Here is a 114,708-nt window from a genome sequence, read left to right as displayed (position 1 = left end):
CGCCCATCTGGTCGACGCCGCATCCGGCCACCGCCTCCACCGGCTCGTCGCAGCCGGCCGCCTCAGCGTGCTCGCCACCAGCCGCAAGGACGCGATCACCCCGGCCGGCATCGACAAACTCTGGGTCGACAGGCTCATCGACCACGTCGAAGTGGCTCCCTTCGACAGGGCCGCGCTGGGCGACGTCCTGCGCGCCCGCCTCGGCGGCCACACCGACACCTCCACGCTGGAGCGTCTGTGGGCAGCCACCCACGGAAACGCGCTGATGCTGCGCGAACTCATCGAGCACTCCCTCGAGGACGAGTCGCTGCGCTGCCTGAATGGGACCTGGGTCTGGCAGGGCCTGACCGAACGCCCCGGCAAGCGGCTGTCCGACGTCATACGCCTCGGACTGCGGGACCTCAGTCACGACGAGAACGAACTCGTGAACATGCTCGCCGTCGCCGAGCCGCTGGAAGTCGACATCGCCGCCGCGTCGGGCCTCGCCCACGCGGCGGAGTCACTCGACCTGCGCGGCATCGTGACCGTCGAGCGCACCGGGGCCCGCGTGGACCTGCGGCTCGCCGTACCGCTGAGCCGCGTCGTGGTCGCGTCCCGGATGTCCGACCTCACCGCACAGCGGCTGCGCCGGCAGGTCGCCGACGCCCTGGAACGTACGGGCGCCCGCCGGGTCGAGGACGTCCTTCGCATCGTCTCCCTGCGGATGGAGGCGGGCATCGTCCCCGAGCGGGACCAGCTCCTCGCCGCGACCCGCACCGCGATCCAGCGCCGGGACTTCGCACTCGCGGAACGCCTGTGCCTGCTCGCGCTGCGCGACACCCCCTCGGAGGCCGACTCGGCGCCCTATCGCCCGGTGCCGGACTCCGTGGAGTACGGAACGGACCTGTGCCGCGTGGTGGCCCGCGCAGCCCGGAGCTCCCAGCCCTCGGACTGCATCCGCGCCGCTCTGCTGCTCGGCCAGGTCCTGATCGGCAAGGGATCCCACCAGGAGGCCGAGGCGGTCCTGGCCACTGCGCTCGAATGCGGAGTCGACGTGCCGCACGCCGAGTACATCGCCGCGGTGCACACCCGGGTCATCAACCTGGCCTGGAGGCTGCGGCGGGTGCCGGACGCCGGGGCCGTACTGGCCCACGCCATCAAGGCCGTCGGCTCCGAGCAGGCCGGTGTGCTGCACGGCAGCCGAGCCATGATCGCCGTCATGTCCAACCGGCTCCAGGACGCCGTCGCCATCGGTGACACCGTGCTGAACGCCGAGACCGCAGGACTGCCCGTCGCCCAGGCGCTGGTGCCCGTCGTGGCGTTCGCGCGGACCGAACTCGGAGACCCCGCGGGCGCCCTGGAGCTGCTGAACAGCTACCGGGACGTCTCGTACGACTGGGACACCGACGCGCTGGTGCTCGTCGACGCCGTCGCCGCACGCTGCTCCTACCTCGCGGGCAATCTGCAGGAGGCGGCCGACACCCTGGACGCCCCGCGCCGCTACGACTCCACCGACCGCTGGCCCGTGCTGGTACAGAGCATCATCGCCAGGTCCAGGCTGCTGCGGCTGCTGGGTCAGCCCGAGCGGGCCGTCGTTCTGCTGCGGCAGGCGATCGCCTTCGAGACAGGCCACGAGTGGCCGGCGACGCGGGCCTGGCCGCTGGCCCAACTGGCGGGCGCGCTCGCCGAGTCGGGCATGCACTCGGAGGCCCTGCGCACCCTCGTCGAGGCCCGCCTCGTCCAGCGCGAGGCCGTCTCGCACCCGATCGCCGAGGACGAGATCGCGCACGACCGTGCACTGGTGCTCGCCCACACCGGAGACCTCACGGGAGCCGTCACCCAGGCCGTCGAGCTGGCCGAGGGCGCCGCGGCCTCAGGACGCACGGTCACGGCGGTGATCGCACTGCATCTGGCGGCCCGGCTCAAAGAGAGCGCCGCGTGCCGCTTCCGCAACCAGGCCGGCGAGCTCGCCGCGCAGAGCACCGGGGGCCTGGTACGGGTGATGGCCGATCACATCCAGGCGCTCGCCGAGGCCGACGGCAATGCGCTCACCAAGGTCTCCAAGCAGTTCCGCGACATGGGAGCGCTTCCGCTCGCCGCCGAGGCCGCCGCGCAGGCGGCCCGCGCGTACCGGGCATCGGGTCAGCGCCGCAAGGGCCGTGAGGCCTGGGCGGCCTGCCAGGACATGCTCCGCGCCTGTGGTGGCGCCCTGCCGCCGTGGATGGTGAGCGAGAGCCGCGGCGAGAGCGACATCGCACCGCTGACCCCGCGGGAGCGCGAGGTCGCCGCGCTCGCGGCGACGGGTCTGTCGAACCGTGACATCGCGAACCAGCTGGTGGTCTCCGTGCGCACCGTGGAGAACCATCTGCACCGGATTTACCACAAGTTGGGCATCACCGCGCGTAACAACCTCAAGAAGGGCCTGGACCAGGCGACCACGCAGTCCGACGGCACTTTGAGCCGGACGGCATCGATGCAGCTGATCCGCTCGGCGGAGCCCGAATGTACGGCTCCGGAGAAGAAGGACACCGACCGGCGCACGCCCCGACAGTCCAGCCTTCGGTTCGTCGACCGGCCCGCCTCCTGAGGTCCGCGGCACGGTGGTCCGCCGACATGAAGGTGTCCCGCGAGATTCCTCGCGGGACACCGTCTTTTCGTCAGCGGTTCACAGACACGGGTCCGGCAGCACGTCATGACGGACGAAGTACGCCACGTAGGCGGCGAACACCTTCTCGTCGATGCTCGGGCATTCGACCCCGGAGCCACTCAGGAACTCCCGGGTGTCGCCGTCGGCGAACTCCGCGACCTCGACCTTCTCCAGGTCCACGATCATGGCCATCAGCGGGTACATGGAGTTGTGGACGTCGGCCGAAATGCCCTTCATCCACTTGATGATGCTGACTTCCTTCAGCTCGTACCCGGAGCTGCGGATGAGGCCCAGAATCTCGTCGGAGTCCAGCGACCCGGGGCTCACCTCGTGGAACGCCCTGCCGATGGAGGCCGGGTCCCTGGAGATGGCGACGATGGCGGCGCTGACGTAGTCGACCGGCACCATGTTCATGTCGAGCCGGAACTTCCGCGGATACAGGCCCGCCTGGATGGATCCCTTGATGAACCGCCAGACGAAGTCGTTCGGCTGGCACGCTCCGCTGCGCGTGTCGCCCCACACCTGCCCGGGGCGGTGGATGGTCGTGGGCACACCCCTGCGCCCGGCCTCGCGCACGAGCTGCTCGGCAACCCACTTGCTCTTGGTGTAGCCGAGCGACAGCTTCTGAGGCGGTCCGGTGGGATCCGCCTCGCGCCTAGGCCCGAGGGCGGCCTTGGGCTCGAACACGCCCGTGGTCGACACATGGTGCAAGGCGGCCTTCGCCGCGCACGCAAATCGCAGGATCTCGTGTGTTCCGTCGACCGTCGACTTGCGCAGCCACTTGTACAGCGTAAGGAAGTTGACCTTGGCCGCGGAATGATAAATGGCGCCGATCTGCCCGGCCAGTTCGGCATAAGCGGCTTCATCCATACCGAACCGGGGCTTCGTCACATCCCCGGGAACGACCCTGACCCGGTCCAGATCGACCTCGTCGATTTCGTACGTGTCCAGATTTGCCTTCAGCCGGCCGAGTCCCGCGTCGGCGTCCGCGGCTCGCACCAGGCAGTGCACGACAAGGCCACGCGCCAGCAGTTCCTTCAGCAGAAATGCCCCGAGAAAACCGGTCGCGCCGGTGAGGAACACTTCGGATACGGTGTGCGGATCCGGAGCCGTGAAACCGGTGATGTCCTCGTGCAGAACGACATCGTCGGCGAACTCCTCGGTGACTTCTGAATGCGTGAGCGAAGTCATCAGTTATCTTCGTTCCTTCCCCGGGACATTCGTCCGGTTCGGTGCGGCGGGCTGGGGGTGTCTTTCGGATCAGGCTGAACCCAGCAAGATCCGGAAGACACCCCCTAAGCGCCGGCGGCGGCCTTTGCGACCGCGCCGGAGAGCAGTGACAGCGCCTCTTTCACGTCCTCGTCGGTCGCGACGATCGGCGGGAGCAGCCGCACGGTCGTCGGACGGCTGATGCAGGGTGAGACGACCAGACCGCTCTGGGCGAGTCCCGCCAGTACGTCGCCGGACAGCTCCGGCGAGCGGAAGTCGATCCCCCACAGCAGTCCACGGCCTCGCACGGCGACCACGATGTCGCTGTGCTCCTCCTGGATCCGCGCGAGCCCTTCCGCCATCGCCGCGGCGACGCGGGCGCCGTCCTCGGCGTGCAGCTCGATGGTGTCCAGCGCCACGGGAATCACCGCGGTGCCCAGCGGATGGCCGCTGAAGGTGGCGGTGTGCTTCATCGGATCGGTCAGCAGGGGCTGGAACAGCCGGTCGTTGCCCACCGCGGCCGAGACCGGGACGACGCCGCCGCCCAGGGGCTTGCCCAGCAGTACGGCATCCACCGGCAGCCCTGCCTCCAGCGCCACGGACTTGGCGCCGCACCGCCGCAGGCCGACCTGGATCTCGTCGGAGATGACAAAGGCACCGTGCTCGTGGGCGTCGCGGCACCACTGCGCCAGGACGGCCTCGTCGAGCACCTGTACACCGTTCTCGGCCTGTACGGGCTCGAAGATGACGGCAGCGACGTCCTGTTCGCGGATGACCCGCGCGACCGCCTCGGGGTCGTCCGGGTCGACATGGACGACGCCCTGGAGCAGCGGCTCCAGGCCCGCCCTGAAGCGTTCGTTGTGGGTCAGCGCGAGGGCGCCGAGGGTCTTTCCGTGGAAGGCTCCGTCGACCGCGATGACGGTCATCCGGCCGGTGGCCATACGGGCCAGCTTGAGGGACACCTCGACGGCGTCCGCGCCACCGCATCCGAAGAAGACCCGGTTGAGGGCTCCTCCGAAGTACTCCGACAGGCTCTCCGCCGCCATCGGCGACACGGGGCTCTGGACCGTCCTCGTCGACGCCGGCATCACGTCCAGCTGGCTGCGTACGGCGTCGATGATCGCCGTGTTGCGATGGCCGAGGAGTGCGACGGCGTACGAGCCGAAGTCGAGGACGGACCGGCCGTCCGAGAGGGTCACCCGGCAGCCGTCCGCCGAGGACTCGACGGCACCCTGCCCGGAGAACTTACCGGCCACGGAAAGCGCCGGAGAAAAATGGCGCTTCACGCGCCGGAAGGTTTCCTTGGCGTCACCCGAGCGAAGGTCACTCATTGCTTCTCCTTCTAGAGGCTCTGGTCCTAGAGGCTCTGGCCGACAATTCCGGCCTGGTAGCCTTCCAGCGCCTTGGCCACCGCGGGATGAATCATTTCGGCAACCATCGGCAGACCGATGTCGAATTCCACGTTCAGTTCGAGGCCGGCACCGTCGCCGTCCTCGACGACCTGCCAATAACCCTCGTATTGGGCGAGATCCCCCTCGGTCTGGCGGAACTCCAGACGCCGCCGCTCGGCGTCGATGACGTCCTCCTGGTCCCACTCCATCTCGGAACCCTTGAGTTCGACCACCCAACTGCTGGTCCGGCGACCGTCCTCCTCGCCGGTGACGGTCACCTCATTGACGCCCTCCATGTACGAAGGGAACGCCTCGCAGTCCAGAAGCACCTTCCACACCTGGTCCGGTGTCCCGGCACTCTTGTGAGTCGTGTGCAGCACGGCCACGGAAATCTCCTCTCAGAAATTGAATTCCCGCTCATCAGCGATTCGCATTGTAGTTTGACGCGCCACTCACCCGGCCATTCAAATGCCCATATCTGACATGCAATTGACAGACTGACAAACGGGGCCGATCCGGCACCGGGAGTTCACGCGGAATCCCTGCGCCGGGCAGGGACGCGCTCTTCCACCAGTGCCATGAGACGGTCGAGTTCCGAGCGGAGCGTGTGCTGTTCGGAGGTCAGCTGGTCGACCCGCCGTCGCAGCCGCAGCAGTTCGAGGTTGCTCGCACCCTCGCGGTGGGGGGTCTCGCCGTCGCCGTACTCCTCCGCCACTGTGTGCTCGACCGTGCCCTGCGCCTGCCACCGGCTCCCGGCCTCGTGGATCTGGCGTACGGGCACGGTCAGCACCGGCGCGGCGCCCGTACCGACCTCGGCGGTGCGACGTCGCCGTACGGTGTCGCGCACCGTGCGCGCCTCCCCCGGCCGGCCGCTGCGCTGGAGCGAGAGGGCCAACTGGTCGCGGAAGCGCTCCCGCAGAGGGTGGTCGGCCACCAACTCCTCCAGTTGGGCGATCACTTGGCGGTGCTGGCCCATCCGGAGCGAGGCGTCGCACAGGTCCTCGAGAGCGAGCAGTCGCTCCTCCTCCAGCCGCGCGGCGACACCCGCACTCAGCGGCCCGTGGGAGCCGCCGGCCAGAGCGGGGCCGCGCCACAGCTTCAGGGCCTTGCGCAGCAGGACGCAGGCGGAATGCGGATCGGACTCCAACTGCCGCTGGGCGCGGGCCACCAGGAGCCGGAACTGCACACTGTCGAGTTCGTCGGGCCGCGCCTGCAGCAGATAACCCGAACCCCGCGCGACCAGGCGCGGCGTATTGGCCCGGGAGGGCTCCACCTCGATCAGCTGCTGCCGCAGCCGGGACACGTGCGCCTGCAGGGCGTTGATGGCCTTGTCCGGTGCGTTGCGTCCCCAGAGCTCGTTGATCAGCGCTTCCGTGGGCACCGGAGATCCCATCCGGACCAGCAGCGCCCCGAGCAGCACCCGCTGCTTGGGACTGGTCAGCTGGACGCTCCGTTGTCTGACCTCGTCGTAGATCTCGGGAGTCCCCAGTACACGGAATTGCATCCAAACCTCCACCGGTCGTCGCGCGCTGCACCGCGCGGCGCCATGAGCTGACCACGCGCCGGGACCCGGCTTCATGAGTACTCAGGTACTCAAACCTCTTCCGCGTCCCGACTCCGCGGCGCCCCGACCCGGCCCCCGACGGTCCCCCGGAGGGGCAACGGCCGGGCGGTCAGGGGCGGCCACAAGGTGAGTAGCCGGTACTCAGGCATACGCGCGGGGGCGCGTGGTGGTGTGGACCCTGAGCACCTGAGACAGGCGGGAGTGAGTGACATGACTCGGTGGGACGCTGAGGCTGCGGTCGTGGGACTCGGGGCCTGGGGCGCCTCGGCCCTGTGGAAACTGGCTGCCCGGGGCGTCGACGTCGTGGGCTTCGAGCGCTTCACACCGGGTCATTCACTCGGTTCCTCCCACGGCGGCGCCCGGATGTTCCGCCTCGCCGCACTGGAGCACCCTCGACTCGTGCCGCTCGCACAGCGGTCCCGTGAGCTGTGGTCGGAGCTCGAAGACGCGGCACAGGAGCAGCTGTTCGTCCCCACCGGCGGACTCCTGATCGGCCCCGAGAACGGCCACATCGCCGGCGGCACCCTCCGCTCGGCCCGCGAGCACGGCATCGACGTGCGCACCTTCACGGCCCGCGCCCTGCGCTTCCAGTACCCCCGCCACACCGCCGTGCCGGACCATCACATAGGTGTCTGGGAACCGACCGCCGGGATCGTCCGACCGGAGAGGGCGGTCCGCTCCGCCGTCGCACTTGCCCGCCGCGCGGGCGCCCGCGTGTACACCGACACCCGGATCACCTCGATCGAGCCGGTGCCGGGCGGAGTTCTCCTGCACACGGCGCAGCGGACCGTGCGGGTGCGGCAGGTCGTCGTGACGGCCGGCTCCTGGCTGGCGTCCCTCGTACCGGGGCTGCCGCTGGAGACGGTACGCATGCCGATCACCTGGTTCCGGCAGCTGGAGCCGGACGACAGCTTCACTCTGGACAGCTTCCCCGTCTTCATGCGGGAGCTGGACGACGTGCGGGTGCTGCGGGGCAGCGGGATGGAGGGCGGTCACGACATCCAGCTGAGCCTGGAGGACCGCGGTGTGTCGGCCAAGCCGATCGACCCCGACGACAGCGACCGTTCGGTGGCGTCCGAGGACTGGTCGGACCTGGCGGCCATGCTGCCCGCCAAGGTCCCGGGCCTCGAAGCGGTGCCCGCACGGGTCGCGGTCTGCATGGCGACCCGCACCCCGGACGGGCAGTTCGTGATCGGCCGCCCCGGGGGTGACCCCCGCGTGATCGTCGCGGGCGGCGACAACGCGCACGGTTTCCAGCACGCGACCGGCATCGGCGAGGCCCTGGCGGATCTCGTCCAGTCCCGGCCGACGAGGGTGCCGCTGGACTTCCTCTCCCCCGACCGGTTCGCTTGACGGGTTGGCTTGACTGGTTCGCTTGACCGTTAATCGTTGGCCAACGGCTGCGCCGCTCGGGTACAGAGATCGTCATGACGAGCTGGACCCTGGCCCCCGAGGCCTTCGACTCCCCCGACGCGAGTGCGCTGCGGCGCGAGTACTACGACGAGGTCGCAAGCCGCTACTGGCAGCGCCCGGCGACCGACGAGGAGATCGACGAGGGCCTGACCGGGGACGGTGCCGAGCAACTCGTGCCGCCCACGGGCCAGTTCGTCGTCGGCCGCTACGACGGCAAGGCGGCGGCCTGCGGCGGCATCCTGATGCTGGACGCCGAGCGGGCGGAACTCACGCGTGTGTATCTACGGCCCGCCTTCCGGGGCAAGGGTGGCGCCGGTCTGCTCATGGAGCTGCTGGAGGCACAGGCGCGGGTACTGGGCGCGAGGCGGATGGTGCTGAACACACGACTGGACCTGGTCGAGGCGCGCGGGCTGTATGTGCGGCAGGGGTACGGGGAGATCCCGGCGTATTGCACGGGGCCGTACATGGAGATCTGGTACGGCAAGGAGCTGTAGGCGGGTGCGGTGCCGCTGCGCGGGGCCCCGCGCCTCAAACGCCGGCGGGGCTGATTGTTCAGCCCGTCCGGCGTTTGAGGACATGCGGCCGAAGGTCGCATACGGGGGTTCGGGGCGGAGCCCCCGTAAAGGGTGCGGGGCGGAGCCCCGGGGGGCTGGGGCGAAGCCCCAGTTCGGGAAGGGGCGGGTCGGGGAACAGGCCCGCCGCAGGCGCACCCGTAGGGGCCGTCACGGCGCGCGGTGGTCCCCCGGCGGCGGGCGGCTGTACGGCCGCTCCGCGTCCGAGCCGCACAGCTCCGCCGTCAGCTCCCGCACCAGCTGCACCAGATCCGTCGGCCGGTCCGGCCCCCACCAGTCCCCCAGCAGCTCCGCGAGCGACTCCTCCCGCGCCTGCGCCAGCTGCACGGCGACCTCGTCGCCCCGGTCGGTGAGCAGCAGTTGCAGCCCCTCGCGGCGGGCGAGCCCCCGCTCCTCCACCTGGCGGGCGGCCTCCGTGATGGCCCGCAGCGACACCGGCGTGGTGTCCGCGAGCAGCGCGGGCTGCACCGTGCCGTGGCGGCGGATGCGCAGCAGCAGCCAACTGGCCGCGGGCAGCATGTCGTACCCCGCCTTCACCGTGATCTTCTCGTAGATCCGCCGCCTCCCCGCGCGCGAACCGAGCACCGACAGCGCCCGCGCCACCTCCTCGTGGGAGGAGCGCTCGACCGGGTTGGACGCAACGGTTTCGCTGGGGTCGGGCGCGGTAACCGAGCCGCGCAGCTTGTCCTCCTTGAGGAACCAGGAGATGAGGAAGGCGAGGACCACCACGGGTACCGCGTACAGGAAGACGTCCGTGATGGACGAGGCGTACGCGTGGAGCACCGACGGCCGCAGCACGGGCGGCAGTTCGGAGATGGCGCGCGGGTCGGCGGCCAGCTGCCCGGGGCCGGTGCCGGAGGGCACGGACTGTCCGGCGAGGGCGTCGGAGAGTTTGTCCTCCAGCCGGCTGGTGAAGATCGTGCCGAAGATGGAGACACCGAACGAGGCCCCGATGGAGCGGAAGAAGGTCGCGCCGGAGGTGGCGACGCCCAGGTCCTCGTATCCGACGGCGTTCTGGACCACGAGTACGAGTACCTGCATGACCAGGCCGAGCCCGGCGCCGAAGACGAAGAAGTACGTACTCATCTCCCAGGTGGAGCTGGACTCGTCGAGCTGGTGGAGCAGGAACAGGCCGACGGCGGTGATGCCGGTGCCCGCGATGGGGAAGATCTTCCAGCGTCCGGTGCGGCTGACGATCTGCCCGGACGCGGTGGAGGCGATCAGCATGCCGAGCACCATCGGCAGCATGTGGACGCCGGACAGGGTGGGCGAGATGCCCTGCACGACCTGGAGGAACGTCGGCAGATAGGTCATCGCTCCGAACATCGCGAAGCCGACGATGAAGCTGATGACCGCGACGAGCGTGAAGGTGCGGATCCGGAACAGTTTGAGCGGCAGCACGGGTTCGACGGCGCGCTGCTCGACATACACGAAAGCGACCAGGAGTACGACGCTGAGAGCCGCGAGGGAGATGATCTGCGCCGAGCCCCAGGCCCAGGTGGTGCCGCCGAGGGAGGCGACGAGGACCAGACAGGTGGCGGCGGAGGCGATCAGGAAGGTGCCGAGGTAGTCGATGGTGTGCCGGGTCGGCCGGACCGGGGGGTGCAGTACGGCGGCGATGACGAGGAGCGCCACGACGCCGATCGGCAGGTTGATGTAGAAGACCCAGCGCCAGCTGAGATGTTCGGTGAACAGGCCGCCCAGCAGCGGGCCGAGCACGCTGGTCGCGCCGAAGACCGCACCGAACAGGCCCTGGTACTTTCCGCGTTCGCGCGGGGAGACGATGTCGCCGACGATCGCCATGGACAGCACGATGAGGCCGCCGCCGCCCAGGCCCTGCAACGCGCGGAAGCCGATGAGCTGCGCCATGTTCTGGGCGACGCCGCACAGCGCGGAGCCGATGAGGAAGATGACGATCGCGGCCTGGAAGAGCTTCTTGCGGCCGTACTGGTCACCGAGCTTGCCCCACAGGGGGGTGGCGGCGGTCGAGGCCAGCAGGTATGCGGTGACCACCCACGACAGATGGTTCAGGCCGCCGAGTTCGCTGGCGATGGTGGGCAGTGCGGTGGAGACGATCGTCTGGTCGAGGGCGGCGAGCAGCATGCCCAGGAGCAGTGCACCGATGGCGACCATGACGTTCTGCCGGTTCTGCCCCTCGCCGGGGGCCGGGCTCGCGGCCTCGGTGCTCATTCCCTGAGCCATGCCGCTTTCACTCCTCGCCGGTCTCTTGACCACTCTCCTCCCCATCCTGGTGGGTGTGGCCGGTTATGGCCTGCCGAGTGTGCGGCCGGGAGGGCGGGCGCTGTTGGGCGTCCCGAGGGGCCGCTGCATAATCGCTCGCAGTGCAAGGGGAGGGACCAGCGATGACCGGACACCAGTGTCCTGAATGCGGTACGCCGCGAGATGCCGGGGGCAGAGCCGGGCCCGGCTGCGCCTGTGCGGAGCGGGCCGCGGACGCGGTGCGGGCAGAGCGGGAGGCGGATGCCGCGACGGCCAAGGACTTCGATCCGCTGCGCGTACGGCCTTATGTGACGTTGCAGAACGTGGCCGAAAGCGGGGTGGCGCCGGACGGGGGGACGGTGCCGCTGCCGCGGGTGGTGGATGCCGCGCAGCACGACGGGCCGGTCACTCTCGGCGCGGACACGCTCGCCCCGGTGAACCTCACGCCGGCCAACCTCACCCCCCTGCGCCACCGTCGGCGCAAGCGTTCGTACAAGGGGCTCGTCGTGGCCGCGGCGGCGGTGACGGTGGCCGGGACCGCGGCGTTCGCCGGCGGCCTGTTCTCCGGGGACGACGACAAGGAGAAGGCTCTGCCGGACAGGGGGACGGTCGCGCCGACCGTCAGTCGCCTGCCGGATTCACCCACATCCGGGCCGACCGGTTCCGCTTCGGCCGATGCGTCGGCTTCGGCGTCCGGTACGGCGTCTGCGGATCCGTCCGCGACCTCGGCGGCCTCCCGCGACTCCTCACCGGCGGACCCCTCGACCCCCGCGTCGTCCACGGCGCAGACCACGGGCTCGGCGCCTCAGGCGCCCCAGACGCAGAGCTCGGGCACGCTGCGCAGCGGGGACAGCGGACCGGCGGTCGTGGATCTGCAGCAGCGGCTGGCCGAGGTGCTGCTGTACGCGGGCCCGATGGACGGCGAGTACGACCAGTCCGTCACGGATGCGGTGCGGGCCTTCCAGAACACCCGGCATGTCAAGGGCGACCCCAAGGGCGTCTACGGCCCGAAGACGCGCCGGGCGCTGGAGGCGGAGACGAAGTAGGCGGGGTGGACGCGGGAGCCCGCGCTTTGTATCGTGGTGGAACAAAGTGGTTCCGCCCGTACTCCCTGACCGGCGGGCGGAGCCGCTTGTTTTCTTCTCCCGCGCTCTGGAGTACGCCGATGCCGGCAACCACACCGCCCGTCCTGACCGCCCGCGCCCTCCTGCTCGACATGGACGGCACCATCGTCAACTCGGACGCGGTGGTGGAACGCTGCTGGCGCCAGTGGGCGACCGGGCACGGCCTGGACCCGGAGGCGGCGCTGAAGGTCGTCCACGGCCGCCAGGGGTACGCCACCATGGCCGCGCTGCTGCCGGACCGGCCGATGGAGCAGAACTACGCCGACAATCGCGTGATGCTCGCCCAGGAGACCGCGGACACCGAAGGCGTGGTCCCCGTCGCCGGCGCCCCCACCTTGCTGGCCGCGATCGCCGGGCTCCCGCACGCCCTGGTCACCTCGGCGGACGAGACTCTCGCCCGGGCCCGGATGACCGCGGCGGGCCTGCCGATGCCGCAGACCCGCGTCACCGCGGAACGCGTCGGCGCCAGCAAGCCGGACCCGGAGGGCTTCCTCAAGGCCGCGGCGGAACTGGGCTTCGCCCCGGCGGACTGCGTGGCCTTCGAGGACTCCGAAGCGGGAGTCGAGGCGGCACGCGCGGCGGGCATGCGGGTGGTGGGCGTGGGCCCGCGCGCGAAGTCGCTGTCCCCGGACGTCCACGTCGAGGACCTGACGGGCCTCCGGGTGACGGCAGGCCCGGACGGCCTGATCCATCTCGCTTTCAGCCCCTCCGGCCCTTGAGGCGTGGGTCCCCGGCGGCCCCGGCACCCACGCCCCCGCACCCGACCACCCCCGTCAGCCCGCCACCGCCTCCACCAGGCTGAACCCCGCCAGCGCCAGCATCAGCCCCGCCGCCACCCTCGTGATCAGCCGCAGCGGCACGTACCTCATCAGCGTCCGCCCGCCCAGGATCCCGATGCCCGCGACCGCCCACAGCGCCAGCACCGCACCGATCCCGACCGAGACGGGGCTGTCGTAGCGCGCCGCGAGATTCGCGGTCATGATCTGTGTCAGATCGCCGAACTCCGCCACCAGAATCAGCATGAAGCCCGCCCCGGAGACCTTCCAGAAGGACTGGTCCGCCGGGGCCTTGATGTGTTCCCCCTCACCGTCGTCCTTCTTCATGAGCAGCATCAGCGCCCCCGCGAGGAAGAGCAGCCCGACCACCGCCTGCACCAGCCGGTGCGGCAGCAGGGTCAGTACGCTGCCCGCGGCGATGGCGAGCGTGACATGGACGGCGAAGGCGGCGGCGACCCCGGCGAAGACGTACGAGGCGCGGTAACGAGTGCCGAGCATCAGACCGGCGAGCGCGGTCTTGTCGGGCAGTTCGGCGAGAAAGACGACGCCGAAGGTGATCGCCATGACGGTGAAGCTGATCACGGGTAATTCCTCAATCGGTCGGGCGCGGCCCTGCCGAGAGTCCTGAGCGTTTCAGGGGTCGCTTCGGCACGGCAGCGCCATGAATACGTACATGGGCACTGCGGCCGAAGGTCTCGCTGACGGACCTCACCGAGGCCGCCTCCGGGCGCCGGCCGGGCACGAGGCCCGGCAGTATGTCGACGTTCCGGCGAAGAGCTACTCCCCTTCTGCTCCGTTCAGGGTACGGCACCACCTCCGGCACACCCCCCTGGCACACCCCCTGGCACACCCCGCACGCCCCCGTCACGCCGGATCCCGGTGCAGCCGCCCCCGCGCCACCAGCTCGATGACCAGCGAGACCGCCACCGCCTGTACCGCCATCAGCGCGACCAGCACAAACAGCTGCACCGCCCCGGCCAGCAGCGGGGAGGCCCCGCCGAGCAGCATGCCCACGAAGGCGCCGGGCAGTGTGACGAGCCCCACGGTCCTGGTCTGATCGAGCCCGGGCAGCAGCGCGTCGGACGCTGCCGGGCGCGCCACCTCCAGCCGGGCGTCGCGATCCAGCAGCCCGAGCGCCATCCCCGCCTCGACCTCTCCGTGCCGCAGCCCCAGCTCGTCGAGGGCCCGCCGCCCGCCGAGGACGGTCGCGGTGAGCGCGCCGCCGATGAGGATCCCGGTGACGGGGATCAGCGCGATGCCCTTGAGGGGCACGAGGCCGGTGAGGAGCAGGGCGCCGACGACGGGCGCGACGCCCGCGGCGATCGGCAGCCAGGCCCACCACCAGGTGCCGTTCTTGGTGATGCGCCGGCCTGCGGTGCGTACGGCGACCGCGTACATCAGCAGCAGAAACGCGAGCAGCAGCGGCAGGGAGTCGACGACCCAGCGGATCACCAGGGAGACGACGGCGAGTTGGACCGCCGCGCGCACGCCCGCCACGGCGATCTCGCGCGCCCGGCCCAGGTGGGCGACGGCGGCCACCGTCGCCGCCGCGGCCAGCAGCACGGCGAGTACGACCCCGAAGGTGACATTGACCGTCAGCAGCACCCGGCAACCCTACGACGTAACAAGGTGTATGCCGGGGCGTCAGAAACCTTGATCTGACGTGCCCATGTCGCCACCCTGTTACCTGGCGCACCCCCCAACGAAACCTGGCGCCGCAACCATGGCCACGCCCGAACGGCCAAGCTCCCCCCACATCAAAGGAGTTCGCATGCCTGGTGTCTACGCGCGTAACAGCCGCCGAATAGCCGTACTCGCCGCAACCTCCGCACTCGCCGTGACCGGCCTGCTGGCCACCGCCCCCGCGGCTCAGGCCTCCCCGCCCACCCCGGTCAGCGCCGCCACCGCCCGTACCTACCTCGGCCAGCTCACCGTGGCGGCCGAAGGTTCGTCCACGGGCTACAGCCGCGACAAGTTCCCGCACTGGATCACCCAGTCGGGCACCTGCAACACCCGTGAGGTCGTCCTCAAGCGCGACGGCACGAACGTCGTCCAGGACTCCAGCTGTGCGGCCGTCAGCGGCAGTTGGTACTCCGAGTACGACGGCGCCACCTGGACCCTCGCCTCCGACCTCGACATCGACCACGTGGTGCCGCTCTCCGAGGCGTGGAAGTCCGGCGCCAACAGCTGGACCACGTCCAAGCGCCAGGGCTTCGCCAACGACCTGACCCGTCCGCAGCTGATCGCCGTCACCGACAACGTCAACCAGGCGAAGGGTGACCAGGACCCGGCGGAGTGGCTGCCCTCGCGCACCTCGTACCGCTGCATGTACGTGCGGATGTGGGTGGACGTGAAGCACTACTACAACCTGTCCGTGGACTCGGCCGAGAAGAGCGCGCTGCAGAGCGTCCTGAACGGCTGCTGACCTGCGCCTGACGGTTCGGCCACGATCACGGCCGGAACCTGGCCGCCCACCTCTGTCGTTCCGTACCGTACGGGGCGACAGAGGAGGGCACACATGGCGGGCCTGCGCCTGGGACCACTACTGCGGTTTGTCGACTGGGAGACCGGCGGGAGCGCGACCGTCTGGGTCGAGGCCGACCGGCCGTGCACGGCGGAGGTCCGGTGCGCGGACGGCGCGCAGGGCACCTCGCGCACGTTCCAGATCGCGGGGCACCACTACGCCCTGGTCCCGGTCACCGGACTGACGCCCGGCACCACGACGGCGTACGAGGTACTGCTGGACGGCCTCCGGGTCTGGCCGCTCGAAGGCTCCGGCTTGCCGCCGAGCACGATCCGTACACCCGATGTGCCCTGTGACGGCGTCACCGTCTCCTTCGGCTCCTGCCGCTGGTCGGCGGCGCCCGCCGGGGGGCACGACCCGGTCGGCCCGGACGCGCTGGACACCCTCGCTGTCAAGCTCGCCGCCGAACCCGCGGCCGAGCGCCCCGACGTGCTGCTCCTGCTCGGCGACCAGGTGTACGCGGACGCGACGTCCAAGGCGACCCGGGCATGGCTCGCAGCCCGCCGGGACCTGCGCGAGCCCCCGGGCGCGGAGGTCGCGGACTACGAGGAATACACCCACCTCTACGACGAGTCATGGCTCGACCCCGAGGTGCGCTGGCTGCTCTCCACGGTCCCCAGCTGCATGATCTTCGACGACCACGACGTGATAGACGACTGGAACACCAGCGCGTCCTGGCTCGCCGAGATGCGCCGGACGCCGTGGTGGCAGGAGCGCATCGTCAGCGGACTGATGTCGTACTGGGTCTATCAGCACCTGGGCAATCTCTCCCCCGCCGAGCTGGAGTCGGACGAGCTGTACACGGCGGTACGGGCAGCGCCCGACGGCACCGACCGGCTGAGGAGCTTCGCCGCGCAGGCGGACGCCGACCCGGCCTGTGTGCGCTGGAGCTACCGCCGCGACTTCGGCCGGACCCGGCTGCTGATGGTGGACACCCGCGCGGGCCGGGTCCTGGACGAGCAGCGGCGCTCGATGCTGGACCCCGACGAGGCCCACTGGTTGCGCGAACAGGCACTGGCCGGGCGGGGCTCGTACGACCATCTCCTGATCGGCACCTCGCTGCCCTGGCTGCTGCCGCCCCTGATCCATGACGCGGAGAGCTGGAACGCCGCGCTGTGCCGGGGCGAGCGGGGCGGACGATGGGCGCGCTTCGGCGAGGATCTGCGCAGACGGGCCGACCTGGAGCACTGGGCGGCGTTCCCCGACTCCTTCGAGAAGCTGACGCGGCTGATCGCCGAGGCGGGCAGCGGCTCGGACGCACCGGCGACGGTGTGCGTGCTGTCGGGCGACGTGCACCATGCGTATGTCGCCGAACCCGAGTGGCCCGCCGAGGCGCCCGACGCCCGGGTGCTGCAACTGACCTGCTCGCCCGTGCACAACTCCATCCCCCGCTCCGTACAGATCGGCTTCCGCTTCGGCTGGAGCCGGACGGGACGGCGGCTCGGTCATGCCCTGGCCCGGCACGGCAGAGCGGGCAGGCCGAGCGTCGACTGGGGGCGAACGGGCGGTCCCTGGTTCGGCAATCAGCTGATGACGCTGACACTGCGCGGGCGCTCGGCGGATCTTCGGCTCGATCAGGCGCGGGCGGTGGGAGCCGGTCAGGGCATGGGTCCGGGCGGTGGTGCGCGGCTGGTCACGGCGGAGGAGCGTGAGCTGACCGCGCACCGTGATCCTTCCCACAGCGGAGGGTGATCCTCGGTCCCAGGGGTTCGACTCCCGGCGCGGCCCCGGCATGATGAGCCGGACACTCCGCTTCCAAGCACCCCACTTGCACCGGGAGTTCCCGTTTTGTCCGACGTACGCGACGCCGCATGGCCCGCAGTTCCCCCCTCCGGCGCCCGCGCCATCGCAGTCGTCGGGGCGGGCCCGCGCGGCACCTCCGTCCTGGAGCGGCTCTGCGCCTCGGTGCCCGAGCTGACCCCAAGAACGCCGCTGACGGTCCACCTGGTCGACCCCGCAATGCCGGGCCCGGGCCGTGTGTGGCGCACCGACCAGCCGGCGGAGCTGCTGATGAACACGGTGGCCTCGCAGGTCACTCTGTTCACGGATGACAGCGTTGTCTGCGAAGGTCCGATACGACCCGGTCCGAGCCTGTACGAGTGGGCGTCGGCGCACACGGACGAGCAGTTGGGCCCGGACGACTATCCGACGCGAGCCTGTTATGGGCGCTATCTGGAGTGGGCGTTCCGCAGGACGGCGGACGCCGCCCCGGGCACGGTGACGGTCCGGGTCCACCGGGCGCGGGCGATACGGCTTGAGGACGACCGGGACGATGCGGCGCGCGACGTGGCCGGGGTCGACGCCGTGCACGAGGCCGCTCGCGCCGATGACGGGGGCGAGGTTCGGCGTACGGCCGCGCCGCGGCAGACCCTCACACTCGACGACGACACCACCCTCACCGGGCTGTCCGCGGTGATCCTCGCCCAGGGGCATCTGCCCGTGGTCTCCCGCCAGGCCCAGGCACATATCGCCGAGTACGCCTCCCGCCACCCGCGCATGCGCTACTACGAGCCCGCCAACCCCGCCGACCTCGACCTCTCCGCCGTAGCCCCGGGCGAATCGGTCCTGCTGCGGGGCCTCGGCCTCAACTTCTTCGACCACATGGCCCTGTTGACGACCGGCCGCGGCGGGACTTTCGTACGCGACGGCAGGGGCACGCTCGTCTACCGTCCCTCCGGCCGCGAGCCGCGCATGCACGCGGGATCGCGGCGGGGCGTCCCGTACCAGGCACGCGGCGACAACGCCAAGGGCGCGTCGGGCCGGCACGAACCCCTCCTGCTCACCCCGGACGTGATCACGGTCTTCCGCAAGCGCGCTGACGAGGGCGATCCGCCGGAGTTCCTCACCGAGATATGGCCGCTGGTCGCCAAGGAGGTGGAGACGGTCCACTACGAAGCGCTGCTCGCGGGCCCCGACGGCCTCGTGCCCCGCGGCTTCCGCTCCCGCTATCTCGACGCCCCGCACGGCAGCCCCCAGGAGACCGCCGTACTGGACGAGTTCGGGATCGCGCGCGCGGACCGCTGGTCCTGGGACCGTATTTCACGCCCGTACGACGGCCAGAGTTTCAACACCCCCGTCGAGCACCGCAGCTGGCTTCTCGCGCATCTGCGCCAGGACGCCGCCCAGGCCGCGCTCGGCAATGTGGCAGGCCCGCTGAAGGCCGCGCTCGACGTACTGCGCGATCTCCGCAACGAACTGCGGCTGATCGTGGACCACGCAGGGCTGTCCGGCACGTCCCGGCGCGACCACCTGGACCGCTGGTACACCCCGCTCAACGCCTTCCTGTCCATCGGCCCGCCGCGCCGCCGGATCGAGGAGATGACGGCTCTGATCGAGGCGGGCGTGCTGGACGTGGTCGGCCCGCGCACGTGTTTCGGAACGGCGGACGGGGTCTTCACCGCCGAGTCGCCCGACGTGCCCGGATCGCTCGTCACGGCGACGACGCTCATCGAGGCGCGGCTGCCGGAGCCGGATCTGCGACGGACCTGCGACGAGCTGCTTGGCCGGCTGATGAAGACGGGGCAGTGCCGCCCGCACGCGATCGACGGTTACGAAACCGGAGGGCTGGACGTAACGCAGCGCCCGTACCGTCTGATCAACCGTCAGGGCCGTCCGCACCCCCGGCGTTTCGCGATCGGCGTGCCCACCGAGGGCGTGCACTGGGTGACCGCGGCCGGGGCCAGGCCTGGCGTCGACTCGGTGACGCTCTCGGACGCGGACGCGGTGGCCCGCGCCGCGCTGCGCACGCTCCGAGGGCCGCGGGAGTGCGAAACAGACAGCGGGACGGGCAGCGAAGCGGAATCTCTGGCGGAAATCGGCATCCGGTCAAAAGTTGAACTTGCAAGCATTGATTAGGTCTGCCTAACCTAGGGCCCCCCTCGTCGGTTCACGTCCCCAGACCGAAGGAGCCCCCATGGCACCGCCCTCGCTGTCCACCCGTCTGAACAAGGCCCAGCCGTACGTGCTCAGCCTGTTCCGCATCGTCGTAGGACTGCTCTTCACCTGCCACGGCGCCCGCTCGCTCTTCGGCGCACTCGGCGGCACCACCGTCCCGGCCGGCACCTGGCCCGACTGGTACGCCGCGGTGATCGAACTGGTCGGCGGCGCGCTGGTGCTGCTCGGCCTCGGCACCCGCAGCGCCGCGTTCATCGCCTCGGGCTCGATGGCGTACGCGTACTTCAACGTCCACCAGCCCAAGGGCCTGTTCCCGATCCAGAACAGCGGCGAGGGAGCCGCGATGTTCTGCTGGGCCTTCCTGCTGCTGGTCTTCACCGGCCCCGGCGCGCTGGCGCTGGACCGGCTGTTCGCGCGCGGCGGGAGCCGGGCGGCGGACGAGGAGCGCAAGGAGCAGTCCGCCCCGGTCGCGGTCTAGGTCCTCCAGCCACGCCGAATTCCGGAGCGCCCGGGGCCCCTTGGGGCGGATCCGGGCGTTCCGTTTTGCCCGACACGTGACGATCACTACATCCCCACCCTGGCGATCCTCGAGCCGAACCCCAGGCGTACGCTGTACAGCTGTACTTGCCGCCCCTGCCGCTCCCCTGCGACGTCGCGGCCTTTTCACGAAACCGGGGAGTTCGGGTGCTCGAGAGTATGGGGTCGCTGACCGGCAGCCCATGGATCTACGCCGTCGTGGCGCTGTCCGTACTTCTCGATGTCTTCCTGCCCGTGCTCCCCAGCGGAGTCCTGGTGATCACGGCCGCGACCGCGGCCGCCGCGGGCTCGACCACCACGGCAGGCGGCTCCGTCCAGAGCGCGGCCGGGCAGGTCCCGCACGAAGTGCCCTCGCTCCTCGCCCTCGTCCTGTGCGCGGCCACCGCTTCCGTACTCGGAGACCTCGTCGCATACCGTCTCGCCTGGCGCGGCGGCGACCGGCTGGACCGTGCCATCGCCCGCTCCCGCAAGCTGACCAGCGCGCAGGAACGTCTTGGCTGGGCTCTCAGCCGCGGCGGCGGGGCCCTCGTCGTCATCGCACGCTTCGCCCCGGCCGGACGCTCCGTCGTCTCGCTGGGCGCGGGCGCGGCCCACCGCAAGGCCAGGGATTTCCTGCCCTGGTCCGCCCTCGCGGGCGTGGCCTGGGCGGGCTACAGCGTCGGCCTCGGCTACTTCGGCGGCCAGTGGCTGGGCGCGACCTGGGTCGGCGCGGCCGTGTCCGTACTGGCGCTGTTCGCGGCGGGCGCGCTGGCGTCCTACGTCATGCGGCGTCCGAAGCGGGAACCGGCTCCGGAGCCTGCCCCTTAGTCCCTGTCCGGCTGCCACCGGAACCGCGCACCTCAAGCCCTTCGAGCAGCTTGCGGGTCGCCTCGGCTATCTCGTCGACGGCCTGCTCGAAGACCTCGCGATTGTGCGCGGCGGGGGCACGGAAGCCGGACACCTTGCGTACGTACTGCAAGGAGGCGGCACGGATGTCCTCCTCCGTGGCCTCTTCCGGGAGGACGGGCGGGCGGAGAGTCTTGATACTGCGGCACATGTCTTCAGTGTGCCTCGCGGGTGTGACAGTCGTCCGCGAAAGCGTCTCTGGGCTGGTCAGACCCCTGCCGCCGCCCGCACCACCGCCTGCGCCAGACGGTCGTTCTCCGCGGCTCCACCACCCGGCGGGTAGGCGAAGCGCCGGCGCACATAGCCGTACGCGACGCCGGATGCCGGGTCGGCGAAGCCCATCCCGCCCGCCGCGCCACTGTGGCCGAAGGCCTCCGGGCCGAGGAACGGATACCGCACGCCCATCGCCTCGAAGCCGAGACCGAAGTGGTCCACGTCGCCGGTGACCACGTCCGTGCCCACGGTGTGGAGGCGGCCGAACTCCGCGATCGTGTCCGGCTTCAGCAGGGGTGCCCGGCCGCCGGTCTCGCTGATGGCAGCCGCGTACATCCCCGCGACACCGCGCGCGCTCCCGACCCCGCCCCCCGACGCCTGGCCCAGTGCGCGTGCGTCACGCCTGTTGGCAAAGCGCACCAGGTCGGTCGGCGGCTTGGCGTGGGCGTTGAAGGCGATGCCCATCAGGCTGTCGCGCGCCGGCGCGTTGGCCACGAGATCGGCGAGCTGCTCGCGTGTGGGCTCCATCGGCTGGACGTCGAGCCAGCGCGCCTCGAGCGGTTCGGGCAGGCCGAGGTAGAAGTCGAGACCGTACGGAACCCTGATCCGCTCCTCGAAGAGCTCCTGGATCGACTGCCCGGTGACCCGGCGCACCACCTCGCCGGTGAGGGCGGCGATCACCAGGGCGTGATAGCCGTACGCCGTGCCGGGCTCCCAGAACGGGCGCTGACCCGCCAGCCGTTCGGCGATCAGCCGGTCATCTGCGAGCTCCGCCTTGCTGAGGCCGCCGTCCGCGCCGATCACCCCGGACTGGTGCGTGAGCAGCTGCCGCAGGGTGAGTGCACCCTTGCCCTCGGCCGCGAACTCCGGCCAGTAGTGGGCGACTTCGCGGTCCAGCTCCAGCGTCCCCTCCTGCACCAGCAGCGCCACGATCAGATGCGCCGCGCCCTTGGTGACGGAGTAGACGGCGGTGAGCGAGTCGCACTCCATGCCCTCCCCGGCCCACAGGTCGACGACCTGCCGCCCGTCGACACAGGCCGCGAGCTGCACTCCGGACGTGGTGATCCCCTCGTCGAATACGGCTGCGAATTCCTCCCGCACGGCCTCGAAGCCTTCGGCCACGGTCCCCTGCACGCCGGCTTGGGCGGTCATGCGTCCTCCCCAGTGATCCGCTGTACGTTGATCCGCTGTACGTTCCGCGCGTCGCCGGCAACATACGCCACGCCGCCTGCCGCGTCCGGCAGTTCAAGACCTCGGGTCGGCCTCGTCGGCTGTCACGGTACGACCCGGGCCGGACCCGCGGCAGCCGATCACGGCGGCGACGGTCGCGACGACCAGCAGGACGGCGACCGTACGAAGCCCGACGCCCGTCGCGGAGGTGAACTCCCCGGTCCGGGCCCGGCTTTGAGGCGTACCGGCCCGCAGGGAACCGCTGCTTGTCCTAGGGCGTGTGTGACGTCGTGATCAATCTTGCCGATCCGGATTCGTTTGGAAGCCGGATCCGGTAGGAAGACGATCGTGACGCGCAGGCAACTCACCGACGAGCAGTGGAAGTTGATCGAGCCGTTCCTGCCGATAGGCGAGTACGGCCCGTACCCCGAGCGGCTGCGTGAGCAGTTCGAGGGGGTGATCTGGCGGTTCCGCACCAGCAGTCAGTGGCGGGAGATGCCGGGCGAGTTCGGCCCGTGGCCGACGGTCTACGGCCGCTTCCGGGTCTGGAGGGACGCCGGCGTCTTCACCGCGCTGCTGGAAGGCGTGATCGCTGAAGCCGCCCGCCAGGGGCAGACGGACTTGTCCCTGGTCAGCGTGGACTCCACCACCGCCCGCGCCCACCACGACGCCGCCGGGATGTGCATCGGCAAGGAGGTCATGGAGGCCCTCGAGGAAGCCGCCGCTGACCAGGAACGGCCCCGGCAAAAGGGGGCGGCCCGCCGGAACAGAACGGACAGGACGGAAGGGACGCCCCCGGCCAGGACGAGCGGCGGCACATCAGGCGACGGCGCAAGCTCCGCTTGAAGGAAGCCCTGCTCGGCAGGTCCCGTGGCGGGTTGACCAGCAAGGTTCATCTCGCCGCTGACCCCAAGTGCCGTCCGTTGTCGTTCGTCCTGACCGCAGGACAGGCCGCCGACAGCCCGCAGTTCGTCCCCGTGCTGCAGAAGGTGCGGGTCCGTCTACCGGTCGGCCGTCCCCGGACCCGGCCTGACGCTGTCGCCGCGGACAAGGCCTACTCATCCCGCGCCAACCGCGCTTACCTGCGGAAACGCAACATCAAGGCAGTCATCCCGGAGAAGAAGGACCAGGCCGCCAACCGAAAGAAGAAAGGCAGCCGGGGCGGCCGGCCCACACGCCACGACGCCGAACTCTACAAGGGGCGGAACACCGTCGAGCGCCTGATCAACAAGCTGAAAGCCTGGCGGGGCATCGCAACTCGATACGACAAGACACCCGAGAGCTACCTCGCCGGCCTCCACCTCCGCGCCTCCATGATCTGGATCAACGACCTGCTGAAGGCAACTGATTGATCACGACGTCACACAGGCCCTAGTTCTCCTGCAGGAACTTCTTGGCGAGGGAATCGCCGAGGCTCACCGCGGCGCTGTGGCTCTCGATGGGCGAGACCTTGGAGTTCTTGAACAGGATGTACGTGACTCCGGACTCCGCACCGCCGGTCTCGGGGTCCGGGTCGATACCCAACGCCTTGGCCGTGGCGTACGAGGCCTCGCCGATGATCTTGTTGGGGCCGGTGTCGCCGACGACGGCGTACTCGACCTTGTTGTTGTAGATGACGGCGACGACACCGCCGCCCTTGATCCCGGCGCCGGCGTAGTTCCAGATGCCGCTGCTGCTCGGCACCACGACGTACGGCAGCTTCTCGGCGTTGAGGGGCTTGCCGTTGGACTGGTGGAACGCGGTGTCGTCCTGGAACCAGGGGTCGGTGTCGGCGTTGCACTTGCTGGTGACCTGGCCGTCGCAGTCGATGTCCATGTCCGCCTTCCAGAACACCGCGCCGTTCTTCCCGCAGACCGGGATGTTCGCGGACGTCTCGGTGTCCGACTTGTACTTGCCGTTGGATATCTGCGAACAGCTCTTGACCTTGGCCAGCAGGTCGGCCGCGCTGACCGAGCCCTCTCGGGTGCCGAGGGTCCCCGAACCGGCCGAGGCTTGGTGGGTGTTGGCGGTCGCGGGCAGGGCGGCGGTGGCGAGGAGAGCGGCGCCGGAAGCGGCGGCGATCGCTAACGCACGAGTACGCATGGGGGTGGGCCTCTCTGTTAGGAAAGTTTCCTTACGTGGTCGCGGTCAAATGTGATCCCTTTGCATGACCGCGTCAACCCCTGCGTCCACCACGCCCTCCCGAGGCTTGACAGCGCGTGGCCCGAGGGGCATGCTCAACCTATCGGTTAAACAACTAGATGGTTGATTACAGATGCCAGACGACCCGCTCAGCACCACCTTCGGAGCCCTCGCCGACCCGACCCGCCGAGCCATCCTGGCGCGCCTCGCCGACGGCGCGGCGACGGTGAACGAGCTGGCCGAGCCGTTCGACATCAGCCTGCAGGCCATCTCCAAGCACCTGAAGGTGCTCGAACGCGCCGGCCTGATCACGAGGGGCCGTGACGCCCAGTACCGGCCCTGCCAACTGCGGGCCGGCCCGCTCAAAGACGTCACCGCGTGGTTGGAGCGCTATCGCAGCTTCTGGGAGGAGAGTTTCGGCCAGCTCGACGAGTACCTGATCGATCTTCAGGAAAGGCAGCGGAACAATGACATCGAAAGCCAGTGAGCACCCGACGACGCTGACCACCCCGTCGGACCGAGAGCTCGTCATCACGCGCGTCTTCGACGCCCCGCGCAGCCTCGTCTTCGAGGCTTGGACCAAGCCCGAGCACGTTCGCCAGTGGTACGGCCTGCGCTCGCTGACGACGTCCGTCTGCGAGATCGACTTCCGCCCGGGCGGCGCGTGGCGCTGGGGCCAGACGGGACCCGACGGAAACGCCGTCGTGTTCTCGGGTGAGTACAAGGAGATCGTGCCGCCGGAGCGCATCGTCTACACGGAAATCTTCGAACAGATGCCGGGCCCCGCGGTCCTGACCACCCTCACCTTCGAGGAGAAAGACGGCCGGACGACCCTGACCAGCACCTCGGTCTGGCCCTCGGCGGAGACCCTCGCCGGAGCCATTGCCATGGGCATGGAGGCGGGAGTGGTCGAGACGTACGAACGCCTCGACGAGCACCTGCGGACGATGGCCTGAGGGCGGGGCGGGGACGCGGGCGGGGCGCTGGAGGCGTCACGACGACACGGGCAGCGGGTTCGTCCTGCTTGGTCACCGAATCGAGGAGGGCCCGCAGTTCGGCGGGCCGGGTTCCCATGGTCAGTACGGCCACACCCACGCGCGGTCGGGTCACGTCCAGATCACTCCAGCTCTCGGCGCCTGCAGAAGGGACCGATGCTAGAGGAATGGCAGCGCCGGAACATTCCGGAAGAGGTAGACACTCTCGTGGCGGCGGTTCCGTTCAACTCTGCTACCCGGCGGCGCAGTTGAAACTTCAGGACCGGCTCCCACACGGTCACCCAGCTGTTGCCGCCGCCGTCGGAACAGGATCGCGAGGCTCAGTCCAGCAGCCGCGCGCGCAGTCGGGAGATCAAGGGCTCGTCGACGCCGAGCTGCTTGACCGCGTACTCGTGCACCGAGCCGTACGTGGCTGCAAGGTCGGCCAGGAACAGCCGCATGATCTCTTCCGGTGCTCGCCCGTAGCCGGGCCACTTCAGTGTCCGGGTCGGGTTGGCCGCCTCCCAGTCCGAGATCAGGCGGTCCGTGGCCAGCTCGGTGAGTGCGAAGTCCGCGGCGATGTCGTCCTCGTCCACGCCCAGGAGCGAGAGCACCAGGCCGGCCAGCAGCCCGGTGCGGTCTTTGCCCGAGGCACAGTGGAAGACCTGCGGGGCGCTCTCGGCGGCAATGAGTTCAAGCGCCTGCCGAAGTTCCTCGGCGCCGTCGAGGGCGACCTCCGCGTACCGGTCGGCGAGGAAGCGCCAGGGGTCGAGGCCGGGGTCGATCTCCGCCTGGTCGTACGGGCGATGCTCCACACTGAGGTTGGCATAGGTCATCCCGTCGGCTTCGGATACCCGGCCCTTGGCCTCGATCTCCCACGGGTAGCGCAGATCGATCACTGTGCGCACGCCCAGGGAAAGGAAGCGGTCCCAGTCGGCTCCCTGGAGCTTGGAGAGCGAGTCGGACCGGTACAGGCGGCCCCATCGCACGGTGTGGCCGTTGTGGGTGCGATAGCCGCCCAGGTCGCGGAAGTTGTGCAGGCGCTCGAAATCTATGTGTCGTCTCACCTCGGACACCCTACGAAATCCCCCGCGGTCACCGGCCGCCGTGGAGCGCGTCAACTGGCCACTGTCAACGGGCCCTTGGCGTGCTCAAGCGCAACGAGATCCCCGAACCGGTTCGTGCAGAGCCGGTGTGCCGATTCTCATCCGGGGCCGAACATGACGGCTGTCGCGAGGAAGACGCTGCCCACGCCGAGGGAAAAGGCCAGGACTGTTCCGTTCGGCGGCCGTTTCCGTCAGTCTTTGGACGGGAACGAATGGTGTTCGTGCGCCACGACCCACCTTCCGCGTTCCTTACGTAGCCCGACCGTCAGGCGCAGGCGGTTCTCGGGGTCCTCCTGCAACTCCTGGGGAGTGCCGCAGCGCAGCAACGCGTACGCGAATGCGACGTCGTCGCCCGCCGTGACCTCAAGCGAGACGATCTCGAAGGAGGCGCCCTTCCGCTGCCACGTGAAGAAGGGCGGCCAGGTCTCCCGGTAGGGGCCGATGCCCCGCACCCCGTCACTCGGCGGCGGCACATCGAACATCACGATGTCCTCGGCGTGATCAGCGAGAACACCGTCCATATCACCGGCGTGCACCGCCTGCGCCCAGCGTTCGATCAATGTCCGGATCTGCGTCGCATCGTCAACCACGGCTCCGCCCTCCAGGATGCCGCCCGTGGGCGGGGTTCTTCGAGTACGTACACAGTGGGGACCGCAGCGACGACCGGAACTCATCGCTCTCGAAACGGCTCCCCCGTGGATCCGACTGTCCGGCGCGGTTGTGCACGCCCTTGACCGTCAGCCTCGGCCCAGCCGGGTTCGCGAACCCACCCGCCCAGGCATAGCCAGTTCGGCCCGGAGCGCGTCTTCCAGCGCTGAAAGGCCATCCTCCACGCCCTGGAGCGGCCATTCGTCCGTCGTTGAGGTGCTCTCAGAGATCACGGCCTGGCCGCGAAGCAGGGCACGATGCACCTCACTCACAGCAGAACGAACCTCGTCGCCGGATATCAGGGACGCCTCGACGATCCACTTATAAGCGGCCGACCGGTTCTCGGACAGCTTCCCGTCGTCCTCGCCCTTCACGATGGAGGCAAGGGAGTCGTGCCAGCCGTAGAGCCTGATCAAAAGGTCCCTGTACAGGCCCTTCTTGTCATCCAGCCAGCGCACCTGTTCTGCGTGTGCTCGTTGCTCCTGCTGGATGCGTACCTGGCCGCGCTGAGCAAGCCACGCGCCCGCAAAGCCAGTTACAGCCCCCACCGTTGTGCCTGCAAGTCCGACCAGTGCTGCTTCCATGACTGCTTCCTAGCAGAAGACCGGCTCGGCAAGCAGAGAAAGATCAAGGTCGGTGGAGTCACGATGACCGCGTCAAGGGGCTCCAATGGTCGCGGTCCAGACGGTCCGGATACCGCTTGAAACCGGGATGCCGAGTCCGGCGCTCCACCTTCGGCACGATCGAGCCGACGGCCCGGCAACACATGCGTGCCGGTCAGCTTCCCCCGGAAGAGGCAGAGCGCGCGCTCGGCTCCGTGAAGGGCGGGGTGTCCTGTTCGCATGTGGCACCGCGAGGCGGGAGTACACCGCTGAGGAAGTAGCGGACCGCATGCCGGCCGACACAGCTGCTCGGATTGTCCAGAGCCGTGTGGCCGTACCCGATGCATGTGATCCGTCGTCAGTGCGCCGTCCGACGAACGTGGGTCGTTGACGGGATTGGCGAGGGCTAGCTGTATAGGGTCTTGGCAACCGTCCATTCTCGGCGAGGCCCGCCCTCCTGCCCGCCCACCCCGAATCAGACGGACTTTCCCGGCAGGCCGTAAGCGCAGACTTGGCCGATCATCAGGAGTGCTGTCGTGGGCCCCATAGAGACATCATCAGCGCCCGGAAGCCTCGGTTGGAACCGTGAGACAGCGATGCTGGCGCTCCTGTCCTTCGCCATGCTGATCGTTTCGCTCGACCAGTACATCGTGGTCGTGGCACTCCCCGACATCGCACGCGACCTCGGCTATTCCGCGCGGACGCTCCAGTCGGTCATCAGCGCCTACGCAGTAGCCTCGGCCGGCTTCCTGCTGTTCGGCGGGCGTGCCGCCGACCTGCTCGGACGACGCCGCATCCTGGCCACCGGCCTCGCGCTCTATGCCGGGTCAGCGCTCGCGGGAGGACTCGCGACCGGGCCCGGAATGCTCCTCGCCGCCCGCGCAGTGCAAGGTCTCGGCGGAGCCCTCGTCTTCCCCACCACCCTGGCACTCATCAACACCACCTTCGCCGAAGGCCGCGCCCGCAACCGCGCATTGGGAATCTGGGGAGGGTCGGGCGCGGCAGGACTCGTCATCGGTGTGCTGCTCGGCGGACTTCTGACGCAGGCGTTCGGCTGGGAAGCGGTCTTCCTCGTCAACGTCGCCCTGGCCGGCCCCGCGCTGCTGCTTGCCTTCGTATTGATCCCCCGGGACGGTGAACGCGAAAAGGGCCGCACGTTCGACCTCCCCGGTGCGCTCAGCGTCACTGTCGGCGTCACACTCATCGTTTTCGCCCTCGTGCAAGGCCCCGGACTGGGCTGGCTTTCGCCGGGCATCCTGGTCAGCGCAGTGGCGGGCCTGCTGCTGATCGGGGCTTTCTTCATCATCGAGCGGCACAGCGACGACCCGCTCATGCCACCCCAGCTGCTCTCCAACCCCAACCTGATCACCGGCGTCGTCATCGCGTTCATGTTCATGGCGACCTTCGGCTCCGTGCTCTACTTCCTGTCCCTCTACTTCCAGGAGGTTCTGGGCTACGACGCTCTGCAGACCGGCGCCGGCTTCCTCATCCCCACGGCAGTGGTGGTGGCCGGTTCCACAACCGCAGGCCAGTTCGTGACGCGGTTCGGTCTCAGGCGCACGCTGGCCGCGGCCCTCGCCGTCGGTGCGCTCGGTGCGCTCGCACTCGGCCTCGCGATCTCGCCGAACGGCACATACGTCGAACTCGTCCCCGGCCTCGTGGCGCTCAGCATCGGCGACGGGGTGGTCTTCACGACCATGTTCATCGCCGCCGCCACCGGAGTCCCCGACCGACAACAAGGCACCGCCTCCGGCATTGCCTCCACAGGCTCAGGCGCGGGCGCGGCTGTCGGCCTCGCCATCCTCGTCCTGGTGGCGACTGCGGGCCTCGACGGCCTCTCCGGTGAACAGCTTCGAGTCGCCACCGCCGACGGGATCAGCACCACACTCTTCGTCGTGGCAGGCGGAATCGTGCTGACCTTCCTCGTCGCGGTGAGCCGGTGCCCGACACCGCCCGAACCGTACCCCGCCCCCGTGCCGTACCAGACCCGTCGCTGCTGACAGCGTGCGGGACCTGGGGACGAGGAAAGCCGCACCGCCGTCGGTCGGCTCGGCCTTGGACCGCTCGCCGGCCGTCCATCTCTCGGCCGGTGACGGGTTCTCGAGCGCCGGAAGTCGTGGCCTGGGTGGTCGGTTGTGGGTGTGGCAGGTGATGCTTGGTGCGGACGTTATGGATGCGGCGCCTGGTCGGGCCGGTCCGGGGGCGGAACCTGGTTGGCAGTGTGCAGGTGTGAGGGGGCGGCGGGGGCGTGGAGTTGCTGGACGGGTCCGATCCGGGGGCTATTGGTGGTTATCCACTGCTGGCGCGGCTCGGTGAGGGCGGCATGGGGCGGGTGTATCTGTCCCGGACGGTGTCGGGGCGGCCGCTGGCGTTGAAGACGGTGCGTGCCGAGTTCGGGCGGGAGCCGGGGTTCGAGGAGCGGTTCGCGCGGGAAATCCGTAACAGCGACCGGGTGCGCTCCCCTTGGACCACCGCGGTGGTGGACTACAGCCCTGTGGGGCAGCGCCCGCAGTGGCTCGCCACGGAGTACGTGGCCGCGCCTTCGTTGGCGGAGTGGGTGCAGCGGTACGGCCGGTTGCCCGAGCGGTCCGTACTGGCTCTGGCGGCCGAGCTGTGCGGGGCGCTCGGGGCAGTACACGGGGCGGGGCTGGCCCACCGGGATGTCAAGCCGTCCAATGTGCTGTTGGGCCGCCGCAGTCCTTTGCTCATCGACTTCGGGATCGCGCGCGCGATGGAGGACTCGCGTCACACGAGGACCGGCGGCGTGATCGGTTCTCCGGGTTATCTGGCGCCGGAGCAGGCGAGTGCCGGGGGATCGGGTGCGCCGGGTGATGTCTTCTCCCTGGCCGCGGTGCTGGTGTACGCGGCGACCGGACTGGGCCCCTTTTCCCACCGGGACGAGGAGGTCTCGGCGGCGGTGTTGCTGTACCGCATCGTGCACGAGGAGCCGAACCTCGACGGGGTTCCGGCCGCCCTGGTCTCGCTGCTGCGGTCCTGCCTGGCCAAGAACCCGCAGCAGCGGCCTACGGTCGGCGCCATCGGCGCGCTGCTGGAACGCCTGGGCGGCCGGACCGGTACCTGGCCGCAGCTGCTGCCTGATGCGCTGGCGAGGGATCTCGCCGTGCGGGAGGAGGAGGCGCAGGCGTTGGTCTCCGCAGCAGCGCAACCGCCGCCTGTTGCGCCCGTGTCACCTGAGGCTGCGGACGGCCCGGCTTCTGACGGCGCAGGCGCCACCGCCCCGCCGGCTGCCGCTTCGTTGCGACGGCGGCTGTCCCGCCGTACCGCCTGGGTTGTCGCAGGGACCGTTACCGCGGCCCTGATCGCCACGGCGGGCACGCTCCTCGTGCAGCATTTCTCCGGCGATGAGGCATCCGGCGGGACGCCTTCGCCGTCGCCCACCGTCGCTTCTCTTCCCGCGACCTGGGCCGGTACATGGGTCGGCACCGGCCCGGGCACCCCCACCGCCGACGGCGTCACCCAGGCGCGGACCGGCCAGTTCGCCGTCACCCTGACCCTCCACCCGGCGCTGCGGGGTGAACTGGCGGGCAAGCAGGTCAGCAGGGTGACCGAGGTGGGCAGCGGCCGTGAGCTGGGCTGCACCGAGGCCCTGGAACTGCGGGAGGTACGCCGGACATCGATGGTCTTCGAGGCGGTCACCAGCCACCCCACCGACCAATCGGTCTCCGTCTCCTGCCCCACGGGCAATATCTACGTCGTCACGATGACCGGCCGCGACACTCTGGGCCTGGGCGACGAAGGTGCCCAGTCCGCCGGCGCGCCCTCCACCCTCACCCGGCGCTGACGGACGCGGCAGACTGCCGTCATGCGGATAGCAATGGCAGTGATGACGCTGGTCTTCGTGCTCGGGTTGGCCTCCGCGGTTGTCCACGCTCGTCAGGGCCGGTGGTGGACGGCCGGCTCGGTGATTCTTCCCAACCTCGGCATAGTGGCGATGCTGCTCGGCGGCGTGGAGCGGCAGAGCACGTCGCTCTTCTGGCTGGGATGCCTTTTCGTAGCGGCCGGCTTCGGCGCGGAGGCCATGGCCTGCTGGAGAACTCGAACTCTTCGGAGGGAGCAGGCGGGCCACTGACGGAGCGACGCGTCGATGTCGGTGGAGCCTGATTGGGCGACAACCGCTCGACGAGCTTGGGGGCCGTCGTGGCAGCGATGTCACCATGGGTTCAATTCCCGCACCCACCTCAGGTGATCGGCCCCTCACCAGGTAACTCGGTCAGGGGCCGTTCTCATTGGCGCTGTCCGCCGGCGACCGCTGATCCCCCTGTTTCCCGGCCGACCCCGTCTGGCCTGGTGACGACGACGGACTCCCTGGCCTGCTCCTATGCTTCGACCATGGCTCTATGGATGTCCTGGGAAGTCTCGCCGATCGCCTCGGCGGGTGAGGATGTGGGCGACATCGAGGGCGCTGTACAGGCTCTTGATCAGTCGGTGCAGCGGATTCAGGAACGAGCCATGTCCCCTAGGGACGCTGCGGTCCTGCATGAATCGGCGCGAGTCATACACGATCAGATGCTCAGCGATGGTCGCGCGGCCGTAGAACGGGGAGAGCGCTGGACGGCCAGGGTGGGAGAAGTCGAAGTGACGCTGATTCCGCGTATGTGATGGCCCCAAGGGCTGCTCGGCCTCTGGTTCATTCGGTGCTGCCCAGCGCGTTCATCGGGGTGGTGGTGCTCGTGGCGCGGCGGGCGGGCAGGAGGCCGGCTAGGGAGGTGAGGACTGCCAGGCCGGTGAAGACCAGCAGCAGTTGTCCTCCGGGCAGCCGCAGGGGTGCAGCAGCGCACCGCCCGCAGCGCCCAGTCACACGCTGGCACGACGCCCCCTCCCCCGCCCCCGCGGCTGGGTAACGAACAAGACCCAGGCTCCGATTTCGCGACCGGTGACCTGGGCCTTTCCTGCTTCCTACTGGTGGGCGCGGACGGCTTCGAACCGCCGACTTCTGCTTTGTAAGTCTGGTCCCACCCTCCAACCGAACGTCGCAGGTCAGCGGATCTACAGCGACGCTGCGCCTGCTTGCTGGCCGTGCACCTCCACACGCCAGGACTGACCGTGCTTGACCGCTCGATCTGGCACGGCTCTGGCACGTCGGCCGAGCCCTTCAATGCCCGGCGCGAGCCGGGAAGCAGCCCTCACCCGCGATGGGTAATTTCGGCACGCGTACTCAGTGCTTCAGGGCGACTTTGAGGACCACTATGAGGAGGCCGAGGGCCAGGTTGACCGCCCCGGCGGCCAGTATCAGACGGCCGGTCGCGCCCGCGCGGAGCGCCGCCATCGCCGCCCAGCCGACCTGACCGGCGATCGCGACGCCGAGGCCCAGCCACACGGTCCCTTCCGGTCCGAGCCCTAGCAGCGGACTAACAGCGACCGCAGCGGCCGGTGGGACCGCTGCCTTGACGATCGGCCACTCGGCTACACACACCCGCCGGATCTCCTGGCCGCTCATTGGCGCGTACGCGATCCTCTCCCCGAAGAGGCGGGCGAAAACATGCGCGGCCCAAAACACCACACCAGTGCAGAGCAGCAACAGAACAAGTTCCAAGCGCGGGAACGAACCGAGCGATCCGGCGCCGACCAACACCGAGGCGGCAAGCAATGAGCCGTACACGGCTCCCGTGTAGTCGACCCGTTTCGCGGTTGCAGTCCGCGGCGGTGGACCTTCCGATGAAGTCCGGCCTCTCATGCTTCCAGTGTCGCCACGGCCGGCCTCACGCTTCCACCTGAGGGTCCGGCTCCTTCCAGCTCACGACGGCCCTTAGCCGGTTCGAGCGGACCGGATGGGCGCACGACCTCTAGGTGTGCCGCAAGCGTGTCGCCCTGATCAGGGACGGCCGCGTCCGAGTCGCCGGAAGTGCTTCGGCTCGGCCGAAGGGCGAGTGCGACTGGTGTCCGTACCGTCGCGTTTCCGGCGTCGCTGACGGCTGAGCTTGCTGTGCATCTCGACCTATACGCCGAGTCGAGTCGTCACGACCTCCGGCACACGGGCAACACAACGACGCGTGAGCTGATGCAGCGCATGGGGCACTCCTCGGTTGGGGCCGCGCTGATCTATCAGCACCTGGTCAACGGACGGGATCATACGATCGCCGCTCACGTCGATGAACAGATCAAGAAGGTCCGGCCGACGGAGTCTGCCGCTGAGGGGCCCGAGGACGCATCTGGCACGCAAGTGGCACGACGCCTCGCTCCGGCCCGCATGGCACACGAACGATCAAGGCCCAGGCTCCCGCTTCGCTACCGGTGACCTGGGCCTTTGTCGTGCTTCCTACTGGTGGGCACGGACGGTTTCGAACCGCCGACATCTGCTTTGCAAGTTCGCTCAACCCGATAACACCGCGTTATCGGATGGGGCGGCGACCGGAGCGTCGGGACCAGCGCACGGCGATGAAGGCCACAGCAGCCACGAGAACCACGATGCCGATGATCAGCAGATAGTCCAGCCCCTCTGCCACCGCTCCGATGATTCCCAGCACGACGGCGACCAGAACGAGAAGCAGGAAGAGAGCCATGATGCGAACACCTCCTTCTGGCTGAGCTCCGGGCGGTCAGCGGCGCGCGAGTTGCCTCTCGCCGCCCGCACCCGACTGGTACGGCAGGTCGTAGTGCCGGAAGATCGCTTCCTCTGCCCCGGCGGGCAGGATGTCGTCCAGGCCGACCGAGGGCGCCTTCTTCACCAGCGCCTTGGCGTAGGAGACCTTGACATAGTCCGGCCCCAGGATGGCCTCGTCGAGGGGCACGAAGGCCAGTTGGTGGCGGGTGGGCAGTCCAGTGCGGACCGTGGCCATGGCCGGTTCGTCGGTGGTGGTGTCCACGTAGATCGCTTCGAGCGCGCCGATCTTGTGGCCCTTCGGGTCGACGACGTTGCGGTTGCGCCACTCACGGATATCGGCTGCATGGATCATGGTCTGTCCTCCTGAGCCGTTGATCCGGGCTGGTGCGAGCCGCCTTCACGGGCAGGCGCAGCCCGCTGAGCCCCGGTAGCCCGCCCCTTGTCCTGCCAGGCTATCGGGGAACCTCTGCGTCGCGCCCTCGCTCGGTAAGGGCTCCGGCCGTGGTAGTCGACAGGGATGCCGATGAAGCCTTCTGGTGCCGCGGACCGTTCATCCTGGTTCGGACGGCTGCGCCGCGTGATCAGCCGTTCACCAGTCGGGCGCGGATGGCGGCGGAGCAGCGAGATTGAGCTGTGGTCGCGTGCGCTGGGCTTCGCGGCGCTGGGGCTCCTCACCCTGGTGCCGCTGCTGATCATCGTCTCCTCCGCCGATCCCGAGCACGGGCGGGGGTTCGCGCAGTGGCTCGGCGAAGGGCTCGGCGTGTCGACCGCCTCCAGGACAGAGGTCGAGCAGTTGTTCACCCGGCCCGGCCAGGCGCTGCGGACCACGACCGCCTTCGGCGTTGCCGCCCTTGCCGTGTTCGGCCTGAGCTTCGGGGCTGCGGTGCAGACCGGCTACGAGAAGGTCTGGGATCTGCCGCCGGCCCGCTGGTGGGCCAGGTGGCGTCATGTGGTGTGGCTCGGCGTCCTCACCGGATACCTCTTCGTCTCCGCCACCACCACGCTGCGGCGCGAGCCCCTGGCGGGTGGGGCCGTCGCGTCGCTGAGCGCCCTCCTGCTCCTCTGGTGGTCTCAGCGATTGCTGCTCGGCGGGCGGATCCGCTGGCGTGCCCTGTTTCCCGGCGCGGTCGCCACCGTGATCGGGCTGCTCGGCCTGAGGGTCTTCTCCCGGCTCGTCTTCTCGCCGCTGATCGCATCCAACACCATCACCTACGGCCCCGTCGGAACCGTCCTGGTCATCCAGTCCTGGCTGGTCGGTGTCGGCGCCGTCGTCTTCGGCGGCGCCCTGGTCGGCCGCCTGCTACACGAGGAACTCCCGCGCATGGCACACGCACTGAGACGGCGAAGGTGAGTGATCAAGGGATCAGGCGCATCTTCTCAGCGCATGCAAATGGGCACTATCCCGCTTTCGTTGTGGGGGTACGAATTTGGCGTCACCAGCCGCCACGTCCGACCCGCGGCTCAGCTCCTGACGGGGCAGTCAGCGATGGCGACATGGACACCTCAAAACGTGGGATTCCGCAAGCTTCGCCGCGCACCAGCCCGCATGACACACCCACGCGTGTGGGGCTGACCAACGCCCACCGGCAAAACCACCCGTTTGCCTCCCAAGAAGCGCTGCTACCAGGTGATCTCATGGTGAGTGCTGAGCCGGACCGGGTCGCGTGCCTGGTCCATGTCCTTGCACCGAGGACGGCCGCATCCTCACCTGCCTTCGTGGATTTCCGTGGCCGTTCGTCCCCCATGTCGCCTTCGAACTGATCGGCGAATGCACCCTCGAAGCGCAACGCTGCGTTCGTACGCCTGGGTTCGCGACGACACCGAGTAAGCGGAAGGCAATGTGCATGGCAATCAATAGTGCCTGTACCACCGATTTCCGAAGGCCGCAGCGTCAACGACTGACGGCGACGATCGCGTTTGTTCTCGGGCTGGTCCTGCTCTGCTCGGCCGCACTCCTGGCGATGGCGACCAGCGCACGCGCGGCTACCGCACCGGGCCTGGGAACCGCCGACAGCTACGCGGTGCTGGGCGGCCAGACCGTTACCAACACCGGCCCAAGTGTCCTCCAAGGGGATCTGGGCGTCAGCCCGGGAAGCGCGATCGTGGGCTTCCCACCTGGAATCGTGAGCGGCGCGACCCACGCGGGCGACGCGGCCGCGGCCCAGGCGCAGCTCGACCTGACCACCGCGTACAACAACGCAGCGGGGCAGGCCCCGGACGCGAGCATTGCAGGAGACCTCGTAGGTCAGACCCTGCCCCCGGGCGTCTACAACGCCACGGGCCCGATCGGCCTCAGCGGGACGCTTACGCTCGACGCCCAGGGTGATCCCAACGCGGTCTTCATCTTCCAGCTCGCGTCCACGCTGATCACCAGTTCCGCCAGCACCGTCTCGCTCATCAACGGCGCTCAGCCGTGCAACGTCTTCTGGCAGACCGCCGAATCGGCCACCCTGGGGACAGGTTCGTTCTTCGAGGGCACGATCATGGCGCTGACCTCGATCACGGCGACCACCAGCGCCAGGATCGAGGGCCGGCTACTCGCGCGGAACGGCTCAGTGACGCTCGACTCCAACGTGATCACCAGGCCGAGCTGCATCGTCGGACCGTCAGGACCGCCCGGTCCTAGTGGACCCAGCGGCCCTGCCGGACCCAGTGGACCCGCCGGACCGAGCGGCCCTGCCGGACCGAGCGGCCCTGCCGGACCCAGTGGACCCGCCGGACCGAGCGGCCCTGCCGGACCGAGCGGCGCGCCCGGAGTACCCGGTCCGACTGGCCCCACCGGACCTACCGGCCCGCCCGGAACGACGGGCCGTCCCCACAACGGCCATCACCAACCGGGCGCGCCGCACGGCACCGGACCGCACGAGACGACGGGTCCCCACGCCACAAAGCGCCCCCATCATCTGGCGAACACCGGCTCGAACGACCTCTTCGCTCCATTGGCGAGCATCGGGGCAGCGCTGCTCATCGCGGGCGGCGTGACCTTGGTCGTCATCAGGAGGCGGGCGTCCGGCGCGCGATCAAACGGTTACGACGGGTAGCAAGGCAGCCCAAGGAACCAACCGGTAGTGGACATCACTGCTGTCCGCCCCCGTCCACGGATAAGTTCGCCCGTGGACGGGGGCGCTGTCGTCGAGATCCTCGGGCACAGCCAGATCGCCGTGACGATGAACATCTACACGCACGTCGTGCAGGACACGCAGCGCGAGGCAGTGAGCCACCTGGACCGGATGCTCAAGCGGCGGCCGGTCGTGAATGACAGCCCCGGTTGATGTCAGAAGTGGATGTCAAAGGCCCCCAGCCATGATCGGCTGGGGGCCTTTGTGCTGGCGGGCGCGGACGGTTTCGAACCGCCGACATCTGCTTTGTAAGCCTGGCACCGATCAACCATGGGGCGCCCCTGGTCATCCCACGTACGGCGACACCACGCCTCTGAGCGGACACTTGCACGGCCACACGCTCCGAGCGACCGTGAATGACCGCTCAATCTGGCACGGATCTGGCACGGAGCTCGGCTGCTCAGCGCCACTCGTGGTTGACGGCTGATCCCTGCCCTACCTTGTGCGCATCTGGTGCGGCCGCCACTGTTCGCGATAGTCCGGGTGACTGGCGTAGGGCAGGGCCACGTCCAGGATGTCGGGACATGGCCAGTCCTCGCCGTCGTAATGGCAGTCGCTGCGATTGTCCCAGGGCAATTCGGGATCGCCGATCGGTGGGCCGAGCGTGTGCCGCGCCAGAACACGGCGCTTGGCTTCTACGTCGCGAAGGACGCGGGCGGGATCGTGAAGCGCCACGTGCTGGGCGATCGTTGGGTGGAGTCTGGCAGAAGTCCACCGTGTCGCCGTAGGCGTTCCACTGTCCGCAGTCATCGCCGTCGCATCGACCCGCGAGCTCGGCCTACTGATAGGGCGATATAGGGCAGCTTTCCAGCCGTTTTGTCATGGAGGGGCTGGGGGGCTTTGAGCCGGTATCGTCCTCCGTTGCATCGCAGGTCCCCCGAGTCTCTATCCTCTGCGCCCATGTCCTGGCAGCCTCAACACGGCAACGGTGCGTACGGCGCAAGCGGCGCCAATGGCGTGTACCACGCGGAGCAAGCGAACCTCGCGGACGGCGCCAATGGCGTGTACGCCGGGAACGGCGCCTACCAGGACCGTGGCGACACCCAGGGCCTGCCGCTCGTGTCCCACCGGTACGGCGACAGCCCCCTGGCGTATGACGGATACGTGGATCCAGCGGCCGGGCAGGGGTGGCAGGAGTCGGCTGCGACCGGTCACGGGGTTGCGCCCGGCGATGCTTTCGGCCACCCCCGAGGCACGTACGCTGACGGTCACGATGCGTACGGTGGCGGCCACAACACCCACGAGGGGGGCTTCGGCCCCCATGAGACCGACCATGGGGCCTACGGCATAGAGCACGACCACATATATCGAGACGACGGATACGCCTACCGCACCGACGACGACCAGGACGACGCCGGGCACGCCGACGGCTCGGTCTTCGTCGATGCATCGGGCCGCCGCAGTCGGCTGATCCGCCGTGCGGCCCTCGCTGTCGCGGCGGTCTGTGTTGTCTTCATAGCCGTCGTGATCGCAGGATTCTTCAGTCCGGTGCCTTCCGGCGGCGTGCTGCCCTGGAGCGAGAAGCAGGAGGGCTCGACGAAGGCCACGGACCAGCCCGGCTCGACCGACCGGCTCACCGCCGGCCCTTCCGCCACGCCCGAGGAGTCAGCGGCCCCGAGCCCCTCGCCCTCGGTGAGCGCCACCAAGACCGGCGGCGAGACCACGGAACTGCCCACCAAGGCGCCCACGACCACGGCCGCCTCCACCACAAGCGCGCCGGGCCAGGGGAACTCCGGCGACCACCCCGGCGGCCAGGGATCGACCAAGGGGCCTAGGTGAGTCAGGCACAGCGCGACACCGGAACGAACCGCTCCACCGGCAGCAGCCGTTCCCGCACCAAACGCTCGGCACGACTGCGGTGACCCGCTCAACGCAGTCGGCGCCGCCTGCCAGAACCAACCGGCATGCCCTGCGGCGCGACCCTCGCGCCCACTGGCTGCTGCTACTGCTCACTCTCGCAGTCGCCGCCACCGCGCTGCTGTTCAGCGGTTACGGTCGGCACGAGATAACACCCACCGCCACCCCCGCACATCACTGCACCGCCGCCGCCCCCGCAGCGGTACGCACGGGCGGCCCCGTGCTCAGCGAGGCAGGCGGAAAGGCGCACAGCGCGCACCTGCCCGCCGGGAGGGTCGCCTTGACCTACGACGGCGGCCCCGATCCCACCTGGACTCCGCCACTTCTCGACGTCCTGAAGAAGCATCACGCCAAGGCGACGTTCTTCCTGTCGGGCACCCAGGTGGCCGCCCACCCGGACCTCGTGCGCAGGATCCACGGCGAGGGCCACGAGATCGGCTCGCACACCTACACCGACGCCAACCTCGCACAGGTCTCTGCGACCCGCGCGCGGCTCGAACTCGCCATCACCCAGAACACCCTCGCCGGCGCCGCCGACCTCGGCACCCGTCTGGTGAGGCTGCCGCACACCGGGGACATCGCGTCCATGTGCGCCGACCAGTGGGCGGCCGGGCGGCGCGCGATCGACGACGGCTACATCCTGGTCACCGCCGACGCCGCCGACCGGAGCACGAAGCGGGGTGCGATCCGCCAGTTCACCGGCTCGCAGGAGGCCGTCGACGCCACCGAGAAACTCTTGGCGTCCGCGCCGCACGGCGTGCGGTTCACGACGGTCGGAGCGGCGCTCCGGATGAACGGCGCCGACTACCCCGTCTCCGACGCCACCGAGGCGAAGGGCACATCCGTCCTGTGGGCGCAGACCCTGTCCCGCAGCTTCGCCGACTCCATGACCTGGTTGCTGGTGGCCGCGGGGGTGATCTCCCTGGGGCGCCTCGTGCTGCTGTTCACGGTCGCCCGCGTACACGTGCGCCGCACCCGCGGGAAAAGGCGCCGCGGCAAGCGGCTGCCACCGGTCAACGACCCGGTCACCGTGATCGTGCCCGCGTACAACGAGGAGGCAGGCATCGAGGCGACCCTGCGCTCGCTGCTCGCTTCCACGCACCCGTACATCCAGATCATCGTGGTCGACGACGGATCGAGCGACCGCACCTTCGAGATCGCCGAGTGGGTCAGGCAGGCGGATCCGCGCGTGATGGTGGTGCGCCAGCCCAACGCGGGCAAGGCGGCTGCTCTCAACACCGGTCTCGCCTGGGCACAGTTCGACATCGTGGTGATGATCGACGGTGACACGGTCTTCGAGCCGGAGGCGATCCGCAACCTGATCCAGCCGCTCGCCGACCCGCGCGTCGGCGCGGTCAGCGGCAACACGAAGGTCGGCAACCGGCAGGGCATACTCGGCCGTTGGCAGCACCTCGAGTACGTCGTCGGCTTCAACCTCGACCGCCGCATGTTCGACGTGCTCGAATGCATGCCGACCGTGCCGGGAGCCATCGGCGCCTTCCGTCGGCAGGCGCTCACGGGCGTCGGCGGGGTCAGCGAGGACACCCTTGCCGAGGACACCGATCTGACGATGGCGCTGTGCCGCATGGGCTGGCGGGTCGTGTACGAGGAGTCGGCGATCGCCTGGACGGAGGCGCCGTCCACCGTCCGACAGCTCTGGAAGCAGCGATACCGCTGGTGCTATGGCACCCTCCAAGCGATGTGGAAGCACCGCAGGTCGCTTTTCGAGAAGGGGTCGGCAGGCAAGTTCGGCCGCCGCGGACTGACCTATCTCGCCGTCTTTCAGACGCTGTTGCCGTTGCTCGCGCCGCTCGTCGACGTGTTCGCTGTGTACGGGCTGCTGTTCCACAGCGCCGCCCAAGCCGGGGCTGTGTGGCTCGGCTTCACGGCCGTGCAGGTGTTCAGCGCCCTCTACGCGCTCCGCCTCGACAAGGAGCAGTTCGAACCGCTGTGGACGCTGCCGCTGCAGATTTTCGTCTACCGGCAGCTGATGTACCTGGTGGTGGTGCAGTCGGTCGTTACGGCACTGCTGGGCAGCAGGCTGCGCTGGCACCGGATGCAGCGCACCGGTTCGGCGACGGACACGCTGCGGCGGCAGCCGGCGTGAGGTTGTACGGCCGGACACCTCCAGCACGCCGCACGAACGGCAGTTCGGCCGTCGACCGATGACGCCACGTACCGGCGTGCTCGCCCTGCCCTCGCCGTAGAGTGCTCGATCCCGGCCGGAAAAGGCCCCGACCATGATCGGTCGGGGCCTTTGCACTGGTGGGCGCGGACGGTTTCGAACCGCCGACATCTGCTTTGTAAGAGCAGCGCTCTACCCCTGAGCTACGCACCCGTGGATGAGGCAACAGCGTACATGGCAGATGGGGCCGCCCCGCAAACCCGTTCCCCGTGACCGGGCCGCTACTGGGGCTACCCCCACCCCGCACACGGTGGTCGCCCGGATCGTTCCAGACCCCTCCCCGCTCATACGGTGAGGGCACATCGGCGACACCGCCTGAACCAGACCTGGGGGAACGATCATCATGGACGCACTCCGCACCCGCCGTACCGGCCGTCGGGCGCTCGTCGTGCTCGGGGGCGCGACAGTCCTCGCCCTCTCGCTGACCGGGTGCGGGAGTGCCGATGCCGGGGAGGCGCCCGTCGAGAAGCGGGCGTTTCCGTTTGCCGGGAAGGCGCTCACCATCGACAGTGACGACTCCGACATCGAGCTGCAGCCCGCCGATGTGAAGGACGTGCAGGTGACCCGGCAGGTCGAGGGGTGGGTGTTCCTCGGGGACGGGCCCGAGGCCACCTGGAAGATGGAGGGAGGGAAGCTGACCCTCCGGGTGAAGTGCGATGCCGTCGCCAGTGACTGCGAGGCGCGGCACGTCGTGAAGGTGCCCCGCGGCGTCGCCGTGACCGTTGAGGATGACAACGGGAGCGTGACCGCCAGTGGATTCGACACCGCGCTGACGATCCGGTCCGACAACGGTTCCGTGACGGTACGGGACTCCAGCGGGCCGTTGCAGCTCGACAGCGACAACGGGGACGTCGTCACCGAGCACGTCAAGGCCAGGAACGTGAGTGCCGACACGGAGAACGGGGACGTGCGGCTCGGGCTCCTTGCCGTGCCCGAGAGGGTCGAGACCGTCAGTGACAACGGGTCGGTCCTCATCGAGCTGCCGCGCGCGGGGGCTCCGTACGCCGTGACGGCCAAGAGCGACAACGGCGACGTGGACGTCGACGTGCCGAACGACAGCAGCAGCTCACATGTCGTGAAGGCGCGCAGCGACAACGGCAAAGTCACCGTGCGAAGCGCGAACTAACGGGCCCGTGTGTTCGTCCTTACCTGGTGGGAGAATGAACCGGGCAGGGCGAATCAGCACGGGAGAGGGATGTGACGGCGACACACGCGCGGCCGCACGCCAGAGCGCAGGCGCGAGCGAGTGCCGTCCGGGACGTCCTCGCGCTTGTGCTGCTGCCCCTGCCGTTGATCGCCGTGGCGCTGCCGGGCACGTTCGCCAGCGGGGGGACGCGGCGCTGGTTCGGCGGGCGGAGTGAGAGCCATCGGGCCGACGCGCAGGCCGCGAAGGATGCCGCGGCCGCCGCCTTCTACGAGCTGGACACCGCCCAGCGCGATCTGCGGATCTCGATCGAGACGATCAGCGCCGTCGACAGTTCGCCGGGGGCCCGCCGGGCCGTGGACGACTTCGCCGCGCTGGGGCAGCGCATCGACGAGGCGAGCGATCGGTACATCACCGCCGTCGACGCGCACGATCTCGACCGGGACGATCTGGAAGCCTCGGTCGCCACGCGGGCGCGCGGGGAGCTGGACCGGGCCAAGGACGAGCTCGTACGGGTCAAGGGCGATCTCGACCGGTTCGGTCAGGGGCTCGGTCCGCTGCTCGACAAGGCGGAGACACAGCTCGCCCGGCTCGCGCCCGCCGTCGAGCGGGCAAGACAGGCGCTCCTTTCCGCGAGCAATGCTCTCGATTCGGTGCGGAGCTCCGGACTGCGAGCAGATCATCTCGCAGCCCGACTCGCGGCCCTCGCCCCCGAGCTGACCATGCTCAATCAGGGCGCCGGCCGGCACGGCGTCGCCGAGACCCTCCAGCGCGCCGACCAGGTCCTGCGCGACGCCGAAGCCGTACGGGCCGAGGCCGAGCGGCTGCCCGAGCGCGCCGCCGAGACCGACAAACGCCTCGTCTCCCTCCGTACGCGCGCCCAGGCCCTCACCAACCGCGCCGGATCCGTCGAGCCCGTCCTCAGCGAGCTCCGGCGGCGCTTCTCCGCCGCCTGCTGGCAGGATCTGCAGCCCGTCCCCGAACAGGCGGCGGTCAGCGTCCGCCAGGCCGAGGAGAAACTCACGGAGGCGGCGAAGGCGCGCGACGAGCAGCGGTGGACGGATGCGACGGCCCTGCTCAGTACGGTACGGGCGCTGCTGAACACCACCGACGAAGCCGTATCGGCCGCCGGCGACCGGCTGCAGCGGCTCAACGCCGTGGCCAAGGACCCGCAGCAGGAGATCGAGCGCACCCGCTTCGCCATCCGGGACGCGCAGCGTCTCGCCATGGCCGGGCGCAACACCCCCGATCCCCGGCACGCACGGCCGCTGGACGACGCCGTGGGGCGGCTGGAGCGGGCCGTCGCGGGGCTCGAGAGCCGCCACCCCGACTACTGGCACTTTCTGATGGAGACCGAGGCGGTACGGAACACGGCCGCGCGCGTGGTCGAACAGATCCGCGACGAGCGCGGCGCGGGCCACGCCTGAGCGACGTCCGCCGGCCGCCCCGGCTCCGGCCCCTGTCGGCCCGGCCCCCCGGCCGACCAGCCCCGACCTGCGCCGAGCGGCCCGGACAACCCTTTCGCCCCACCGATTGAACGCTGTCGCACTCGGGCGGATCCTAGGAGTACGTACGTCCAAAGGAGGCCGGACATGGCCGCACACGTACCTCTCCCCAAAACCAGCCGGAACGCGCCCCTGCTCGACGAACACCTCCCCGTCGACCACCGGCTCAACCAGGTCTACCGCGTGGGCGCCGGGCTGATGGGGCTCGTGCTGCTCGCCTTCGGGATTCTCGGGCTCATCGACGAAGTCGGCTTCTTCGACACCGGCGGCGACACGGTCGCGGGCCTCAACACCAACGGCGCGCTCAGCGTGCTGTCCATCTGCATCGGCTTGCTGCTCTTCGTCGGCATGGTCATCGGCGGGAACTTCGCCTCGACCCTCAACATGGTCCTCGGCATCGCCTTCATCCTCAGCGGCTTCATCAACCTCGCGCTGATCGACACGACCTTCAACCCCCTGGCCTTCGAGATCCAGAACGTCCTGTTCAGCTTCGTGGTCGGCGTGCTGCTGATGTTCTTCGGGATGTACGGCAGGGTCAGTTCGACGCTGCCGCACGACAACCCGTACTGGAAGGCCCGCCACCCCGACCGCGCGGCCCCGGCCCAGGCCCCGGCCCAGGCCCAGGAACAGCCCGCCCGCCCGGCCGAACCAGGACCGGGCCCGACGCTGGACAAGGGGCAGGGCAGCTAGCCTGAGGCCATGCCTCGTTACGAATACCGCTGCCGCAGCTGCGGCGACACCTTTGAAGTGAACCGGCCGATGGCCCAGTCCTCCGACCCGGCGAACTGCCCCGCCGGACACGAGGACACCGTCAAGCTGCTGTCGGCGGTCGCCGTCGGTGGTACGAAGTCCGCGCCCGCGCCCGGCGGCGGAAACAGCGGCGGCGGCGGGGGCTGCTGCGGGGGCGGCTGCTGCGGCTGACCGCCTCCGGTCACCCCGTGCGGCCACCCCCGCGCGCTCAGGCAGTCGCGGCGCGGCCGAAGCGGCGCAGGATCTCCTCGCCCGCCGCGACCCCCGTCTCGGACAGCACCTCGACGTTCGGGGCGTCCCAGCCGCTGTCGGCGAGCTCGCCGTGGCCCGGGCGCCAGGCGCGGTCCGCGGCGAGCAGCAGATCCGCGTCGAGGAGGGAGTCCCCGGCCGCGAGGATCTGCTCCGCGCCGCTGCGCCGGGCCACTTCGCGCACCGCCGCGCTCTTGGTGAGCGGCTGCGGCACCGCGTAGATCTTGCGGCCCTGGAGCGAGACGGTCCAGCCGCGGCCTTCGGCCCACTCGGAGAGCTCCTTCACCCAGCCCTCGGGCAGCAGGGTGCGCTCGACGACGAGATACGCGAACAGGTCTTCCGCGACCCGCTCCTTGAGCAGCCAGGCGGGGTCGGCCGCCGCCAGGAGATGGTCGCGGACCTCGGCGAGCGAGGCGCACTCGTGGGCGAGCCGGGCGGCGACCTGCCGCTGCCAGCCGGTGTCCGAGACGCCGTCGACGAGCAGATGTCCACCATTCGCGCAGATCGCGAACTCGGGGGCGGGGCCCGGGAGATGGATGCGCTGGTACTGCTCGCGGGTACGGGTGGTGGTAGGTACGAAGACGGCTCTACGCGCCAGCTTGTCGAGCAGCCCGGCAGCGGTCTCCGTGATGTACGACAGCGGCTTGCTCCCGTACACCTCGACACAGAGCAGGCGGGGCGCGTCCGCGTCCGGCATGCGCAGATCGAGCGCGGCGTTGGAGTAGATGAGGGTGCGGTCGAGATCGCTCGCGATCAGGGAGGTCCCGGGCGTGCTCACAGCGCCGACACCGCCTTGCCGTCCGCGCCCGTCGCGCCGCGGGTGTACTGGGGGTGGATCAACCCGACGCAGGTGTACGGGAGTTCGTCGACCTCCTCGACCGGTACGCCGCGCTGCTCGGCGAGCAGCCGGACATGGTCGAGGTCGGCGCCCGCGCCGCGCTTGGCGAGGATCTTCCAGGGGACGCGGCGCAGCAGTACGCGGGTGGCCTCGCCGACGCCCGGCTTGACGAGGTTCACGTCGTGGATGCCGTACTCCTCGCTGATCCGCTCGACGGCGGCCCAGCCCTCCCAGGTAGGTGCGCGGTCCGCCGCGAGCAGTTCCTTGACCTCGGCGTCGACGGCGGTCGCGACCTCGTCGAAGCGGGCGGCGACGGTGTCCAGGAAGTGTTCCGAGACATCGCTGCCGGCGAGTTCGCGGTAGAACTTCGCGCCGTGGAAGTCGTTGGGGCCGACCAGGTCGGCGCGCAGCACCGTACGCGATATCAGGCCGGAGACGGTGGAGTTGAGGCAGGCGGAGGGGATGAGGAAGTCCTCGCGGGTGCCGTAGGTGCGGACACAGCCGCCGGGGTCGGCGAGCACCGCGATCTCGGGGTTGAACCCCTCGAACTCCTCCAGCGCATCGGCCAGTTCGCGGGTGATCGCGCCCTTGCCTGTCCAGCCGTCGACGAACACGACGTCGGCCGGGTCGTGGTGCTGCTGCAGCCAGCGAAGGGCGTTGGCGTCGATGCCGCGGCCGCGGACGATGGAGACGGCGTAGTGCGGCAGGTCCAGGCCGTGCCGGTGCTGCGCCCAGCGGCGCATCAGCACGCCGACGGGGGTGCCGGCGCGGGCCAGCGACACGAGCACGGGGCGCGGGGACCGCTCGGCGATGACGGTCTCGGTGACGGTGCCGACGGCGCGGGCGATACGGGCCGCCGATATCTCCAGAGCGGACTTGAACAGCTCCTGGTACTGGGTGCTGGGCTGGTACTCGACGGGAAGCGACTCGGCGTAGTGCGCGCCACCGCTCTGTATGGCCTCTTCGCGCTCCTCGGTCGGGGCCTCAAGATCGACCTCGGACAGATCCTGGAGCAGCCAGCCGACCTCGTCCGGGGCGTAGGAGGAGAAGGCGGGGCCGCGGAGGGGCTCGGGCAGCATGGACGCCCTTTCGGGTGCTTCGGGTACTTCGGCAGCTTCAGTTGCTTCGAGTGCATCGGGTGCTTGGGGTACGTAGCTCGGTACGACGGCCACGACGACGTGCGGGACGTGCGCGGCGAGCTGGGCCAACAAGCCGTCGGGTGCGTGCAGTTGGGGCGTGTCGGCGGCCGAGTCCACAACAGCGACGACGGCGTCGAAACCGGCGCCGGCGACGTTGTAGGCGTACCGCTCACCGGGGCCGTCGGCGGGGTCGTCGTGCGCCGGGAACACGAGCCGGGTGCGTATGGCGTAGCCGGGGTCGTCGACGGCGAGGACGGGTGAGCGGGTTGTGGTGGAGGAGCGGACATCGGCGTCGAGGGCCTGCTCAAGGGCGGTGCCGAGGCGCAGCGGGGCGTACATCAACTCCTCGAAGCCGAGGACGAGTACACGGGAGGCGTGGCCTACGGCCTCGGCTATTCGCTCGGCCATGCCGGGCAGGGCCGCTTCGAACGCGGCGCGGTGCGCGGGAGTGAACCCGTGCCGCCCACCATCGGGAACGCCGCTCGGCCAGCCGAGCTCCACCCGGGCGTGGGCGGGGGACCCGGTCCCGGCGGGCATGCCGGACCCGGTCCCGGCGGAGGCAGCCTCGCCGGAGGCGACCACGCCGGACGCGACCGGCGTCCCGGACTCCGCGCCGCCGGACGCGGTCCGCGTCGCGATCGCCTCCTGTTCCGCGACCAGCGCCTGGCCCTTCTCCAGCACTCCCTCCGGGAGCCGGACCGTCCCCGAGGCCAATGCCACCAGGTCGACCCTGGCGCCGATCTCCTCGGCGAAGCGCTCGAAGCGCTCGCGGTCCGCCTCCGAGCGCATGTCGACCAGCGCCACGATCACGTACCGCTCCCGCGGATACCGCTCGTGCAGATCCCGGATCGTGTTCAGCACGGTGTTGCCCGTCGAGAACTCGTCGTCGACCAGGATCAGCGGTCCGTCACCGGCCAGCAGCGCCGGGTCCTCGGGCAGCAGCAGATGCGAGGTCGCGTGCGAGTGGGACTCCTCGAAGCCGCCCGCCTGCTCGACCCCGTCGACCGGCCGGCGCGTGGAGTGCAGATACGGCGCGAGCGCCACCCCGTCCGCCACCGAGTGGCCAAGCCCCGTCGCCGTCTCCGCGTAGCCGAGGACGACCGCGCGGGCCGCCTCCTCGTCGCCGAGCAGCTTGCGGACCTGCTCACCGAGCCCGTACCCCGCGTCGTACACCACCGACGGCGACTGCGGCACATGCTTGCCCAGCACGTTCGACACGAGCAGATGGGCCCGCTTGGGATTGCGCCGCAGGGCCAGTCCCAGCAGAGCGCTCAGCTCGGCGTCTCCGACAAGCCCGACGCCCAGCCGTTCGGCGACCCATGCACCCGACCACACCACGCTTACAGTCTCTTCCCTCTTCATGTCAGCCGGAGAGTCCGGCCGTGAGCAGCTCAACGAAGCCGACCTCTTCCCTGGCCACCCCGAAGACCTCCGCGCGCAGCAGCGTGCGCTCGGCCCAGGCCCGGTGGGGCTTCACTTCGTTCATCTTGTTCGTGTACGCGGAACGCATCACGCCTCCGCCGCCCCGCTCCGGCCGCAGGATGTCCTGCGCGTCGCTGAACTCTTCGTGACTGACGACGGACAGCGCGTGCACGGGCAGGACGTGCGAGGGGTGGATGCAGGTCTTACCCTGCAGGCCGTTGGCCCGGTCCAGTTCGATCTCGCGGAGCAGACCGTCCAGGTCGTGCTCGATCAGCGCGGTGCGCAACTCCTCGGCCCGGCCCTCCATGAAGGGGCTACGGCGCAGCTGGGGCTTGAACATGCGCTCCTGGAGCCGGAAGTACTCCCATACGGGTCCGGTCACCGTGAAGCCGGTGCCGTCCGCCCGCCCCAGGACATTGACCACGTCGGCGATGACCGCGGCGACGATCTGGACGTCGTACGCCGTCATGTCGGGCGATCTGCGCAGCCCGTACGCCGAGCAGAAGTCGGTGACGCCGAGCCGCAGCGCCAGGACCCGCTCGCGGTATTTGTCGACGGTGGTCGCGATGCCGGTGAGGGTGTCGGTGCGGGTTTCGAGGTGGAGAAGTTCCGGGGATTCCAGGACGGGCATCGCGAAAAGCCGCTGTCCGCTCGCGGTCTCCGCGTCGGCGAGGGCTTCCAGGAAGGGAACACCCCGCTCTTCGGTGAATTTGGGAAGTACAAAACCGGACAGTCGTCGGACCGAGGGGCCGAGCCGTTCCACGAGATCCGGGATCTGCCCGGGTTCGCGGACCCGGATGAACAGCAGCGGCAGCTCTTCACCGCGCGCATCGAGGTCGGCGAACTGCCGGACCAGGTTCTCCTCGGCCTCGGCGACTTCCGCGTCGTCGATGGAATCCTCCAGGCAGAGCACCATGGAGACGACTCCGCGAGCTGCCAGCTTGAGCACGTCATCGGCGAGCTGGGGCCGGGTCGCGGGGCTGTAGAGGGTTGCGCCCAGCGCGGCCGCGAGGGTGCGCGCGGGCGAGGCGGCGCTGAATTCGCATGGCTCTTGATGGAACAGACTGTCACGCACAGTAGGCGAAATTTGCCCAAAGTGACGCATATATTTCCCCCGTACTGCCTTGGCGGCCCAACTGGCGTGGCCGGTAATAGTACGTACGACCATGTGTCAAGAGTTCCCCAAGCCCATGAATTCCAGGTAACCCGCTTGCACCATGCCCATGTCCTGGCCGGACGACAAGGGGGTCTCTCTCTGGTCTCCCTGCGAACACTCCCTAAGGGCCCCCGCGTTGTCCGGGCGGCCATCGGGGAGGCAGGATGACGGACATGACGCACGCGATGGTGAAGGGCTCGAACGTTCCTCTCGATGCCACGGCCGTACGGGCCGTGCTGCGCTGGACCCCGGGCGCCGGGGTCCCCGACGTGGACGCCTCGGCCCTGCTGCTCGGCAGCGACGGGCGTGTGCGCTCCGACGAGGACTTCGTCTTCTACAACCAGCCGCGCCACCCGTCGGGCCTGGTGCGGCGGCTGTCCAAGAAACGCGTCGCGGAGCATCTGACGGACACCGTCGAGGCGGATCTCTCCTCCCTCGACCCGTCCGTCGACCAGGTAGTGCTCGCCGCCTCGTCCGACGGCGACATCTTCCAGCATGTACGCGATCTGCGGATACTGCTCTACGACGCGGCCCTGGCCGACAGCGACCCGCTCGCCGTCTTCGACGTGAAACCGGAGACGGGCCTTGAGACGGCGATCATCTGCGGCGAGCTCTACCGGCGCGGGGAGGGCTGGAAGTTCCGCGCCGTGGCGCAGGGGTATCCGACCGGACTGGTGGGTCTGGCCACGGCGTTCGGCATCTCGGTGGACGAGGCGGAGGCGGCCGCCGAGTCCGCCCAGCCCGAGCCTCAGCCCCAGCCCCAGACCGACCCGCACCCGGCGCCGCCCGCGCAGCCCCCGGCCGCCCAGCCCGCCTACGGTTACCCGCAGCCCGCGTACGGTTACCCGCAGCCGCCGGCTACCCAGCCGGCCGGGCCCCCGGCGTACGGGTATCCGCAGCCCGCCGCAGCGGCAGCGCCCGCGCCGGACCCGAATTTCCGGCTGCCGCCCATGGGCCCCCAGTTCGTACGCCCCTGACTGGTACGCCGCTACACCCGGTTCTTGTAACCGCGTCCCCACTGCAGACCCCAGCCGTACAGCCGGTCCAGCTCCGCCTGGAAGCCGTACACGAACTTCACCTCACGGCGCACGACCAGCTCCCCCTTCACGTTCTCCATGGAGAAGATCGCGCAGGAACGGGCCTGCGGCGCGCGCTCGTCGAGCTCTATCTCCACCCGCGGCCCGTTGCTCGGGTAGAGCGTCACATGCGCGTGCGTACGGTCGAAGGCCGGTGTCTGGTCGTAGATGTACGCGAAGAACAGCAGCCGCTTGATCGACTCACGGTGGTCGAGATTGACGTAGACCGTCTCGCCCGAGGGGGAGCCGAAGCGGTCGTCGCCGCTGAGCTTCACATAGGGCGGCTCGTTGATGTTGCCGAAGAAGCTGCCGAGCGGCTGCACCACGCCCTTGCTGCCGTCCGTCAGCTCGTACAGACAGCCCAGGTCGAGGTCCACATTGACCACGCCTTGGGTATGAGCCTGGACCACATCGGGCTGGAAGAGCTTGAAGGGATGTCGCAGCAGTCTGCCGCTCTGCTTGGACCTGCCCTCGATGTCGGACGTGCGCATCCGCCAGGAGAGGTTGACGCGCAGATTGCCGGTGGCCGCGCCCTGCTTGGTGAGCGAGACCGTCGGGTGCCGTTTGGTCAGCTCGATCGAATTGGTCGCTGCGCTGCCGGAGTCGAACTGCAGTGACCTGCCCCGCAGGCCGTCCCAGAAGGCCATGCCCCACCCCCACATGCGTCGATGAACCCAGCGGGGCGGCTTCGAGGCCGGTGCCTCGGAGCCGCCCCGCTCAGAGCGTTCCTCAATCCCCGCCGGGTCACACCCCGGAGGTGACTTCCTGCTTCTCGTCGGAGTTGTCCCCGCCCTCGGCTGCGAGCGCCTTGTTGCGGCGTACCGAGGACCAGAAGGACCAGGCGATCAGCACGACGCCGACGAGACCGGTGATGACCTCGTTGATCTCGTACTGGATGGTGACGAGCAGGATCACGGCGAGGGCGCCGATCGCGTAGTGCGCGCCGTGCTCCAGGTAGACGTAGTCGTCGAGGGTGCCCTGGCGGACCAGGTAGACCGTGAGCGACCGGACGTACATGGCGCCGATACCGAGGCCGAGCGCGATGACCACCGGGTCGTTGCTGATCGCGAAGGCGCCGATGACGCCGTCGAAGGAGAACGACGCGTCGAGGACCTCGAGGTACAGGAACATGAAGAAGGCGGCCCTGCCGACGAGTTTGACGGCCGAGACCGGCTTGCCGGCCTTCCTGGCCTCCTCCTCGGCCTCGTGCTCGCGCTCCTCGTCTTCCTCGAGCTTGTTCTCGAAGTAGCCGGAGAGACCGCCGACGACCATGTACGTGATGAGGCCGGCGATACCCGCGGTGAGCACCGTCCCCGACTTGTCGACGTGCTCCCCGCCGTACTGGTGCGCGTGGACCGCGAAGGTCGCCGCGGTGACCAGCAGAACGATCAGCGCGATGCAGGCCGAAAGCATGTCGACCTTGCCGAGCTTGGCGAGCGGACGCTCGATCCAGCCCAGCCACTTGATGTCCCGGTCCTCGAAGATGAAGTCGAGGAAGATCATCAGCAGGAAGATGCCACCGAAGGCGGCGATCGCCGGGTGGGCGTCGGTGACCAGCTGCTCGTACTTGTCGTGGTTGTTCAACGCGAGGTCGACGGCCTCGATGGGCCCGATCTTCGCGGTGATCGCGACGATCACCACGGGGAAGATCAGCCGCATGCCGAAGACGGCGATCAGGACACCAATGGTGAGGAAGATCTTCTGCCAGAACTCGCTCATCTTCTTCAGCACGCCGGCGTTGACCACCGCGTTGTCGAAGGACAGCGAGATCTCGAGAATCGAGAGGATGGCGACGAGCCCCAAGGCCGCCCAGCCTCCGTAGAACACCGCAGCGACCAGGCCGAGCGCAGTGACTGCGAACGACCAGCCGAAGGTTTTCAGTACCACTGGCTACCCAATCGTTGTGTACGGGTCTCCCCCGCGCCGAGTACGGGTCTCCACGGGGCCAGGCGCGGCTTTACGCTGCATTACCCCGGGGGACGAACCCTGGATCCCCAGCAGGCACCCCCGGGGATCTGCCCGGGTCTTGAAGGAACCCGGACACGAGCTTTAGGAAACATTGACCCCGAAGTCTAGAGCGATGCCTCGCAGACCCGACGCGTACCCCTGCCCAACGGCCCGGAACTTCCATTCGCCGCCGTAGCGGTAGAGCTCACCGAAGATCATCGCGGTCTCCGTCGAGGCATCCTCGCTCAGGTCGTAGCGCGCGAGCTCCTGGCCGTCCGCCTGGTTGGCCACCCGGATGAAAGCGTTGCTGACCTGGCCGAAGGTCTGGCCCCGGTTGTCGGCTTCATGGATCGAGACCGGAAAGATGATCTTGTCGACATTGGCCGGCACCTGGGAGAGGTCCACGAGAATCGATTCGTCGTCCCCCTCGCCCTCGCCCGTCAGATTGTCACCGGTGTGCTCGACGGAGCCGTCGGGGCTCTTGAGGTTGTTGTAGAAGACGAACCACTCGTCGCCGAGCACCCGGCCGGACTGGCAGAGCAGCGCGCTGGCGTCGAGGTCGAAGGGCGCTCCGGTGGTGGAGCGCGCGTCCCAGCCGAGCCCGACCAACACCTGTGTGAGGTTCGGTGCGGCCTTGGAGAGGGAGACATTGCCTCCCTTGGCGAGCGTGACGCCCATGTTTGTGGTCCTCCCCGAGATGACGAAGCAAAGGTGGTACAGGCGCGTCCGGCGCCGCACTGGAAGGTGCGGCGCCGGACAGGGAATGAACCGCTCGCTCAGACGTTGACGCCGAAGTCCTGCGCGATGCCGCGCAGACCCGAGGCGTACCCCTGGCCGATGGCACGGAACTTCCACTCCGCGCCGTTGCGGTAGAGCTCGCCGAAGACCATGGCGGTCTCGGTCGAGGCGTCCTCGCTCAGGTCGTAGCGCGCGAGTTCGTTGTTGTCGGCCTGGTTGACGACGCGGATGAAGGCGTTGCGCACCTGGCCGAAGGACTGCTGGCGGCTCTCGGCCTCGTAGATCGAGACCGGGAACACGATCTTGTCGACGTCGGCGGGCACCGAGGCGAGGTTCACCTTGATCTGCTCGTCGTCGCCCTCGCCCTCACCCGTGAGGTTGTCACCGGTGTGCTCGACGGAGCCGTCGGGGCTCTTGAGGTTGTTGAAGAAGACGAAGTTGCCGTCGTTGGCGACCTTGCCCTCGGCGTTGGTCAGCAGGGCGCTGGCGTCGAGGTCGAAGTCGGTGCCGGTGGTGCTGCGTGCGTCCCAGCCCAGGCCCACGGTGACCGCGGTCAGGTTGGGCGCGGCCTTGGTCAGCGAGACGTTGCCGCCCTTGCTGAGGCTGACTCCCACGAGTCCCTCCATTGTTTGTCAGGGGCAGCGCCCCCGTCGTGCGGTGATGTATCGGATCAACGAGTGGATCCTAGTGACCGGTTCCCATCGAAAACACCCTTTCGGGCAGGGGTCGGCCGATGAATCGGGGCGTGCGTCAGAGGGCGCGCATCAGAGCGCGTCGAGCGCCTTGACGTAGTCGTTCAGGTCGCGCGCCTCGGGCAGACCGTTGACGACGGTCCAGCGGACCACGCCCCCCTTGTCGATGATGAAGGTTCCGCGCACCGCGCACCCCTTCTCCTCGTCGAAGATGTCGTACGCCCGTGAGGTCTCGCCGTGCGGCCAGAAGTCCGAGAGCAGCGGGTACTCCAGACCCTCCTGGTCGGCGAAGACGCGCAGGGTGTGGATGGAGTCGGTGGAGACGGCGAGCAGCTGGGTGTCGTCGTTGACGAACCGCGGCAGCTCGTCACGGAGCGCGCACAGCTCGCCGGTGCACACACCGGTGAAGGCGAAGGGATAGAAGAGGAGCACCACGTTCTTCTCGCCGCGGAATTCGGCGAGGCTCACGGTGCGGCCGTGGTTGTCCTTCAGCTCGAAGTCCGGGGCCTTGGTGCCGACCTCGATCGCCATGACGTTGCGTCCCTTCACTGGGCTGGGCCCGACTGGTCCGTTCGGGTGGGTCCACCCTACGCAGAGGGCCCCCGCCGGCAGTTGCCGACGGGGGCCCTCAGGGCGTACGGGGGCTCAGCGCTTGGATTTGGGTGCGCTCAGCCGGGTGCCCGACCAGTCCTTGCCCGCGTTGATGCTCTTGGTCTGGGAGAGACCGGAGGTCTGCGCGGCTTCGTTGATGTCGCTCGGCTCGATGTATCCGTCCCTGCCGGTCTTCGGCGTCAGCAGCCAGATGTCGCCGCCTTCGTCCAGCAGTCCGATGGCGTCCACCAGCGCGTCCGTAAGGTCGCCGTCCTCGTCACGGAACCAGAGCACGACGACGTCGGCGACGTCCTCATAGTCCTCGTCCACGAGTTCCTGGCCGATAACAGCCTCGATGCCCTCACGGAGCTCCTGCTCGACGTCGTCGTCGTAGCCGATCTCCTGGACCACCTGTCCGGGCTCGAACCCCAGCCTGACGGCCGGGTTGGTCCGCTCCTCCGCGTGGTCCGCGGTCGCGCTCACGGCTTGCCTCCTGATCATGTTTGGAAAATCCTGCGGCCGCGCGCGTACGCGTGGCGTTGGCCGTAGTCCACACGGGCGGGGCGGATCGCGCAAGTACCCGGCCGTTCAGACCGCCGAAACGGTGACGTTTGCGGCCGTCTCGGCCCAACTCCAGACACGCTCAACCCCCTCTCGTGATTCATGGCACACCATTCGACCATCTTTGCGGCAATCTTTCCCTTCGGTGGGCCAATCGGAACCGAACAGCCAAACGAAACACATTGGCGGCTTGGGCGTAAGGTTGCGATTTGACCGGACCCGGAACCGGGGTTGGGTCAGGATGTCAGTCAGAACAAGGGTTACCCCCCGGTAGAGATGACGTTTGCCTCCCCGCGGTACACGATGGGAGGCGGCGCGACACCGCCTGGACATCCCATGTCTCCCGCAGGGGCAGAACCCACCGAACAGCGAAGGATTAGCGTGGCTTCCGGATCAGATCGCAACCCGATCATCATTGGCGGCCTTCCCAGCCAGGTCCCGGACTTCGATCCTGAAGAGACCCAGGAGTGGCTGGACTCCCTCGACGCCGCCGTCGACGAGCGGGGCCGGGAGCGCGCCCGCTACCTGATGCTCCGCCTGATCGAGCGAGCCCGCGAGAAGCGCGTGGCCGTGCCCGAGATGCGCAGCACGGACTACGTCAACACCATCGCCACAAAGGACGAGCCGTTCTTCCCCGGCAACGAGGAGATCGAGCGCAAGGTCCTCAACGCGACCCGCTGGAACGCCGCGGTGATGGTCTCCCGCGCCCAGCGCCCGGGCATCGGCGTCGGCGGCCACATCGCCACCTTCGCCTCCTCCGCCTCCCTCTACGACGTGGGCTTCAACCACTTCTTCCGCGGCAAGGACCAGGGCGACGGCGGCGACCAGATCTTCTTCCAGGGCCACGCCTCCCCCGGTATCTACGCCCGGGCCTTCCTGCTCGACCGCCTCAGCGAGGCCCGGCTCGACGCCTTCCGCCAGGAGAAGTCCAAGGCCCCCGAGGGTCTGTCCAGCTACCCGCACCCGCGGCTGATGCCGGACTTCTGGGAGTTCCCGACGGTCTCCATGGGCCTTGGCCCCCTCGGCGCGATCTACCAGGCCCGGATGAACCGCTATATGGAGGCGCGCGGTATCGCCGACACCTCCAGGTCGCATGTCTGGGCCTACCTCGGCGACGGCGAGATGGACGAGCCCGAGTCGCTGGGCCAGCTCTCCATCGCCGCCCGTGAGGGCCTGGACAACCTGACCTTCGTCGTGAACTGCAACCTGCAGCGTCTCGACGGCCCCGTGCGCGGCAACGGCAAGATCATCCAGGAGCTGGAGTCCCAGTTCCGCGGCGCCGGCTGGAACGTCATCAAGCTGGTCTGGGACCGCTCCTGGGACCCGCTGCTCGCCCAGGACCGCGACGGCGTGCTGGTCAACAAGCTGAACACCACGCCCGACGGCCAGTTCCAGACGTACGCCACCGAGACCGGCGCGTACATCCGCGAGCACTTCTTCGGCGACGACCACCGGCTGCGCGCCATGGTCGAGAACATGACCGACGACCAGGTCCTGCACCTGGGACGCGGCGGCCACGACCACAAGAAGGTCTACGCGGCGTATGCGGCGGCCAAGGCCCACAAGGGCCAGCCGACCGTGATCCTCGCCCAGACGGTCAAGGGCTGGACGCTCGGCCCGAACTTCGAGGGCCGCAACGCGACGCACCAGATGAAGAAGCTGACGGTCGACGACCTCAAGCGCTTCCGCGACCGTCTGCACATCCCGATCACGGACCAGCAGCTGGAGAGCGGCGCGCCGCCGTACTACCACCCGGGCCGCGACTCGGAGGAGATCCAGTACATGCACGACCGCCGCAAGGCGCTGGGCGGCTATGTCCCGACCCGTGTCGTGCGGTCCAAGCCGCTGGTCCTGCCCGAGGACAAGACGTACGCCCCGGTCAAGAAGGGCTCCGGCCAGCAGTCGATCGCCACCACCATGGCGTTCGTCCGGCTGCTCAAGGACCTGATGCGGGACAAGGAGATCGGCAGGCGCTTCGTGCTGATCGCGCCGGACGAGTACCGCACCTTCGGAATGGACTCGTTCTTCCCGAGCGCCAAGATCTACAACCCGCTGGGGCAGCAGTACGAAGCCGTGGACCGCGAGCTGCTGCTCGCGTACAAGGAGTCGCCGACCGGCCAGATGCTGCACGACGGCATCTCCGAGGCGGGCTGCACGGCCTCGCTGATCGCCGCCGGTTCCGCGTACGCCACGCACGGCGAGCCGCTGATCCCGGTGTACGTCTTCTACTCGATGTTCGGCTTCCAGCGCACCGGCGACCAGTTCTGGCAGATGGCCGACCAGCTCGCACGCGGCTTCGTCCTGGGCGCGACCGCGGGCCGCACGACGCTGACCGGTGAGGGACTGCAGCACGCCGACGGCCACTCCCAGCTGCTGGCCTCGACGAACCCGGGCTGTGTCGCGTACGACCCGGCCTTCGGTTTCGAGATCGCGCACATCGTCGAGGACGGTCTGCGCCGGATGTACGGCTCGTCCGAGGAGCACCCGCACGGCGAGGACGTCTTCTACTACCTCACCGTCTACAACGAGCCGATCCAGCACCCGGCCGAGCCCGAGAACGTGGACGCCGACGGCATCCTCAAGGGCATCTACCGCTTCAAGGCGGGCGAGGCCGGTGCGATCCCCGCGCAGATCATGGCCTCGGGTGTGGCCGTGCCGTGGGCGATCGAGGCGCAGAAGATCCTCGCCGAGGAGTGGAACGTACGTGCCGACGTGTGGTCGGCGACGAGCTGGAACGAGCTGCGCCGCGAAGCCGTCGAGGTCGAGCGGCACAACCTCCTGCACCCCGAGGAGGAGCAGCGCGTCCCGTACGTCACGCAGAAGCTCTCCGGCTCCGAGGGCCCGTTCGTGGCCGTCTCGGACTGGATGCGCTCGGTTCCGGACCAGATCTCGCGCTGGGTTCCCGGCACGTACCAGTCGCTGGGTGCCGACGGCTTCGGCTTCGCGGACACCCGGGGCGCGGCGCGTCGCTTCTTCCACATCGACGCGCAGTCGATCGTCCTCGCGGTGCTCACCGAGCTCGCGCGTGAGGGCAAGGTCGACCGCTCGGTGCTGAAGCAGGCGGTGGACCGCTACCAGCTGCTCGACGTGGCCGCGGCGGACCCGGGCGCGGCCGGCGGCGACGCGTAACGACTGCACTGTGAAGGGCGGCGGCACCCGGCCGGGTTCCGCCGCCCTTACGCGTCTCTAACATGCAGGCATGAAGCAGCGAACAGCGCAGGTCCGGTGGGAACAGCGCATGCAGACCCCCCTGCTGGCACTCGCCATCGCGTTCGCCCTCGCGTACGCCGTGCCCATCGTGGCGCCCGACGCCAATGGGTCGGTGCTGACCGTCTGCACGGTCACCGAGTGGGTGGTGTGGGGGACCTTCGCCGTCGACTACCTCGTACGGCTGGTGCTGGCACCGGCCAAGTGGCTTTTCGTACGCAAGCATCCGCTGGATCTGGTGGCGGTGGTGCTGCCGCTGGTGCAGCCGCTACGGCTGCTGCGGGTCGTCTCGACCCTGCTGCTGGTGGGCCGCCGGGCCAGGATGGCACCGCAGATCACGCTGACGACGTATGTCGGTGGCGCGGTGGTGGGGCTGATGATGTTCGGCTCGCTGGCCGTGCTGCATGTGGAGCGGGACGCGCCGAACGGGAACATCAAGACGCTGGGCGACGCGGTGTGGTGGTCGTTCACCACGATGACGACGGTCGGGTACGGCGACCATGCGCCGACGACGGGTCTGGGGCGGGTGCTCGCGGTCGGGCTGATGATTTCGGGGATCGCGCTGCTCGGTGTCGTCACCGCCAATATCGCGGCGTGGTTCATCTCCCGCTTCGAGCGGGACGACGCGGAGGAACGCAAGCAGACGGCGCTGCTCCAGGCGCTCACGGCGGAAGTGCGGGCGCTGCGGGAGCAGGTGGCCACGCTGTCGCAGGCCCGCGCGGTCACGGAGCTCCCGGATACGGCGATACGGGCGGAAACCGGGGCGGGCGCGATGCCCACCCCGGTCGGTCCGTCCGACGAGCCTGCTGTGCGTGGCTGACGATCACCACATCCCGCTCGCGGGAACCGTGGCTCCCGCGAGCCAGACGATCGCCAGCAGGGTGTCGATGCCGCCCAGCACGACCGCGGCCAGTGCCGGGACCGGCTGTGCGCCGTTCCAGCGGCGGCCCGTACCGAGCCATCCGCAGACGATCGCGATCGGGCCGAGGACGATCCCCAGCACGAAGAAACCGGCGATCGCACAGATCAGGCCGATGATTCCGAGTGCCGCACGATCCGGCCCGCTACGCGACCAATTGCGGCTGCGTGAACGGGGGTGCCTGCGCGTTGTGTGTCCGAAGCCCGCCATCATCACTCCCTGAGTCGTCGAATCGGGGCTCCCTCAGCGGGTACCCCGGTTCAGCGCTCCCAGACCTTGAATGCCCTGACCTGGTACGGGGATTGGGGCACCCAGGTGCCACCGCCCGGGTAGGTCTCGAACTCGCCCGTCTCCTCGCACTCCGCCGACTGGTACGTGGTGACGGGCCGCCCGGTCCGGTTGGCGAGTGCCTGGGCGGTGGTGCCGGACGGCAGCGGAACACAGCTCTCGATATCGGTGCCGGACAGCTCGTGGACCTGGCGTGTGCCCTTGAAGTTCCCCTGCTCCCACAGGCAGAGCTCGCCCACCGCGCACTCCCCGAGGCGGGGCGGCGCGGCCGCCGCCGCCTGCGGCGCCAGCACTGCTGCGGCCAGAGCTGATGTGGCCAGGAATCCGGCCGTGACGATCATGCGCATGTCGGTAACCCCCGTGTCGTACTGATCACTTGACCGCACCCTGCCCCCGGCCGAGGGGTCGGGGAAGGGGGTTCGGGGCGCATCACCCGGATAGGGGACGGCTCCGCCGGGCGGGCCAGACAGCGCTGTCGTACGCACGAGGTTGACGCGCGGCGCCCCCTCAGATGCGGGGCACGCCCGCACCCGCCTCGGCGCTGGAGGGTGGGGGCGGCCCACCACGATCCCGGTGACCACGGGGGCGCGCCCGCGCACGGATTGTGACGACGCACCCCCCACACTCCCCCCGGACACGTGATCTGTCTCACGGTCTTCGCGAGCCGCGTCGCGCGTCTCCTAGGGTGTCCCGCAGTGACTTCCTTCGACTCCTCCCCCACCATCACCGCCTGGCGCGCCCTGCTCGCGCTCGCGGTCGTGTTCATGATGCTGGCGACGACCGGCTGGACCGCCATACGACATCAGGGCGGTCCCCGTGACGCTCTCGAGGCCGAGCTGGCCGGCTGGGCCAAGGCCCGGATCGGGGTGCGGGCACTGCCCGATCCGGAGTCGCCGCCGCAGCGGCTCGCCGCGTTCTTCGGTTCCATCGGCAGCACGCAGCGGGCCCGCCTCGCCGACCGGTACCCCGTCCTCGTCGGCAATCTCAACGGCGCCCCGGTCACCCTGCGCTACCGCGCCAACCGCAAGGCCCTCGCGCTCTCGCTCGCCCAGGAGCGCAAGCGCGTGAAGGACGTCAACCTGACCGCGGACGGCCATCACCAGGCGGTCCGCCGTATGCACCGCTTCGAGGCGCTCGTGAGCGCGGAGCGGCAGATCCTCGCCTTCGACCCCTCCGGTCCCGGCAAGGTCGCCGAGGTGCTCGGCGATCTCGACCGCGCCCAGCGGGTGTCGGTGATCGTCCCCGGTGTGGACACCAATGTGCTCACGTTCCAGAAGTCTTCCCGCAAGTACACCGCGCCGGTCGGCATGGCGGAGTCGCTGTACGCCGCCGAGCGGGCCGCGTCCCCGCGTACGCGCACGGCGGTCATCGCCTGGGCCGACTACACCGCACCCGCAGGCCTGGGCATGGACTCGGCCACGGGCCGCCGCGCCGAGGACGGTGCGGTGCGCCTGACCGCGCTCGCCGGCGCGCTGCCGGGCAGCTCCAAGATCGCACTGTTCTGCCACAGTTACGGCTCCGTCGTGTGCGGCGTCGCCGCCCGCCATCTTCCCGCCCGCGTGCGGGACGTGGCGGTGGCCGGCAGTCCCGGCATGCGCGCCGAGAACGTGGCCGGGCTCCACGCCCGCGCCCGCGTCTGGGCCATGCGCGACAGGGACGACTGGATCGAGGACGTGCCGCATCTGGCGGTCGGCGGCCTCGGCCACGGCGAGGACCCGGTGACGGAGGCGTTCGGCGCGCGGGTCCTGTCCGCGGCGGACGCGATCGGTCACACCGGCTATTTCGAGCCGGGTACGGAGAGCGTCAGCAACTTCGCCGAGATAGGCGTCGGTTCGTACGACGGCGTGACCTGTGAGAGCGGCGGCGACACATGCCGCCGTGGTATTTCCGGCGACGAGGCGGCCTGACGCGCGTAGAGCATCGTGGCCGGGCCTGAGCACCGAGGGGCGACGCGCGGGCACGCGCCGCCTACGATGAGGCGCATGGGTGATGTTCTGGCCGGAATTCAAGCCACTTGGGAGTTCGAGACCGACTCCGTGCTCATCCGCTTCGAACGGGGGCTGCGTGCGCCGAAGCTGTTCCAGACGCTTCGCGAACGCCGCATCCCCCACGAGGCGTTGACGTCGGTGACCCTCTCCCCCGGCAAACGCGGCACTGTGGTGCTGCACGCCGTGCCAAGACCCGGCGCCGATCCGCTGATGGATGCCGCGGCAGGGCAGCTGAAGGAGGGCTGCGACCCGTACCGGCTGGTCCTGCCGGCGGAGCGCGAGACACTCGCCGAGTACTACGCCGACGAACTGCGCGCCCTGCTCCCCGCCGACGCGGACACCCCGGCCGAGCGGTACGCCGTGGCCGCGCCCGAGGGGCCGATGCACTTCAAGGCGTACGACGGAAAGGCCTTCTTCGACGGCTCGATGGTCTCCTTCCGCTGGTCCCGGACGGCCGCGTCGTCCGCCAAGTGGAGGGCGGGCGACCAGAGTTTCCCGGTGACGGAGCTGAGCGGCGTGGAGTGGCGCTCGCCGGAGGCCTTCGACGGGTATCTGCGGCTGCTGCGCCGCGGTGACGAACCGGGCGACGAGGCCGCCGCGCCCAGGCAGGCGGACCAGGATCCGGCGGCGGTGCTCTTCGGGGTGAGCCGCGGGCCGGTGCACGAGTCGCTGCCGTTCGCGGCCGCGGTGCTCGATTCCGTACGCAACAGCGGCTCGGCGCCGGTCATGGCCCTGCGGGCGGGGCGGCGCGACCCGGCGGACATCGCCGAGCGGATACGGCACCTCGGGGAGCTGCACCAGGCGGGTCTGGTGACGGACGAGGAGTTCAGCACGAAGAAGGCGCAACTGCTCGCGGAGCTGTGAGTCGTACGTGACGAGGGCCCGCCGCGCGGCAGCAGCACTGCGCGCGGCGGGCTCTGTCCCCGTTCGGCTACTCGCGCGCCGCCGACGTCGAGGACATGTCCGGGTAGCGGTCCCCCGCCACCTGCCCGGCGATCGGCTCCAGCACCGCCAGCTCCTCCTCGGTCAGCTTCAGCCGGGTCGCCGCGACGTTCTCCAGCAGCCGACTGGTCTTGCGGGTGCCGGGGATCGGCACCACCGCGAGCGAGTGCACCTCGGCCCGCTGCTGCACCCACGCGAGGGCCACCTGCGCGGCCGTCGCCCCGTGCGCCGCGGCGATCTTGTGGACCGGCTCCAGGAGCGCGGCGTTGGTCTTGGCGTTGTCGCCGGTGAAGCGCGGCTGGTACCTGCGGAAGTCGCCCTCCGAGAGGTCCTTGCCCGCGTCGGCGAAGGCACCGGTGAGGAAGCCTCGGCCGAGCGGCGAGTACGGCACGAAGGCGACGCCGAGCTCGGCCGCCGCGCCCACCGCGCTGCGCTCCACGTCCCGGCTGAACAGCGACCACTCCGACTGCAGCGCGGCGATCGGATGCACGGCGTGCGCCTCGCGCAGCTCCGCGCCGGTGACCTCGCTCAGGCCCAGGTGCTTGACGAGGCCGCGCTCCACCAGTTCGGCCATCGCGCCGACGGACTCGGCGAGCGGCACGGCCGGGTCGCGGCGGTGCATGTAGTACAGGTCGATGACATCGGTCTTCAGCCTCCGCAGGCTCTCCTCGACGGCCTTGCGGATGTACTCCGGGTCATTGCGGACGGCCCGGTACCGCGGGTCGTCATTCCGCTCGATGGCGAACTTCGTGGCCAGGGTGATCTCGTCGCGGTGCGCTCCGACGAACGGCGCGAGGAACTCCTCGTTCGCCCCCCGCCCGTACACGTCCGCCGTGTCGAAGAGCGTGACGCCCGCCTCCAGCGCCGCCTCCAGGGTGTCCCGGGCGGCCGCCAGGTCGGTTTCTCCGTAGAACTCGCTCATGCCCATGCAGCCCAGGCCCTGTATGCCGACCAGCGGTCCGCCGGTCCCGAGCCGCACCTGTGCGATCTTGCTGCCGCTCCTCAAGGATTCAGCCATCAGGTTTCAGAGCCTCTCCGACGCCCGCCGGGCGTCCGCGTAAAAGTCGATCTTGTGGTCCAGCACGGCGAGCGTGTCCTGCAGCTCCGCGATACGCCTGCGCACATCGCGCCGCGTCTGCTGCAAGAGCTCCTGCCGTGCCTCGAAGGTGTGCTCGCCCTCCCGCACCAGCTCGGCGTAGCGGACCATGTCCGCGACCGGCATCCCGGTCAGCCGCAGCTTGCCGACGAAGGCGAGCCAGTCCAGATCGCGATTGGTGAAACGCCGCTGTCCGGTGTGCGACCGGTCGATGTGCGGCATCAGCCCGATCCGCTCGTACCAGCGCAGGGTGTGCGCGGTGAGCCCGGTGAAAGCGACGACCTCGCTGATCGTGTAGCGGTCCTGGCCCTCGCGGCGGGGATGCGCGCGGGGAGGGGACTTGCAGAGGTCCACTCCTGCCGGCGTGCTCTCGATCAGCGTCATGTCCTCCACGCTAAAACCTTGGAGTGCACTCGAAGCAAGCAGAAATGGATGGCAGTTTTCGTGCGGCGCCCCATAGCCTGCCGAAACCATGAGCCTCGCACGACGCGCCACCCCCGACGACGCCGAAGAGCTGGTCCGCCTGCGCAAGGTCATGCAGGACTCGTATCTCGGGCCGAATCCCGATGTCAGCTGGCAGCCTGCCGCCATCGAGACCCTGCGCCGCGAGCTCGCGGACCCGGAAGGCGATCTGACGGCGTTCGTCGTCGAGCGCCCCGGCGGCCTGGCGGCGTGCGTGGTCGGCACCATCGAGTACCGCCTGGGCGGGCCCGGCAATCCGCACGGCGTCAGTGGCTACGTCTTCAGCGTCGCCACCGACCCGGACCTGCGCCGCCGCGGATACTCGCGCGCCTGTATGGAGGCGCTGCTCGGCTGGTTCCGCGAGCGCGGCGTACGCAAGATCGACCTGCGGGCCTCCGCCGACGGCGAGCCGCTGTACACCTCGCTCGGCTTCGTCCGCACCCCCGATCCGGCGATGAGACTCACCCTTTAGGCTCGTACGCATGCAGAGCCTGGCGATGATCGAGAACTGGCCGGTACCGACCGCGGCGGCCGCCGTCGTACGAGCGGACGGCACCGTCGCCGGATCGCACGGCCCGCTCGCGCACCGCTTCCCGCTCGCCTCCGTCACCAAGCCGCTCGCGGCCTACGCGGCGCTCGTGGCGTACGAGGAAGGTGCGGTCGAGCTCGACGAACCTGCGGGCCCCGAGGGCTCCACGGTCCGTCATCTGCTCGCCCACACCTCGGGCCTGGCCTTCGACGAGCACCGGGTGACGGCCCCGCCGGGTACTCGAAGGCTGTACTCCAACGCGGGCTTCGAGGTGCTCGGCGACCACATCGCCAAGGCGGCGGACATCCCGTTCGCTGAATATCTGCGCCAGGCGGTCCTCGAACCGCTGGGCATGACGGCGACGACGCTGGACGGCTCCCCCGCGAAGGACGGCGTCTCGACGGTCGACGACCTGGTGCGCTTCGCCGCCGAAGTGCAGGCGCCGCGGCTCCTTGACGCCCGTACGGTCCTTGAGGCCATGACGGTCGTCCACCCGGGCCTGTCGGGCATCCTTCCCGGCTACGGGCACCAGAAGCCGAACGACTGGGGTCTGGGCTTCGAGATCCGGGACTCCAAGTCACCGCACTGGACGGGCAGTTCGTCCTCGCCCCGCACCTTCGGCCACTTCGGCCAGTCGGGCACGTTCCTGTGGATCGACCCGGCGGCAGGCGCGGCGTGTGTGGCGCTCACGGACCGGCCCTTCGGGCAGTGGGCGATCGACGCGTGGCCGCCGTTCACGGACGCGGTGCTGGCCGAGCTGGGCTGAGGACCGGACTCAGGGCCGGACTCAGGACTCGTTCAGCTCCCAGAGCAGCAGCTCGGCCGGAGCCAGGGCTGCCAGCTCCAGGCCGTCGGCTTCCGTGATGCGCGCCGCGTCGCCCGGGGACAACTCCGCATCTCCCAGGCGGACTTCGCCCCGCACCACATGCACGTACGCCGCGGGCGCGTCCGGCACCGCCGTGCGCTCGCCCCGGCCCAGGCGGCGGACATGCAGCAGCGCGCCCGCCTCGGGGAGTGCGTACGGCGTCGAGTCGGCGATGCCGTGCACGATCTCGTACGCCGGATCGCCGCCCGGCGACAGCGGTGCGAGCCACATCTGGACGAAGGTCAGCGGCATGTCCGCGTCATTGCGCTCCACATGGCGGACCCCGTCCGCGGAGCTGAGCCGCTGGACGTCGCCGGGCCGGACGACGGTCGCGTGGCCCGTCGAGTCGCGATGGGTCAGCTCGCCCTCGACGACCCAGGTGACGATCTCGGTGTGGCTGTGCGGATGCTCGTCGAAGCCGGCACCGGGATCGAGACGCTCCTCGTTGCAGGCGAGGATCGCGCCGAAGCGCAGGTTGTCGGGGTCGTAGTGCCGCCCGAAGGAGAAGGCGTGCAGGGATTCGATGCCCGAGGCGGGGTCGCCACCGCGGAAGCGGTCGGCGGAGCGCCGTACGTCAATCACGGGTCCACCGTAGTCCCGCCGTGGCAGTCCAGTTCGCCGGACCACGCGCGGCACGGGTGCTGCGCGGCGCGGGACGGGACCCGGCTCGCCGGACGGAGTCCGGCGCAGGCGTCCGAAGCCTGGGAGGCGCCCAGGCGCCGAGCAGTGCAAGGGCGGCACGAAGAAGGGGAGCCCCCGCCACTCCGCTCACCCGTCCCGATAAGGCACTCTTGTCCCCGTGCCCGAACCTGCAGCGAACTCCCCGCACCCGCATACCGCGACCCTGCGCCGACTGGAGCAGTCCTCCGGCCGGCTCGCCGCGAACGCCATCGCACGCATGGACGAGACGCTGCCGTGGTACCGCGCGATGCCCCCGGAGAACCGGTCGTGGATCGGCCTTGTCGCCCAGGCCGGCATCGCCGCGTTCACCGAGTGGTTCCGGCATCCGGAGACCCCGCAGGCGATCTCGACCGACGTCTTCGGCACCGCTCCGCGCGAGCTGACCCGCGCGATCACCCTGCGCCAGACCGTCGAGATGGTGCGCACCACCATCGAGGTCATGGAGTCGGCGATCGAGGAGGTCGCGGCGCCCGGTGACGAGTCCGTACTGCGCGAGGCCCTGCTCGTCTACGCACGCGAGATCGCCTTCGCGACCGCCCAGGTGTACGCGCAGGCCGCCGAGGCCCGCGGCGCCTGGGACGCCCGGCTCGAATCGCTGGTCGTGAACGCCGTACTGTCCGGCGAGGCCGACGAGGGCGCCGTCTCCCGCGCCGCCGCGCTCGGCTGGAACTCCCCCGAGTATGTCTGCGTCATCCTCGGCACCGCACCCGACGGCGACAGCGAACTCACCGTCGAGGCCATTCGCCGGGCCGCCCGGCACGCCAAGCTCCAGGTCCTCACCGGAGTCCTCGGCGACCGGCTCGTCGTCATCGCGGGCGGCAGCGACAACCCGCTGCAGGTCGCCAAGGCCCTGATCGGGCCTTATGCCGCGGGTCCCGTGGTCGCGGGGCCCGTCGTGCCCGACCTGCTCGCCGCCACCAAGTCCGCGCAGGCCGCGGCCGCAGGGCTCAAGGCGTGTTTCGCCTGGCAGGACGCCCCCCGCCCGGTTCTCGCGGACGATCTGCTGCCGGAGCGCGCGATCGCCTCGGACCCGGCCGCGCGGGAGCAGTTGGTGGAGGAGATCTACAGACCGCTGGAAGAAGCGGGGTCGGCGCTTCTGGAAACCTTGAGCGTCTATCTAGAGCAGGCGAGTAGTCTCGAGGGCGCCGCAAGGATGCTCTTCGTCCACCCCAACACCGTGCGCTACCGGCTGCGACGTGTGACCGACGTCACCGGATGGTCACCCTCCGATGTGCGCTCCGCGTTCACGCTGCGGATCGCACTCATTCTGGGGCGTCTGGCCGACGCAGATTCGCAGCCCTAGACTTTTGTCGAAGGCCCACAATTCCCCTGACGTTTCTTGGTCCCTGTCCCCACGGGCGGTTGGAGCCGTCCACAAGAGAAAGTGTGAGGGTGCTCGTACTCGTCGCTCCCGGCCAAGGCGCTCAGACGCCCGGCTTCCTGACTCCCTGGCTCGACCTCCCCGGCGCCGCCGACCGCATTGCGGCCTGGTCCGACGCCATCGAGCTCGACCTTGCCCACTACGGCACGAAGGCCGACGCGGACGAGATCCGCGACACCGCCGTGGCACAGCCGCTCCTGGTCGCCGCGGGCCTGCTCTCGGCCGCGGCGCTCGGTGACGTACGCCCCGGCGCCGTCGCAGGTCACAGCGTCGGCGAAATCACCGCGGCCGCGTTCGCCGGTGTCCTCGACGAGGTCGCCGCACTCGGCTTCGTCCGTACGCGCGGACTGGCCATGGCCGAGGCCGCCGCGGTCACCGAGACCGGCATGTCGGCCGTCCTGGGCGGTGACCCCGAGCAGGTCGTGGCCCATCTCGAAAGCCTCGGCCTGACCCCGGCCAACGTGAACGGCGCCGGCCAGATCGTCGCCGCCGGCACTGCCGAGCAGCTCGCGGCACTGGCCGAGAACAAGCCGGAGAAGGCCCGCGTCATCGCACTCAAGGTGGCCGGCGCGTTCCACACGCACCACATGGCGCCCGCGGTCGCGACCCTCCAGGAGGCCGCCGAGAACCTCACGGTCTCCGACCCGGTCCTGCCGTACATCTCGAACAAGGACGGCCGCACGGTCTCCACCGGTGACCAGGTCATCGCCCGGCTGGTCGGCCAGGTCGCCAACCCGGTCCGCTGGGACCTGTGCATGGAGACCTTCAAGGCTCAGGGCGTCAGCGCCCTGATCGAGGTCTGCCCCGGCGGCACGCTCACCGGTCTCGCCAAGCGCGCCCTGCCGGGCGTGCAGACGCTCGCGCTCAAGACCCCCGACGACCTCGACGCGGCCCGCACGCTCGTCGCCGAGCATTCAGCCTGACAAGGAGCCGTAAGAGCATGTCGACGAAGATCAAGCCCAGCCAGGGCGCCCCGTACGCACGCATCATGGGTGTCGGCGGCTACCGCCCCATCCGGGTCGTGCCGAACGAGGTGATCCTCGAGACGATCGACTCCTCCGACGAGTGGATCCGCTCGCGCTCGGGCATCGCGACGCGCCACTGGGCCTCCCCCGAGGAGACCGTGAGCGCGATGTCCGTGGAGGCGGCGGGCAAGGCGATCGCCGACGCCGGGATCACCCCGGAGCAGATCGGCGGCGTCATCGTCTCCACCGTCTCGCACTTCAAGCAGACCCCGGCCATCGCCACCGAGATCGCTGACAAGATCGGCGCGGTCAAGCCGGCGGCGTTCGACATCTCCGCGGGCTGTGCCGGTTTCGGCTACGGCTTGACCCTCGCCAAGGGCATGGTCGTCGAGGGCTCGGCGCAGTACGTACTGGTCATCGGCGTCGAGCGGCTGAGCGACCTGACCGACCTGGAGGACCGCGCGACGGCCTTCCTGTTCGGTGACGGCGCGGGCGCGGTCGTCGTCGGCCCCTCCAAGGAGCCGCAGATCGGCCCGACCGTCTGGGGCTCGGAGGGCGACAAGTCCGACACCATCAAGCAGACCGTGCCGTGGGACGACTACCGCAACGGCACCGTCGAGAAGTTTCCGGCGATCACGCAGGAGGGCCAGGCGGTCTTCCGCTGGGCCGTGTTCGAGATGGCGAAGGTCGCCCAGCAGGCGCTGGACGCGGCCGGAATCACCGCGGACGACCTGGACGTCTTCATCCCGCACCAGGCCAATATGCGGATCATCGATTCGATGGTGAAGACTTTGAAGCTGCCGGAGCACGTCACGGTCGCCCGTGACGTGGAAACCACCGGCAACACCTCGGCCGCCTCGATCCCGCTCGCAATGGAGCGGCTCCTGGCGACCGGACAGGCCAAGAGCGGCGACACCGCGCTCGTCATCGGCTTCGGGGCGGGTCTCGTCTACGCAGCCACGGTCGTTACCCTCCCCTAGGCAACCGGATCTTCCGGACGCCACACCCTCTGATACAACACCGAAGGAGCGCCACATGGCCGCCACTCAGGAAGAGATCGTCACCGGTCTCGCGGAGATCGTCAACGAGATCGCCGGCATCCCGGTAGAGGACGTCCAGCTGGACAAGTCCTTCACCGACGACCTGGACGTCGACTCGCTGTCCATGGTCGAGGTTGTCGTCGCCGCCGAAGAGCGTTTCGACGTCAAGATCCCGGACGACGACGTCAAGAACCTGAAGACTGTCGGCGACGCCGCGGACTACATCGCCAAGCACCAGGCCTGAGCCTGAATCGCGTTTGTCGCCACCCGGCGGTGGCGCCGTGAAAATTCAGCACCCTCTACACGTGGAGAAAGAATTCCTGTGAGCTCGACCAATCGCACCGTGGTCGTCACCGGTATCGGCGCAACCACACCGTTGGGTGGCGACAGCGCATCGACCTGGGAGGGTCTGCTCGCCGGGCGCTCCGGAGTGAAGCCCCTCGAGGGGGAGCGCTTCGCCGAACTCCCGGTCCGGATCGCCGCAACTGCGGCGGTCGACCCGGGCGAGGTCCTGCCGCGCCCGCTCGCCCGCAAGCTGGACCGCTCGGCGCAGTTCGCGCTGATCGCGGCCCGCGAGGCGTGGGCGGACGCCGGCTACGGCGCACCGGCCGGTGAGGACGTCAACGTTCTCCCCGAGCGCCTGGGCGCGGTCATCGCCTCCGGCATCGGCGGCGTGACCACTCTGCTCGACCAGTACGACGTGCTCAAGGAGAAGGGCGTACGCCGCGTCTCCCCGCACACCGTGCCCATGCTCATGCCGAACGGCCCCTCCGCAAACGTCGGCCTGGAGGTGAACGCCCGGGCGGGCGTGCACACTCCGGTCTCCGCCTGTGCGTCCGGCGCCGAAGCGATCGGCTACGCGGTGGAGATGATCCGCACCGGCCGCGCTGACGTCGTGGTCGCCGGCGGCACCGAGGCGGCCATCCACCCGCTGCCCATCGCGGCGTTCGCCAACATGATGGCGATGTCCAAGAACAACGACGAGCCCGAGAAGGCCTCCCGTCCGTACGACACGGCCCGTGACGGCTTCGTCCTCGGCGAGGGCGCGGGCGTCGTCATCCTGGAGTCGGCCGAACACGCCGCCAAGCGCGGCGCGAAGGTCTACTGCGAGGTGCTGGGCCAGGGACTGTCCGCGGACAGCCACCACATCGCCCAGCCCGAGCCGACCGGCCGCGGCATCGCCACCGCGATGCAGAACCTGCTGGACGCGACGGACCTCAAGCCGTCCGAGGTCGTGCACCTCAACGCGCACGCCACGTCGACGCCGCAGGGCGACATCGCCGAGATCAAGGCCCTGCGCAAGGTGCTGGGCGACGATCTCGACCATGTCGCGGTGTCCGCCACGAAGTCGATGACCGGCCATCTGCTGGGCGGCGCGGGCGGCATCGAGACGGTGGCCACGGTGCTCGCGCTGTACCACCGCACGGCACCGCCGACGATCAACATCGACAACCTCGACGAGGCGGTCGACGCGGACATCGTGCGCGGCGAGCCCCGCAAGCTCCCCCAGGGCACGATCGCGGCGATCAACAACTCGTTCGGCTTCGGCGGCCACAACGTGGTTCTCGCGTTCCGTACCGTCTGAGTTCTCGCACGCGTGAGGCCCGCCCCCTTCCGAGGAGGCGGGCCTCCGCCACGTCCGCCGGACGGAGTCCGGCGCAGCGCCTCGAAGCCCGAGAGGCGCCGAGCGGTGCGAGGGGCGCACGAACAAGCGGCTCTCGTACGCACCCGAAGGGGCCCCCACCACGCGATGGGGGCCCCTTCGGCTACGTCGTTCAGACGACCTGGTGCAGCCAGCGGACCGGTGCGCCCTCCCCTGCGTACCGGAACGGCTCCAGTTCGTCGTCCCACGGCTTGCCCAGCAGCTTGGCGATCTCCCCCTCCAGGTCCGTCTCGCCCTGCACCGACCGCGCCAGCGCCGCGCGCAGCCGGTCCTCCGGGATCAGGATGTCGCCGTGCATCCCGGTGACGGCGTGAAAGATGCCGAGTTCGGGCGTGGCGCTGTAGCGCTCGCCCTCCGCCGTGGGGCAGGGCTCGGCGGTCACCTCGAAGCGCAGCAGCTGCCAGCCGCGCAGCGCCGAGGCGAGCTTGGAGGCCGTGCCCACCTCGCCCTGCCAGGAGAACTCGGCTCTCCAGGTACCGGGCGATGCCGGCTGCCTGATCCAGTCGAGCTGGACGCGCACGCCAAGAACACTCGCGACCGCCCATTCGACGTGCGGGCACAGCGCGCGCGGTGCGGAGTGAACGTACAGAACACCACGTGTCGTCACCGGGACCTCCAGTGTGGGACGAGGATCGTCTTCCCAGCGGCCTCAGTAAACAGCATCGGGAGTCAAACTCCACAAAAGGGACAGCATGTGACGTGATGTAATTTACCGGGGCCGATGGGCACGGTGCCTCTGGGTCGACGGGAAAAAGCTACCGTGAGTAGGTGGCCGAGGGGTGACGTAATGTCGGTCTCGGGGCCCGTACGCACCAAGCTTTCACTCGGCAGGACGTCTGGGACCGGTGATACGGAGGGGAACTGGGGATGCGGGAGACACGTCGGACGCGCCGCTCGCCCAGGGCGGCGGCAGCCCTGACGGCGGCTTTCCTCCTCATGACCGGCGCACTGACCGGCTGTGACTCCTCGTCGGACCCGAACGCGCACGGATCGCCCGCCGAACGGCGGCCCTCTCCCACCCCCGTCTGGGACCGCAGCCCGGACTCGATCGCCGCGGTCGGCGACTCCATCACCCGCGGTTTCGACGCGTGCGTGGTGCTCTCCGACTGCCCGGAAGTGTCCTGGGCGACCGGCACGGACACGAAGGTACGCAGCCTGGCGATGCGCCTGATCGGCGAACCCGCGATCGCCGAGCGCAGCTGGAACTACGCCCGCTCCGGGGCCGATGTCGCCGACCTGCCCGAGCAGATGGCGCAGGCGGCGGCGAAGAAGCCCGAGCTCGTGACGGTCATGGTCGGCGCGAACGACGCGTGCGCGGACTCGGCGGAGCGGATGACGACGGTCGAGAACTTCCGCCGGTCCTTCGAGGGAGCGCTGAAGCAGCTGCGGCGTACGGCACCGAAGGCCCAGGTGTACGTGTCGAGCGTGCCGGACCTCAAACGGCTGTGGTCGGCCGGGCGCGGCAATCCGCTGGGCAGGCAGATCTGGAAGCTGGGCATCTGCGCGTCGATGCTGGGCGACGCGGACGACGTGAGCACGCGGGCGCAGGCGCGGCGGGCGCGGGTGCAGGACCGGGTCGTTGCGTACAACGAGGTGCTGAAGGCCGTCTGCGGAAAGGACCCGCGCTGCCGGTACGACGGCGGGGCGGTGTTCGACTTCCGCTTCAGCGGCGAGCAGTTGAGCCGGTGGGACTGGTTCCACCCGAGCAGGGACGGCCAGGAACGGCTGGCGGAAATCGCCTACCGCAACGTCACGTCGGCGAAGCCGCCGGCTTGACTCGTGGGGCTGTTCCCCTACCCACCCTCCCCCAGACTCCGACCCGGGGGGGACCCCCAACCTCCCCTTATGCGGCCTTCGGCCACATGTCCTCAAACGCCGGACGGGCTGAAATATGCGGCGGCCCAGCCGGAGACCCAGCCCCGCGCCGCCAACTACCCCCGCGCATCCAGCGTCGCGCTCAACCGCCCGTCCAAGAGCGACCGCCCCGCCCGCACCTCGTACGCCCCCGGGACGAACACCCACCCGCTCTCCCCCTCGTCCCAGATCTCGAACGCCCGCCGCCTCAGCGGGATTTCCACCTCCGCGCTCTCTCCCGGACCCGCCTCGACCTGCGCGAAGCCCGCCAGCCAGCGCGCCGGTCGCTCGACGCTGTCGGCCTGGGGGGCGAGGTAGACCTGGACGGTCTCGCGGCCCGCGCGGGTACCGGTGTTGCGGACCTGCACCGTGGCCGTGGTGGGGGTCGCCTCCAGGGACTCGTACTCCCAGGTCGTGTAGCCGAGCCCGTGACCGAAGGGGTACGCGGGCGCCGTACCGGCCCGGTCCCACGCGCGGTGGCCGATGAACACGCCCTCCGTGTAGTGGAGTTGACCGTCGGTCGGAGTGACCTCGGTGACCGGCGCGTCCTCGAACGCGGCGGGCCAGGTCGTCGGCAGCCGGCCCCCCGGCTCCTCCGCGCCCAGCAGCACATCCGCGAGCGCCGCCCCGCCCTCCTGCCCCGGGAACCAGCTGAGCAGCACCGCCGCGACATCGTCGCGCCACGGCAGCTCCACCGGTGAGCCGGAGTTGACGACGACGACGGTGTTCGGATTGGCGGCGGCCACGGCCCGTACGAGATCGTCCTGGCGGCCCGGGAGCTTCAGGTCCCGCCGGTCGAAGCCCTCGGACTCGACGCGGTCGGTGGTGGCGACCACGACGACCGCGGTGGCGGCCGCGCGGGCGGCCTCCGCGGCCTCTGCGATCAGTTCGTCGGCGGCGCGCTGCGGGCCGAGGTGGGTGAGGGAGAACATGATGGCGGAAAGGGGCGTGCCCGGCGCCTTGTTGACGGGGTGGGCGAGGGAGAGCTCGACCGGCTCGCCCGCGGTGAGAGCGACCCGGCCGCGTTCCGCCGGGGCCCCGAAGAACGCCTCGAAGGGGTCGGCCTCGTTGCCCTGCTCCTGGACGCCCTCCCACCACAGCACCTCTCCGCCGACCGTGAGCGTGAACGCTCCGAGGCCCCGGGTGCCGAAGGCGTGCTCGCCGCTCTCGCGCGGGACGAAGGTGCCCTTGATCTCGATGCTGCGCAGCGTTTCGAGGGTGACGCCCTCGGGAAGGTCGTCGCCGGTCCACTGGACCTGGCCGCTGGGCAGTGAGCCCTCGCCGATGACGCGGCCGGCCGCGTCGCGGCAGACGGCGCGGAGTTCGAACTTCTCGCCGGCGACGGCCAGTTCATCGCTCGGATACGCCCCGACGGCGTACGTGACAGCGCCCTCGGGCAGGGCCGCGGTCAGACCGTCGAGCGGCGAGAGGACATGCTCGGGGAAGACGGTCGCGGAGCCACCGCCGAGCACCCGCGCGTCGCGGGCCGCGGCCCCGATCAGCGCCACCGTGCGGACCTCAGTGGCGCTGATGGGCAGCGTCCGGTTCTCGTTGCGTACCAGGACGAAGGAGCGGCGGGCGATCTCGCGGGCCAGCGCGTCGCCGTCGATCGCGGCCGGGAGTTCGGTGACCGCGGGCTCGGCTCCTTCCAGAACGCCGACGCGGGCGGCGAGGCGCAGCACATTGCGTACGGCGTCGTCGACGACGGCCTCCTCCACCTCGCCCGCGCGGACGGCCGCGGCCAGTTCGGCGCCGTAGACCGTCTTCGGCCCCGGCATGGCGATGTCGAGGCCGCCCTCGATGCCGCCGACCGTCGAACGGGCGGCCGTCCAGTCGGAGACGTTGACGCCGTCGAAGCCCCATTCGCCGCGCAGGACTTCGTTGACGAGGTAACGGTGCTCGGTCATCGTCGTGCCGTTGACCTGGTTGTAGGCGGTCATGATGCCCCACGGGTGGGCGTTTTTGACGATGGCCTCGAAGGGCGCCAGATAGAGCTCCCGCAGGGCGCGCGGTCCGACGATCGTGTCGACGGTGAAGCGCTCGGTCTCGGCGTCGTTGGCGACGAAGTGCTTGACGGTGGTGCCGACGCCGCCGCTCTGAACGCCCCGGACGTAGCCGGTGCCGATCTCGCCGGTGAGGTAGGGGTCTTCGGAGTAGCACTCGAAGTGACGGCCGCCGAGGGGCGAGCGGTGCAGATTGACGGTGGGCGCGAGGAGTACGTGCACGCCCTTGCGGCGGGCCTCCTGGGCGAGCAGTGTCCCCGCCCTGCGGGCGAGCCCGGGGTCCCAGGTGGCGGCGAGCGCGGTCGGGGAGGGCAGGGCGACGGACGGGTCGTCGGCGGTCCAGCGCACTCCGCGGACGCCGATGGGGCCGTCGGACATGACCAGGGACTTCAGCCCGATCTCGGGCAGCGCGGGCAGCGACCACAGGTCCCGGCCGGCCAGGAGCCGTGCCTTCGCGTCGAGATCGAGCTTGCCGAGTGCCGCCTCAATGCTCGCGTCCGTCATGCCGCCTCCTGCGTCTCGTCCTGCTGATGCCTTCATCGTGACGCGTTCATACCTGTAGAACGGTAGGGTTCGTAATTTTTTCGTGACATGACGATGCCGTACGGTCCTCTCGGCAAGGAGCGAGGGAAGGGACCGACGGGGATGGCCAGGGCCAGAAGTGAGGAGAGACGGGCGGAGATTCTCCGCGCCGCACTCGAAGTGATCGCCGAGCGCGGCTACCGGGGCGCGACTCTGAGCGCGGTGGCCGAGCGGGTCGGGCTCACCCAGCAAGGGCTCCTCCACTACTTCCCGACCAAGGAGGCACTGCTCGTCGCGGTGCTGGAGGAGCGCGACCAGTGGGACACCGGGGGCGGTTCCGGGAGCCCTTCCGGCGGGACTTGGCGGGTGGAGCTGCTCGGCTCTCTGGTCGAGTACAACGCGATGCGGCCGGGCATCGTGCAGACCTTCTCCGCGCTGCTCGGCGAGAGCGTGACCGAGGACCATCCGACGAAGGAGTTCTTCACCCAGCGCTATGCGCAGGTGCGGCAGGAACTGGCCACGATGCTGCGGACGGAGTACGGCGAGAAGCTGGCCGGCGGCCTCACGCCGGAGCGGGCCGCGCCGCTGCTGGCAGCGGTGATGGACGGGCTGCAGTACCAGTGGCTGCTGGATCCGGGGGCGGTGGACATGCCCGAGGCGTTCCGGGACTTCCTGAGACTCTTGGGGCCCGCGCGGCCGAAGTGACGTACTGGCCAGGGTGGTTGGGCGGCGGCGATACTGCCGCCACCCGACGGAAGGAATCCCGTGTCCCGGATACGTGTCCGCCTGAACGTAGTTGGCGCCGCCCTCGTCACCCTCACCCTCGCCGGCTCACCTCTCGCCGCGGCCGAGCCCGCACCGGCTTCACCCTCCACGGTGGAGGAACAGCGGCTCGACCGGGCCGTGCCCCAGGAGATCCTGCGGCGCAGCGGATTCGACGCCGTGGCACCGCGGTTCGCGGACGCGCTGGCGGGGGCACGGACGTACCGGCAGGCCGAGCGGGCCGTCGTACGCCAGGGCTCACAGCTGTGGGACCGGGCCGTCGACCGCGCCCAGGGCCGCGGCCCGGCGCTCGGTGATCTCAGCCGGGACGACGACCGGCCGCTGTACTGGGCGCGGCTCGGCATGACCCGCGAACTGCGGCAGTGGCAGCCGGAGTTCGGGCTCTTGGACACCCAGCGGGCCCGGCTCCTCGACCGGCTCGAGCGCTCCTCACGCGGCCAGGACTCGATGGACCTCCCCGCGGGCAAGGGCATCAAACGCCTCGTGATGACGGGCTTCGACCCCTTCACGCTGGACCGTGACATCCGCATCAGCAACCCGTCCGGGGCGACGGCGCTGGCACTCGACGGTACGTGGATCCGTACGTCGGACGGCCTGGCCCGTATCGAGACGGCGGTCTTCCCGGTGCGCTGGCAGGACTTCGCGGACGGCACGGTCGAGCGGACGCTGCGGCCGCAGCTTCCGAAGGCGGACCTGTTCACGACGGTGAGTCAGGGCCGGGTCGGCCGTATCGACATCGAGCGCACGAACGGCGCGTGGCGGGGCGGGTTCGGCGACAACGAGAACGTCTCGCGTACGGAGACGGTGCCGGTGGCCGACCCGGCGTCGCAGCCGCAGTGGACGACGACGACGCTTCCGTACAAGGCGATCGTGGCGGCGCAGACGGGGCGGTTCCCGGTGTACGACAACACGACGGTGACGGAGATCCCGGCGGGCGGCTCGGACCCGGTGGTCCGCCCCGACGGCCCGACAGCGGGCTCGACGGCGCGGGCCGGGGGCGGGGGCGACTACCTGTCGAACGAGATCGCGTACCGGGCGACGCTGCTGCGGGACCGGCTGGGGCTGAAGATCCCGGGGGGTCATGTGCACACGCCGGTACTGCAGTTCGGGCCGGAGAACACGACGGAGGTCACGGATCCGGAGTTCGTCCGCAACCGGCTGGACATCATCGCGCAGGTCCGCGCGATCATTCGCGTGGCGGCGGAGTCGTCTGAGTGATCCCGGGGCTCCGCCCCCGGACCCTCCGCCTCAGACGCCGGCGGGGCTGAATGTGCGGCCCTGCCGCACATTCAGCCCGTCCGGCGTTTGATGACACGCGGCCGAAGGTCGCATACGGGGAGGTTGGGAGTCCCCCCGGACGGAGTCTGGGGGGAGGGCGGGTAGGGGAACAGGCCCGCCGTAGGCGACCCTCGGCCATTGTTGGCACCAGGTTCGCCATGTACCGTTCAAGCGCGCGTCGTCCCGCGGTTCGCCGCCCGCTGTTCTACGCGCGCAGAATCGGCGCCCGCACCGCCTCTCCCCACCCCTCACGGAGGTACTGCCGGATGCTCGGATCCCGAGGTTCCAGAAGTTCCAGAAGTTCCAGAAGTTCCAACAGCTCCAGAAGACCCGGGCGCGCACGCGGACTCGTCAGCGCCCTCGCCGTCTTCGCCGCCCTCGTCGCCGGAACCACCGTTCAGGCCGCCACCGCCCCCGCCGCGGTCGCCGCCACTCCCCACCGGGTTCTCTTCGACAACAGCAAGGCCGAGACCGCCGGCAACGCCGACTGGATCATCGGTACCAGCCAGCCCGACCCGCTGGGGCAGGACGCGACGCCCTCCGCGGAGACCGACTGGACCGGCGCCATCTCCGCCTGGGGTGTCGCGCTGCAGAAGACCGGCAACTACCAGCTCAAGACGCTGCCTTCCGGCAACAGCATCACGTACGGCACCACCGCCGCGCTCGACCTGCAGAACTTCGACACCTTCGTGCTGCCCGAGCCGAACGTCCTGCTCAGCGCGGCCGAGAAGACCGCGGTCATGAAGTTCGTGCAGAACGGCGGCGGGCTCTTCCTGGTCTCCGACCACACCGGGGCCGACCGCAACAACGACGGCTATGACGCCGTCGAGGTCATCAACGACCTGATGAGCAACAACAGCGTCGACAGCACCGACCCGTTCGGGTTCTCCGTCGACACGCTGTCCGTTTCCACCGACAACCCGCGCGCCATCAGCGACACCGCCAACCCGGTGCTCAACGGCCCCTTCGGCAAGGTCACCGGCAGCATCATCCGCAGCGGTACGACCATCACGCTCAAGCCCGCCGACAACCCGGCCGTCAAGGGCCTGGTCTACCGCACGGGTTACTCGGGCAACACCGGCGCCTTCTTCGCCACCAGCACCTTCGGCAGCGGCCGGGTCGCGGTCTGGGGCGACAGTTCGCCCATCGACGACGGCACCGGCCAGTCCGGCAACACCCTCTACGACGGCTGGAACGACACCGCGGGCACCAACGCCCCGCTCGCCCTCAACGCCACCGAGTGGCTCTCCGGCGGCACCGGCGGCGGAGGTGGCGGTGGCGGCACCTGCACCGCCGCCCAGCTCATCGCCAACCCCGGTTTCGAGTCCGGCGCCGCCTCGTGGTCCGCCACCAGCGGAGTCATCACCACCGACAGCGGTGAGGCCGCCCGTACCGGCTCCTACAAGGCCTGGCTGAACGGCTACGGCTCCGCCCACACCGACACCCTGTCCCAGTCGGTGACCATCCCGTCCGGCTGCACGAGTGCGACCCTCAGCTTCTATCTGCACATCGACACAGCCGAGACGACCACGACCACGGCCTACGACACCCTCAAGGTCCAGGTCCTGAGCAGCAGCGGCACGGTCCTTTCCACGCTCGCCACGTACTCCAACCTGAACGCGGCGAGCGGCTACGCCCAGCGCAGCTTCAGCCTCGGCGCGTACGCCGGGCAGAGTGTCACGCTCAAGTTCACCGGCACGGAAGGCTCCCAGCTGCAGACGTCGTTCGTCGTCGACGACACGGCGCTCAACGTGAGCTGAGGCCGACGGCGGTCTCCCCCAGCGCGGCGCCTGGGGGAGGCCGTGTCCGATGATGGGACGCATGAGGAACAGCGGCAGGGCAGTTCTCACCAGTACCCGGTGGCGTCAGGCCAATGTCCGTTCCATGTCCGCCCTGATCCGTGCGGCGTCCGCGCAGGACGCCCGGCTCGTCGTCTTCCCCGAGCCGGGACGCCCTTCGGGTGTGTCCTCAAACGCCGGACGGGCTGGATGTGCGGCCCAGCCGCACATCACCCCGCCGACGTCTGAGGCGCGGTCCCGGACGCACAAATCCAGCCCCTCCGGCGTTTGAGGAGCGGGGGTCCGGGGGCAGCGCCCCCGGTTACGGGAAGGGGCGGGGTGGGGAACAAGCCCGCCGCAGGCGACCCGCACCCCCGACGCCTACCCCTTGTTCAGGCTGAACGGCGCAGGCGCCCCCGGCCCGTCGTCGTCCCCCGGCGGCGCCACCAGGTCCCGCACCATCAGCGTCGCCCCCGCCACCGCCCCCGGCATCAGGAACACCGCGACGAACGGCACCAGGAAGGCCAGCGTGAGCGGCACCCCGAAGCCGAGGGTGAGCAGCCTGCGGCCGCGCAGCAGAGCGAGGCGTTCCTTGAGCTCGATTCCGCGCCGCTGGAGGGCGACCGCGGTGAGCTCCTCGGCGAGGAAGAAGCCCGAGACGCAGAAGCCGAGCACCGGGACCACGGTCTGGCCGACGACCGGGACGAAGCCGAGGGCGAAGAGCAGGACTCCGTACAGCACGACGCGCGTCAGCACCCGCAGCGAGTCACGGGCGGAGATCCACAGCTCCCGCCACAGCGGCAGCCCGGACTCGGGCACGTCTCCGCCTTCGGTGCGGTCGACCTGCTCGGACAGCGACTCGTAGAAGGGCTGGCCGATCAGCAGGGTCACCGCGGTGAAGGTGATCACCGCGGTGAACAGCCCGAAGCCGACGACGAGGGTGGTCAGAAAGCCGCGGAACAGGCCCTGCCAGGGCGAGGACCAGTCGTCGGCGAAGGGTGTCGCCCACGCCGTCAGATCGTCGGCGCCGTAACCGAGTCCGACCAGCGCGGCCACGTACAGCACAAGGGCCACAAGCCCGGGCAGCAGCCCGAAGCCGAACCACCGGCCGTGCCCGGCGACCCAGCGTTGTCCTTTCATCAAGTAGCCGAAGCCCACCCCAAGATCACGCATGGGTCTCAGCCTATCGGGGGCCTCTTGTTGCCGGGCAGTCGGATCCGGTAGACCCCTGCGTACTGATCGTTGTGCTGTTCGATTTCGACACCATGGAGGCACGTACGCATGGGCATTCCCCGACCCGCCCTGATCGCCACCGCGGCGCTCGCCGGTGCGCTGTTACTCGCGCCGCCGCCCGCGACCGCCGTCCCCGGCGCACCGGGTCGCGATGGTCCGCATCCCGTACGCGAAGGGGGCGGACGCGACACCGAGGTCGCGAAGACTCCCCTCTCGGCCGCCGTCAACGCCCTGCGGACCGGGACAGGAACGACCCCCGGGCTCGCGAAGAGCGGCGGCTATCCGCGGCGTACCGTCCTCGACGTGCCGCCCGTGAACCCGGCCGACAAGTCGATCAAGCTGGGGCTCGCGCCGTACCACTCGCTCGCACCGAGGCTCAACGCCCTGCAGAAGCTGGGCGACCGGGTCAGCGTCGAGGTCGCCGGGCACTCCGCCGGCGGACATGAGCTGTATCTCGTCACCGTCACCGCGCCCGAGAGCTCCGGGCAGGCGCGGGAGCAGGAGCGGATGCGGGAGCGCATCGAGAACTCCCCCGCCGCCGCGGCCAAGGACAGGCGCATCAAGGCCTCGTACAAGGCGCCGGTGTTCATCAACAACAACATCCACGGCAACGAGTGGGAGGGCACGGACGCCGCCCTGCGGCTCATCGAGCGGCTGGCGAAGGCCAAGGACGCCACGACCCGCGAGCTGCTGTCGAAGAACCGCGTCTACCTCAATGTGACGGCCAACCCGGACGGCCGCATCGCCGGAACCCGTACGAATGCCAACGGCTTCGACCTGAACCGCGACTTCATCACGGGATCCCAGCCCGAGGCGCGCGCCATCCGGCAGATCGCCATCGACAAGCAGCCGGCCCTCATGCTCGATCTGCACGGCTACGTCAACGGCACGCTGATCGAGCCGACGACTCCGCCGCACGGCGAGAACTACGAGTACGACCTCTTCCTGAAGAACGCCTACGCCAACGCGCTGGGGATGGAGAAGGCGGTCAACGGGCTCGGCTACACGCCCGCGAAGGACGGCGTCGAGCCCGCGATCATCCCCTTCCGGGACCAGAAGGAGGGGTGGGACGACTGGCCGCCGATCTTCACCCCGCAGTACATGCCCTTCCAGGGCGCGGTCGCCGCGCACACCGTCGAGTTCCCGATGGCGGTCAACAACGAGGAGTACGACTCGCTGCCGGTGGCCGAACTGCGCCGCCGGGCCGCGATCAACACCGCCATCGCGGGCGCGGCGATGCGCGCGACCCTCGACTACACGCGCACGCACCGCACTTCGGTGATCGCCGACCAGATCGAGACCTTCCGGCGGGCCGCGGCGGGCGAGGCGCAGCGGCCGGTGTCGGAGAAGACCGTGCCGGGTGTGCCGGGCATTGGTCCCGAGGATGTGTACACGACGACCTTCCCGCGCGCGTACGTCATTCCGGCCGGGCGGGGTCAGAGGTCGGCGACCGCGGCGGCCCGGCTCGTGGACCATCTGGTCGCCAACGACGTACGGGTGGAGCGGGCGCTGCTGCCCTTCCGGCTCGCGGGGCGCGTCTACCCGGCGGGTTCGTATGTCGTCGACATGCACCAGTCCAAGCGCGCCATCGCCAATGTGATCCTGGCCGAGGGCCGGGACATCAGCGCGGATGTCACGTCGATGTATGACATCTCGGGCTGGAGTCTCGGGCTGCTGTGGGGCGCGAGGGTCGACAAGGCCGTCACGGGCGAACTGCATGTCGTGGGCCGCCCGGTGCATGCCGCGGCACCCACCGGCCATGTCGCCCCGTTCGGGGACCTGCGGCTGCGGCTCGACGACCCGAACGAGATCGCCGCGCTCAACTCCCTGCTCTCGCAGGGCGTGCATGTGCGGCGCGCGGCGGACGGCTCGGCGGTGGTGCCCGGTTCGGCCCGCGAGGTGGCGTCCGTGCTCGCCGATCGCCTCGGGGTCGCTTTCCCGGCGGCCAGGGAGAACGGCACGGCCTTGCTGAAGCGGACCCGGGTGGCGGCGGCGGTGACGGCGGGTGAGCTGTTCGCGCTGCGCGAGATGGGCTTCGAGGTCCGGCCGGTGTCGACGGCCACGCTCAACGCGGGCTACGACTGGTCGACCACGGATGCGCTGTATGTGTCGAGCGGTCTGGAGTACGGGAGTCTGAACCCGAAGGCCCGCGGCGCGCTGGACGCCTTCCTCAAGCGCGGCGGCGGTGTCGTCGGTCTCGGCGTGGGCGGCGCCGCCTTCAACGCCGGCGCGGGACTGCTCGCAGCCAAGCCGGTGGCGGGCAACGGCGATGCCAACGGCGTGGTCCGGGTGGCCAATGCGGTCGGCAGCCCGGTCACCGGCGGCGCGCTCGCGCACACCTTCGTCTACTCGCCGCTCTGGTTCACCGACCTGGGCCCGGGAGTGCGGGTCGAGCAGTCGTACGCCGCCGGGAACCCGCTTGTCGCGGGCCACTGGCGTACGACGGAGGACGGCAAGGGCGGCCCGAAGGACGCGGCGGGACAGGCGTCGATCGTCAGCGGCGTCAGCGCCAAGGGCGCGCCGGTGGTGCTGTTCGGCACCGAGCCGCTGTTCCGCGACCACCCCAAGGGCGTGTTCGCACAGATCGGCCGGGCGCTGCTGATGCACTGAGCATGCGAAGAGGGCCGCACCCCCGCCGGGGTGCGGCCCTCTCGTATGCCGTGCCGCGATCAGACCGCGAGGTCGACCGTGATGTTGCCGCGGGTCGCCTTGGAGTACGGGCAGACCTGGTGGGCCTTCTCGATCAGGTCCTTGGCGGTGGCGGCGTCCACGTTCGGTATCGTCGCGGAGATCTTGACGATGATCCCGAAGCCCTCGTCGTTCTTGCCGATGCCGACCTCGGCGGTGACCGTCGAGCCGGAGATGTCGGCCTTCTCCTGGCGGGCGACGACACCCAGCGCACCCTGGAAGCAGGCGCTGAAACCGGCGGCGAAGAGCTGCTCCGGGTTGGTGCCGGCGCCGGAACCGCCCATCTCCTTGGGCGGGTTGACGACCACATCGAGCTGGCCGTCGTGCGTGGCGACGCGGCCGTCACGGCCGTTCTCCGCGGTGGCGACAGCGGTGTAGAGGACGTCGGAATGCTGGATGGACATGAAGAGATTTCCTCCTGCTGGTTCACCGCGGCTCGCGCCCACGACCGCGGTGGCTGAGGTCGAGACTACTGGGTGAGCGAAACGATCATCTTGCCGGTGTTCTCACCGCGCAGCAGGCCGAGGAACGCGTCGTAGCCGTTCTCGATGCCCTCGACGACCGTCTCGTTGTACTTGAGCTCGCCGGAGGCGATCCAGCCCGCGACCTCACGGACGAACTCCGGCTGGAGGTCCTTGTGGTCGTTCACGAGCATGCCCTGCAGGCGAAGCCGCTTGCCGATGACCATGGCCAGATTGCGCGGGCCGGGCGTCGGCTCGGTGTTGTTGTACTGGGCGATCATGCCGCAGATGGTCGCGCGGCCGTGCACGTTGAGCGAGGAGATCGCGGCCTCCAGGTGGTCCCCGCCGACGTTGTCGAAGTAGACGTCGATGCCGTCCGGGGCGGCCTCCTTCAGCTGCTGGGCGACGGGGCCGTTCTTGTAGTTGAACGCCGCGTCGAAGCCGTACTCCTCGACGAGGAGCTTGACCTTCTCGTCGGATCCGGCCGAGCCGATGACCCGCGAGGCGCCCTTGAGCCTGGCCATCTGGCCGACCTGGCTGCCCACCGCACCGGCCGCGCCGGAGACGAAGACCGCATCGCCCTCCTTGAAGGAGGCGACGTCGAAGAGACCGGCGTAGGCGGTGAGGCCCGTCATGCCCAGCACACCGAGGTACGTGGAGAGGGGGGCGAGGGAAGCGTCGACCTTGGTGGCGTACTGGGCGGGCACCTCGGCGTACTCGCGCCAGCCGAGCCCGTGCAGAACGTGGTCGCCGACGGCGAAGCCCTCGGCGCTGGAGGCGATGACCTCGCCGACCGCGCCGCCCTCCATGGGGTGGTCGAGCTTGAAGGGCGGGGTGTACGACTTGACGTCGTTCATCCGGCCGCGCATGTACGGGTCGACCGAGAAGTAGTGGTTGCGCACGAGGATGCGACCCTCGCCCGGCTCGGTCACCGGAGCCTCACGCAGAGCGAAGTCCTCAGCCTTGGGCCAGCCGTGCGGACGGGCGATCAGGTGCCATTCACGACTGGACGTGGGAAGTGCGGACATGCTGCGTTCCTCCTAGAAAAAAGCTTCACTATCTGAAACAACCATGCGCCTCGATATTTCATGTTGTCAAGTAACTGGGTATCCTGGTGCCCATGGCCACTGAACGCACAGACCCCCTGACCCTCGAGGTCGTCGAGCTCATCGGCACCGTCGTGGCCCGCTACTACGCGGAGTACGAGCAGGCCGCGGCCAAGCACTCGCTCACCGGGGCGCAGGCCCGGGTACTGGGACTGCTGACCCTGGAGCCCCTGCCCATGCGACGGGTCGCCGAGACACTGAAATGTGAGCCGTCGAACATCACCGGCATCGTCGACCGGCTGGAGGCGCGCGGCCTGGTGGAGCGGCGGCCAGATCCGGGCGACCGCAGGGTCAAGCTCGCCGCAGCGACGGAGGACGGCATGGACACCGCGCGCCGGCTGCGGGAGTCGCTGGACTTCGCGCGCGAGCCGCTGGCCCAGCTCTCGGACGAGGAGCGGACGGTGCTGCGGGACCTGCTCAAGCGGATGCTGGGAGACCAGGCCCCCGCGGTGCCGTAAGAGCACTCCGCGCTTTAGATACACCACCAGAGGAATTGGTCGCACGTCTCACTGGGGCTGGGGGTCGGAACCGGGTTCGGCGGAGGAGGCTCGCCGGGGTTCGACGCGGTCGGCTGCGCGGAGCCAGACGGCTGCGCACTGCCCGAGGGATCTGCGGCGGAGGACGAGGCGGACGGCGTGTCGACCGGGCCGGACCCGGTCGCGGTCGGCTTTCCACCTCCACTGCCACTGCCGCCCGCGGCGGTACGGGTAGCCGTGCGCCTGGGGCGCGGGGAACCGGACGAGGTCACCGGCGCGTCCGTCACCTCGTCGGGACCCTGGGGAGTCAACGTGTCCGTCGGCTCCGGAGCGGGCTCCGTCTCGACGGTGTCCTCTTCCTTGACCGCGGTGGCCGCGCCGTCCTCGCCCCCGCTTTCGTAAGCGAGCTCGGCGAGGCTCAGCGCACCGGCTGCGAGGACCAGGCCGACCGTGCCGAACAGCACCTTGCGGCCACGCCTCTTACGGGCCCGGCGCCCCGCAGGAGCCCTGCGGCGGGGAGGGGGCTGACGGCGCGAACGCCTGTGGCCCGCGGGCTCGGACACCTCGTCGAGTTCGAGGACGGGGTCCGCCGCGGGCGCACTGGGGCTGAGATGTCGTAGCTCCTCGACGGGCGTGCCGCAGCCTGCGCAGGCCAGAGCGCCGTTGAGGTGCCGTTGACACTGGTGGCAGTAATCCATGGCGCCCGCAGATTATGCGGCCCGAGGGGACCAGCGGTGAATGACTCTGTGAGGGTTGTGTGTGGAATCTTCGACTCCACGGCGGGTCCGCTTCACGCGGTTGACGGCGCGTTCGAGCCGGTCAGCGGGGCAGGATGTCGGGCATGACCCCAGCCGCGCCTTTCGGGCCCCGCGACTTCCAACTGGTGCTGCTGCGCCGCATGGCCGACCACCAGCCGGGCCTCGTCGAGGACGCCCGCCACCAATTGGGGGCCTCGCTCGCCGAGATGCGCGAGGCCAACCGCCGCTGGCAGGCGATGGTCCGCGCGCCCAGAAGCCGCGGCGCGCTGGCCCGCTACCGCTCGGTGCTCGGCGAGCCGGAACAGGTCGTACGCCGCAGGATCGGAGATCTGGAGTGCGACGCACTGCTGTGGCACGTACCGCTCTGGCCCGATCTGCGCTTCGAGGTGCTGGCGGCGGGCGGCGGGGCGGTGTGGAACGAATGGCTGGTCCGCGCGCCCGGGGCGCCAGGTCCTTCGCTGCGTACGGCCCAGGACCTGAAGCCGTGGTCGTGCACGGTGGACGAGGCGGCGAGGGCGTTCCCGCCTGCGCGGCCGATGGAGGGCTCGGCTCCGACGAGGTGGCAGCTGGAGCTGACGCTTCCGGGCGGGGAGCGGTGCGTGGCGGAGTTCACGTGGGGACTGCTGCAGAGGCTGCGGTAGGTCCTGTCCGGTCGATCAGGCCGGATCAGGGAGCGGGCCTGGCGATGGGGGCACCTCCCGTGCCCGAAGGGCTACGGGGGAGTGCCGTGCCAGGCCACGCGAGCCCGGCAAGATCGGCCGGACAGAACACCTAGGGCGTGTTTGAGAAGTAGCGCCGTCCGCCCGTAGGGCGGGCCCCGCGGCGTCTGGTGCGTGCAATCGCAAGGCGGAGGATCGCCCTCGTACTGGACGTACTTGGGCGACTCCGACAACACCGCGAGTGCGCGTGCCAGGCGTCGCGGGGCAGGCGAAACTTCTCAAACACGCCCTAGGGGGGTCGCCCCAGGGCCGGGACCCCCGAACGGCGGAGCTGATCTGGCGGGTCGTCAGCTTCGTACCCCCGACCGGCTCACCCAGCGCGCGCACCTCCCGTGGCGATCGCACGATGCGAACAGGTACCGCACTCGGGAGGATCCGCCGTGACCGTCAGCCTTGAGCAGTTGCGCCGTTGCCATGTCGCCGTCGACCTGGGAGCCGCGAGGACCAGGGTCTTCGTGAAGGGGGCCGGGCTCGTCGTCGACGAGCCGAGCGTCGCCGCCGTGAACACCCGCACCGGCGCGCTGATCGCCGTCGGTTCGTTCGCCGAGCAGATGACGGGCCGTACGCCCGACTACATCCGCGTCGCCCGCCCCGTCTCCGGCGGCACCGTCGTCGACATCGACATGGCCCAGCGGATGCTCCGTCACCTTCTCGGCGAGAAGCTCCGCCGCCAGCTGCGCCGCAAGCCCAGGCTGCGCGCCGCCGCCTGCACCCCGCACGACAGCGACCCGCTCGCCCAGCGGGCCGCCGTCGAGACCCTCGTCGGACTCGGCGCCCGCCGGGTCGAGCTCGTCGACACCCTGATCGCCGCGGCCGTCGGCTGCGGGCTGCCCGTTGAGCAGCCCGTCGCGACCATGATCCTGGTGTGCGGCGCGGCGACCACGCAGGTCGCCGTGCTCTCGCTCGGCGCGATCGTCACCGCGGAGCGGATCCCGGTGGGCGGCAACGCCATCGACCACGCGGTGATCCAGCACCTGCGCCACCAGCACGAGCTCATGCTGCCCAGCCAGTCGGTACGGCCCCTGCAACTCGCCCTGCACGGCAATGGCCTGACCCCTCATGGCCCGGCGTCGACCGAGATCCACGGCCGGGACGTGGCCACCGGCCTGGCCCGTTCGGTGCGCGTGGACACCGCTGCCGTACGCGACGCGATCCACACCCCGCTCACCTCCGTCCTCGACGGCATCGGCAAGGTGCTGCGGGACTGCCCGCCGGATCTGGTGGCCGATCTCGCCGACCGCGGGATCATGATGGTCGGCGGCAGCGCGCTGCTGCCGGGCCTGGACCAGATGCTGCGCGATGCGACCGGCATGCCGGTGCACATCGCCGAACGGCCCGACGTCTGCGCCATCCTGGGCCTCGGTTCGATGCTGGAGGGCAAGATCCAGCCGCTGGTCCTCGATCCTCTCGCCGGGGCCGAATGAAGGCCGGTCAGGGGCAGAGGACGATCACCTGGCAGGTCCCCCGGCAGCGGCCCGCAGCGCGATCCGGGTGCTGGACTGAGCCACGCCCGCCTCGCGTTTGAGGGTGCGCAGCAGTGCGTCCAGTTCGGCGGGGTCGGCGGCTCTGGCCCGTACGAGATAGTCGTGCGCGCCCGTCACATGCACGACTTCGGTGATGCCGGGCAGCTTCAGCACGACCCGCTCGAACTCCTCGTTCGTCGTGTCGAGCCGGAGCGTGATGTCGATGAAGACGACGAGTCCCGCGCGGGAGTCGGCGGTGGGGTCGATGATCGTGGTGAAGCCGCGGATGACGCCGTCGCGGAGCATCCGGCGCACGCGCTCGGCGGCGGCATTGGCGCTGAGGCCCACGCGTACGCCGAGATCGCGGTAGGAGATCCGCGCATCCTCCCGCAGCACTCCGAGGATTTCGCTGTCGAGACGGTCCATACCGCGATTGTCGCAGTACGGGGCGTAATACGGCCGCGCCGATCACAGCCCGGACCGGACAGTGTCCGCCATGAGTATGTGGACAACGGCGATGGCGGGCGCGGCGGCGGGCCTGGGAGTGGCGATGCCCCTGGGGGCGGTGGGTGTGCTGCTCATCCAGCAGGGCATGCGGGAGCGCCGCGGAGCCGTGGCCGCCGCGGCCGCGGTCGCCGTCGTCGACTGCGCCTATGCCGCCATGGCGACGGCACTGGGCCCTCTCGTCGCCTCCGCGCTCTCCGGCGTGGAGGCCTGGGTCCGGCTGGTGTCGGCCGCCGTGCTGTCGGTGATCGCGGTAAGCGGGCTGCTCGCCTCGCGGCGCCCCCGCCCCGCCGTGACGAGCGCGGGCGAGGACACGGGAACGGGCACAGGCACGGGACCGATGCGGACGTTCACCCGGTTCGCCGCGATCACGCTGATCAACCCCACCACGGCGCTGTACTTCGCCGCCCTGACCACCGCTCAGGGGGCGACACTCAGCACGGGCGCCGCGGGGGCGGTCTTCGTCGGCGCGGTGTTCCTCGCCTCGTTCGGCTGGCAGCAACTGCTGGTGGCGGCCAGCGGGTTCGCGGGCACCCGGATCTCGGACACCGCCCGGGCATGGACCTTCCGGATCGGGTACGGGCTGGTGGCCGTGTACGCGGTCAGGGTGGCCCTGCCGCTGCCTTGACGATCGTGCGCGCACGGGCGGCGCGCTGGGCGCTGCCCCGTGCGAGCACGCTGGTCCGCGAATTCGCCGACGGCCATCGTGCTCCGTGATGAAGCAGGTGATCGAGCGTCTCTACTTGTGCTCCGGCAACCTCAACGAGCAGGGCCAGTACGCATATTTATCCTGACTCCCACGCCCAGGGGGAATCGGTGGTGTGCGGTGGCCGGTCTCTGCGGCGGGGGGGTCAGGAGGTGACGCGCAGGACGAGCTTGCCGCGCGTGCGGCCGTTCTCGCCGCGGGTGTGGGCCTGGGCGGCCTGCTCCAGCGGGAAGACCTCCTCGACCTCCACGCTCACCTCGCCGGCGTCGATGAGTTCGGCGATGCGGGTCAGCGCCGGGCCGTCGGGCTCGACCAGGAAGGCGCTGGTGCGCAGCCCGCGGGACTCGGCCGCCTGGAGGAGTTCGGGCGAGACACCGGCGGGGATCGCGACGATCAGTCCGCCGGGGCGCAGCACGTCGAGCGAGCGGGTGCTGGTGCTGTCGTGCGCGTCGCCGACGAGGTCGATGACGACGTCGATGTCCTTGGCGGTCTCCTCGAAGCGGACGGTGGTGTAGTCGATGAGTTCGTCGGCGCCGAGTGCCGTGAGCCAGTCGTGGCGGGGGCTGCTGGCGGTGCCGGTGACGTGGGCGCCCAGGTGCTTGGCGAACTGGACGGCGAAGTGTCCGACGCCTCCGGCGGCGGCGTGGATCAGCACGCGCCGGCCGGGGCGGATGTCGGCGGTGTCCACCAGGGCCTGCCAGGCGGTGAGGGCTGCCAGCGGTACGGCCGCGGCCTGCTCGTGGCTGATGCTCGCGGGCTTGCGGGCGAACTGGCGGGCGGGGGCGGTGACGTACTCGGCGTAGCCGCCGGCCGCGCGGGGGAACCACGGCATCCCGTAGACCTCGTCGCCGGCCTTGAGGGTGGTCACACCGAAGCCGGTCTCTTCCACGACGCCGGAGACGTCCCAGCCCAGGGTGAACGGCGGCTCGCCGAGCACCCCGGCCATGCCGCCGCCGCCCCGGGTCTTCCAGTCGACCGGGTTGATCCCGGCGGCGTGCACCCGCACCAGGACCTCGGTCGGCAGCGGCACGGGCCGGGGCACCTCCTCCACCCGCAGGACGTCGGGGCCGCCGAAGGTGTGCTGCACCACCGCGCGCATCGAGGACATGAGTCGTCTCCCTTGAAACCAAACCTGCCGAAAGGCCGCTTATCGGCCCCCGGTCCAGTGGGCTTGACCGTATCCCCAGGGAGGTAGTTACCATCAAGGGAATCTACTTCCCATTGGGAAGCATGCTGCTGAGGAGCGTTCCCGTGACCACCGACTGCCAGACCGGGCAGCACGCCCACCACGACGTCTACGCGGCCCAGTGCCCCTGCCGCGCCATGCTGGACCTGCTCGCGAACAAGTGGTCGGCCCTGGCCATCGGAGCTCTGGAAGACGGCCCCCAGCGTTTCGGCGCCCTGCAGCGGCTCCTGCAGGGCGTCAGCCCCAAGGTGCTCACCCAGACGCTGCGACGCCTGGAGGACACAGGGCTCGTCGACCGCACCATCTACCCCGCGGTGCCCCTGCACGTGGAGTACGCCCTGACCGACCTCGGCCACGGCGCAGCCGTTCCGCTGCGTCTGCTGCGGAGCTGGGTCGAGGAGAACCTCGACAACGCCACGAGCGTGCCGGGCAACCAGGAGACCGGGCCGACGGTGGCGAAGTAGCCGCCGGGCAGCTCCGGCAGCCCTGCGCCGCCGAAGCTGCCGCGAAGCGGCAAGTAGCTCTCTCCAGTCAGAGTGACTCTCGGTCAGGATGAGCGGGGGCGGCCTTGACACGAGCCCCGACGGGCTCAGTTCCGGCCGCCGGATCAGCCTCCGCCTTGTCGGGGACCCTCGAATTCAGCGCTCCGGTCGCGCCCCCGAACGTCGACCTCACCAGGCTCGTCGCAGCCGCCGGGCGCACCCGGAGCGCGCGATCCGCGCCCGGAGCGACCTCGGAGCCCAAGCCGGTACCGCCGTCGTTGACGCGGCGCACGCTCGAGCGGGTCTCGCCGTATCGCTGCGTCGGCGCCGGGTCCGGCGCCGTGCCCGTTCCGGCGGGCGCGCTGCCGGAGCCCCCTGCGGGCGGCACGTTGACCTCCTTGGTCGAGGGACGTCCCGTGTCCGCGCTCGGCCGCGCCCTCGGCACCCGTGCGGCAACGTTGTCAGTGGCCCATCGCTGCCCCGGCGACCCGTCCCTCATCTTGACCACCACCGCCGACCCGGCCTCGGCCGACGCGGGCACGAGAGCCAGTCCGTCGTTCCAGCGCGGGATCACATCGCCCTGGATCGTCAGGTCGTAGCGCACATCCCCCGCATCGGCCGCCAACGCCTGCGTACAGGCGCCGAGTTCGGCAACCCCGTCCAGCTCGTGGGAGTCGAGGCAGAGATCGACGGCCGCCGCGCTGCGCAGCAGCCCGTCCGTCTCGTACACCCACTGCTGGGTCACCGCCGACGAGCACTCCGCCATCGTCGCCTCCGCGCCGGCCTCCACCCTCTGGTCCTTGATGTCGAGGCACAGGCCCGCGCCGACATTGCGCAGCCTGGTGTTCAGCGGGCCGGTCGGCATCGCGGCGGAGGTGGTGGACGGCTGGGGGCCGGGGCGGGAGGGGGTACGGGATCCGGGCGCGGGCATCGCCGTGACGGAGCCGCTCGGGACGGCGGGCCCCGCGTGGCTGCCGCCGTCCGGCCAGAGTTCGGTGACGGCGGTTCCGACGACGAGGAGGCCGGTCACGATCCCGAGCCCGGTGACGAACGCGCCTCGCCCGCGCGGGGTCAGCGAGAGGCGGGGCAGTGCGCGCGGGCGTCCGCCCCGCGAGTGCCGTCCGGCGCCGCGTACCGCCGCGGGCACGCCGGCGACCCCGGACACCCCCTCCGCCCTGGCGGCCCTCGCCTGGAAGCGGGCGCTGTTGCGGGCGGGCCGCGAGTCGAGATAGGGCTGAGCGGCCCGGCCGAGTACGGCCTCGGCCAGCAACAGGGCCAGCCGGTCGCCGACCTGGTCGAGTTGTTCCGCGCCGAAGCGGCAGTGCTGACACTTCGCCAAGTGCGCCTTGATGTCGGGGATCAGCATGCCGCCCCGCCGCAGGGACACGTCGAGCAGCCTGCTGAAGTGGCGGCATTCGCTGTCCGGGGCCAGCTCCACGTGCAGCCGCAGGCACGCCGCCCGGAAGATTTCCCGGGCCTGCTCCAGCTGTGCCGCCGCGCCCCGCGGATCAATGGCCAGCAAACCAGCCGGTACGGATATGCCCTCACCCTCGACCTCGGCGTGCCACAGCAGGCATTGGGCGGGCCCGGGCAATGCCTGGAATGCCCGCGCGACGAGGGTCCGATTCTCCGGGATGGTGAACATGTCGACCGGAACGGAGCGGCCGGTGTCCGGATTCTGGAGTTCGGGCAGTGCGGTGATCCGCTCGTCGGCCGCCCACGCCTTGCCGATTTGACGGGCAGTCACCAAGAGAAGCGGACGAAGCGCGGCCGTCGTCCGCACCTGCCGGAGATTCTCCAACACCTTGTTGCAGGCGGCCGTGGCGAGCATGGACGCCGCCGTGGCCGATGGAGTGCAGATCGACGTGTAGTCGAAGACGGGTTGCCAGTGCCTCGCCAGCAGCACTGCTACGGGACGTATCTCGTCCGCCCCCCCGCTGGTCCGCAGTGTCGCCGCGAGACCTTCGTCGGAGTCCCCGGAGCTGAGGCCGGTGCGAGAGGGAGGGACGGGACCCGGAGTACGGGGATTCTGCATAGACGTGTTTCCATCCAGGGCATTGCGGTGGGGGGTTGAACGGTTGCCGGTTCCCCAGGTCCCGGTTGACGGCCCGGAGAAATTTCTGTCACTTGAAAGGATGCGCCCTACTTGGTCTATACCGCAGTGGAATTCGAACGATTGAACAAGAATCACCATGTTCAGACGCGAGGAAGCTCACCCTTACACAAACCCCAGGCGGGGAACAAGAGTTCCGGAACCGGCGACCATTCCGACCGCTGCCGGGAAAGGAAAAAGAGTGCTCGACTTTTGTTCAGAGTTGGCCGGTTTCCCGCCCTGTTCGGCGATCATTACTCACAGAATGACAACAACGGCTTCCGTCGCCTTGACACTTGTCCATACGGAAGCCTCTTCGGCGAGGCCGGTTTCGGCTGCCGCCTGCGGCGACGAGGTCCGGATGGCGACGACCAGAAGCCCGCAGACGCCGCAGAAGCCGTCGAGGAGGGTAGCGGTAGGGCAAAGCCGCGTCGGGGACGGGCGACGCCACTGCGAAAGAAGCGGATTGCAAGCCGAGGTGTACGAGACCTCCTCGTCGCCGGTGCCATTCTGGGCGACCTCGGCCGAGAAGGCGGCCAGATCACGGCCGGCGTCGGCCCAGCGGCGCGCGGTGTCGGCACTGACGCCCAGCAGGCGCGCCGGGCCGGTCCCCGCAACGGACCCGCAGGGCCCCGGGCCTCGAACCGGTCCAGGCGGCAGGGCGAGGCAGCGAAGGCACGTACAGGGCCACATGGTTGACAGAGGGTCAGAGAATCCCCTGGTCGCCGTATGTCGGGCTGTCGCGTCGCCGCAAACCTGCTAGCTGTGAGCGCGATAGCGAACCGATTATTTCCAGGGCAAATGCCCCGGAATTGCCGGGTTGGCTCGCCCCCACCGCTCTCACGAAAGGTCCGGGATGTCCAAACTTTTCGGCGCCGCCCTCCTTGCTCTTGCCCTGCTGACTGCTTCACCGACTCCTACCGCGGCCAAGGAGTCTGTCCCGTCCGGCCAGATCCCCGGCCGGTACATCGTGACCCTCGCGGACACCACCACTCGCGGGGAAGCCGAAATGGACGAGGCTGTGGACGCGGCTGTGGAGCAGGCCTCCACCTTCGGTGCCGTGGTGCACCACGTCTACCGTTACGCCGTCCACGGCTACGCGGCATCCATGACCCCGAGCGCCGCAGCCGCGCTCGCCGCCGACCCCCAGGTTTCGGTGCAGCCCGACCAGTGGGTACGAGCCGCCGCCCAGTCGGTCCCGACCGGTGTGGACCGTGCGGAGGCCGACCTGAGCCCCACCGCCGCCATCGACGGCAAGGACACCCGGGTCAATGCTGATGTCGCGGTCATCGACACCGGTGTCAATCTGAGCCACCCGGACCTGAATGTGTACAAAGCCGGGGCCAAGAACTGCACGATCCCCTTCCTGCAGCCCGAGGACTTCCACGGCCACGGCACCCATGTCGCCGGAATCATCGGCGCTCTGGACAACGGCACCGGAGTTGTCGGTATGGCACCGGGTGTCCGGATCTGGCCGGTGCAGGTGCTCAACGCCGCCGGCTGGGGCAGCACGTCGGACGTCATCTGCGGCATCGACTACGTCACCCAGCACGCCGACCAGATCGACGTCGCCAACATGAGTCTGGGCGGCGAGGGTACCGACGACGGCAACTGCGGCAGGACCAACGGCGATGCCGAGCACCGGGCGATCTGCGATTCGGTCGCCAAGGGCGTCACCTACACCGTTGCGGCGGCCAATTCCCACGCCGACGCGAAGAACACCGTCCCCGCCGCGTACGACGAAGTGATCACCGTCAGCGCCCTGGCCGACTTCGACGGCAAGTCCGGAGGCCTGGGCCAGCCCACCTGCCGCGACGACCAGGACGACACCTTCGCCGACTTCTCCAACTACGGCGCCGACGTCGACCTGATCGCGCCGGGCGTGTGCATCCGCTCCACCTTCAAGTTCGGCGGCTACTCGACGCTGTCCGGCACCTCGATGGCGGCACCCCACGTCGCGGGCGGCGCAGCGCTGTACCGAGCCACGCACCCCACCGCATCACCCCAGAGCGTCAAGACGGCCCTGCAGGCCGCCGGCAGCCTCGACTGGACCTGGCCCTCCCAGGACCCCGACGGCACCAAGGAGAGCCTCCTGCGGGTCTCGTCCTTCTGACCGGCGGTCACCAGACCCGTGGGCGCGCCCCGATGAGGGGCGCGCCCACGTGCGTTCGGCTCGTCCGACCGCCGCCGGGTAACAGGTGGATGCCCCAAGCGCGCCGACCCGCCTCCGCCCGCGCCCCTGGCTACGGTGCCTCCATGAGCCTGAGCATCCGCAATCAGATCCCCGGCACGGTCGTCTCCGTCAGTCCCGGCGAGGTCATGGCGGCCGTCAAGGTCCGCCTGGAGGGCGGCCAGGAAATCACCGCCGCGATCACGCTGGAGGCCGCCCAGGAGTTGGGCCTCGCGCCGGGCTCGGCCGTACGCGTCCTGGTGAAGTCCACGGAGGTCTCCCTGGCCACGGCCGCGGTCGAGGGCCTGAGCATCCGCAATCAGATCCCGGGCACGGTCAACGGCATCACCTCCGGCGGCGCGATGGCGAGCGTCAAGATCGGCGTCGTCGGCGGCGAGCTGACGGCCGCGATCACGAAGGACGCGGTGGCCGATCTGGGCCTGACGGCGGGGTCCTCGGTCGTCGCGCTGATCAAGTCGACGGAGATCTCCCTCGCGACGGACTGACGACGCCACCCAGCTGCTCGGCTGCCAACGCAGGAACCACCGCGCCCTGTGAGAGCTGGGTCGGGGGCGCACGCGGGGCAGCCCGGCCGCGCTCACTGCACGCCGGCGCGGGTCAGCCGTGGCAGGGCGAGGGAGACCGTCGCGGCGGCGAGCAGGGCCGCCGCGCACGGCACGCGGTAGCCCGCCGAGGCCCCCGCCACGTCGACCACCCATCCGGACGCGGCGTAGCCCAGCGCCACCCCGACGGAAAGGCCCGAGACGAGCCAGGTGATGCTCTCGGTGAGCTGAGCGGCCGGCGCCAGGTGGCTCACCAGCCCCATCGCGGTGATCAGGGTCGGCGCGATGGCCATGCCCGCCACGAAGAGCATCCCGGCCAGCGCCGCGAGACTCGGCGCGAACAACAGCGGTGCCATCGTCACCGCCATCGCGCAGACGCTGACCAGCAACCGCCGCGTGATCGCCCCCCGGGGCCTGATCGCGCCGAAGACCGCGCCCGCCAGACCCGAGCCGAGCGCGTACACGCCCAGCAGCAGGCCGGAGAACCCCTTGTGGTGGTGTGCGTCGGCGAACGCCACCGTCGCGACCTCCACCGAACCGTAGGCCACGCCCACCGACGTCAGCGTCAGCACCAACAGGCCGAGTCCCGGGATACGCAGCACGCTGCCCCCGGGGCGTTGCGACTCGTGGCGCACCGGCGGTTCCGTACGCCGCTGGGCGGCGAACAGCAGGACGCCGACGGCGAGCAGGACCGCGGCCGCCAGCGGTCCGGCCTCAGCGCTGACGCTGGTCGACAGGGTGATCGCCAGGGCCGGGCCGACGACGTAGATCACCTCGTCGAGCACCGACTCCAGCGAGTACGCGGTGTGCAGCAGCCGCGGTGACTGCAGGTAGATCTCCGCCCAGCGGGACCTGACGAGCGCGCCCATGCTGGGCATGCAGCCGGCTACCGCCGCCGTGATGTAAAGCGTCCAGGCCGGGGCGGCGTACCGGGCGCACAGCAGCAGCGCACCGATGGCGGCGACCGTGACGGCCATCGCCGGGAGGACGACCCGGCGCTGGCCGTGACGGTCCACCAGCCGGGAGATCTGCGGTCCGATCGCCGCGGCGGCGAGCGCCTGCGTGGCGGAGACCGAGCCGGCGAGCCACCACTCGACGCCGAGTTGCGACAGCATGGTGATGATGCCGACGCCGATCATCGCCAGTGGAAGACGCGCAATGAAGCCCGCGGCGGAGAAGAGCAGAGTGCCTGCAGGAGAGAAGATCCGGCGGTAATCGGAGAGCATGGGACTCCACGCTCCATCAGGAGCCGATCGTCGCTGGGCGGATCCGGTCCGGTTTCCGCGTCCTCCATTTTCACGTATGACGTGGCATCTCGCGACGCGACGCGGCGTCCACCATTTTCACGTATGGCACGGCATCTCGCGACGCGACGCGGTATTTATCCTTGCGTGTTGGGGCATCTCTCCTTGCGCGTGCGGGAAATGGCGAGCCGGGTAAGCTGGATGAAAGACACGTCGATGTCTCGGCGAGAAGGAGCCCGTATACCGGCGACCGAGTATACCGGTGACTGCGTATACCGGCGATCGCGTTCCCAGGCAACCAGGACCGAATCCCGGCCCCGGAGAAATTCTCCTTTTTCAGCCCGATCCCACGGGCTTCTCCGCCGACGCCCGGTGCCGTTCGCCCAGCTCGGTCCGCCCGACAAGTAGCCCTCCCTGGAGGTGAGTTGGGGTGAATCCGCGACTGCGAAGCCTGGCCGCGATGGCCGCCGTCAGCGCATGCATCGTCCTGCTGACGGCGCTCTACTACACATTTCCGCAGCATCGGCTGATCTTCGTAGGAATTGGAGCGCTCGGCGTCATCGGTATTGTCCTGGGCGTCTTTCTCAACCGCCCGGCGCATCGACTCCCCTGGCTGTTGCTCGCCGCGGGAAACTTCGCCTTCGCCGCGGGCGAGGCCACCCAGATCATCCTCATCGACTTGCTCCAGGAGGAGATGCCGTTTCCGTCGATCGCCGACGGCTTCTATCTCGCGGCATATCCGCTCTATGCGGCCGGGCTGCTGGGCTTCGTCCACTGGCGCACGGGGTGGCGCGACCGGGCGAGCCTCGTCGACGCACTGACGCTGACAGTCGGCCTGGCGCTGCTTTCGTGGATCTTCCTCATCGATCCGCTCGCCCACATCGCGGGTCTCACCTGGGTGCAGAAGGCGTTCTCCATCGCCTATCCGCTCGGCGACATCCTCGTCCTGGCGATGCTGGTGCGCCTGCTCGCCGGCCGTGGCGGCAGGAGCCCCGCGCTCATGCTGCTCACCGCGGGCACCGTCGGCCTGCTCGCCGCAGACGTGGCTTACGGCCTGATACAACTGAACGGAACGTGGCGCACGGGTAGCGTTGTCGAGCTCGGCTGGGCCGTCCTGTACGGCGCCTGGGCGGCCGCCGCGCTCCATCCGTCCATGCGGTCGCTGACCCAGCCGGTGGCATGGCGCGGTGAGACCGGTGTGGGCCGGCTGAGCCTGCTCACCCTGGCGTCGCTGATCGCGCCGGCAATCCTCCTGATCGAGGCGCTGCGCGGCGTGAGGTCCAATGTCGGCGTCATCGGAGTGTTCTCCGCGGTGCTCTTCGTCCTCGTGCTCTACCGCCTGGCGGGCGTGGCGGCAACCCACCGGCAGGCGGTCGGCCGGGAGAAGGTGCTGCGCATCGCGGTGTCGTCGCTGGGCGGAGCGGGCGATGTGCGGGATGTGGCCGCCTCCGCCCACTTGGCCGTGACGGAGCTGATGCCGCACGGCCCGCCGCGTTCCGCGCTGCTCACCCCGCCGGACAACACGCTCTGGGTGAACGGGGCGCACAGCGGCGTACGCGGGCCCGCGGCCGCGCGGGTGACCGCGGCCGTACGGGAACTGACCGCGTCCGGCGAGAACCGCCTGGTGCCCCTCGACGGTCTGGGGCCCGATCTCGCCGACTGCCTCACGGGCCCGGACGAGGGGCCGACCCGCACCCCCCAGGCGCTCGTCTGCCCGCTCAGCTCGCAGGATCACCCCGCGGGCGATCCGCTGATCGGGGCGCTGATCGTGGCCGGGGACGAGCAGGACCTGCTCGTGCTCCGCGAAACGCTGGCGACTCTCGCCGCTCAGACGGCACTTGCCGTGGCACGGGTCGCCCTCGCACAGGAAGTCAACCGGCGCAACAGCGAGGTGTACTTCCGCACGCTGGTGCAGAACGCCTCCGACGTCATCCTGATCCTCGACGACGACGACCGGATCCGTTACGCCAGCCCCTCCGCCGACCAGGTGCTCGGCATTCCGGACCTGGAGGGCACCCTCCTCATCGATCTGGTGCCGCCGCAGGACAGCCGCGCGGTGGTCGAGACGCTCGGCCGGATACGGACCCGCGAACACCAGGGCAGGCGCGAGCACTGGCGCATGGTCCGCACCGACCGGGCAACCATCGAGGTCGAGGTGAGGTGGAGCGATCTGCGCGAGGAGGCGACCGTCGGTGGGGTGGTGCTCACCCTGCAGGACGTGACCGAACAGCGCAAGCTCGAACGCGAACTCACCCACCAGGCGTTCCACGACCCGCTCACCGGCCTGGCCAACCGCATCCTCTTCCAGGAACGGGTCAACCACGCACTGGTTCAGGCTCAGCGCGACGGCACGGTGGTCGGCGTGCTCTTCGTCGACGTGGACGACTTCAAGGTCGTCAACGACATACACGGCCACAGTGTGGGCGACGAACTCCTGGTCGCGCTGTCACTCCGGCTGTCGACCACCGTCCGTGCCTCCGACACCGCCGCGCGCATCGGCGGCGACGAGTTCGCACTGCTGGTGGAGGGCTCCATTGGGCCCGAGGGCGTGGAGCGGTTCACCGAAAACGTGATGACCGTGTTCGCCGAGACGTTCCGGCTCAGTGTGGGGCCGGTGAGCACATACGCGAGCATCGGCGTCGCGACGACGGAGGACAGCATCGACTCGGTCGAACTGCTGACACACGCCGATCTCGCGCTGTACGCGGCGAAGACGGCGGGCAAGCGCCAGTGGCGCCGTTACCAACCGGAGCTGCAGAGCGGCATGGCCGAGCGTGCCAAGTTGCAGGAGGGCCTGGACAGTTCGCCGATCGAGACTTCGTTCCTGGTGCTTTACCAGCCCATCGTGGAGCTGGCCAGCGGGCGGATCTCCGGCTTCGAGGCGCTCGTTCGCTGGCCCTCCACGCGCGGCATGGTGCTGCCGGAGCAGTTCATCACGCTGGCCGAGGAGAGCGGACAGATCGTACCGCTCGGCGCCTGGGTGCTCGATCAGGCCGCGGCCGAGGCTGTCCGGTGGCAGGGCTCCGTGCTGCGCGACGGGACCGCCGACCGCATCCAGCCTTACGTCAGCGTGAATGTGTCGCCGCGTCAGTTCCGAGACGCGGAGTTCTACCAGGTGATCCGGCGCGCCCTGGATCTCTCCGGCATCGAACCGTCGTCTCTCGTACTGGAACTGACCGAGAGCGTGCTGATGTACAACGACGAACGCATCCTGGCCGAGATGAGTTCGCTCACCGACCTCGGGATCCGCATCGCGATCGACGACTTCGGAACGGGCTACTCGTCGCTGAGCTATCTGCGTGAGTTCCCGATCTCGATACTCAAGATCGACAAGTCGTTCGTCGACGAACTCGGGCGCTCACCCGAACAGTACGCCCTTGTCGAGGGCATCACCCATCTCGCGGACACACTCGGCCTCACGGTGATCGCCGAAGGAGTGGAGGACGTGAGGCAGCAGGAGTTGCTGACCTCCATTGGCTGCAAGTTCGGTCAGGGATACCTCTTCGCCGAGCCGGTCAGCGCCGAGGAGGCGGAGCAGCTCGTCCTCGCACCGCCGCTCGGCCGCCTGACCGGATTGCCTGAGGAGGCGCCCGCGGAGAGGAAGCGGTGATGGACCCGGCCTCTCCCGCGAGGGGCGCGGGCCGTGCTCCGCAGGACGCCGCGCGAGGCGGGAGACCCGAGGTGACGACACGTCAGGACGCTCCGGCAGAGTCGGCTGTGCCGTCCGTCGTGCTGCGCAACGACGAGGAGCAGTACACGATCTGGCCCGCTGATCGCCGGATTCCGGACGGGTGGCGTCGGATCGGCGGACCGGCGTCCGCCGCGGAGTGCGGGAGCCTGGTCGAACACCTGTGGACCGACATGCGGCCCGCGAGCGCCCGCGCCGAGCAGCGGCCTCCGGGCTCCTGGCCGAACACCGTGCCCGAGCTGGTCCGGGAGCGGGCGCGGGATGAGCCGTCCGCTCTCGCTGTGCTCTCGGACGAGGGCCGGCTCAGCTACGCCGAGCTGACCGGCCGAGCCGACCGGCTGTCCCACGAACTGCGGGAGTCGGGCGTCGGCGCGGAGTCCATCGTCACCGTGTGCCTCGACCGCGAGCCCGAGCTGATCGTCGCGCTGCTGGCAGTACTGAGCTCCGGCGGCGCGTTCCTCCCCCTCGACCCGGCGACTCCGCAGCAACGGATCGTCGCACTGGTCGGGGAGACCGGTTCACGCCACATCGTCTCGAGCCGCGAGCACGCCCCGTTGTTCGCCGGGTGCGAGGCGCGGATCGTCTACGCCGGGGAACAGCCGCAGGCGCCGCTGGAGGGAATTCCGCCGGCACACGGCCCCCTGCCGGACGACCTCGCCTACGTGATCTACACCTCCGGATCCACCGGACCCCCCAAGGGTGTGATGATCACCCACAGGTCGCTGGCCCACTCCCTCACCACGGTGGCCCGGGCATACCAACTGAGGCCCGGCGACCGGGTGCTGCACGCCGCGGCGCTCGGCTTCGACACCTCGCTGGAGCAGGTCTTCGCCACGCTGATCAGCGGCGGGACGCTCGTCCTCGCGGGAACACAGACCTGGGCACCCACCGACCTGCTGCACCGCCTCCCCGAGCACGGGATCTCCGTCGCCGACCTGACCCCCGCCTTCTGGCACCGGATCGTCTCCGTCGCGGACCGCGGCGAGATCCTCGCGTCGCTGAGGCTCGTCATCGTCGGCGGCGAGATCGTCACCGCGAAGGACTGTCGCGCCATTCTGCGCCGGATCCCCGGCGCGCGACTCGTCAACGCCTACGGGCTCACCGAGACCACCATCACCTCCACGCTCTGCGACCTCAACGAGGAAGTGCTCGCAGCGCCGGACACCGCCGTCGCCCCCATCGGGAGGGCCTTGGACGGGAGTCACGTCCACGTGCTCGACGCCGAACTGCGCCCGGTGCCGCAGGGCGAGCGCGGCGAGATCTACATCGGCGGCCCGGGGCTGGCGCGCGGTGTCTGGCGGCAACCCGCCCTGACCGCACAGCAGTTCCTGCCCGACCCGCACGGCTCCGCTCCGGGGGACCGGATGTATCGCACCGGAGATCTGGGCCGCCGGCGCCCGGACGGCAACCTGGAAGTCCTGGGCCGGGTCGACGACCAGATGAAGATCCGCGGGTTCCGGGTCGACCCGGCCGAGATCGAGGCCGCGCTCATCTCCCACCCGGAGATCGGCCAGGCGATGGTGGTGGCTCGGGCGCGCAACAACGGCGACCGGCACCTCATCGCGTACTACACGCCGGCCGCACAGCCGGCCGGCGGCGAAGCGGCGCTGCGCACACGGCTGCGGTCGGCACTCACCGAGGTCCTGCCGGGCTACATGATCCCGGCAGCCTTCCACGCGGTGGAACAACTGCCCGTCGCGCCCAGCGGAAAGCTCGACCGCAAGGCCGTGCCGGAAACCAAGACCGCGGGGACGACGGCTACCGGCGACGACCGCCCGGTGCCGCAGGGGATGGCCCAGTTGTGGAGCCAGATCCTGGGTGTGGAGTACGTCCGTCCGCACGACGACTTCTTCGAGCTGGGCGGCAACTCGCTGCTGGCCATGGAGATGCTCGCCCGGACCCGCGTCATCTTCGGCATCGGCGTCACACAGATCCGCGAGCTGACCCGCTCATTGCTTCAGCAGCCGATGCTCGCCGCTTTCACCGAGTCCGTGCGCCAGGCACGTGCCGGCACCCTGGCCCACCCGGAAGGCGGGAGCGTCGACTTCGCCGCCGAGACCGATCGAAGCGTTCCGGCGATAGGCCGTGACGCGCCGGCTCCGCACCCTGAGCAACCCGGCGACGTCCTCCTCACCGGGGCGACGGGGTTCTGCGGCGCGTACATGATCGACGAGCTGCTGCGCAGGACGACGGGACGGATCCTGTGTCTGGTCAGGGCCTCCGACGACCTCGACGGCATGGAGAGGATCCGCGCGAGCCACAAGCGGTACGTCCTCAGCGATCTGTCCAGTGAGCGCGTCCAGCCTCTCGTCGGCGATCTGGCCAAGCCCGGACTGGGGCTGTCTCCCTGCCTGTTCGAGGAGCTGGGGTCGACCATCGACGCCGTCTACCACTTCGGCGGCCAGGTCAACTTCATCTACCCGTACCACGAGTTGCGCGCCGCCAACGTCGAGGGAACATACGAGATCATCCGCCTGGCCGCCGACAGGGCCGTCCCCGTCCACTTCACCTCCAGCATGGCGGTGCTCGCCGGATTCGGGCCGGCCGGGGTGCGCGAGGTGACAGAGAGCACGCCGCTTCGCTTCCCGGACTATCTGTCGGTGGGATACGTGGAGGCCAAATGGGTCGGCGAGGCGCTGCTGAAGAAGGCGTCCGATGCGGGCCTGCCGGTCGCCATCTACCGCCTGATGGACATCACGGGCGGCAGCGGAACCAGCGTGATGAACACCAGCAGCGAGTTGGCCGCCCTCTTCGGCTTCATCGCTCGGACCGGGCTGTGCCCTGACGTCCGGCTGCCGCTGGACTTCCTGCCGGCCGACCACCTCGCCCGCGCAATCGGACACATCTCCACCCGCCATCCCGCTCGCGGCGAGGTCTACCACCTCACCAACCCCCGTTCCACGCTGCTGCATTCGCTTGCCGAGCGCCTGCGCCAGCGCGGTTACCCGGTCCAGGAGATCCCCTACGCCGAGTGGATAGCCATTCTGGTGAAGTACGCGGCCGGGCACCCGACCGACCCGATAACCCCGTTCGTCCCGCTCTTCGTCGACCGTTGCAGCCGCGCCGACATCACCGTGAGCGAGATGTACTTCCAGGGCGTTTTCCCGGAGTTCACCCGCGACAACGCGGAACGGGCGCTGACGGACGCAGGGATCGACATCCCGCCGGTGGACGCGGAGATGATGGACCGCTACATCGACTACCTTTCCCAGGCCGACTACGTCCGGCCCGGGAACAGCCAAGCGCACGGAGCGACACGGTGGTGAACCGATGCCCCGACTGGGAGGCGCTGGACGTACGGAAAGCGCCGCCCGACGGTCCGGTGGCCTTCTCCGCCGACCTCAGTCCCGCCGGCCTCCTCGCGGCCTACCGCGCCGGGGCCTATCCGTTCCCGGCGTCCGACGAGTACACCCGCGTCCTCAACGAGGTGGTCTTCGCCGATCAGGTCGAAGAGGGCCGCATCCCGCTCGTGGGGGAGGAATCGGCCGATCCCTACGCCGTCTCCTGGTGGTCGCCCGACCCCAGGCCGGTGCTGCCCGTCTCGGCCGCGCACCTCAGCCGAAGCCTCGCCCGGCGGCTGCGCAACCAGCTGCCGTGGTCGACCAGCCTGAACCAGAGGTTCGAGCAGGTCGTCCGCGAATGCGGCGCCGATCGCGACCCCCTGTGGCTCACCGAAGAGCTGATCGCAAGTTTGATCCGCCTGCAGGAGCTGGGCCATGCCCACAGCGTCGAGGTGTGGGAGGACGGCGATCTGGTCGGCGGCGTCTTCGGCGTCCGGGTCGGATCGGTCTTCAGCATGGACTCGATGTTCTTCCACCGTCCCGGTGCCTCGAAGGTCGCGGTGTCCGACCTCGCGGCGCGATTCGCCCAGGCCGGCGGCGTGCTGCTCGACGCGCAGCGGGACAGCCCGCACGTCCGCGGCCTGGGCGCCCAACTCGTACCGCGCGAGCAATACGTGCGGGACCTTCGCAGCACCGCACGCGACAGCCTCCCGATACCCACCGCCACCTTGCCGGCCGGCCGCCTCGCCCAGCCGAGGGGGTCGGGCTGACCGCACTCGTCGCGCCGGTCGCCCGGTGGGCCCGTGGGCCCGTGGAGCGAACGTCCGTACTCAGCCCTGCGGACCCGCACCGGACCGCTGCCCGCCAACACACCACCGCTGCCCAGCCATATCGGCGCTCCCCTGCGCGCCCGGCATGAAGCGTGACTCGCGTCGGTATTCAGGTGAACGGGGTCACGGCTGGCGGTACCGCTCTGGCGAGCGCCACCCAAGACGGTGAACCTGAATGCGGCGGCCGATCACCGGCCGCGCCCAGACCACGGCATCCCTCGTCGGAAAGGTCCGCCCGGCATGTCACTCACCTACCCGGACCGGGTCCACACCGCCCTCAGAGTGGGCGGAGCCTGCGTCCTGCTTGCCCTGGCCGGCTGCTCGAACGACGGCAACGGCAGCGGCAATGACACCACCACCCCCGCCACCAGCGCCTCATCCGCCCCGAGCAGCACCTCCAACACCGGCGCAGCGCACATCTCGATCAAGAACTTCACGTTCATCCCGGCGAAACTTCAGGTACGCCCCGGAACGAAGGTCATCGTCGAGAACCAGGACTCGGTCACGCACACCCTGACCGCCACCGGGGACAAGAAATTCGACACCGGCGACATCGATCCCGGCGAAACAGCCACCTTCATCGCTCCGTCCACATCCGGCAGCTATCCCTACATCTGCACCATCCACCCCAACATGAAAGGCACCCTCACCGTGAGCTGACGCCAGGGCTCCATGCCTCGCGTTCCGCACATTCGGGACCCATGTGGACCTGACCTGGCCCGGGGCACGCGTTGCTGCAGAGCGTGGGGCCGGCGGTCACTGTGTCGAGGTCGGCGTCCGGCTCGACGGAGGTGGTGGGTAGTGCCAGCGCCGGGTCGCCGGGATGCGCTCCCGAAACCGGCTTCACGACGAGGTCAGGCGCCCAGGGCCGCGCGGCGACCGCGACGGCAACGCCTCCTCAGCGGGGGCGGTGCGAGGCGCCTTCGGCCGACGTGTCTGGCGGGGCTGGTGGGGCAGGCGTGGCCAGCTGAGGCTGTTCGGTGAGCTCGGTGGGGGCCGGTACCGACGGGGCGGCGTGCCGCCGCCGGAACTGCTCAGACTCGACGGCCTCGGAGTTGAGCAACCTGTCCTCGAAGTTGAGACTGTCACCGGACATGGACGTGTCCAGGACGTGGTGCCGCGTTTCGGCCTCCGTTCCGGCATGCGGAGCCTGGGGGTACGCGCTCTGCCTTCGGCGGTGGGACCCCGACCCGGCCTCCTCCGGACTCCGTCCCGGGGGGTCCCCATGGTGCGGAGCGGGTCGCGGTAGCCCTTTCTCCTTGCCGGCCGAGCGAGCGCCTTGACGGCGTGTCCGGTACGTGCGTTTGGCCAGCCCGCTGTCGTTGAGTTGCTCGGTCGTGTCGTAGTTGCGCCAGCCCGTGAGACGCCCATCCGAGTTGTACCTGGCTGAGAGTCCGGGAGGATCCATGTGATCTCCGTGTTCCCGCACCAACTTCTGGGGCAGCATGACCACTGATGTGATGCCGCAGGTGGATGACCTGCGGAGCTGGACGCGTATGCCGTGGCGGCCGGAGAGCTGGCCGACGACGAACATACCCATGCGCCGCGCGACCGACACATCGACGACTGGCGGGTTCAGGAGCCTCTCGTTGGCCTCCTCAAGGTCCTTTGCGCTCATGCCGATGCCGCTGTCCTGGATTTCAACCTTGGCGCCGCCGCCGGACAGCAGCTGGCTTGTGACGAGCACCTCGGTGTCCGGCGAGGAGAACGCGGTCGCGTTCTCCAGCAGCTCCGCGATGAGGTGAACGATGTCGTTCACTGCCCGGCCGTCGACGTCCGCGGTGACCAGTCCGCGTAGCTGCACACGCTGATACTGCTCGACCTCACTGGTGGCGGCCCGGAGGACATCCACGAGCCGGACTGGGGCGGTCCAGCGGCGGCCCGCCTCCTCGCCCGCGAGGACGAGTAGGTTCTCCCCATTGCGGCGCATGCGGGTGGCCAGGTGGTCGAGCTTGAAGAGGCTGGCGAGCAGGTCGGGGTCCTGCTCGCCGTTCTCCAGACGGTCGATCAGCTCCAGCTGCCGTTCCACGAGGTACTGGCTGCGCTGCGAGAGGTTGACGAACATCGCGTTGATGCGGCCTCGCAGCTGCGCCTGCTCGAACGCCAGCCGTACGGCCTCGCGATAGACGTCGTTGAACGCGTGGGCGACACCGCCGATCTCGTCGGTCGAATTGACGCTCGTGGGCTCCACCTTGACGGCCTCCAGTTGGGCGTCGCTGGAGCCCACCCGCAGCAGCCGGACCGCCTCGGGCAGGCGGCGTTCCGTGATATCGAGCGCGGACGCGCGCAGGGCGTGCAGGGGGGCAACCATCGACTGCACGACGGCGCGTGTCACACCGAATGCGAGCAGGAGGATCAACAGCATGACGAGCGAGGCGATGAACACTGAGCGCTCGGCCTGGTGCTGCTCGCGCGAGCTCTCGTCTTCGACCGATCCGACGAGCCGCTTCTCGACCAGACGCATCAGCTCGAGCTTGCTCGTCATGGTCTCGAACCACTCGCCGGCATCAAGGCGGGGGCGGCTGGTGCCCTGCCGGGTGAGCGCCTGCTTCTGGAGTATCTCGGCCCTGTCGACGTCCCTTCCGTTAACGGTGCGCTCGTAGAACTGACGCTGGGCCAGCGGCGCACCGGACCGGAACTCGCGGATCAATGCCTGTTGCTGCACGCTGGCGAGGGTCAGGCTCTGAGCCTCGCTCGCATCGAAATGTCCCTCGGTCAGCGCCCCGCCGAGCAGCGCGCGTTGCCGGGAGGCTTGCTCCGCGGCCTTTGCGAAGGCCTGGAGGGCACGGGCCCTCACGGCAAGGGTCTGGTGGGCAATGTCCGGCGTGAGAAGGTCAAGGGCGTCGGTGAGCTCGGCGATCAGCGCCGTGTATGCGTTGACCACGGCCAGGGACCGCATTTTCGAGTGGTCTACCGTGTCGCGCAGTGACGTCACCGGCCCGCCCAAGGCGTCGAGCGCCGTGAGCCGGGTGGCCAGGACGGGATTCGTCCCGCGGTGGACATGGGCGGCCTCGGCACGGACTCGGGCGAGCGCCGCGTCGACCTGGGAGCGCTGAGTGTCCAGCTGGCTCGTGTCGCCCGTGCGCCCGGCCGCCACATAGAACGCGGTGAGATCGCGTTCGTCCTCCAGTTCCTCCAACAGTCCCGTGCTCTTGTCGACGAGACGGACGAGCTGACGGACGTTGTCGATGTCCTGGGCGTTCTGCACGGCCGAACCGATCCGCAGACCGCCGAGCACCAGTGCGGTGATGATCGGGATGAGCACCACAGCCAGCAGCTGGGTCCGCAAACTCCAGTTACTCGGTGGGAACGCCTTCTGGTTGCTGCCCCGGCGCGGCCAACGCCCTCCACCTGCACGCTCGGGGCCCGGATCGGAATTGCCCCGCTCGGTACTGCCGTTGTCGGAATCGTTGCCTCTCGCCCGAGGTGTCTGGACCGGTTCCGTGCCGCGGCGATCCACCGCGGGTTGTGTTTGCTCCTGCCCTTGCCCTCGCACCTTCTCGCCGCCATTGAACGTGCGCGATTCAGGGGCGCGTGCGCGCATCGCGGGCGCTCCTCTCATCGCGCGAGTGCGCTTGTCGTGACGTCGCTGGACGAGGCCATGCCCTCGTCCCTTCCCTGGCAGGTGCCTGGGGCAGCTGACTACGCGTCGGTCTCGGGCGCGGCACGCCCTCATCGCCATGGACGAGCGGGGGGTGGGCGGTCGAGGACCGGGTACCAGCGGGTCGCGGTCGCTCGACCCGCCACGACGCCGCGAGGACCGTGCCAGGAGCCACCCCCGTGCCGGCCCACCGGCCGGACACCACCCTCATGACGCCGCCCCTGCGCCTGGCCGCTCGCTTGCCGCGGTGACGGTCGCGAGGGCAGAAAGAATGAGCACGGTCGACGCCGCGCCGGGGTCCTCGTGACCGATGGTGCGGGCGCCGAGATAGCTCGCCCGGCCCTTCCGGGCCTGCATGCCGCCGGTCTGCTTCAGGCCCCGCACGGCGGCGTCGAACGCCGCGCGGGTGGCGTTGCCCAGGTCGCCGCCGGTGTCGATGACGGCCTGGTAGGAGGCCACGGCCGGGCCGAGGGCGTCGATCATCGTTTTGTCGCCCTCGAGCGCCGCGCCGATCCGCTGGATGCCGGCGAGGGCGGCCGCCAACGCCGCCCCGAGTTGTGCAGCAGACACGTCGGGATCCTCACCCAGGGTCCTCGCGGCCTGCCGGAACCCGGTGCCGTACAGCGGTCCCGCGGCGCCGCCGGTCTTGCTGATCAGTGCCCGGCCGACGGTGGCGAGCACCGCACCGGGGGTAGACGGGTTGGTTTCGTCCAGCATCGCCACCGCCGCCTGCAGGCCACGGCGCATGTTGATGCCGTGGTCGGCGTCGCCGATGGCGGAGTCGAGGCGGGTCAGATGATCGGCGTTGTCGACCACCAATCGGGCCGCCTCATGGATCCAGGCCCGGAACATGCTCGCGTCCATCGTCGTCCCTCTCCTTCGTGGTGTCCGTCGTGGTGTCCGAGGCTGTTCAGCGTCCCCAGCGCAGCGCGGGGGTCTCGACGGGGGCATCCCACAGATAGGTGAGCTGAGGCGTGAGCCGGCACACCGTGATCGTGCAACCGGCCATCTCCAGGCTGGTGATGTAGTTGCCGACCAGATTGCGGGTGATCCACACGCCATGGCCGGCGAGCCACTCGGCAACCGCGGCATACACCACGTACAGCTCAAGAAGCGGGGTGCCACCCAGGCCGTTGACCATCACGAGCACTTCGCCTGAGAGCGGCATGTCGGCGTGGATGGCGTCCAACGCGACACCGACGATCTCCTTGGCGGAGACGAGCCTGCCGCGGGCGCGACCGGGCTCGCCGTGGATGCCGACGCCCAGCTCGATCTCGTCCTCGCCCAGCTCGAAACCGGGTTTGCCCGACGCGGGCACCGTGCACGGCGTGAGCGCCACCCCGAACGAACGGGAGCGGTCATTGACCTCCTGGCCCAAAGCCGCAGTCGTGCCCAGATCCGCGCCAAGCTCGGCAGCCGCACCGACGATCTTCTCCACGAACACGGTCGCACCGGTACCCCGTCGACCCGCCGTCCACGTACTGTTCTCCACGGCGACATCGTCATTGACCACGACGCCCTCCACCCGCACGCCGTCGTCGGCGGCCAAGTCGGCGGCCATCTGGAAGTTCAGCACGTCGCCGGTGTAGTTCTTCACGATGTGCAGCACCCCCGCCCCGCCGTCAACGGCCCGCGTGGCGGCGAGTATCTGGTCCGGCACGGGAGATGTGAACACCTCACCAGGACAGGCCGCATCCAGCATCCCGAACCCGACGAACCCGCCGTGCAGCGGCTCGTGTCCGGACCCGCCACCTGACACCAGGCCGACCTTCCCAGCGGTCGGCCCGCCCGCGCGGATGATGTAGCGGTCGGACGTGTTGACCGTCAGTGAGGGGTGCGCGGCGGCCACGCCGACGAGAGCATCGGCAAGTACTTCGTCGGGCGAGTTGATGAGCTTCTTCACGGTTCAGGCCCTTCTCGACTGGATAAGAACGTCAGCAGGAATCCATCAAATGGCATGAATCAGTGGGGTTTGTCAGGGCGTCACCTTGCACGTCACACAGGTCCTTTGATGAGCCGGTCCGGTCTGACCTGCCCACGCTCGACCGATCGCGCCATGTGCACGGCTCGGGTCAGGGCAGCGACGGCAGGCAGCACTGCTCGACGAGTCGCCAGACCTCTTCGGGGGTTTCGCGGGTGAGGGCGATGGCCGCCAGGGAGGCGCAGGTGTCATGGCGCAGGCGGCGGATGCGGGCGCGTACTTCGTCGAGGGCGGCGGGTGCCATGGAGAGGATGTCGCAGCCGAGGCCGATGAGCAGGGGGGTGACGAGGGGGTGTGCGGCGGCGTCGCCGCACACGGATACCTGGCGGTTGTGGCGGTGGGCGGCGGTGACGACCTGGGCGATGGCGTTGAGGACGGAGGGGTGTGCGGCCATGGCGGGGGTGGCGGTGGGGTCGCGCCGGTCCAGGCCCAGGATCTGGCAGGTGAGGTCGTTGCTGCCGATGGAGAGAAATGCGGCTTCACGGGCGAGGTCGTCGGCTGCGGCGACGGCTTCGGGGAGTTCCACCATTACGCCCAGGGGCGGGATCGGGACACCGGCTTCGTCGGCTGCAGCCTGAAGAAGGCGTCGGCAGGCACGGAGTTCGTCGATGCCGGCGACCATCGGGATCATGATGCGCAGGTCGGTCTCTGCTCCCGCGCCGAGCAGGCTGCGGAACTGGTCGGCGAAGGCGTCCGGTTGGGCCAGCATGAGCGGCAGACCGCGGCCGATCCGCCCGCCCTGGATGCGGGACAGGAACGGCGGGAGTTTGTCGTCGGCGAAGTCGAGGGTGCGGGCGGTGACGGTCTGTCCGGCGAGGGCGCGCATGACGGGGACGAGGGTGGCCGCGTGCTGGTTGCGGGTGGGCCAGGCAGGGTGGTTGAGGAAGGGCAGTTCGGTGCGGAGCAGGCCGACGCCGTCGGCGTTGGCGGTCAGAGCCGCTCGGGCCTCGGCCGCGGTCGCCACGTTGGCCCGCAGCACCACGTGGTGGTGGTCCATTGTCCGGGCGGGCAGGTGGCGCTCTTCGGCGAGGGCGAGGCGGCGGGTGCGGGCGGCGTCCATGGCGTGCAGCGCTCTCGCGCGTTCGTCGTCGCCGGGGTGGGCGACGGCGGTGGCTTGGTCGGTGTCGAGGAGGATTTCCTGCCCGTCCGGCAGGTCGAGCAGGGCGGGGTCGACGGCCAGGAGGAGGGGGATGCCCTGTGAGCGGGCGACGATCGCGGCGTGGGAGTTGGGGCCGCCGGTGACGGAGATGGCGGCGGTCACTGTCTGGCCGGGTTCCAGCAGGTCCGCCGCGCCGATCTCATGGGCGACCAGGACGAGGGGCTGGTCGGGTGCGGGGCCGGTGTCGCCGTGCAGGTGGGCCAGGACACGGCGGCCGACTTGCCGTACGTCGGCGGCGCGTTCGGCGAGGGTGGGGTCGTCCAGTGCGGCGATCGTTCGGGCGTAGGTGTCGATGGCCTGCCGGACGGCGACGGGTACCGGCTGCCCTTGGTGCGCTCGCTTGATGGCCTGTTCGCGCAGATCGTGGTCCTGCGCGATGTAGCTGTTGACCTCCATGATGTCGGCCTCTTCGTCGTTGCCCCGTTCACGCAGCGAGGTGGACAGGTCGAAAAGACGGGCGGCGACGGCGTCGAAGGCGTCGGTGATCTGCTGTGCGGCGTCGCCACTGGTGCGCTGGGGGAGCACGGTTCTGGTGAGCGGGCGGTCAGTGCGGTGGAGGAACCCCAGGGCTATGCCGGGTGCGGCGGTGTGCCCGGGGAAGGTGCGGCGGATCATCGGGTAGCCACCACCTCGGCGAGGGCGCGGAAGATGAGGGCCGTGGAGGTGGCGCCGGGGTCCTGGTGGCCGATGCTGCGGGCGCCGAGGTAGGAGGCTCGGCCTTTGCGCGCCTGCAGGGGCGTAGTCGCGCGCATGCCCACCTCGGCGGCGTCGGCGGCGGCCAGGGCCGCGGCGGCGAAGTCGGCTCCGGAGTCGGCGTGCTGCTGGAAGGCGGCCAGCGCGGGAGCGTAGGCGTCGATCATGGTCTTGTCGCCGGGTGCGGCAGCGCCGAGCTTCTGGACGCTCTGCAGGCCGGCGGCGAGTGCGGCGGCGAACTGCTGTGTGTCGGCGGTGGGTGCGTCAAGGGCCTTGCCCATGGCGCGGAAGGCGCCGCCGTAGAGCGGGCCGGAGGCGCCCCCGACGCTGGAGATGAGGGTGGTGCCCGTCTTGACCAGCACGGCCCCGACGGTGTCCGGCTTGAAGTCGGCCAGGGCCGTGGTGACGGCGGAGAAGCCGCGTTTCATGTTGACGCCGTGGTCGGCATCGCCGATGGCCGAGTCGAGCTGGGTGAGGTGGTCCTTGTGCTTGTCCACGGCGGCGGCGATGGCCTGCACCCACGTGCGGGCGAGGTCGGTGTCCACGGAGTCTCCATTCATGGTTGGTACGTGGCGGGTTCACGGTTGGGTGAGCGGGGGGCGGGGGCGGGTTGACGGTTGGGTGAGCCGGGGGCGGGGGCGGGTTGACGGTTGGGTGAGCCGGGGGCGGAGGCGGATGCGGGGGCGGTCGGGTGAGCTGGCGCGGGAAGGCTCCCGCCCGGTCCTCGCGTATCGCGCGTCCCCGCCCCCGGCTCGGTTCAGGCGCCCCAGTGCAGGGCGGGGGTGTTCACGGGTGCGTCCCACAGGGACAGCATGTCGGCGTCGGCCTTGCACACGGTGATGGAAACACCGGCCATGTCCAGGCTGGTCACGTAGTTGCCGACGAGGCTGCGGGCGATGACCACGCCCTTGTCCGCGAGAGCGGCCGCGACGTCGTTGAAGACCACATACAGCTCGATGAGCGGTGTGCCGCCGAGGCCGTTGACCATGACGATGGTCTCGTCCCCTGGGGTGAGCGGCTGGTCGGCGAGGATGGCGTCCAGGGCGGTGGCGACGATCTCCTTGGCCGGGCGGAGCTTTTCTCTGCTGCGTCCGGGTTCGCCGTGGATGCCGACACCGACTTCGATCTCGTCCTCGGGCAGGTCGAAGCCGGGCTTGCCGGCGGCGGGGGTGGTGCATGCGGTCAGCGCCACGGCGAAGGACCTGGAGGCGGCGTTGACGCGCTTGCCCATCTCAGCCACCGCGGCGAGGTCGGCGCGCTTCTCGGCGAGGGCGCCGGCGATCTTCTCGACGAAGACGGTGGCTCCGGTGCCGCGGCGTCCGGCGGTCCAGGTGGAGTCCTGGACGGCGACGTCGTCGTCGACCAGCACCGTCTCGACCGTGATGCCTTCCTCGGCGGCCAGTTCGGCGGCCATCTGGAAGTTGAGGACGTCGCCTGTGTAGTTCTTCACGATGAACAGCACGCCCGCGCCGCCGTCGACGGCCTGGGCCGCGGTCAGCATCTGGCCGGGGACGGGCGAGGTGAACACCTCCCCGGGACAGGCGGCGTCCAGCATGCCCAGGCCCACGAAACCGCCGTGCAGCGGCTCGTGCCCGGAACCGCCGCCGGAGATGAGGGCGACCTTTCCCGTGCTGGTCCCGCCCGCGCGGGCGATCACCTTGTTCTCCGCGTCGACTTTCAGTTCGGGGTGGGCGGCGGCGATGCCTGCCAGGGCCTCGTCGAGAACCGCCTCGGGGGCGTTGATGAGCTTCTTCATGACAGGGCTCCTTCGGCAGTGGCGGACTCAACGACCCGGCTGTCGGCCGTGGTTGTGGCGGCCTTGCGGTGGGCGTTGAGGGCGGTGTAGAGGACGCCGGCGGCGACCGCGCCGATCACCTCGGCGGCCAGGTAGACGGGCAGCTGATCCCAGTGGACCGTGCCGTTGAACAGCTCGCCGGTGATCATCGGGCCGAGCGTCCTGGCCGGGTTGATGGACGCCGCGGTGGCGGGCGCCACCGGAATGATGATCGCGAACACGCCGAGGCCGATCGCCAGGCCCGCGAAACCGCCGGCCGCACGCCGGTCGATGGCCCCGAAGACGACGAACGCGAGGATGAACGTGCCGACGGCTTCGGCGAAGAAGGCCTGCCCGGCACCGACGCCGGTGCCGTAGGCGGCGATACCGAGGCCGACGTCGACCGCCTTCTTCCCCAGCACCCCGACGATCGCAAGCGCTCCCAGCACCGCACCGGCCACCTGGGCCGCGATGTAGCCGGGGACGTCCCGCCAGGGCATCTTCTT

The 114,708-nt window shown here is 69.8% G+C and carries 103 protein-coding genes, 1 tRNA gene and 4 pseudogenes (2 of these 108 running past the window's edge); 54 read left to right on the top strand and 54 right to left on the bottom strand.

Annotated features, from left to right (window positions below):
* Positions 1-2,566: the 3' portion of a helix-turn-helix transcriptional regulator gene (locus OG905_RS28325; RefSeq protein WP_328678292.1), read on the top strand. The gene continues 200 nt to the left of window position 1, outside the view; 2,566 of the gene's 2,766 nt are visible here — the last part of the coding sequence; its start codon lies off the left edge, out of view; it ends in the stop codon at positions 2,564-2,566.
* Between the two features lie 78 nt (positions 2,567-2,644).
* Here the strand turns inward: OG905_RS28325 and OG905_RS28320 are convergent, their stop codons facing one another.
* The 4 genes from OG905_RS28320 to OG905_RS28305 form a co-directional block, all read right to left on the bottom strand.
* On the bottom strand, positions 2,645-3,817 hold the full coding sequence (locus OG905_RS28320) for a thioester reductase domain-containing protein (RefSeq protein WP_328678290.1): 1,173 nt from the start codon (positions 3,815-3,817) through the stop codon (positions 2,645-2,647).
* Between the two features lie 104 nt (positions 3,818-3,921).
* On the bottom strand, positions 3,922-5,166 hold the full coding sequence (locus tag OG905_RS28315) for an aspartate aminotransferase family protein (RefSeq protein ID WP_328678288.1): 1,245 nt from the start codon (positions 5,164-5,166) through the stop codon (positions 3,922-3,924).
* A 26-nt stretch (positions 5,167-5,192) separates the two neighbouring features.
* On the bottom strand, positions 5,193-5,612 hold the full coding sequence (locus OG905_RS28310) for a type II toxin-antitoxin system RatA family toxin (protein WP_328678286.1): 420 nt from the start codon (positions 5,610-5,612) through the stop codon (positions 5,193-5,195).
* A gap of 143 nt (positions 5,613-5,755) precedes the next feature.
* Complete coding sequence (locus tag OG905_RS28305; RefSeq protein WP_328678285.1) at positions 5,756-6,730, bottom strand: AfsR/SARP family transcriptional regulator; 975 nt, start codon at positions 6,728-6,730, stop codon at positions 5,756-5,758.
* A 270-nt stretch (positions 6,731-7,000) separates the two neighbouring features.
* Here OG905_RS28305 and solA point away from each other — a divergent pair, with 270 nt between their 5' ends.
* Together solA and OG905_RS28295 are read left to right on the top strand one after the other, a co-directional pair.
* Positions 7,001-8,143 carry an N-methyl-L-tryptophan oxidase gene (gene solA / locus OG905_RS28300; RefSeq protein WP_328678283.1) on the top strand — a complete coding sequence of 381 codons (1,143 nt, stop codon included), beginning with the start codon at positions 7,001-7,003 and terminating at the stop codon, positions 8,141-8,143.
* 74 nt (positions 8,144-8,217) lie between these two features.
* Positions 8,218-8,697 carry a GNAT family N-acetyltransferase gene (locus OG905_RS28295; RefSeq protein WP_328678281.1) on the top strand — a complete coding sequence of 160 codons (480 nt, stop codon included), beginning with the start codon at positions 8,218-8,220 and terminating at the stop codon, positions 8,695-8,697.
* Between the two features lie 228 nt (positions 8,698-8,925).
* Here the strand turns inward: OG905_RS28295 and OG905_RS28290 are convergent, their stop codons facing one another.
* Entirely contained in the window at positions 8,926-10,977 is a 2,052-nt protein-coding gene (locus OG905_RS28290) for an MFS transporter (RefSeq protein WP_328678279.1), read from the bottom strand.
* A gap of 161 nt (positions 10,978-11,138) precedes the next feature.
* Between OG905_RS28290 and OG905_RS28285 the strand changes: the two genes are divergently transcribed.
* On the top strand, positions 11,139-12,041 hold the full coding sequence (locus OG905_RS28285; protein ID WP_328678277.1) for a peptidoglycan-binding domain-containing protein: 903 nt from the start codon (positions 11,139-11,141) through the stop codon (positions 12,039-12,041).
* A 119-nt stretch (positions 12,042-12,160) separates the two neighbouring features.
* On the top strand, positions 12,161-12,838 hold the full coding sequence (locus OG905_RS28280; protein WP_328678276.1) for an HAD-IA family hydrolase: 678 nt from the start codon (positions 12,161-12,163) through the stop codon (positions 12,836-12,838).
* Positions 12,839-12,892: 54 nt separating this feature from the next.
* On the opposite strand, the gene OG905_RS28275 is transcribed toward OG905_RS28280, so the two are convergent.
* Together OG905_RS28275 and OG905_RS28270 are read right to left on the bottom strand one after the other, a co-directional pair.
* Positions 12,893-13,477 (bottom strand): TMEM165/GDT1 family protein, encoded by a 585-nt coding sequence (locus tag OG905_RS28275; protein WP_328678274.1) that lies wholly within the window; start codon positions 13,475-13,477, stop codon positions 12,893-12,895.
* 282 nt (positions 13,478-13,759) lie between these two features.
* Positions 13,760-14,500: an ABC transporter permease gene (locus tag OG905_RS28270; RefSeq protein WP_328678272.1), complete on the bottom strand. Its 741-nt coding sequence runs from the start codon at positions 14,498-14,500 to the stop codon at positions 13,760-13,762.
* 166 nt (positions 14,501-14,666) lie between these two features.
* On the opposite strand from OG905_RS28270, the gene OG905_RS28265 reads away from it, so the two are divergent.
* The 5 genes from OG905_RS28265 (at position 14,667) to OG905_RS28245 (ending at position 20,657) form a co-directional block, all read left to right on the top strand.
* A complete protein-coding gene (locus tag OG905_RS28265) occupies positions 14,667-15,320 on the top strand; it encodes an HNH endonuclease family protein (protein WP_328678269.1) in 654 nt (217 codons plus the stop codon).
* A gap of 93 nt (positions 15,321-15,413) precedes the next feature.
* Positions 15,414-17,111, top strand: coding sequence for an alkaline phosphatase D family protein (locus OG905_RS28260; protein WP_328678267.1), 1,698 nt, complete (start codon positions 15,414-15,416; stop codon positions 17,109-17,111).
* 96 nt (positions 17,112-17,207) lie between these two features.
* Positions 17,208-19,274 carry an FAD/NAD(P)-binding protein gene (locus tag OG905_RS28255; protein ID WP_328678265.1) on the top strand — a complete coding sequence of 689 codons (2,067 nt, stop codon included), beginning with the start codon at positions 17,208-17,210 and terminating at the stop codon, positions 19,272-19,274.
* Between the two features lie 73 nt (positions 19,275-19,347).
* Positions 19,348-19,791 carry a DoxX family protein gene (locus OG905_RS28250; protein ID WP_328682651.1) on the top strand — a complete coding sequence of 148 codons (444 nt, stop codon included), beginning with the start codon at positions 19,348-19,350 and terminating at the stop codon, positions 19,789-19,791.
* Between the two features lie 206 nt (positions 19,792-19,997).
* Positions 19,998-20,657 (top strand): DedA family protein, encoded by a 660-nt coding sequence (locus tag OG905_RS28245; protein ID WP_328678263.1) that lies wholly within the window; start codon positions 19,998-20,000, stop codon positions 20,655-20,657.
* On the opposite strand, the gene OG905_RS28240 is transcribed toward OG905_RS28245, so the two are convergent.
* Positions 20,611-20,886, bottom strand: a complete 276-nt coding sequence (locus tag OG905_RS28240) for a DUF2277 domain-containing protein (RefSeq protein WP_328678261.1) — start codon at positions 20,884-20,886, stop codon at positions 20,611-20,613. The two genes, OG905_RS28245 and OG905_RS28240, sit on opposite strands and share 47 nt — an antisense overlap.
* A gap of 56 nt (positions 20,887-20,942) precedes the next feature.
* A complete protein-coding gene (locus tag OG905_RS28235; protein ID WP_328678259.1) occupies positions 20,943-22,100 on the bottom strand; it encodes a serine hydrolase domain-containing protein in 1,158 nt (385 codons plus the stop codon).
* A 366-nt stretch (positions 22,101-22,466) separates the two neighbouring features.
* Between OG905_RS28235 and OG905_RS28230 the strand changes: the two are divergent.
* A pseudogene (locus OG905_RS28230) lies at positions 22,467-23,470 on the top strand (IS5 family transposase).
* Positions 23,471-23,489: 19 nt separating this feature from the next.
* Here the strand turns inward: OG905_RS28230 and OG905_RS28225 are convergent.
* Positions 23,490-24,200, bottom strand: coding sequence for a glycoside hydrolase family 75 protein (locus tag OG905_RS28225; protein ID WP_328678258.1), 711 nt, complete (start codon positions 24,198-24,200; stop codon positions 23,490-23,492).
* Positions 24,201-24,372: 172 nt separating this feature from the next.
* On the opposite strand from OG905_RS28225, the gene OG905_RS28220 reads away from it, so the two are divergent.
* Both OG905_RS28220 and OG905_RS28215 read left to right on the top strand, forming a co-directional pair.
* Positions 24,373-24,726: an ArsR/SmtB family transcription factor gene (locus tag OG905_RS28220; protein ID WP_328678256.1), complete on the top strand. Its 354-nt coding sequence runs from the start codon at positions 24,373-24,375 to the stop codon at positions 24,724-24,726.
* Complete coding sequence (locus OG905_RS28215) at positions 24,707-25,195, top strand: SRPBCC family protein (protein ID WP_328678255.1); 489 nt, start codon at positions 24,707-24,709, stop codon at positions 25,193-25,195. The genes OG905_RS28220 and OG905_RS28215 overlap by 20 nt, the downstream gene beginning before the upstream one ends.
* Positions 25,196-25,232: 37 nt before the next feature.
* Here the strand turns inward: OG905_RS28215 and OG905_RS28210 are convergent.
* The 5 genes and pseudogenes from OG905_RS28210 to OG905_RS28190 form a co-directional block, all read right to left on the bottom strand.
* A pseudogene (locus OG905_RS28210) lies at positions 25,233-25,349 on the bottom strand (glycosyltransferase family 2 protein); the annotation flags it as partial.
* 205 nt (positions 25,350-25,554) lie between these two features.
* Complete coding sequence (locus OG905_RS28205; protein ID WP_328678254.1) at positions 25,555-26,280, bottom strand: tyrosine-protein phosphatase; 726 nt, start codon at positions 26,278-26,280, stop codon at positions 25,555-25,557.
* A 230-nt stretch (positions 26,281-26,510) separates the two neighbouring features.
* Positions 26,511-26,909 (bottom strand): YybH family protein, encoded by a 399-nt coding sequence (locus OG905_RS28200; RefSeq protein WP_328678252.1) that lies wholly within the window; start codon positions 26,907-26,909, stop codon positions 26,511-26,513.
* 147 nt (positions 26,910-27,056) lie between these two features.
* The gene (locus OG905_RS28195) at positions 27,057-27,551 is read right to left on the bottom strand and encodes a hypothetical protein (protein WP_328678250.1); all 495 of its coding nucleotides are present in this window, start codon (positions 27,549-27,551) and stop codon (positions 27,057-27,059) included.
* 193 nt (positions 27,552-27,744) lie between these two features.
* Positions 27,745-27,912: an alpha/beta hydrolase gene (locus tag OG905_RS28190; protein WP_328682649.1), complete on the bottom strand. Its 168-nt coding sequence runs from the start codon at positions 27,910-27,912 to the stop codon at positions 27,745-27,747.
* Positions 27,913-28,165: 253 nt separating this feature from the next.
* Here OG905_RS28190 and OG905_RS28185 point away from each other — a divergent pair, with 253 nt between their 5' ends.
* The 4 genes from OG905_RS28185 (at position 28,166) to OG905_RS28170 (ending at position 32,189) form a co-directional block, all read left to right on the top strand.
* A complete protein-coding gene (locus tag OG905_RS28185; protein ID WP_328678248.1) occupies positions 28,166-29,569 on the top strand; it encodes an MFS transporter in 1,404 nt (467 codons plus the stop codon).
* Positions 29,570-29,817: 248 nt separating this feature from the next.
* Entirely contained in the window at positions 29,818-31,371 is a 1,554-nt protein-coding gene (locus OG905_RS28180; protein ID WP_328678246.1) for a serine/threonine-protein kinase, read from the top strand.
* 21 nt (positions 31,372-31,392) lie between these two features.
* Positions 31,393-31,659, top strand: coding sequence for a hypothetical protein (locus OG905_RS28175; protein WP_328678244.1), 267 nt, complete (start codon positions 31,393-31,395; stop codon positions 31,657-31,659).
* A 260-nt stretch (positions 31,660-31,919) separates the two neighbouring features.
* Complete coding sequence (locus OG905_RS28170; RefSeq protein ID WP_328678242.1) at positions 31,920-32,189, top strand: hypothetical protein; 270 nt, start codon at positions 31,920-31,922, stop codon at positions 32,187-32,189.
* 28 nt (positions 32,190-32,217) lie between these two features.
* Here OG905_RS28170 and OG905_RS28165 read toward each other — a convergent pair whose 3' ends face one another.
* From OG905_RS28165 to OG905_RS28150, 4 genes are all read right to left on the bottom strand, one after another.
* Complete coding sequence (locus OG905_RS28165; protein ID WP_328678240.1) at positions 32,218-32,388, bottom strand: hypothetical protein; 171 nt, start codon at positions 32,386-32,388, stop codon at positions 32,218-32,220.
* A 357-nt stretch (positions 32,389-32,745) separates the two neighbouring features.
* Complete coding sequence (locus OG905_RS28160) at positions 32,746-33,264, bottom strand: hypothetical protein (protein ID WP_328678237.1); 519 nt, start codon at positions 33,262-33,264, stop codon at positions 32,746-32,748.
* A 655-nt stretch (positions 33,265-33,919) separates the two neighbouring features.
* On the bottom strand, positions 33,920-34,090 hold the full coding sequence (locus tag OG905_RS28155; protein ID WP_328678235.1) for a hypothetical protein: 171 nt from the start codon (positions 34,088-34,090) through the stop codon (positions 33,920-33,922).
* Between the two features lie 36 nt (positions 34,091-34,126).
* Positions 34,127-34,483: a PRC-barrel domain-containing protein gene (locus OG905_RS28150; RefSeq protein ID WP_328678233.1), complete on the bottom strand. Its 357-nt coding sequence runs from the start codon at positions 34,481-34,483 to the stop codon at positions 34,127-34,129.
* A 165-nt stretch (positions 34,484-34,648) separates the two neighbouring features.
* Between OG905_RS28150 and OG905_RS28145 the strand changes: the two genes are divergently transcribed.
* The 3 genes from OG905_RS28145 (at position 34,649) to OG905_RS28135 (ending at position 37,403) form a co-directional block, all read left to right on the top strand.
* Complete coding sequence (locus OG905_RS28145) at positions 34,649-35,482, top strand: YhjD/YihY/BrkB family envelope integrity protein (protein WP_328678231.1); 834 nt, start codon at positions 34,649-34,651, stop codon at positions 35,480-35,482.
* Between the two features lie 493 nt (positions 35,483-35,975).
* Positions 35,976-37,172, top strand: a complete 1,197-nt coding sequence (locus OG905_RS28140; RefSeq protein ID WP_328678228.1) for an ice-binding family protein — start codon at positions 35,976-35,978, stop codon at positions 37,170-37,172.
* Between the two features lie 72 nt (positions 37,173-37,244).
* Positions 37,245-37,403: an integrase gene (locus tag OG905_RS28135; protein WP_328678226.1), complete on the top strand. Its 159-nt coding sequence runs from the start codon at positions 37,245-37,247 to the stop codon at positions 37,401-37,403.
* Positions 37,404-37,685: 282 nt separating this feature from the next.
* Here OG905_RS28135 and OG905_RS28130 read toward each other — a convergent pair whose 3' ends face one another.
* Positions 37,686-38,000: a DUF6221 family protein gene (locus tag OG905_RS28130; protein ID WP_328678224.1), complete on the bottom strand. Its 315-nt coding sequence runs from the start codon at positions 37,998-38,000 to the stop codon at positions 37,686-37,688.
* A gap of 150 nt (positions 38,001-38,150) precedes the next feature.
* Here OG905_RS28130 and OG905_RS28125 point away from each other — a divergent pair, with 150 nt between their 5' ends.
* Together OG905_RS28125 and OG905_RS28120 are read left to right on the top strand one after the other, a co-directional pair.
* Positions 38,151-39,029 (top strand): hypothetical protein, encoded by an 879-nt coding sequence (locus tag OG905_RS28125; RefSeq protein ID WP_328678222.1) that lies wholly within the window; start codon positions 38,151-38,153, stop codon positions 39,027-39,029.
* A 79-nt stretch (positions 39,030-39,108) separates the two neighbouring features.
* On the top strand, positions 39,109-41,214 hold the full coding sequence (locus OG905_RS28120) for a bifunctional polysaccharide deacetylase/glycosyltransferase family 2 protein (protein ID WP_328678221.1): 2,106 nt from the start codon (positions 39,109-39,111) through the stop codon (positions 41,212-41,214).
* Between the two features lie 156 nt (positions 41,215-41,370).
* On the opposite strand, the gene OG905_RS28115 is transcribed toward OG905_RS28120, so the two are convergent.
* Positions 41,371-41,445 (bottom strand) — tRNA-Val (locus OG905_RS28115).
* A gap of 190 nt (positions 41,446-41,635) precedes the next feature.
* On the opposite strand from OG905_RS28115, the gene OG905_RS28110 reads away from it, so the two are divergent.
* The 4 genes from OG905_RS28110 to OG905_RS28095 all read left to right on the top strand — a co-directional run bounded on the left by OG905_RS28110 (position 41,636) and on the right by OG905_RS28095 (position 44,862).
* The gene (locus OG905_RS28110; RefSeq protein WP_328678220.1) at positions 41,636-42,418 is read left to right on the top strand and encodes a DUF4097 family beta strand repeat-containing protein; all 783 of its coding nucleotides are present in this window, start codon (positions 41,636-41,638) and stop codon (positions 42,416-42,418) included.
* Positions 42,419-42,489: 71 nt separating this feature from the next.
* Positions 42,490-43,863, top strand: a complete 1,374-nt coding sequence (locus OG905_RS28105) for a hypothetical protein (protein ID WP_328678219.1) — start codon at positions 42,490-42,492, stop codon at positions 43,861-43,863.
* A 165-nt stretch (positions 43,864-44,028) separates the two neighbouring features.
* Complete coding sequence (locus OG905_RS28100) at positions 44,029-44,631, top strand: DUF4383 domain-containing protein (RefSeq protein ID WP_328678216.1); 603 nt, start codon at positions 44,029-44,031, stop codon at positions 44,629-44,631.
* Positions 44,632-44,640: 9 nt separating this feature from the next.
* A complete protein-coding gene (locus tag OG905_RS28095; protein ID WP_328678214.1) occupies positions 44,641-44,862 on the top strand; it encodes an FmdB family zinc ribbon protein in 222 nt (73 codons plus the stop codon).
* 37 nt (positions 44,863-44,899) lie between these two features.
* Here the strand turns inward: OG905_RS28095 and OG905_RS28090 are convergent, their stop codons facing one another.
* The 3 genes from OG905_RS28090 to OG905_RS28080 are packed head-to-tail and all read right to left on the bottom strand — an operon-like array spanning position 44,900 to position 49,444.
* A complete protein-coding gene (locus OG905_RS28090; protein ID WP_328678213.1) occupies positions 44,900-45,718 on the bottom strand; it encodes an HAD family hydrolase in 819 nt (272 codons plus the stop codon).
* Positions 45,715-48,279 carry a phosphoribosyltransferase gene (locus OG905_RS28085; protein WP_328678212.1) on the bottom strand — a complete coding sequence of 855 codons (2,565 nt, stop codon included), beginning with the start codon at positions 48,277-48,279 and terminating at the stop codon, positions 45,715-45,717. Before OG905_RS28085 ends, OG905_RS28090 begins: the two co-directional genes overlap by 4 nt.
* Position 48,280: 1 nt before the next feature.
* Positions 48,281-49,444 carry an HpcH/HpaI aldolase/citrate lyase family protein gene (locus OG905_RS28080; protein ID WP_328682647.1) on the bottom strand — a complete coding sequence of 388 codons (1,164 nt, stop codon included), beginning with the start codon at positions 49,442-49,444 and terminating at the stop codon, positions 48,281-48,283.
* Between the two features lie 215 nt (positions 49,445-49,659).
* Here OG905_RS28080 and OG905_RS28075 point away from each other — a divergent pair, with 215 nt between their 5' ends.
* Entirely contained in the window at positions 49,660-50,472 is an 813-nt protein-coding gene (locus OG905_RS28075) for a TerD family protein (RefSeq protein ID WP_328678210.1), read from the top strand.
* Between the two features lie 11 nt (positions 50,473-50,483).
* On the opposite strand, the gene OG905_RS28070 is transcribed toward OG905_RS28075, so the two are convergent.
* The 6 genes from OG905_RS28070 to OG905_RS28045 all read right to left on the bottom strand — a co-directional run bounded on the left by OG905_RS28070 (position 50,484) and on the right by OG905_RS28045 (position 55,022).
* Positions 50,484-51,218, bottom strand: coding sequence for a TerD family protein (locus OG905_RS28070; protein ID WP_328678209.1), 735 nt, complete (start codon positions 51,216-51,218; stop codon positions 50,484-50,486).
* Between the two features lie 97 nt (positions 51,219-51,315).
* Entirely contained in the window at positions 51,316-52,458 is a 1,143-nt protein-coding gene (locus tag OG905_RS28065; RefSeq protein WP_328678207.1) for a DUF475 domain-containing protein, read from the bottom strand.
* Positions 52,459-52,620: 162 nt separating this feature from the next.
* Entirely contained in the window at positions 52,621-53,196 is a 576-nt protein-coding gene (locus tag OG905_RS28060) for a TerD family protein (RefSeq protein WP_328678205.1), read from the bottom strand.
* Positions 53,197-53,294: 98 nt separating this feature from the next.
* A complete protein-coding gene (locus OG905_RS28055) occupies positions 53,295-53,870 on the bottom strand; it encodes a TerD family protein (protein ID WP_142216883.1) in 576 nt (191 codons plus the stop codon).
* Positions 53,871-54,020: 150 nt separating this feature from the next.
* Positions 54,021-54,479 carry a peroxiredoxin gene (locus OG905_RS28050; protein ID WP_328678201.1) on the bottom strand — a complete coding sequence of 153 codons (459 nt, stop codon included), beginning with the start codon at positions 54,477-54,479 and terminating at the stop codon, positions 54,021-54,023.
* Positions 54,480-54,593: 114 nt separating this feature from the next.
* Positions 54,594-55,022, bottom strand: a complete 429-nt coding sequence (locus tag OG905_RS28045) for a DUF3052 domain-containing protein (RefSeq protein WP_266476695.1) — start codon at positions 55,020-55,022, stop codon at positions 54,594-54,596.
* 459 nt (positions 55,023-55,481) lie between these two features.
* On the opposite strand from OG905_RS28045, the gene aceE reads away from it, so the two are divergent.
* Positions 55,482-58,229, top strand: coding sequence for a pyruvate dehydrogenase (acetyl-transferring), homodimeric type (gene aceE, locus OG905_RS28040; protein ID WP_328678197.1), 2,748 nt, complete (start codon positions 55,482-55,484; stop codon positions 58,227-58,229).
* A gap of 70 nt (positions 58,230-58,299) precedes the next feature.
* Positions 58,300-59,127 carry a potassium channel family protein gene (locus tag OG905_RS28035; RefSeq protein WP_328678195.1) on the top strand — a complete coding sequence of 276 codons (828 nt, stop codon included), beginning with the start codon at positions 58,300-58,302 and terminating at the stop codon, positions 59,125-59,127.
* A gap of 3 nt (positions 59,128-59,130) precedes the next feature.
* Here the strand turns inward: OG905_RS28035 and OG905_RS28030 are convergent, their stop codons facing one another.
* Positions 59,131-59,439, bottom strand: coding sequence for a small hydrophobic protein (locus tag OG905_RS28030; protein ID WP_328678193.1), 309 nt, complete (start codon positions 59,437-59,439; stop codon positions 59,131-59,133).
* A gap of 47 nt (positions 59,440-59,486) precedes the next feature.
* The gene (locus OG905_RS28025) at positions 59,487-59,861 is read right to left on the bottom strand and encodes a peptidase inhibitor family I36 protein (protein ID WP_328678192.1); all 375 of its coding nucleotides are present in this window, start codon (positions 59,859-59,861) and stop codon (positions 59,487-59,489) included.
* A 348-nt stretch (positions 59,862-60,209) separates the two neighbouring features.
* Between OG905_RS28025 and OG905_RS28020 the strand changes: the two genes are divergently transcribed.
* Positions 60,210-61,421: an alpha/beta hydrolase gene (locus tag OG905_RS28020; RefSeq protein ID WP_328678191.1), complete on the top strand. Its 1,212-nt coding sequence runs from the start codon at positions 60,210-60,212 to the stop codon at positions 61,419-61,421.
* Between the two features lie 66 nt (positions 61,422-61,487).
* Positions 61,488-62,366, top strand: coding sequence for a DUF4429 domain-containing protein (locus OG905_RS28015; RefSeq protein WP_328678189.1), 879 nt, complete (start codon positions 61,488-61,490; stop codon positions 62,364-62,366).
* A gap of 67 nt (positions 62,367-62,433) precedes the next feature.
* On the opposite strand, the gene OG905_RS28010 is transcribed toward OG905_RS28015, so the two are convergent.
* Positions 62,434-63,462 (bottom strand): aldo/keto reductase, encoded by a 1,029-nt coding sequence (locus OG905_RS28010; RefSeq protein WP_328678188.1) that lies wholly within the window; start codon positions 63,460-63,462, stop codon positions 62,434-62,436.
* A gap of 6 nt (positions 63,463-63,468) precedes the next feature.
* Positions 63,469-63,924 (bottom strand): MerR family transcriptional regulator, encoded by a 456-nt coding sequence (locus OG905_RS28005; RefSeq protein ID WP_328678186.1) that lies wholly within the window; start codon positions 63,922-63,924, stop codon positions 63,469-63,471.
* Positions 63,925-64,012: 88 nt separating this feature from the next.
* Between OG905_RS28005 and OG905_RS28000 the strand changes: the two genes are divergently transcribed.
* On the top strand, positions 64,013-64,474 hold the full coding sequence (locus tag OG905_RS28000; protein WP_328678184.1) for a GNAT family N-acetyltransferase: 462 nt from the start codon (positions 64,013-64,015) through the stop codon (positions 64,472-64,474).
* Positions 64,475-64,484: 10 nt separating this feature from the next.
* A complete protein-coding gene (locus tag OG905_RS27995) occupies positions 64,485-65,297 on the top strand; it encodes a serine hydrolase domain-containing protein (RefSeq protein ID WP_328678181.1) in 813 nt (270 codons plus the stop codon).
* A 21-nt stretch (positions 65,298-65,318) separates the two neighbouring features.
* On the opposite strand, the gene OG905_RS27990 is transcribed toward OG905_RS27995, so the two are convergent.
* On the bottom strand, positions 65,319-65,978 hold the full coding sequence (locus OG905_RS27990; RefSeq protein ID WP_328678179.1) for a pirin family protein: 660 nt from the start codon (positions 65,976-65,978) through the stop codon (positions 65,319-65,321).
* 217 nt (positions 65,979-66,195) lie between these two features.
* On the opposite strand from OG905_RS27990, the gene OG905_RS27985 reads away from it, so the two are divergent.
* From OG905_RS27985 to fabF, 5 genes are all read left to right on the top strand, one after another.
* Positions 66,196-67,380: a PucR family transcriptional regulator gene (locus tag OG905_RS27985; RefSeq protein WP_328678177.1), complete on the top strand. Its 1,185-nt coding sequence runs from the start codon at positions 66,196-66,198 to the stop codon at positions 67,378-67,380.
* A gap of 89 nt (positions 67,381-67,469) precedes the next feature.
* Positions 67,470-68,381 carry an ACP S-malonyltransferase gene (locus OG905_RS27980; RefSeq protein ID WP_328678176.1) on the top strand — a complete coding sequence of 304 codons (912 nt, stop codon included), beginning with the start codon at positions 67,470-67,472 and terminating at the stop codon, positions 68,379-68,381.
* A 17-nt stretch (positions 68,382-68,398) separates the two neighbouring features.
* Positions 68,399-69,403, top strand: coding sequence for a ketoacyl-ACP synthase III (locus tag OG905_RS27975; protein ID WP_328678175.1), 1,005 nt, complete (start codon positions 68,399-68,401; stop codon positions 69,401-69,403).
* A 55-nt stretch (positions 69,404-69,458) separates the two neighbouring features.
* Positions 69,459-69,707 (top strand): acyl carrier protein, encoded by a 249-nt coding sequence (locus tag OG905_RS27970; RefSeq protein ID WP_078077492.1) that lies wholly within the window; start codon positions 69,459-69,461, stop codon positions 69,705-69,707.
* Positions 69,708-69,785: 78 nt separating this feature from the next.
* Complete coding sequence (gene fabF / locus OG905_RS27965) at positions 69,786-71,048, top strand: beta-ketoacyl-ACP synthase II (RefSeq protein ID WP_328678162.1); 1,263 nt, start codon at positions 69,786-69,788, stop codon at positions 71,046-71,048.
* Between the two features lie 190 nt (positions 71,049-71,238).
* On the opposite strand, the gene OG905_RS27960 is transcribed toward fabF, so the two are convergent.
* A complete protein-coding gene (locus tag OG905_RS27960; RefSeq protein WP_328678160.1) occupies positions 71,239-71,733 on the bottom strand; it encodes a DUF3145 domain-containing protein in 495 nt (164 codons plus the stop codon).
* 260 nt (positions 71,734-71,993) lie between these two features.
* On the opposite strand from OG905_RS27960, the gene OG905_RS27955 reads away from it, so the two are divergent.
* Positions 71,994-72,902, top strand: a complete 909-nt coding sequence (locus OG905_RS27955; RefSeq protein WP_328678159.1) for an SGNH/GDSL hydrolase family protein — start codon at positions 71,994-71,996, stop codon at positions 72,900-72,902.
* Positions 72,903-73,057: 155 nt separating this feature from the next.
* Here OG905_RS27955 and OG905_RS27950 read toward each other — a convergent pair whose 3' ends face one another.
* The gene (locus tag OG905_RS27950; protein WP_328678157.1) at positions 73,058-75,487 is read right to left on the bottom strand and encodes a beta-glucosidase family protein; all 2,430 of its coding nucleotides are present in this window, start codon (positions 75,485-75,487) and stop codon (positions 73,058-73,060) included.
* Between the two features lie 141 nt (positions 75,488-75,628).
* Here OG905_RS27950 and OG905_RS27945 point away from each other — a divergent pair, with 141 nt between their 5' ends.
* The 3 genes from OG905_RS27945 (at position 75,629) to OG905_RS27935 (ending at position 79,326) form a co-directional block, all read left to right on the top strand.
* Positions 75,629-76,210, top strand: coding sequence for a TetR/AcrR family transcriptional regulator (locus OG905_RS27945; RefSeq protein ID WP_328678155.1), 582 nt, complete (start codon positions 75,629-75,631; stop codon positions 76,208-76,210).
* Positions 76,211-76,270: 60 nt separating this feature from the next.
* Entirely contained in the window at positions 76,271-77,506 is a 1,236-nt protein-coding gene (locus OG905_RS27940; RefSeq protein WP_328678154.1) for a pyroglutamyl peptidase, read from the top strand.
* A gap of 326 nt (positions 77,507-77,832) precedes the next feature.
* Positions 77,833-79,326, top strand: coding sequence for a hydrolase (locus OG905_RS27935; protein WP_328678153.1), 1,494 nt, complete (start codon positions 77,833-77,835; stop codon positions 79,324-79,326).
* 399 nt (positions 79,327-79,725) lie between these two features.
* Here the strand turns inward: OG905_RS27935 and OG905_RS27930 are convergent, their stop codons facing one another.
* Positions 79,726-80,517 (bottom strand): EI24 domain-containing protein, encoded by a 792-nt coding sequence (locus OG905_RS27930; RefSeq protein WP_328678151.1) that lies wholly within the window; start codon positions 80,515-80,517, stop codon positions 79,726-79,728.
* 108 nt (positions 80,518-80,625) lie between these two features.
* Here OG905_RS27930 and OG905_RS27925 point away from each other — a divergent pair, with 108 nt between their 5' ends.
* Positions 80,626-83,187, top strand: a complete 2,562-nt coding sequence (locus OG905_RS27925) for a M14 family zinc carboxypeptidase (RefSeq protein WP_328678149.1) — start codon at positions 80,626-80,628, stop codon at positions 83,185-83,187.
* 59 nt (positions 83,188-83,246) lie between these two features.
* On the opposite strand, the gene OG905_RS27920 is transcribed toward OG905_RS27925, so the two are convergent.
* Together OG905_RS27920 and OG905_RS27915 are read right to left on the bottom strand one after the other, a co-directional pair.
* Positions 83,247-83,669, bottom strand: coding sequence for an organic hydroperoxide resistance protein (locus OG905_RS27920; protein WP_266476661.1), 423 nt, complete (start codon positions 83,667-83,669; stop codon positions 83,247-83,249).
* Between the two features lie 65 nt (positions 83,670-83,734).
* A complete protein-coding gene (locus OG905_RS27915; RefSeq protein ID WP_328678144.1) occupies positions 83,735-84,754 on the bottom strand; it encodes an NADP-dependent oxidoreductase in 1,020 nt (339 codons plus the stop codon).
* 92 nt (positions 84,755-84,846) lie between these two features.
* On the opposite strand from OG905_RS27915, the gene OG905_RS27910 reads away from it, so the two are divergent.
* On the top strand, positions 84,847-85,290 hold the full coding sequence (locus tag OG905_RS27910; RefSeq protein ID WP_328678142.1) for a MarR family winged helix-turn-helix transcriptional regulator: 444 nt from the start codon (positions 84,847-84,849) through the stop codon (positions 85,288-85,290).
* 14 nt (positions 85,291-85,304) lie between these two features.
* Here OG905_RS27910 and OG905_RS27905 read toward each other — a convergent pair whose 3' ends face one another.
* Positions 85,305-86,006, bottom strand: a complete 702-nt coding sequence (locus OG905_RS27905) for an SCO2400 family protein (protein ID WP_328678141.1) — start codon at positions 86,004-86,006, stop codon at positions 85,305-85,307.
* A 143-nt stretch (positions 86,007-86,149) separates the two neighbouring features.
* Here OG905_RS27905 and OG905_RS27900 point away from each other — a divergent pair, with 143 nt between their 5' ends.
* Positions 86,150-86,707 (top strand): hypothetical protein, encoded by a 558-nt coding sequence (locus OG905_RS27900; protein ID WP_328678139.1) that lies wholly within the window; start codon positions 86,150-86,152, stop codon positions 86,705-86,707.
* Between the two features lie 458 nt (positions 86,708-87,165).
* Positions 87,166-88,209, top strand: coding sequence for a rod shape-determining protein (locus OG905_RS27895; protein WP_328678137.1), 1,044 nt, complete (start codon positions 87,166-87,168; stop codon positions 88,207-88,209).
* A 24-nt stretch (positions 88,210-88,233) separates the two neighbouring features.
* Here OG905_RS27895 and OG905_RS27890 read toward each other — a convergent pair whose 3' ends face one another.
* Positions 88,234-88,674, bottom strand: coding sequence for an Lrp/AsnC family transcriptional regulator (locus OG905_RS27890; protein ID WP_328678134.1), 441 nt, complete (start codon positions 88,672-88,674; stop codon positions 88,234-88,236).
* Positions 88,675-88,744: 70 nt separating this feature from the next.
* On the opposite strand from OG905_RS27890, the gene OG905_RS27885 reads away from it, so the two are divergent.
* The gene (locus tag OG905_RS27885; RefSeq protein WP_328678133.1) at positions 88,745-89,380 is read left to right on the top strand and encodes a LysE family transporter; all 636 of its coding nucleotides are present in this window, start codon (positions 88,745-88,747) and stop codon (positions 89,378-89,380) included.
* A gap of 223 nt (positions 89,381-89,603) precedes the next feature.
* Here the strand turns inward: OG905_RS27885 and OG905_RS27880 are convergent, their stop codons facing one another.
* Entirely contained in the window at positions 89,604-90,557 is a 954-nt protein-coding gene (locus tag OG905_RS27880) for an NADP-dependent oxidoreductase (RefSeq protein ID WP_443044089.1), read from the bottom strand.
* Between the two features lie 152 nt (positions 90,558-90,709).
* On the opposite strand from OG905_RS27880, the gene OG905_RS27875 reads away from it, so the two are divergent.
* Positions 90,710-91,108: a winged helix-turn-helix transcriptional regulator gene (locus OG905_RS27875; RefSeq protein WP_328678128.1), complete on the top strand. Its 399-nt coding sequence runs from the start codon at positions 90,710-90,712 to the stop codon at positions 91,106-91,108.
* A gap of 67 nt (positions 91,109-91,175) precedes the next feature.
* On the opposite strand, the gene OG905_RS27870 is transcribed toward OG905_RS27875, so the two are convergent.
* Together OG905_RS27870 and OG905_RS27865 are read right to left on the bottom strand one after the other, a co-directional pair.
* On the bottom strand, positions 91,176-93,161 hold the full coding sequence (locus OG905_RS27870) for an RICIN domain-containing protein (RefSeq protein ID WP_328678126.1): 1,986 nt from the start codon (positions 93,159-93,161) through the stop codon (positions 91,176-91,178).
* Positions 93,162-93,683: 522 nt separating this feature from the next.
* Positions 93,684-93,878, bottom strand: a pseudogene (locus OG905_RS27865) (hypothetical protein); the annotation flags it as partial.
* Positions 93,879-94,074: 196 nt separating this feature from the next.
* On the opposite strand from OG905_RS27865, the gene OG905_RS27860 reads away from it, so the two are divergent.
* Together OG905_RS27860 and OG905_RS27855 are read left to right on the top strand one after the other, a co-directional pair.
* A complete protein-coding gene (locus OG905_RS27860; RefSeq protein WP_328678124.1) occupies positions 94,075-95,331 on the top strand; it encodes a S8 family peptidase in 1,257 nt (418 codons plus the stop codon).
* 143 nt (positions 95,332-95,474) lie between these two features.
* Positions 95,475-95,894 carry a TOBE domain-containing protein gene (locus tag OG905_RS27855; RefSeq protein ID WP_328678122.1) on the top strand — a complete coding sequence of 140 codons (420 nt, stop codon included), beginning with the start codon at positions 95,475-95,477 and terminating at the stop codon, positions 95,892-95,894.
* A 92-nt stretch (positions 95,895-95,986) separates the two neighbouring features.
* Here OG905_RS27855 and OG905_RS27850 read toward each other — a convergent pair whose 3' ends face one another.
* The gene (locus OG905_RS27850) at positions 95,987-97,177 is read right to left on the bottom strand and encodes an MFS transporter (protein WP_328678121.1); all 1,191 of its coding nucleotides are present in this window, start codon (positions 97,175-97,177) and stop codon (positions 95,987-95,989) included.
* Between the two features lie 448 nt (positions 97,178-97,625).
* Here OG905_RS27850 and OG905_RS27845 point away from each other — a divergent pair, with 448 nt between their 5' ends.
* The 4 genes from OG905_RS27845 (at position 97,626) to OG905_RS27830 (ending at position 105,654) form a co-directional block, all read left to right on the top strand.
* Positions 97,626-100,805 (top strand): putative bifunctional diguanylate cyclase/phosphodiesterase, encoded by a 3,180-nt coding sequence (locus OG905_RS27845; RefSeq protein WP_328678119.1) that lies wholly within the window; start codon positions 97,626-97,628, stop codon positions 100,803-100,805.
* Positions 100,806-100,876: 71 nt separating this feature from the next.
* The gene (locus tag OG905_RS27840) at positions 100,877-104,149 is read left to right on the top strand and encodes an amino acid adenylation domain-containing protein (protein WP_328678117.1); all 3,273 of its coding nucleotides are present in this window, start codon (positions 100,877-100,879) and stop codon (positions 104,147-104,149) included.
* Positions 104,146-104,934, top strand: coding sequence for a leucyl/phenylalanyl-tRNA--protein transferase (locus tag OG905_RS27835; protein ID WP_328678115.1), 789 nt, complete (start codon positions 104,146-104,148; stop codon positions 104,932-104,934). The genes OG905_RS27840 and OG905_RS27835 overlap by 4 nt, the downstream gene beginning before the upstream one ends.
* Before the next feature lie 300 nt (positions 104,935-105,234).
* Entirely contained in the window at positions 105,235-105,654 is a 420-nt protein-coding gene (locus tag OG905_RS27830) for a cupredoxin domain-containing protein (protein ID WP_328678113.1), read from the top strand.
* Between the two features lie 79 nt (positions 105,655-105,733).
* Here OG905_RS27830 and OG905_RS39215 read toward each other — a convergent pair.
* From OG905_RS39215 to OG905_RS27795, 8 genes and pseudogenes are all read right to left on the bottom strand, one after another.
* Positions 105,734-105,871, bottom strand: a pseudogene (locus tag OG905_RS39215) (ATP-grasp ribosomal peptide maturase); the annotation flags it as partial.
* Between the two features lie 21 nt (positions 105,872-105,892).
* Positions 105,893-108,283: a sensor histidine kinase gene (locus OG905_RS27825; RefSeq protein WP_328678111.1), complete on the bottom strand. Its 2,391-nt coding sequence runs from the start codon at positions 108,281-108,283 to the stop codon at positions 105,893-105,895.
* A 519-nt stretch (positions 108,284-108,802) separates the two neighbouring features.
* The gene (gene dhaL / locus OG905_RS27820; protein ID WP_328678109.1) at positions 108,803-109,459 is read right to left on the bottom strand and encodes a dihydroxyacetone kinase subunit DhaL; all 657 of its coding nucleotides are present in this window, start codon (positions 109,457-109,459) and stop codon (positions 108,803-108,805) included.
* A 46-nt stretch (positions 109,460-109,505) separates the two neighbouring features.
* Complete coding sequence (gene dhaK / locus OG905_RS27815; protein ID WP_328678107.1) at positions 109,506-110,498, bottom strand: dihydroxyacetone kinase subunit DhaK; 993 nt, start codon at positions 110,496-110,498, stop codon at positions 109,506-109,508.
* Positions 110,499-110,667: 169 nt separating this feature from the next.
* A complete protein-coding gene (locus OG905_RS27810) occupies positions 110,668-112,350 on the bottom strand; it encodes a phosphoenolpyruvate--protein phosphotransferase (protein ID WP_328678105.1) in 1,683 nt (560 codons plus the stop codon).
* Positions 112,347-112,988: a dihydroxyacetone kinase subunit DhaL gene (gene dhaL / locus OG905_RS27805; protein ID WP_328678104.1), complete on the bottom strand. Its 642-nt coding sequence runs from the start codon at positions 112,986-112,988 to the stop codon at positions 112,347-112,349. The genes OG905_RS27810 and dhaL (OG905_RS27805) overlap by 4 nt, the downstream gene beginning before the upstream one ends.
* Positions 112,989-113,185: 197 nt before the next feature.
* Entirely contained in the window at positions 113,186-114,184 is a 999-nt protein-coding gene (dhaK, locus tag OG905_RS27800; RefSeq protein WP_328678102.1) for a dihydroxyacetone kinase subunit DhaK, read from the bottom strand.
* Positions 114,181-114,708: the 3' portion of an MIP/aquaporin family protein gene (locus OG905_RS27795; protein ID WP_328678100.1), read on the bottom strand. The gene runs 246 nt beyond the window's last position; the window shows 528 of its 774 coding nt (coding positions 247-774); the start codon falls outside the window, past its right edge — the gene reads right to left on this strand; it ends in the stop codon at positions 114,181-114,183. Before OG905_RS27795 ends, dhaK (OG905_RS27800) begins: the two co-directional genes overlap by 4 nt.

This window comes from Streptomyces sp. NBC_00322, assembly GCF_036147535.1.
Classification (GTDB): domain Bacteria; phylum Actinomycetota; class Actinomycetes; order Streptomycetales; family Streptomycetaceae; genus Streptomyces.
Note: the sequence above shows the minus strand (reverse complement) of the source record. Positions and strands in the feature narration are given on the sequence as shown.

Excerpts from the sequence above, each read along its gene's own strand:
- OG905_RS28170 (WP_328678242.1), top strand. The coding sequence starts at position 31,920 with ATGGCTCTATGGATGTCCTGGGAAGTCTCGCCGATCGCCTCGGCGGGT.
- dhaK (WP_328678102.1), bottom strand. The coding sequence starts at position 114,184 with ATGAAGAAGCTCATCAACGCCCCCGAGGCGGTTCTCGACGAGGCCCTG.
- OG905_RS28005 (WP_328678186.1), bottom strand. The coding sequence starts at position 63,924 with ATGACGCTGATCGAGAGCACGCCGGCAGGAGTGGACCTCTGCAAGTCC.
- OG905_RS27935 (WP_328678153.1), top strand. The coding sequence starts at position 77,833 with ATGCTCGGATCCCGAGGTTCCAGAAGTTCCAGAAGTTCCAGAAGTTCC.
- OG905_RS28030 (WP_328678193.1), bottom strand. The coding sequence starts at position 59,439 with ATGATGGCGGGCTTCGGACACACAACGCGCAGGCACCCCCGTTCACGC.
- dhaL (WP_328678109.1), bottom strand. The coding sequence starts at position 109,459 with ATGGACGCGAGCATGTTCCGGGCCTGGATCCATGAGGCGGCCCGATTG.
- OG905_RS28110 (WP_328678220.1), top strand. The coding sequence starts at position 41,636 with ATGGACGCACTCCGCACCCGCCGTACCGGCCGTCGGGCGCTCGTCGTG.
- OG905_RS27810 (WP_328678105.1), bottom strand. The coding sequence starts at position 112,350 with ATGATCCGCCGCACCTTCCCCGGGCACACCGCCGCACCCGGCATAGCC.
- OG905_RS27930 (WP_328678151.1), bottom strand. The coding sequence starts at position 80,517 with ATGCGTGATCTTGGGGTGGGCTTCGGCTACTTGATGAAAGGACAACGC.
- OG905_RS28315 (WP_328678288.1), bottom strand. The coding sequence starts at position 5,166 with ATGAGTGACCTTCGCTCGGGTGACGCCAAGGAAACCTTCCGGCGCGTG.
- OG905_RS28060 (WP_328678205.1), bottom strand. The coding sequence starts at position 53,196 with ATGGGCGTCACGCTCGCCAAGGGAGGCAATGTCTCCCTCTCCAAGGCC.
- OG905_RS28145 (WP_328678231.1), top strand. The coding sequence starts at position 34,649 with ATGCCGATGAAGCCTTCTGGTGCCGCGGACCGTTCATCCTGGTTCGGA.
- OG905_RS27890 (WP_328678134.1), bottom strand. The coding sequence starts at position 88,674 with ATGGACCGTCTCGACAGCGAAATCCTCGGAGTGCTGCGGGAGGATGCG.
- OG905_RS28320 (WP_328678290.1), bottom strand. The coding sequence starts at position 3,817 with ATGACTTCGCTCACGCATTCAGAAGTCACCGAGGAGTTCGCCGACGAT.
- OG905_RS28240 (WP_328678261.1), bottom strand. The coding sequence starts at position 20,886 with ATGTGCCGCAGTATCAAGACTCTCCGCCCGCCCGTCCTCCCGGAAGAG.
- OG905_RS28140 (WP_328678228.1), top strand. The coding sequence starts at position 35,976 with ATGGCAATCAATAGTGCCTGTACCACCGATTTCCGAAGGCCGCAGCGT.
- OG905_RS28010 (WP_328678188.1), bottom strand. The coding sequence starts at position 63,462 with ATGGCTGAATCCTTGAGGAGCGGCAGCAAGATCGCACAGGTGCGGCTC.
- OG905_RS27920 (WP_266476661.1), bottom strand. The coding sequence starts at position 83,669 with ATGTCCATCCAGCATTCCGACGTCCTCTACACCGCTGTCGCCACCGCG.
- solA (WP_328678283.1), top strand. The coding sequence starts at position 7,001 with ATGACTCGGTGGGACGCTGAGGCTGCGGTCGTGGGACTCGGGGCCTGG.
- OG905_RS28100 (WP_328678216.1), top strand. The coding sequence starts at position 44,029 with ATGGCCGCACACGTACCTCTCCCCAAAACCAGCCGGAACGCGCCCCTG.
- OG905_RS28160 (WP_328678237.1), bottom strand. The coding sequence starts at position 33,264 with ATGAGAGGCCGGACTTCATCGGAAGGTCCACCGCCGCGGACTGCAACC.
- OG905_RS28130 (WP_328678224.1), bottom strand. The coding sequence starts at position 38,000 with ATGACTGCGGACAGTGGAACGCCTACGGCGACACGGTGGACTTCTGCC.
- OG905_RS27880 (WP_443044089.1), bottom strand. The coding sequence starts at position 90,557 with ATGCGCGCGGTGGTGCAGCACACCTTCGGCGGCCCCGACGTCCTGCGG.
- OG905_RS27925 (WP_328678149.1), top strand. The coding sequence starts at position 80,626 with ATGGGCATTCCCCGACCCGCCCTGATCGCCACCGCGGCGCTCGCCGGT.
- OG905_RS27975 (WP_328678175.1), top strand. The coding sequence starts at position 68,399 with ATGTCGACGAAGATCAAGCCCAGCCAGGGCGCCCCGTACGCACGCATC.
- OG905_RS28175 (WP_328678244.1), top strand. The coding sequence starts at position 31,393 with ATGCGGATAGCAATGGCAGTGATGACGCTGGTCTTCGTGCTCGGGTTG.
- OG905_RS28225 (WP_328678258.1), bottom strand. The coding sequence starts at position 24,200 with ATGCGTACTCGTGCGTTAGCGATCGCCGCCGCTTCCGGCGCCGCTCTC.
- OG905_RS28125 (WP_328678222.1), top strand. The coding sequence starts at position 38,151 with ATGTCCTGGCAGCCTCAACACGGCAACGGTGCGTACGGCGCAAGCGGC.
- OG905_RS28285 (WP_328678277.1), top strand. The coding sequence starts at position 11,139 with ATGACCGGACACCAGTGTCCTGAATGCGGTACGCCGCGAGATGCCGGG.
- OG905_RS27885 (WP_328678133.1), top strand. The coding sequence starts at position 88,745 with ATGAGTATGTGGACAACGGCGATGGCGGGCGCGGCGGCGGGCCTGGGA.
- OG905_RS28000 (WP_328678184.1), top strand. The coding sequence starts at position 64,013 with ATGAGCCTCGCACGACGCGCCACCCCCGACGACGCCGAAGAGCTGGTC.
- OG905_RS27945 (WP_328678155.1), top strand. The coding sequence starts at position 75,629 with ATGGCCAGGGCCAGAAGTGAGGAGAGACGGGCGGAGATTCTCCGCGCC.
- OG905_RS28155 (WP_328678235.1), bottom strand. The coding sequence starts at position 34,090 with ATGGCTCTCTTCCTGCTTCTCGTTCTGGTCGCCGTCGTGCTGGGAATC.
- OG905_RS27850 (WP_328678121.1), bottom strand. The coding sequence starts at position 97,177 with ATGCTCTCCGATTACCGCCGGATCTTCTCTCCTGCAGGCACTCTGCTC.
- OG905_RS28215 (WP_328678255.1), top strand. The coding sequence starts at position 24,707 with ATGACATCGAAAGCCAGTGAGCACCCGACGACGCTGACCACCCCGTCG.
- OG905_RS28015 (WP_328678189.1), top strand. The coding sequence starts at position 61,488 with ATGAGGCGCATGGGTGATGTTCTGGCCGGAATTCAAGCCACTTGGGAG.
- OG905_RS28075 (WP_328678210.1), top strand. The coding sequence starts at position 49,660 with ATGACGGACATGACGCACGCGATGGTGAAGGGCTCGAACGTTCCTCTC.
- OG905_RS28070 (WP_328678209.1), bottom strand. The coding sequence starts at position 51,218 with ATGGCCTTCTGGGACGGCCTGCGGGGCAGGTCACTGCAGTTCGACTCC.
- OG905_RS28295 (WP_328678281.1), top strand. The coding sequence starts at position 8,218 with ATGACGAGCTGGACCCTGGCCCCCGAGGCCTTCGACTCCCCCGACGCG.
- OG905_RS28050 (WP_328678201.1), bottom strand. The coding sequence starts at position 54,479 with ATGGCGATCGAGGTCGGCACCAAGGCCCCGGACTTCGAGCTGAAGGAC.
- OG905_RS27855 (WP_328678122.1), top strand. The coding sequence starts at position 95,475 with ATGAGCCTGAGCATCCGCAATCAGATCCCCGGCACGGTCGTCTCCGTC.
- OG905_RS28265 (WP_328678269.1), top strand. The coding sequence starts at position 14,667 with ATGCCTGGTGTCTACGCGCGTAACAGCCGCCGAATAGCCGTACTCGCC.
- OG905_RS27870 (WP_328678126.1), bottom strand. The coding sequence starts at position 93,161 with ATGCAGAATCCCCGTACTCCGGGTCCCGTCCCTCCCTCTCGCACCGGC.
- OG905_RS28305 (WP_328678285.1), bottom strand. The coding sequence starts at position 6,730 with ATGCAATTCCGTGTACTGGGGACTCCCGAGATCTACGACGAGGTCAGA.
- OG905_RS27970 (WP_078077492.1), top strand. The coding sequence starts at position 69,459 with ATGGCCGCCACTCAGGAAGAGATCGTCACCGGTCTCGCGGAGATCGTC.
- OG905_RS27905 (WP_328678141.1), bottom strand. The coding sequence starts at position 86,006 with ATGGATTACTGCCACCAGTGTCAACGGCACCTCAACGGCGCTCTGGCC.
- OG905_RS27955 (WP_328678159.1), top strand. The coding sequence starts at position 71,994 with ATGCGGGAGACACGTCGGACGCGCCGCTCGCCCAGGGCGGCGGCAGCC.
- OG905_RS28185 (WP_328678248.1), top strand. The coding sequence starts at position 28,166 with ATGCTGGCGCTCCTGTCCTTCGCCATGCTGATCGTTTCGCTCGACCAG.
- OG905_RS28290 (WP_328678279.1), bottom strand. The coding sequence starts at position 10,977 with ATGGCTCAGGGAATGAGCACCGAGGCCGCGAGCCCGGCCCCCGGCGAG.
- OG905_RS27830 (WP_328678113.1), top strand. The coding sequence starts at position 105,235 with ATGTCACTCACCTACCCGGACCGGGTCCACACCGCCCTCAGAGTGGGC.
- OG905_RS27950 (WP_328678157.1), bottom strand. The coding sequence starts at position 75,487 with ATGACGGACGCGAGCATTGAGGCGGCACTCGGCAAGCTCGATCTCGAC.
- OG905_RS27915 (WP_328678144.1), bottom strand. The coding sequence starts at position 84,754 with ATGTCCGCACTTCCCACGTCCAGTCGTGAATGGCACCTGATCGCCCGT.
- OG905_RS28095 (WP_328678214.1), top strand. The coding sequence starts at position 44,641 with ATGCCTCGTTACGAATACCGCTGCCGCAGCTGCGGCGACACCTTTGAA.
- OG905_RS28260 (WP_328678267.1), top strand. The coding sequence starts at position 15,414 with ATGGCGGGCCTGCGCCTGGGACCACTACTGCGGTTTGTCGACTGGGAG.
- OG905_RS28235 (WP_328678259.1), bottom strand. The coding sequence starts at position 22,100 with ATGACCGCCCAAGCCGGCGTGCAGGGGACCGTGGCCGAAGGCTTCGAG.
- OG905_RS28280 (WP_328678276.1), top strand. The coding sequence starts at position 12,161 with ATGCCGGCAACCACACCGCCCGTCCTGACCGCCCGCGCCCTCCTGCTC.
- OG905_RS28035 (WP_328678195.1), top strand. The coding sequence starts at position 58,300 with ATGAAGCAGCGAACAGCGCAGGTCCGGTGGGAACAGCGCATGCAGACC.
- OG905_RS28080 (WP_328682647.1), bottom strand. The coding sequence starts at position 49,444 with ATGCGTCACTTTGGGCAAATTTCGCCTACTGTGCGTGACAGTCTGTTC.
- OG905_RS27910 (WP_328678142.1), top strand. The coding sequence starts at position 84,847 with ATGGCCACTGAACGCACAGACCCCCTGACCCTCGAGGTCGTCGAGCTC.
- OG905_RS28085 (WP_328678212.1), bottom strand. The coding sequence starts at position 48,279 with ATGAAGAGGGAAGAGACTGTAAGCGTGGTGTGGTCGGGTGCATGGGTC.
- OG905_RS28220 (WP_328678256.1), top strand. The coding sequence starts at position 24,373 with ATGCCAGACGACCCGCTCAGCACCACCTTCGGAGCCCTCGCCGACCCG.
- OG905_RS28150 (WP_328678233.1), bottom strand. The coding sequence starts at position 34,483 with ATGATCCATGCAGCCGATATCCGTGAGTGGCGCAACCGCAACGTCGTC.
- OG905_RS27995 (WP_328678181.1), top strand. The coding sequence starts at position 64,485 with ATGCAGAGCCTGGCGATGATCGAGAACTGGCCGGTACCGACCGCGGCG.
- OG905_RS27860 (WP_328678124.1), top strand. The coding sequence starts at position 94,075 with ATGTCCAAACTTTTCGGCGCCGCCCTCCTTGCTCTTGCCCTGCTGACT.
- OG905_RS28025 (WP_328678192.1), bottom strand. The coding sequence starts at position 59,861 with ATGCGCATGATCGTCACGGCCGGATTCCTGGCCACATCAGCTCTGGCC.
- OG905_RS28195 (WP_328678250.1), bottom strand. The coding sequence starts at position 27,551 with ATGGAAGCAGCACTGGTCGGACTTGCAGGCACAACGGTGGGGGCTGTA.
- dhaL (WP_328678104.1), bottom strand. The coding sequence starts at position 112,988 with ATGAATGGAGACTCCGTGGACACCGACCTCGCCCGCACGTGGGTGCAG.
- OG905_RS27900 (WP_328678139.1), top strand. The coding sequence starts at position 86,150 with ATGACCCCAGCCGCGCCTTTCGGGCCCCGCGACTTCCAACTGGTGCTG.